Source organism: Oceanobacillus halophilus, assembly GCF_003628505.1.
Taxonomy (GTDB): Bacteria; Bacillota; Bacilli; order Bacillales; family Amphibacillaceae; genus Oceanobacillus; species Oceanobacillus halophilus.
This window is the reverse complement of record NZ_RBZP01000001.1, coordinates 576,713-692,055: the sequence shown is the minus strand read 5'-3', so window position 1 is coordinate 692,055 and position 115,343 is coordinate 576,713. Positions and strand designations below refer to the sequence as shown.

The 115,343-nt window shown below is 34.8% G+C and carries 117 protein-coding genes, 6 tRNA genes, 1 other RNA gene, 1 riboswitch and 3 other annotated features (2 of these 128 running past the window's edge); of the genes, 95 read left to right on the top strand and 29 right to left on the bottom strand.

Annotated features, from left to right (window positions below; genetic code table 11):
• On the bottom strand, window positions 1-864 hold the 5' portion of the coding sequence (locus D8M06_RS03545; RefSeq protein ID WP_158591723.1) for an N-acetylmuramoyl-L-alanine amidase family protein. 192 nt of this gene lie to the left of the window's left edge; 864 of the gene's 1,056 nt are visible here — the first part of the coding sequence; the start codon lies at window positions 862-864; its stop codon lies beyond the left edge, outside the window.
• A 173-nt stretch (window positions 865-1,037) separates the two neighbouring features.
• Here D8M06_RS03545 and D8M06_RS19945 point away from each other — a divergent pair, with 173 nt between their 5' ends.
• The 4 genes from D8M06_RS19945 (at window position 1,038) to ssrS (ending at window position 5,101) form a co-directional block, all read left to right on the top strand.
• Window positions 1,038-1,211: a hypothetical protein gene (locus D8M06_RS19945; RefSeq protein ID WP_170150256.1), complete on the top strand. Its 174-nt coding sequence runs from the start codon at window positions 1,038-1,040 to the stop codon at window positions 1,209-1,211.
• A 66-nt stretch (window positions 1,212-1,277) separates the two neighbouring features.
• Window positions 1,278-1,494: a binding site (T-box leader), on the top strand.
• Window positions 1,495-1,768: 274 nt separating this feature from the next.
• Window positions 1,769-3,058: a histidine--tRNA ligase gene (gene hisS / locus D8M06_RS03540; protein WP_121202955.1), complete on the top strand. Its 1,290-nt coding sequence runs from the start codon at window positions 1,769-1,771 to the stop codon at window positions 3,056-3,058.
• Window positions 3,051-4,820, top strand: a complete 1,770-nt coding sequence (gene aspS, locus D8M06_RS03535) for an aspartate--tRNA ligase (RefSeq protein ID WP_121202954.1) — start codon at window positions 3,051-3,053, stop codon at window positions 4,818-4,820. Before hisS ends, aspS begins: the two co-directional genes overlap by 8 nt.
• A gap of 97 nt (window positions 4,821-4,917) precedes the next feature.
• Window positions 4,918-5,101: non-coding RNA, 6S RNA (gene ssrS / locus D8M06_RS03530), on the top strand.
• A 58-nt stretch (window positions 5,102-5,159) separates the two neighbouring features.
• Here the strand turns inward: ssrS and D8M06_RS03525 are convergent.
• Together D8M06_RS03525 and D8M06_RS03520 are read right to left on the bottom strand one after the other, a co-directional pair.
• On the bottom strand, window positions 5,160-5,849 hold the full coding sequence (locus tag D8M06_RS03525) for an RsfA family transcriptional regulator (protein WP_121202953.1): 690 nt from the start codon (window positions 5,847-5,849) through the stop codon (window positions 5,160-5,162).
• Window positions 5,850-6,033: 184 nt separating this feature from the next.
• Window positions 6,034-7,317: a replication-associated recombination protein A gene (locus tag D8M06_RS03520; protein ID WP_121202952.1), complete on the bottom strand. Its 1,284-nt coding sequence runs from the start codon at window positions 7,315-7,317 to the stop codon at window positions 6,034-6,036.
• A 953-nt stretch (window positions 7,318-8,270) separates the two neighbouring features.
• Here D8M06_RS03520 and cymR point away from each other — a divergent pair.
• The 17 genes from cymR to mtnN all read left to right on the top strand — a co-directional run bounded on the left by cymR (window position 8,271) and on the right by mtnN (window position 24,935).
• On the top strand, window positions 8,271-8,690 hold the full coding sequence (cymR, locus tag D8M06_RS03515; RefSeq protein ID WP_121202951.1) for a cysteine metabolism transcriptional regulator CymR: 420 nt from the start codon (window positions 8,271-8,273) through the stop codon (window positions 8,688-8,690).
• A gap of 97 nt (window positions 8,691-8,787) precedes the next feature.
• The gene (locus tag D8M06_RS03510) at window positions 8,788-9,930 is read left to right on the top strand and encodes a cysteine desulfurase family protein (protein ID WP_121202950.1); all 1,143 of its coding nucleotides are present in this window, start codon (window positions 8,788-8,790) and stop codon (window positions 9,928-9,930) included.
• A 16-nt stretch (window positions 9,931-9,946) separates the two neighbouring features.
• Complete coding sequence (gene mnmA, locus D8M06_RS03505; protein ID WP_121202949.1) at window positions 9,947-11,059, top strand: tRNA 2-thiouridine(34) synthase MnmA; 1,113 nt, start codon at window positions 9,947-9,949, stop codon at window positions 11,057-11,059.
• Between the two features lie 38 nt (window positions 11,060-11,097).
• Window positions 11,098-11,772, top strand: a complete 675-nt coding sequence (locus D8M06_RS03500; protein WP_121202948.1) for a tetratricopeptide repeat protein — start codon at window positions 11,098-11,100, stop codon at window positions 11,770-11,772.
• Window positions 11,773-11,783: 11 nt separating this feature from the next.
• Window positions 11,784-14,105: an SF1B family DNA helicase RecD2 gene (gene recD2, locus D8M06_RS03495; protein WP_121202947.1), complete on the top strand. Its 2,322-nt coding sequence runs from the start codon at window positions 11,784-11,786 to the stop codon at window positions 14,103-14,105.
• 171 nt (window positions 14,106-14,276) lie between these two features.
• Window positions 14,277-14,462 (top strand): hypothetical protein, encoded by a 186-nt coding sequence (locus D8M06_RS03490; RefSeq protein WP_121203092.1) that lies wholly within the window; start codon window positions 14,277-14,279, stop codon window positions 14,460-14,462.
• Between the two features lie 40 nt (window positions 14,463-14,502).
• Window positions 14,503-15,576: an AI-2E family transporter gene (locus D8M06_RS03485; RefSeq protein WP_121202946.1), complete on the top strand. Its 1,074-nt coding sequence runs from the start codon at window positions 14,503-14,505 to the stop codon at window positions 15,574-15,576.
• 48 nt (window positions 15,577-15,624) lie between these two features.
• Window positions 15,625-15,837, top strand: a binding site (T-box leader).
• Window positions 15,838-16,020: 183 nt separating this feature from the next.
• A complete protein-coding gene (gene alaS / locus D8M06_RS03480) occupies window positions 16,021-18,660 on the top strand; it encodes an alanine--tRNA ligase (protein WP_121202945.1) in 2,640 nt (879 codons plus the stop codon).
• Between the two features lie 274 nt (window positions 18,661-18,934).
• Window positions 18,935-19,201 carry an IreB family regulatory phosphoprotein gene (locus D8M06_RS03475; protein ID WP_121202944.1) on the top strand — a complete coding sequence of 89 codons (267 nt, stop codon included), beginning with the start codon at window positions 18,935-18,937 and terminating at the stop codon, window positions 19,199-19,201.
• Window positions 19,202-19,615: a Holliday junction resolvase RuvX gene (gene ruvX, locus D8M06_RS03470; RefSeq protein ID WP_121202943.1), complete on the top strand. Its 414-nt coding sequence runs from the start codon at window positions 19,202-19,204 to the stop codon at window positions 19,613-19,615.
• Window positions 19,616-19,628: 13 nt separating this feature from the next.
• Entirely contained in the window at window positions 19,629-19,913 is a 285-nt protein-coding gene (locus D8M06_RS03465) for a DUF1292 domain-containing protein (RefSeq protein ID WP_121202942.1), read from the top strand.
• A gap of 232 nt (window positions 19,914-20,145) precedes the next feature.
• Complete coding sequence (gene mltG, locus D8M06_RS03460; RefSeq protein ID WP_121202941.1) at window positions 20,146-21,261, top strand: endolytic transglycosylase MltG; 1,116 nt, start codon at window positions 20,146-20,148, stop codon at window positions 21,259-21,261.
• A 102-nt stretch (window positions 21,262-21,363) separates the two neighbouring features.
• A complete protein-coding gene (locus D8M06_RS03455; protein ID WP_121202940.1) occupies window positions 21,364-22,005 on the top strand; it encodes an O-methyltransferase in 642 nt (213 codons plus the stop codon).
• 16 nt (window positions 22,006-22,021) lie between these two features.
• The gene (gene udk, locus D8M06_RS03450; protein WP_121202939.1) at window positions 22,022-22,663 is read left to right on the top strand and encodes a uridine kinase; all 642 of its coding nucleotides are present in this window, start codon (window positions 22,022-22,024) and stop codon (window positions 22,661-22,663) included.
• Between the two features lie 246 nt (window positions 22,664-22,909).
• Complete coding sequence (gene greA / locus D8M06_RS03445; RefSeq protein WP_121202938.1) at window positions 22,910-23,386, top strand: transcription elongation factor GreA; 477 nt, start codon at window positions 22,910-22,912, stop codon at window positions 23,384-23,386.
• A gap of 147 nt (window positions 23,387-23,533) precedes the next feature.
• Entirely contained in the window at window positions 23,534-24,205 is a 672-nt protein-coding gene (locus D8M06_RS03440) for a YrrS family protein (RefSeq protein WP_121202937.1), read from the top strand.
• A gap of 40 nt (window positions 24,206-24,245) precedes the next feature.
• Complete coding sequence (gene mtnN, locus D8M06_RS03435; RefSeq protein WP_121202936.1) at window positions 24,246-24,935, top strand: 5'-methylthioadenosine/S-adenosylhomocysteine nucleosidase; 690 nt, start codon at window positions 24,246-24,248, stop codon at window positions 24,933-24,935.
• Between the two features lie 345 nt (window positions 24,936-25,280).
• Here mtnN and sigK read toward each other — a convergent pair whose 3' ends face one another.
• From sigK to sda, 8 genes are all read right to left on the bottom strand, one after another.
• Window positions 25,281-25,988 (bottom strand): RNA polymerase sporulation sigma factor SigK, encoded by a 708-nt coding sequence (gene sigK / locus D8M06_RS03430; protein WP_121202935.1) that lies wholly within the window; start codon window positions 25,986-25,988, stop codon window positions 25,281-25,283.
• Between the two features lie 284 nt (window positions 25,989-26,272).
• Window positions 26,273-26,635, bottom strand: a complete 363-nt coding sequence (gene mnhG, locus D8M06_RS03425) for a monovalent cation/H(+) antiporter subunit G (protein WP_121203091.1) — start codon at window positions 26,633-26,635, stop codon at window positions 26,273-26,275.
• Window position 26,636: 1 nt separating this feature from the next.
• Window positions 26,637-26,942 (bottom strand): monovalent cation/H+ antiporter complex subunit F, encoded by a 306-nt coding sequence (locus D8M06_RS03420; RefSeq protein WP_121202934.1) that lies wholly within the window; start codon window positions 26,940-26,942, stop codon window positions 26,637-26,639.
• Window positions 26,939-27,415, bottom strand: coding sequence for a Na+/H+ antiporter subunit E (locus D8M06_RS03415; RefSeq protein WP_121202933.1), 477 nt, complete (start codon window positions 27,413-27,415; stop codon window positions 26,939-26,941). The genes D8M06_RS03420 and D8M06_RS03415 overlap by 4 nt, the downstream gene beginning before the upstream one ends.
• Window positions 27,416-27,421: 6 nt before the next feature.
• Window positions 27,422-28,903, bottom strand: a complete 1,482-nt coding sequence (locus tag D8M06_RS03410) for a Na+/H+ antiporter subunit D (protein ID WP_121202932.1) — start codon at window positions 28,901-28,903, stop codon at window positions 27,422-27,424.
• On the bottom strand, window positions 28,896-29,234 hold the full coding sequence (locus D8M06_RS03405) for a Na(+)/H(+) antiporter subunit C (RefSeq protein WP_121202931.1): 339 nt from the start codon (window positions 29,232-29,234) through the stop codon (window positions 28,896-28,898). Before D8M06_RS03405 ends, D8M06_RS03410 begins: the two co-directional genes overlap by 8 nt.
• On the bottom strand, window positions 29,235-31,553 hold the full coding sequence (locus D8M06_RS03400; RefSeq protein ID WP_121202930.1) for a Na+/H+ antiporter subunit A: 2,319 nt from the start codon (window positions 31,551-31,553) through the stop codon (window positions 29,235-29,237). It lies immediately after the preceding gene.
• A gap of 297 nt (window positions 31,554-31,850) precedes the next feature.
• The gene (gene sda / locus D8M06_RS03395) at window positions 31,851-31,997 is read right to left on the bottom strand and encodes a sporulation histidine kinase inhibitor Sda (protein ID WP_121202929.1); all 147 of its coding nucleotides are present in this window, start codon (window positions 31,995-31,997) and stop codon (window positions 31,851-31,853) included.
• Between the two features lie 424 nt (window positions 31,998-32,421).
• Between sda and D8M06_RS03390 the strand changes: the two genes are divergently transcribed.
• The 11 genes from D8M06_RS03390 to D8M06_RS03340 all read left to right on the top strand — a co-directional run bounded on the left by D8M06_RS03390 (window position 32,422) and on the right by D8M06_RS03340 (window position 41,594).
• Window positions 32,422-32,937: a YqeG family HAD IIIA-type phosphatase gene (locus D8M06_RS03390; protein WP_121202928.1), complete on the top strand. Its 516-nt coding sequence runs from the start codon at window positions 32,422-32,424 to the stop codon at window positions 32,935-32,937.
• 2 nt (window positions 32,938-32,939) lie between these two features.
• Window positions 32,940-34,040 carry a ribosome biogenesis GTPase YqeH gene (yqeH, locus tag D8M06_RS03385; RefSeq protein ID WP_121202927.1) on the top strand — a complete coding sequence of 367 codons (1,101 nt, stop codon included), beginning with the start codon at window positions 32,940-32,942 and terminating at the stop codon, window positions 34,038-34,040.
• A 197-nt stretch (window positions 34,041-34,237) separates the two neighbouring features.
• Window positions 34,238-35,080, top strand: a complete 843-nt coding sequence (gene aroE, locus D8M06_RS03380) for a shikimate dehydrogenase (protein WP_121202926.1) — start codon at window positions 34,238-34,240, stop codon at window positions 35,078-35,080.
• Between the two features lie 4 nt (window positions 35,081-35,084).
• The gene (gene yhbY, locus D8M06_RS03375; protein ID WP_121202925.1) at window positions 35,085-35,375 is read left to right on the top strand and encodes a ribosome assembly RNA-binding protein YhbY; all 291 of its coding nucleotides are present in this window, start codon (window positions 35,085-35,087) and stop codon (window positions 35,373-35,375) included.
• 11 nt (window positions 35,376-35,386) lie between these two features.
• Entirely contained in the window at window positions 35,387-35,953 is a 567-nt protein-coding gene (locus tag D8M06_RS03370) for a nicotinate-nucleotide adenylyltransferase (RefSeq protein WP_121202924.1), read from the top strand.
• Window positions 35,943-36,518, top strand: coding sequence for a bis(5'-nucleosyl)-tetraphosphatase (symmetrical) YqeK (yqeK, locus tag D8M06_RS03365; protein ID WP_121202923.1), 576 nt, complete (start codon window positions 35,943-35,945; stop codon window positions 36,516-36,518). The genes D8M06_RS03370 and yqeK overlap by 11 nt, the downstream gene beginning before the upstream one ends.
• Complete coding sequence (gene rsfS, locus D8M06_RS03360) at window positions 36,519-36,875, top strand: ribosome silencing factor (RefSeq protein WP_121202922.1); 357 nt, start codon at window positions 36,519-36,521, stop codon at window positions 36,873-36,875. It begins immediately after the preceding gene.
• Between the two features lie 4 nt (window positions 36,876-36,879).
• The gene (locus tag D8M06_RS03355; RefSeq protein ID WP_121202921.1) at window positions 36,880-37,629 is read left to right on the top strand and encodes a class I SAM-dependent DNA methyltransferase; all 750 of its coding nucleotides are present in this window, start codon (window positions 36,880-36,882) and stop codon (window positions 37,627-37,629) included.
• A 160-nt stretch (window positions 37,630-37,789) separates the two neighbouring features.
• Entirely contained in the window at window positions 37,790-38,389 is a 600-nt protein-coding gene (locus D8M06_RS03350) for a helix-hairpin-helix domain-containing protein (protein ID WP_121202920.1), read from the top strand.
• Between the two features lie 337 nt (window positions 38,390-38,726).
• Window positions 38,727-39,296, top strand: a complete 570-nt coding sequence (locus D8M06_RS03345; protein ID WP_121202919.1) for a ComE operon protein 2 — start codon at window positions 38,727-38,729, stop codon at window positions 39,294-39,296.
• Between the two features lie 18 nt (window positions 39,297-39,314).
• Window positions 39,315-41,594: a DNA internalization-related competence protein ComEC/Rec2 gene (locus D8M06_RS03340; protein ID WP_121202918.1), complete on the top strand. Its 2,280-nt coding sequence runs from the start codon at window positions 39,315-39,317 to the stop codon at window positions 41,592-41,594.
• A 136-nt stretch (window positions 41,595-41,730) separates the two neighbouring features.
• Here D8M06_RS03340 and D8M06_RS03335 read toward each other — a convergent pair whose 3' ends face one another.
• Complete coding sequence (locus D8M06_RS03335) at window positions 41,731-41,868, bottom strand: YqzM family protein (protein ID WP_121202917.1); 138 nt, start codon at window positions 41,866-41,868, stop codon at window positions 41,731-41,733.
• Between the two features lie 363 nt (window positions 41,869-42,231).
• Here D8M06_RS03335 and holA point away from each other — a divergent pair, with 363 nt between their 5' ends.
• Entirely contained in the window at window positions 42,232-43,251 is a 1,020-nt protein-coding gene (gene holA / locus D8M06_RS03330) for a DNA polymerase III subunit delta (RefSeq protein WP_121202916.1), read from the top strand.
• A gap of 110 nt (window positions 43,252-43,361) precedes the next feature.
• Here holA and rpsT read toward each other — a convergent pair whose 3' ends face one another.
• Window positions 43,362-43,628 carry a 30S ribosomal protein S20 gene (gene rpsT, locus D8M06_RS03325; protein WP_121202915.1) on the bottom strand — a complete coding sequence of 89 codons (267 nt, stop codon included), beginning with the start codon at window positions 43,626-43,628 and terminating at the stop codon, window positions 43,362-43,364.
• Window positions 43,629-43,884: 256 nt separating this feature from the next.
• Here rpsT and gpr point away from each other — a divergent pair, with 256 nt between their 5' ends.
• The 37 genes from gpr to D8M06_RS03140 all read left to right on the top strand — a co-directional run bounded on the left by gpr (window position 43,885) and on the right by D8M06_RS03140 (window position 83,327).
• Window positions 43,885-45,003 (top strand): GPR endopeptidase, encoded by a 1,119-nt coding sequence (gene gpr, locus D8M06_RS03320; protein ID WP_121202914.1) that lies wholly within the window; start codon window positions 43,885-43,887, stop codon window positions 45,001-45,003.
• Window positions 45,004-45,113: 110 nt separating this feature from the next.
• Window positions 45,114-46,283 (top strand): stage II sporulation protein P, encoded by a 1,170-nt coding sequence (spoIIP, locus tag D8M06_RS03315; RefSeq protein ID WP_121202913.1) that lies wholly within the window; start codon window positions 45,114-45,116, stop codon window positions 46,281-46,283.
• A gap of 2 nt (window positions 46,284-46,285) precedes the next feature.
• A complete protein-coding gene (locus D8M06_RS03310; protein ID WP_121202912.1) occupies window positions 46,286-46,600 on the top strand; it encodes a hypothetical protein in 315 nt (104 codons plus the stop codon).
• Between the two features lie 154 nt (window positions 46,601-46,754).
• The gene (gene lepA / locus D8M06_RS03305) at window positions 46,755-48,563 is read left to right on the top strand and encodes a translation elongation factor 4 (protein WP_121202911.1); all 1,809 of its coding nucleotides are present in this window, start codon (window positions 46,755-46,757) and stop codon (window positions 48,561-48,563) included.
• 99 nt (window positions 48,564-48,662) lie between these two features.
• Window positions 48,663-49,826, top strand: a complete 1,164-nt coding sequence (gene hemW / locus D8M06_RS03300; RefSeq protein ID WP_121202910.1) for a radical SAM family heme chaperone HemW — start codon at window positions 48,663-48,665, stop codon at window positions 49,824-49,826.
• 85 nt (window positions 49,827-49,911) lie between these two features.
• A complete protein-coding gene (gene hrcA / locus D8M06_RS03295) occupies window positions 49,912-50,943 on the top strand; it encodes a heat-inducible transcriptional repressor HrcA (protein WP_121202909.1) in 1,032 nt (343 codons plus the stop codon).
• Between the two features lie 165 nt (window positions 50,944-51,108).
• Window positions 51,109-51,699: a nucleotide exchange factor GrpE gene (gene grpE, locus D8M06_RS03290; RefSeq protein ID WP_241558816.1), complete on the top strand. Its 591-nt coding sequence runs from the start codon at window positions 51,109-51,111 to the stop codon at window positions 51,697-51,699.
• Window positions 51,700-51,732: 33 nt separating this feature from the next.
• Window positions 51,733-53,565 carry a molecular chaperone DnaK gene (gene dnaK, locus D8M06_RS03285; RefSeq protein ID WP_121202907.1) on the top strand — a complete coding sequence of 611 codons (1,833 nt, stop codon included), beginning with the start codon at window positions 51,733-51,735 and terminating at the stop codon, window positions 53,563-53,565.
• Window positions 53,566-53,763: 198 nt separating this feature from the next.
• The gene (gene dnaJ / locus D8M06_RS03280; RefSeq protein ID WP_121202906.1) at window positions 53,764-54,891 is read left to right on the top strand and encodes a molecular chaperone DnaJ; all 1,128 of its coding nucleotides are present in this window, start codon (window positions 53,764-53,766) and stop codon (window positions 54,889-54,891) included.
• A gap of 60 nt (window positions 54,892-54,951) precedes the next feature.
• Window positions 54,952-55,890: a 50S ribosomal protein L11 methyltransferase gene (gene prmA, locus D8M06_RS03275; RefSeq protein ID WP_121202905.1), complete on the top strand. Its 939-nt coding sequence runs from the start codon at window positions 54,952-54,954 to the stop codon at window positions 55,888-55,890.
• 24 nt (window positions 55,891-55,914) lie between these two features.
• Window positions 55,915-56,670: a 16S rRNA (uracil(1498)-N(3))-methyltransferase gene (locus tag D8M06_RS03270; RefSeq protein WP_121202904.1), complete on the top strand. Its 756-nt coding sequence runs from the start codon at window positions 55,915-55,917 to the stop codon at window positions 56,668-56,670.
• 495 nt (window positions 56,671-57,165) lie between these two features.
• Window positions 57,166-57,342 (top strand): 30S ribosomal protein S21, encoded by a 177-nt coding sequence (gene rpsU / locus D8M06_RS03265; protein ID WP_019377991.1) that lies wholly within the window; start codon window positions 57,166-57,168, stop codon window positions 57,340-57,342.
• A 15-nt stretch (window positions 57,343-57,357) separates the two neighbouring features.
• Window positions 57,358-57,804: a GatB/YqeY domain-containing protein gene (locus tag D8M06_RS03260; RefSeq protein ID WP_121202903.1), complete on the top strand. Its 447-nt coding sequence runs from the start codon at window positions 57,358-57,360 to the stop codon at window positions 57,802-57,804.
• A gap of 231 nt (window positions 57,805-58,035) precedes the next feature.
• On the top strand, window positions 58,036-59,328 hold the full coding sequence (locus tag D8M06_RS03255; RefSeq protein ID WP_121203090.1) for an NfeD family protein: 1,293 nt from the start codon (window positions 58,036-58,038) through the stop codon (window positions 59,326-59,328).
• A gap of 20 nt (window positions 59,329-59,348) precedes the next feature.
• On the top strand, window positions 59,349-60,341 hold the full coding sequence (floA, locus tag D8M06_RS03250) for a flotillin-like protein FloA (protein ID WP_121202902.1): 993 nt from the start codon (window positions 59,349-59,351) through the stop codon (window positions 60,339-60,341).
• A 30-nt stretch (window positions 60,342-60,371) separates the two neighbouring features.
• Window positions 60,372-60,878: a hypothetical protein gene (locus D8M06_RS03245; RefSeq protein ID WP_121202901.1), complete on the top strand. Its 507-nt coding sequence runs from the start codon at window positions 60,372-60,374 to the stop codon at window positions 60,876-60,878.
• 925 nt (window positions 60,879-61,803) lie between these two features.
• Window positions 61,804-62,085, top strand: a complete 282-nt coding sequence (gene yqfC, locus D8M06_RS03240) for a sporulation protein YqfC (protein ID WP_121202900.1) — start codon at window positions 61,804-61,806, stop codon at window positions 62,083-62,085.
• A 26-nt stretch (window positions 62,086-62,111) separates the two neighbouring features.
• Window positions 62,112-63,338, top strand: a complete 1,227-nt coding sequence (gene yqfD / locus D8M06_RS03235; protein ID WP_121202899.1) for a sporulation protein YqfD — start codon at window positions 62,112-62,114, stop codon at window positions 63,336-63,338.
• A 2-nt stretch (window positions 63,339-63,340) separates the two neighbouring features.
• Entirely contained in the window at window positions 63,341-64,303 is a 963-nt protein-coding gene (locus D8M06_RS03230; RefSeq protein ID WP_121202898.1) for a PhoH family protein, read from the top strand.
• A gap of 73 nt (window positions 64,304-64,376) precedes the next feature.
• Window positions 64,377-66,521 carry an HD family phosphohydrolase gene (locus D8M06_RS03225; RefSeq protein ID WP_338322945.1) on the top strand — a complete coding sequence of 715 codons (2,145 nt, stop codon included), beginning with the start codon at window positions 64,377-64,379 and terminating at the stop codon, window positions 66,519-66,521.
• Between the two features lies 1 nt (window position 66,522).
• Window positions 66,523-66,993 (top strand): rRNA maturation RNase YbeY, encoded by a 471-nt coding sequence (gene ybeY / locus D8M06_RS03220; RefSeq protein WP_121202897.1) that lies wholly within the window; start codon window positions 66,523-66,525, stop codon window positions 66,991-66,993.
• Window positions 66,983-67,357 (top strand): diacylglycerol kinase family protein, encoded by a 375-nt coding sequence (locus D8M06_RS03215; protein ID WP_241558793.1) that lies wholly within the window; start codon window positions 66,983-66,985, stop codon window positions 67,355-67,357. Before ybeY ends, D8M06_RS03215 begins: the two co-directional genes overlap by 11 nt.
• Window positions 67,358-67,527: 170 nt before the next feature.
• Window positions 67,528-68,430, top strand: a complete 903-nt coding sequence (gene era / locus D8M06_RS03210; protein ID WP_121202895.1) for a GTPase Era — start codon at window positions 67,528-67,530, stop codon at window positions 68,428-68,430.
• Between the two features lie 98 nt (window positions 68,431-68,528).
• Window positions 68,529-68,669, top strand: a complete 141-nt coding sequence (locus tag D8M06_RS03205; protein WP_121202894.1) for a YqzL family protein — start codon at window positions 68,529-68,531, stop codon at window positions 68,667-68,669.
• A 139-nt stretch (window positions 68,670-68,808) separates the two neighbouring features.
• A complete protein-coding gene (gene recO / locus D8M06_RS03200) occupies window positions 68,809-69,552 on the top strand; it encodes a DNA repair protein RecO (RefSeq protein ID WP_121202893.1) in 744 nt (247 codons plus the stop codon).
• 59 nt (window positions 69,553-69,611) lie between these two features.
• Window positions 69,612-69,785, top strand: a binding site (T-box leader).
• Window positions 69,786-70,024: 239 nt separating this feature from the next.
• Window positions 70,025-70,903: a glycine--tRNA ligase subunit alpha gene (gene glyQ / locus D8M06_RS03195; RefSeq protein ID WP_121202892.1), complete on the top strand. Its 879-nt coding sequence runs from the start codon at window positions 70,025-70,027 to the stop codon at window positions 70,901-70,903.
• Window positions 70,904-72,988, top strand: a complete 2,085-nt coding sequence (gene glyS, locus D8M06_RS03190) for a glycine--tRNA ligase subunit beta (RefSeq protein WP_121202891.1) — start codon at window positions 70,904-70,906, stop codon at window positions 72,986-72,988.
• A gap of 124 nt (window positions 72,989-73,112) precedes the next feature.
• Entirely contained in the window at window positions 73,113-73,742 is a 630-nt protein-coding gene (ccpN, locus tag D8M06_RS03185) for a transcriptional regulator CcpN (RefSeq protein WP_121202890.1), read from the top strand.
• Window positions 73,743-73,780: 38 nt separating this feature from the next.
• The gene (locus tag D8M06_RS03180) at window positions 73,781-74,581 is read left to right on the top strand and encodes a pyruvate, water dikinase regulatory protein (protein WP_121202889.1); all 801 of its coding nucleotides are present in this window, start codon (window positions 73,781-73,783) and stop codon (window positions 74,579-74,581) included.
• A gap of 436 nt (window positions 74,582-75,017) precedes the next feature.
• On the top strand, window positions 75,018-76,841 hold the full coding sequence (dnaG, locus tag D8M06_RS03175; protein ID WP_121202888.1) for a DNA primase: 1,824 nt from the start codon (window positions 75,018-75,020) through the stop codon (window positions 76,839-76,841).
• 30 nt (window positions 76,842-76,871) lie between these two features.
• Entirely contained in the window at window positions 76,872-77,987 is a 1,116-nt protein-coding gene (rpoD, locus tag D8M06_RS03170) for an RNA polymerase sigma factor RpoD (RefSeq protein ID WP_121202887.1), read from the top strand.
• A gap of 91 nt (window positions 77,988-78,078) precedes the next feature.
• Window positions 78,079-78,609, top strand: coding sequence for a hypothetical protein (locus D8M06_RS03165; protein WP_121202886.1), 531 nt, complete (start codon window positions 78,079-78,081; stop codon window positions 78,607-78,609).
• Between the two features lie 110 nt (window positions 78,610-78,719).
• The gene (gene cccA, locus D8M06_RS03160) at window positions 78,720-79,091 is read left to right on the top strand and encodes a cytochrome c550 (RefSeq protein WP_121202885.1); all 372 of its coding nucleotides are present in this window, start codon (window positions 78,720-78,722) and stop codon (window positions 79,089-79,091) included.
• Window positions 79,092-79,213: 122 nt separating this feature from the next.
• On the top strand, window positions 79,214-79,942 hold the full coding sequence (locus D8M06_RS03155; RefSeq protein WP_121202884.1) for a tRNA (adenine(22)-N(1))-methyltransferase: 729 nt from the start codon (window positions 79,214-79,216) through the stop codon (window positions 79,940-79,942).
• Window positions 79,923-81,038, top strand: coding sequence for a Nif3-like dinuclear metal center hexameric protein (locus tag D8M06_RS03150; RefSeq protein ID WP_121202883.1), 1,116 nt, complete (start codon window positions 79,923-79,925; stop codon window positions 81,036-81,038). Before D8M06_RS03155 ends, D8M06_RS03150 begins: the two co-directional genes overlap by 20 nt.
• A gap of 30 nt (window positions 81,039-81,068) precedes the next feature.
• Window positions 81,069-82,382, top strand: coding sequence for a DEAD/DEAH box helicase (locus D8M06_RS03145; RefSeq protein WP_121202882.1), 1,314 nt, complete (start codon window positions 81,069-81,071; stop codon window positions 82,380-82,382).
• A 51-nt stretch (window positions 82,383-82,433) separates the two neighbouring features.
• The gene (locus D8M06_RS03140) at window positions 82,434-83,327 is read left to right on the top strand and encodes a deoxyribonuclease IV (protein ID WP_121202881.1); all 894 of its coding nucleotides are present in this window, start codon (window positions 82,434-82,436) and stop codon (window positions 83,325-83,327) included.
• Window positions 83,328-83,525: 198 nt separating this feature from the next.
• Here D8M06_RS03140 and D8M06_RS03135 read toward each other — a convergent pair whose 3' ends face one another.
• Window positions 83,526-83,813: a DUF2624 domain-containing protein gene (locus D8M06_RS03135; protein ID WP_121202880.1), complete on the bottom strand. Its 288-nt coding sequence runs from the start codon at window positions 83,811-83,813 to the stop codon at window positions 83,526-83,528.
• A 208-nt stretch (window positions 83,814-84,021) separates the two neighbouring features.
• Between D8M06_RS03135 and D8M06_RS03130 the strand changes: the two genes are divergently transcribed.
• Window positions 84,022-84,408, top strand: a complete 387-nt coding sequence (locus D8M06_RS03130) for a hypothetical protein (protein ID WP_121202879.1) — start codon at window positions 84,022-84,024, stop codon at window positions 84,406-84,408.
• A 39-nt stretch (window positions 84,409-84,447) separates the two neighbouring features.
• Here D8M06_RS03130 and D8M06_RS03125 read toward each other — a convergent pair whose 3' ends face one another.
• The gene (locus D8M06_RS03125; RefSeq protein WP_121202878.1) at window positions 84,448-84,789 is read right to left on the bottom strand and encodes a hypothetical protein; all 342 of its coding nucleotides are present in this window, start codon (window positions 84,787-84,789) and stop codon (window positions 84,448-84,450) included.
• A 72-nt stretch (window positions 84,790-84,861) separates the two neighbouring features.
• Here D8M06_RS03125 and D8M06_RS03120 point away from each other — a divergent pair, with 72 nt between their 5' ends.
• The 12 genes from D8M06_RS03120 to phoU all read left to right on the top strand — a co-directional run bounded on the left by D8M06_RS03120 (window position 84,862) and on the right by phoU (window position 94,050).
• A complete protein-coding gene (locus tag D8M06_RS03120) occupies window positions 84,862-85,488 on the top strand; it encodes an NfeD family protein (protein ID WP_421904172.1) in 627 nt (208 codons plus the stop codon).
• A gap of 226 nt (window positions 85,489-85,714) precedes the next feature.
• The gene (locus D8M06_RS03115) at window positions 85,715-87,340 is read left to right on the top strand and encodes a Na/Pi cotransporter family protein (protein WP_121202876.1); all 1,626 of its coding nucleotides are present in this window, start codon (window positions 85,715-85,717) and stop codon (window positions 87,338-87,340) included.
• A 184-nt stretch (window positions 87,341-87,524) separates the two neighbouring features.
• A tRNA-Asn gene (locus tag D8M06_RS03110) sits at window positions 87,525-87,599 on the top strand.
• Window positions 87,600-87,601: 2 nt separating this feature from the next.
• A tRNA-Met gene (locus D8M06_RS03105) sits at window positions 87,602-87,678 on the top strand.
• A gap of 26 nt (window positions 87,679-87,704) precedes the next feature.
• Window positions 87,705-87,780: transfer RNA gene (locus D8M06_RS03100), tRNA-His, on the top strand.
• A 14-nt stretch (window positions 87,781-87,794) separates the two neighbouring features.
• A tRNA-Ile gene (locus D8M06_RS03095) sits at window positions 87,795-87,871 on the top strand.
• 13 nt (window positions 87,872-87,884) lie between these two features.
• Window positions 87,885-87,977 (top strand) — tRNA-Ser (locus tag D8M06_RS03090).
• 31 nt (window positions 87,978-88,008) lie between these two features.
• A tRNA-Phe gene (locus D8M06_RS03085) sits at window positions 88,009-88,081 on the top strand.
• Window positions 88,082-88,867: 786 nt separating this feature from the next.
• Entirely contained in the window at window positions 88,868-89,479 is a 612-nt protein-coding gene (sodA, locus tag D8M06_RS03080) for a superoxide dismutase SodA (RefSeq protein ID WP_121202875.1), read from the top strand.
• A gap of 104 nt (window positions 89,480-89,583) precedes the next feature.
• Window positions 89,584-90,855: an MFS transporter gene (locus D8M06_RS03075; RefSeq protein WP_121202874.1), complete on the top strand. Its 1,272-nt coding sequence runs from the start codon at window positions 89,584-89,586 to the stop codon at window positions 90,853-90,855.
• A 52-nt stretch (window positions 90,856-90,907) separates the two neighbouring features.
• The gene (locus D8M06_RS03070; protein WP_121202873.1) at window positions 90,908-93,004 is read left to right on the top strand and encodes a peptidoglycan D,D-transpeptidase FtsI family protein; all 2,097 of its coding nucleotides are present in this window, start codon (window positions 90,908-90,910) and stop codon (window positions 93,002-93,004) included.
• Window positions 93,005-93,393: 389 nt separating this feature from the next.
• Window positions 93,394-94,050 carry a phosphate signaling complex protein PhoU gene (gene phoU / locus D8M06_RS03065; protein WP_121202872.1) on the top strand — a complete coding sequence of 219 codons (657 nt, stop codon included), beginning with the start codon at window positions 93,394-93,396 and terminating at the stop codon, window positions 94,048-94,050.
• A 67-nt stretch (window positions 94,051-94,117) separates the two neighbouring features.
• Here the strand turns inward: phoU and D8M06_RS20090 are convergent, their stop codons facing one another.
• Both D8M06_RS20090 and D8M06_RS03055 read right to left on the bottom strand, forming a co-directional pair.
• A complete protein-coding gene (locus tag D8M06_RS20090; RefSeq protein WP_241558791.1) occupies window positions 94,118-94,669 on the bottom strand; it encodes an endolytic transglycosylase MltG in 552 nt (183 codons plus the stop codon).
• A gap of 21 nt (window positions 94,670-94,690) precedes the next feature.
• Window positions 94,691-94,906, bottom strand: a complete 216-nt coding sequence (locus D8M06_RS03055; protein WP_121202871.1) for a hypothetical protein — start codon at window positions 94,904-94,906, stop codon at window positions 94,691-94,693.
• Between the two features lie 302 nt (window positions 94,907-95,208).
• On the opposite strand from D8M06_RS03055, the gene rpmG reads away from it, so the two are divergent.
• The 7 genes from rpmG (at window position 95,209) to D8M06_RS03020 (ending at window position 103,007) form a co-directional block, all read left to right on the top strand.
• Window positions 95,209-95,358 (top strand): 50S ribosomal protein L33, encoded by a 150-nt coding sequence (rpmG, locus tag D8M06_RS03050; RefSeq protein WP_026681152.1) that lies wholly within the window; start codon window positions 95,209-95,211, stop codon window positions 95,356-95,358.
• 156 nt (window positions 95,359-95,514) lie between these two features.
• Window positions 95,515-95,706 carry a hypothetical protein gene (locus D8M06_RS03045; RefSeq protein WP_121202870.1) on the top strand — a complete coding sequence of 64 codons (192 nt, stop codon included), beginning with the start codon at window positions 95,515-95,517 and terminating at the stop codon, window positions 95,704-95,706.
• Between the two features lie 140 nt (window positions 95,707-95,846).
• A complete protein-coding gene (locus D8M06_RS03040) occupies window positions 95,847-97,388 on the top strand; it encodes a rhomboid family intramembrane serine protease (RefSeq protein WP_121202869.1) in 1,542 nt (513 codons plus the stop codon).
• Between the two features lie 716 nt (window positions 97,389-98,104).
• Window positions 98,105-99,562: a spore germination protein gene (locus tag D8M06_RS03035; protein WP_121202868.1), complete on the top strand. Its 1,458-nt coding sequence runs from the start codon at window positions 98,105-98,107 to the stop codon at window positions 99,560-99,562.
• Window positions 99,563-99,736: 174 nt separating this feature from the next.
• Window positions 99,737-99,952 (top strand): YqgQ family protein, encoded by a 216-nt coding sequence (locus tag D8M06_RS03030; RefSeq protein ID WP_121202867.1) that lies wholly within the window; start codon window positions 99,737-99,739, stop codon window positions 99,950-99,952.
• Window positions 99,945-100,904, top strand: coding sequence for an ROK family glucokinase (locus D8M06_RS03025; RefSeq protein WP_121202866.1), 960 nt, complete (start codon window positions 99,945-99,947; stop codon window positions 100,902-100,904). The genes D8M06_RS03030 and D8M06_RS03025 overlap by 8 nt, the downstream gene beginning before the upstream one ends.
• 201 nt (window positions 100,905-101,105) lie before the next feature.
• Complete coding sequence (locus D8M06_RS03020; RefSeq protein ID WP_121202865.1) at window positions 101,106-103,007, top strand: LTA synthase family protein; 1,902 nt, start codon at window positions 101,106-101,108, stop codon at window positions 103,005-103,007.
• Window positions 103,008-103,078: 71 nt separating this feature from the next.
• On the opposite strand, the gene D8M06_RS03015 is transcribed toward D8M06_RS03020, so the two are convergent.
• Entirely contained in the window at window positions 103,079-103,249 is a 171-nt protein-coding gene (locus D8M06_RS03015) for a DUF2759 family protein (protein ID WP_121202864.1), read from the bottom strand.
• 179 nt (window positions 103,250-103,428) lie between these two features.
• Between D8M06_RS03015 and D8M06_RS03010 the strand changes: the two genes are divergently transcribed.
• Window positions 103,429-104,049: an MBL fold metallo-hydrolase gene (locus tag D8M06_RS03010; protein ID WP_121202863.1), complete on the top strand. Its 621-nt coding sequence runs from the start codon at window positions 103,429-103,431 to the stop codon at window positions 104,047-104,049.
• A gap of 530 nt (window positions 104,050-104,579) precedes the next feature.
• Here the strand turns inward: D8M06_RS03010 and D8M06_RS03005 are convergent.
• The 9 genes from D8M06_RS03005 to comGA form a co-directional block, all read right to left on the bottom strand.
• Window positions 104,580-104,822, bottom strand: a complete 243-nt coding sequence (locus D8M06_RS03005; protein WP_121202862.1) for a DUF2626 domain-containing protein — start codon at window positions 104,820-104,822, stop codon at window positions 104,580-104,582.
• Window positions 104,823-104,892: 70 nt separating this feature from the next.
• Window positions 104,893-105,588, bottom strand: a complete 696-nt coding sequence (locus tag D8M06_RS03000; RefSeq protein WP_121202861.1) for a helix-turn-helix transcriptional regulator — start codon at window positions 105,586-105,588, stop codon at window positions 104,893-104,895.
• A 106-nt stretch (window positions 105,589-105,694) separates the two neighbouring features.
• Window positions 105,695-106,087: a hypothetical protein gene (locus D8M06_RS02995; RefSeq protein ID WP_121202860.1), complete on the bottom strand. Its 393-nt coding sequence runs from the start codon at window positions 106,085-106,087 to the stop codon at window positions 105,695-105,697.
• Complete coding sequence (locus tag D8M06_RS02990; protein ID WP_121202859.1) at window positions 106,059-106,505, bottom strand: competence type IV pilus minor pilin ComGF; 447 nt, start codon at window positions 106,503-106,505, stop codon at window positions 106,059-106,061. The genes D8M06_RS02995 and D8M06_RS02990 overlap by 29 nt, the downstream gene beginning before the upstream one ends.
• Entirely contained in the window at window positions 106,456-106,794 is a 339-nt protein-coding gene (locus tag D8M06_RS02985; RefSeq protein WP_158591722.1) for a type II secretion system protein, read from the bottom strand. The genes D8M06_RS02990 and D8M06_RS02985 overlap by 50 nt, the downstream gene beginning before the upstream one ends.
• Window positions 106,781-107,218: a competence type IV pilus minor pilin ComGD gene (gene comGD / locus D8M06_RS02980; protein WP_121202857.1), complete on the bottom strand. Its 438-nt coding sequence runs from the start codon at window positions 107,216-107,218 to the stop codon at window positions 106,781-106,783. Before comGD ends, D8M06_RS02985 begins: the two co-directional genes overlap by 14 nt.
• A gap of 3 nt (window positions 107,219-107,221) precedes the next feature.
• Window positions 107,222-107,548, bottom strand: coding sequence for a competence type IV pilus major pilin ComGC (gene comGC / locus D8M06_RS02975; RefSeq protein ID WP_121202856.1), 327 nt, complete (start codon window positions 107,546-107,548; stop codon window positions 107,222-107,224).
• 16 nt (window positions 107,549-107,564) lie between these two features.
• Window positions 107,565-108,617, bottom strand: a complete 1,053-nt coding sequence (gene comGB / locus D8M06_RS02970) for a competence type IV pilus assembly protein ComGB (protein ID WP_121202855.1) — start codon at window positions 108,615-108,617, stop codon at window positions 107,565-107,567.
• A complete protein-coding gene (gene comGA, locus D8M06_RS02965; protein WP_121202854.1) occupies window positions 108,562-109,590 on the bottom strand; it encodes a competence type IV pilus ATPase ComGA in 1,029 nt (342 codons plus the stop codon). The genes comGB and comGA overlap by 56 nt, the downstream gene beginning before the upstream one ends.
• Window positions 109,591-109,733: 143 nt before the next feature.
• Between comGA and D8M06_RS02960 the strand changes: the two genes are divergently transcribed.
• A complete protein-coding gene (locus tag D8M06_RS02960) occupies window positions 109,734-109,907 on the top strand; it encodes a YqzE family protein (protein ID WP_121202853.1) in 174 nt (57 codons plus the stop codon).
• A gap of 27 nt (window positions 109,908-109,934) precedes the next feature.
• On the opposite strand, the gene D8M06_RS02955 is transcribed toward D8M06_RS02960, so the two are convergent.
• A complete protein-coding gene (locus tag D8M06_RS02955) occupies window positions 109,935-110,714 on the bottom strand; it encodes a YqhG family protein (protein WP_121202852.1) in 780 nt (259 codons plus the stop codon).
• Entirely contained in the window at window positions 110,701-112,356 is a 1,656-nt protein-coding gene (locus tag D8M06_RS02950; RefSeq protein WP_121202851.1) for a DEAD/DEAH box helicase, read from the bottom strand. The genes D8M06_RS02955 and D8M06_RS02950 overlap by 14 nt, the downstream gene beginning before the upstream one ends.
• A 136-nt stretch (window positions 112,357-112,492) precedes the next feature.
• A riboswitch (glycine riboswitch) is annotated at window positions 112,493-112,630 on the top strand.
• A 191-nt stretch (window positions 112,631-112,821) separates the two neighbouring features.
• On the opposite strand from D8M06_RS02950, the gene gcvT reads away from it, so the two are divergent.
• The 3 genes in view from gcvT to gcvPB are tightly spaced (at most 13 nt apart) and all read left to right on the top strand, a layout consistent with a single transcriptional unit that may run on beyond the window.
• A complete protein-coding gene (gene gcvT, locus D8M06_RS02945) occupies window positions 112,822-113,931 on the top strand; it encodes a glycine cleavage system aminomethyltransferase GcvT (protein WP_121202850.1) in 1,110 nt (369 codons plus the stop codon).
• A 13-nt stretch (window positions 113,932-113,944) separates the two neighbouring features.
• The gene (gene gcvPA, locus D8M06_RS02940) at window positions 113,945-115,297 is read left to right on the top strand and encodes an aminomethyl-transferring glycine dehydrogenase subunit GcvPA (protein ID WP_121202849.1); all 1,353 of its coding nucleotides are present in this window, start codon (window positions 113,945-113,947) and stop codon (window positions 115,295-115,297) included.
• A protein-coding gene (gene gcvPB, locus D8M06_RS02935) for an aminomethyl-transferring glycine dehydrogenase subunit GcvPB (RefSeq protein ID WP_121202848.1) crosses the window boundary here: on the top strand, window positions 115,290-115,343 show its start. The gene runs 1,410 nt beyond the window's last position; only the first 54 of its 1,464 coding nucleotides appear in the window; its start codon is at window positions 115,290-115,292; its stop codon lies beyond the right edge, outside the window. Before gcvPA ends, gcvPB begins: the two co-directional genes overlap by 8 nt.

The following is a 115,343-nucleotide window of genomic DNA, read 5'->3' as shown; positions in this document are numbered from 1 at the left end:
CGTTTCTTTGACAATTTCCTGTTGAATAAAGTTAGCCAATTCCTTATCCTGTTCGTGATAATAATAACTTTCTATCCCAGTTACATCTGGTTGTTCGGGAAAACTATTATAATGGATGCTTATATACGCATCAGTATCTAACAAATTGGAATAACTAGCTCTAGATTTAAGAGAAATGAATACATCATCTGGTCTTGTTAATATTACATTGGCTCCTAATGAAGTTAATTCTTTTTCCAGCTCCAAAGCTGTTAAATAAGTGAAGTCTTTTTCATAGGTGCCAGTTGCGCCGATTGCACCAACATCATGGCCGCCGTGTCCGGCATCAATTACAATTGTTTTATTTTCAAAATTACCAATTAGCTGATCCAGCGGTTTCGTTATTAGTTCCTTGTAAACGTAACCAGACGTAATTTTATCATTTGACAATTCATACCACTGAGCTGTTTCGGAAATAACTTCGTATTCTTCACCAGCATTAGCGAAGGTTATCATTTCATAATCGGTAGATGGTCCATTTCGTAATTGTGTACGGTCATGTTGAATAGTGATTGTTTTACCAACTGCCTTATTGTTTTTACCTTCTTTATTATTTTCCTGTATTTTTTGGACTAAGATATAATCGTCTATAATCCAACCCGTTCCATTTTCGAATTCTATTTCCAGCCAGTTGTTTTGTTTTCTTATTAGCTTATATTCATCATTTAAATTCGCCTGACCGATTGGATCGTATTCGGTTCCAGGACCACTACGAATATTTACTTTATCTTCAGTTACTATTGCACGGTCAGCATGAACATGTATAGTGAAAATGCACACCAAGAAAATTGCTAATAGAAAAATTAATAGCTTATTTATCTGCAAGAAGTAAATCCTCCCCATCATCTCTTTATTACATATCTCTTAGTATAATAAAATTCTCTTCTTTAGGCAAAACTATAACAGAATACTTATAACGCTATCTGTACTTAAGGTTAAGCTATAGACCTAAATGCACAGTGATTATAACAATACCACAATGAAGGGGAACTAACGCTATGAGAATGCAAGATAAACAATGGAATGCAGGAAATGACAAGGATATTTTTGGGGTCGATATACATCAATTTATGAATATGGATGGGCATGCCAATTATATGGAGATTGCAGAAGAACTTGGCATTTCTATTGGAGAAGTAAAAAAGTTGAAGAAAAGGATAAATCGCTCTTGACATAATCTGTCGTAGAGATTAATATTATATTCATTCAAGTTAGAAAAATGATGGACTAATATAAACGATTTACCTATGATGGAAGAAGTAATCAGTAACCGCTTGGAAAGAGAGAAAATGTCGTGGCTGAAAGCATTTTTACAGGACGAACTGATGAAAGACATTCCTGAGGTTTTGTATTGAAAATCAAGTAGATACAAACGTCTTGCAGGCGTTAACTGTGAAGAGCGAATGCATGTTTGCATTAACTAGGGTGGCAACGCGGGTAACTCTCGTCCCTTTATTTATAAGGGGACGAGAGTTTTTTGTATGCAATGGAAGTTTAGGCTTTTATATAAAAAATGTTGCTTTAAGTTTTAATTCGTACTTGATAGAAACTTTGAATATATTTAATTAAACTTATCAGCAGTCTATACATTAAACGCAACAGTCCATGCAAAAAGTGTCAGATTTTAAAGTTTTGCGTAAAAAGGAAAACTACATTTGTTAAAATGACTGAGCGAATGTGAGTTTTATTAATATACATAATTATTTACAATTAATGGAGGTAGAAAGTAATGAGTATGAAGGCCCCAAGAGGAACAGTCGATATTTTGCCGAAGGATGCAAAGAAATGGCAATATGTTGAAAGTAAAATAAAAGACATATGTAATAGATATAACTTTGAAGAGATTAGAACACCTTTATTTGAACACACAGAAGTTTTTTCTAGAGGAGTAGGGGATTCGACCGATATTGTACAAAAGGAAATGTACACTTTTGAAGACAGAGGTGGAAGAAGTTTAACTCTAAGACCCGAGGGAACTGCATCTGTATCCCGTGCATTTGTAGAGAATAAATTGTATGGCGAAGCAAACCAGCCAGTGAAATTATACTATTTTGCACAAATGTTTCGATATGAAAGACCACAAAAAGGAAGAATGCGTCAATTAAATCAATTTGGTGTGGAAGTGCTGGGGAGTGATGATCCAGCTGTAGATGCCGAGGTTATTGACTTAGCAATAACGGTATATAAGGAACTTGGATTAAAATCTTTAAAACTTGTTATTAATTCACTCGGTGATAAAGAAAGCAGAACCAATCATCGAAATGCTTTAATTGAACATTTTGCACCACATAAGGAAGAACTTTGTGCTGACTGTCAAGTACGACTAAATCAAAATCCGCTTCGAGTATTGGATTGTAAAAAAGATAGAGAGCACCCAGCAATGAAGACTGCACCATCCATCTTAGAATATCTTAATGAAGAATCTCGAAATTACTTTGAACAAGTGAAAAACTACTTAACCAAAATGGGGATTGACTTTGTTGTAGATCCTAATTTGGTTCGCGGACTAGACTATTATAATCATACTGCATTTGAAATAATGAGTGACGCAGATGGTTTTGGCGCCATCACTACACTTGCTGGTGGTGGTAGATATAACGGTTTAATTGAGGAGCTAGGTGGACCAAATACTCCTGGGATCGGTTTTGGTATGGGTCTGGAACGTTTATTAATGGCTCTTGATGCTGAGAAAATATCAGTTCCAACTGATGAGAAATTAGATTGTTATTTTGTTGCTGTAGGTGATGATGCAATTACTGAAGCTGTTTCATTAATTCACGATTTACGAGTTAATGGAATTCAAGTAGATAAAGATTATCAAAATAGGAAAATGAAGGGACAGTTTAAATCTGCTGATCGTTATCAAGCTAAATATGTTTTGATATTAGGGGAAAATGAACTTGAAAATAGAGTAGTAAATCTTAAATCAATGGAAACAGGTGAACAAATAGAGGTTCCAATAGATAATTTAACGGAAATGGTAAAGGAAAAACTTCAGGAGGGTAAGAATAATGAGTAATCGTTTGCTAGATGGTACGTTAACAGAAGAAAATATTGATCAGAATGTCCTTCTAAAAGGATGGGTCCAAAAACGCCGTGACTTAGGTGGCTTAATTTTTATTGATTTACGTGATAAATCTGGACTTGTGCAAGTTGTATTTAATCCAGATTTCTCCCAAGAAGCATTGGAGACTGCTGAGAAGATTAGGTCAGAATATGTTGTTGAAATTAATGGACAAGTAGTTGGTAGAGAGGAATCCACATATAATCCCGCAATGAAGACTGGAAAAATAGAAGTTATTGCAAATGAAATTACTATATTAAATAAATCTAAAACACCACCATTTGCAATACAGGATGAAACAGATGTTGCTGAGGATTTACGTTTGAAATATCGCTATATAGACTTAAGGAGAAGTGCGCTGCAAGAAACATTTAAGTTGCGCCATCAAACCACTCAAGCAATTCGTAATTTCTTAAATGATGATGGATTTTTGGAAATGGAAACTCCAATTCTAACGAAAAGTACACCAGAGGGTGCCCGGGATTATCTTGTTCCAAGTAGAGTGCACCCAGGAGAGTTTTATGCATTGCCTCAATCACCTCAATTGTTTAAACAACTGATCATGATGAGTGGATTTGAAAAATACTATCAAATTGCTCGTTGCTTCCGTGATGAGGATTTAAGAGCTGATAGACAACCTGAGTTTACACAGGTAGATATAGAAACTTCTTTCATGACAAGTGATGAAATTATGGAAATGACGGAGCGTATGATGCAGAAAGTGGTAAAAGAAGTGAAAGATATCGATATTGAGTTACCACTTGTAAGAATGCCATATCAGGAAGCAATGGACCGTTTTGGATCTGATAAGCCAGATACAAGATTCGGATTAGAATTGGTTCATGTTTCTGACGTTGTTGCAGCGTCTACTTTCAAAGTATTCCAGAGTGCAATTGATAATGGAGGGAAAGTAGCATTACTAAATGTAAAAGGAGAAGCTGGTAATTTCTCTAGAAAAGATATTGATAAATTAACAGACTTTGTAAAGGTGTATGGAGCTAAAGGTTTGGCTTGGTTAAAATTAGAAGATAATGAACTAAAAGGGCCGATTGCTAAGTTCTTAACAGAAGAAGAAAAGGAAGGAATTGTTAAGAAAGCTGAAGCAAAAGATGGTGATTTATTATTATTTGTAGCTGATAAAAATTCAATTGTATATGATAGCTTAGGCGCACTTCGTTTGAAACTAGGAAAAGATTTAGATCTTATCGATGAATCTAAATTTAATTTCCTATGGGTAACAGATTGGCCGTTGTTAGAGTATGATGAAGAACAGGGAAGGTTCTTTGCTGCTCATCATCCGTTTACATCACCAGTAGAAGAAGATTATGACAAATTAGATAGTGACCCAGCAAGTGTTCGAGCAAATGCTTATGACTTAGTATTAAATGGCTATGAACTTGGTGGTGGTTCAATTCGTATATATCAAAAGGAAATGCAAAATAAGATGTTTAAGGTATTAGGATTTACCCAAGAAGAAGCAGAAGAACAATTTGGTTTCTTACTTGAAGCATTAGAATATGGTGCACCACCACATGGCGGAGTTGCACTCGGGTTAGACCGTATCATTATGTTACTAGCAGGAAGAAGCAATCTTCGTGATACTATTCTATTTCCAAAGACCGCTTCTGCGTCTGATTTATTAACTGCAGCTCCAAGTGCTGTAAGTAATGCACAGTTAAATGAATTAGGTATTCGCCTAGATTCAAAGGACCAGTGAGTTGTTACTAAATTGTAATATGTGTAACTGATTTTTCATAATAGTGAATATTGCAAAAATAATAGTGCTATGTTAAAATAAATTTACAAGAAGAAACTTAATCCTGATATGTTCGTTTATTTACGGTATTTTGACCGAACACCTATATAAATGGGAACTGCGGGTTTTTATGGTGCATGCATGCCGCACACAGATGCGGAAGCATAATAAACATAAAACAGGGTACCCACCTGCCAATAGCGGGATCAAAACATAAAATAAACGGCATTATCGGGATTAAGTAACACCTTACATAATCAGAAAAAACACTAACTCCTAATTAGGAGTTAGTGTTTTTTATTAATTAGAACCTTGCGCAACTTGCTCCAGGTTTCCGTTTTTGTCCATTCTGAATGTTGGAGATTTAATTGCTCCTTGATCATCTAGAACAGTCATTTTTCTAGCTCTTTCCATGATTTGAATAAATGCTTGGTAATCTTCTTTAATAGTGTTCATTTCATTTTCGGTTTGTTCTAATTGTTTTTCAAGTTTTGTTACTTGTTCTGTTAACATGCTATTCTCTTTTTGCAATTGTTCCATGGATGCTTTTGATTGATTAGAAGCATAGTAGTCTTTCTTTAATTCTTTCATAAATTGAATAACCATATCCAAAGTAATTGTTGGTGCTTCTTGTTCCATCATTTGCTTACTTATAGAAGATGGTTCCTCACTCTGTGATAGTTCCTCAGAGAACTCCTCAAAAGTAGCTGGCATTGCAATAACAGGCTTACGTAGTTGCCCGGATTTCTTAGCCATAGCACGTTTCTTTTCTTTTCGTTGTCTTTTCGCAAGATCAATAGCACTGTCATATTTTTGTCTTACTTCTGCATTCCAGCGAAATCCGCAGGCAGCAGATGTACGATTTAATTTGTCTCCAACTTCCTCAAATGCATTCAGCTGTGTGCTGCCTTCTCTAATGTGGCGTAATACTGTTTCTGCTAACAATAAATCATCTTCATGTGACCAAGCATCTTGTCTTACTTTTGCCATTTACGTTCAACTCCTTTTCCTAGCAAGTAAACAATAGATTTATACAGATAGTTAGCTTTTGCTATTAGAATTAGATAAGTTTAGTAGTATATCTATCTGTGTTGTTGTATTTCATCTTGGGAAATAGATTCCCTTGGATGATTTTGTGTTACTTTTTAATTATTGTTACCGCTAGAAACAGGAATTATACCTTTTTTCTTTTATCTTGATTTATTTTATCATAGACTTGCTTCAACGCTTTCTCGAATTTACCAGATTCTTTAGGTTTGTAATAGTGTTTATTTTTTATAGAGTCAGGTAAATATTGTTGACTTACCCATCCGTTTTCATAGTCATGTGGATATGCATAATCTATTCCACGGCCTAATTTATTAGCACCATAATAGTGTGCGTCTTTTAGATGTGCGGGAATGTCTCCGCTCTTACCACTACGTATGTCAGCTAATGCTTGATCCAATGCTTGATAAGCAGTGTTCGATTTAGGGGATAAGCAAAGCTCAATAATAGCTACACTAAGTGGTATACGTGCTTCGGGAAACCCTAAACGTTCAGCTGCTTGGACGGCTGATATAGCTCTTGGGCCTGCTTGGGGATTTGCTAATCCAATATCTTCATAGGCTGTAACAATCATTCTTCGAGCAATGCTATCTAAATCTCCAGCTTCAATTAATCTACCTAAATAATGTAACGCAGCATCTACGTCGCTACCGCGAATAGATTTCTGGAAAGCGGAGATGACATCGTAGTGTGCATCACCACCTTTATCGTGTGAGAAACTTTTTTTCTGCATACACTCTTCAGCAATTTCCAGAGTAATGGCAATTTGATTCATTTGATCTGGTGGAGTGGAAGATACAGCCAACTCCAATCCATTTAACGCTGATCGCATATCACCACCTGAGGAAAGGGCAAAGTGTTCTAATGCCTCATCCGTAACTTGAATATTTTTCGTGCCAAAACCTTTGGTCTCATCTTGGATAGAACGTAATAGAGCGGTTCTTATATTTTCTGATGTTAAGGAATGCAATTCAAATAAATGGCATCTGCTTCTTATTGCAGGGTTAATCGCATGAAAAGGATTACTGGTTGTACAACCAATTAATGTTACTAGATTACTTTCAAGATGAGGTAGAAGAAAATCTTGCTTTGCTTTATCTAGTCGATGTACTTCATCCAGAATTAATACGATGTTTCCACGCATTTTTGCTTCTTCTACTACTATTTCCATGTCTTTTTTCTTATCAGTAACTGCATTTAGTAATTTGACCGGTAATCCTAAGCTTTTTGCTAAAGCTGATGCCATGGAAGTCTTTCCAGTACCTGGAGGTCCATACAATATCATTGAAGACAATTGTTCAGCTTTTACCATTCGACTTAATATTTTTCCCTCTCCTACAAGATGTTCTTGTCCAATAATTTCTTCAATATGGGATGGTCTCATCCGATATGCTAATGGTTTGTGTTTCATTTTAATCGTCCTTTACTTAAGAGGTACTTCAAATTATCCTCTTTTGAATTCACTTTTTTATATGCTATTTTAGTATAAAGCTTAATTCCAATTCGGCTGAAATGCAAGGGGATTGCAATTCATGCTATAATATCATGTAATATTAAATTGTTTTTTATTTAGGCGTTTTCGTAAGGTTTTTGTGTCTTTTTAATGTCACAGTCGATAGTAACTCCTAATTTATTTAATTCAGAACAGTGCTTCACAACCGCTACGGAAATACACTCCGCTTTCCTCGGGGAGTTGGTGAGCCTCTTTCGTGCTAACGCACTTGTAGTCTCACCGATGCTCTTCTTCCCACAGGAGTCTCCGTGTATTTCCTCCGTTGTGTGTCTGCTCTACTTGTATAAACAAGAAATATGCTGTTTTTAAGAATAATAATGGTCTTAAACGTGATTTCATTAGTTATTATCTTTATAACATTTTGTGCATCTATCTTAGCGGGGGCAGAATACGGAGACACCTCGAAAATAAAAACTAATTTTCTTCGTGCGATTTAATGCTGACGTAGTCTTCCTTGTCCTGCGAGAAAAGCACGTGTCGAGACCTGAGCAGCGAGGGGTACTACTTGATTAAGCTTCTTCGGCCCTTGCGCCGAGGAAGCCTACTTCGGAGCGTTACTAGTAGATGCAGACGCAGTTCTGGTTTTTCCGCGAGGAGACTGAGGCCGTGCCCGCGAACCGCAAGTATTCTGCCGAAGCGAATGATCGCACAAATCAAACATATGTGTGAGCGAGAGCTATATTATTCTGAATTAAAGATATTAACAATCTATATAATTATGTAACAATTTATGTGCAAAGGTAATAATCTTCTAGAAAATAACCTTTTTGTGTACAGGAAAATGGTAAATAGATTAAGGAACATGTATAATAAACAATCTTGTTTTATAATAAAAATTTGAGGTGTGACGTATGAAAATTTCAACCAAAGGTAGATATGGGTTAACAATAATGATTGATTTAGCAAAGAAACAAGGGGACGGTCCAACATCGTTAAAGTCAATAGCAAAAGATAATAATCTATCCGAGCATTATTTAGAACAACTTGCATCTCCACTTCGAAATGCAGGGTTGATTAAGAGTATTCGCGGAGCGTATGGTGGATATATCTTGGCAAGAGACGCAAAGGAAATTACAGCAGGGGATATTATACGTGTACTTGAAGGACCCATTACACTTGTTGAAGGTATAGAAGAAGAACCACCTGCACAGCAGGAACTGTGGGGACGTATTCGAGATGCGATTAAAGAAGTATTGGACCGAACCACATTAGAAGATTTAAGAAACCATGACGGCGATAAAAAACAGCAAGCTTATATGTTCTATATTTAAGGCTAATAATAAAAAAATCGTGGATTAACAAGCAATATACTTATCAAAAAAGTTATATTTAAATAAACGTACGTAAAAGTAGGAAAGGAAAGTAATCATGGAAGCTATTTATTTGGACCATGCGGCAACTACACCAATGGATCAAGAAGTTATAGATGCAATGTACCCCATTTATCAGCAAACATTTGGAAATCCTTCCAGTGTACATTCTTTTGGCAGAAAGGCAAGACAACTATTGGATGAAGCAAGACGAGTGATGGCAAAAAGCATTCAAGCAAATGAGAAAGAAATTATCTTTACAAGTGGAGGAACAGAAGCAGATAATTTAGCATTAATCGGTACTGCATTTGCAAATCGAAAAAAAGGAAACCACATCATTACAACTGCCCAAGAACATCATGCCACCTTGCATACTGCTGAGTATCTGGAAAAACAGGGTTTTGAGGTAACCTATTTGCCGGTATATAAGAATGGGCTAATTCGTGTGGAAGATTTGCAGCAATCATTACGTAAGGAAACCGTTCTTGTATCTGTTATGTTTGTGAATAATGAAACGGGGATTATTCAACCTATCCAAGAAATTGGGGAACTGTTAAAAAATCATCAAGCATATTTCCATACAGATGCAGTGCAAGCATATGGCCTTTTGGATATTAACGTAAATGAATTAGGGGTAGATCTCTTATCGGTTTCATCCCATAAGATATATGGGCCAAAAGGTATCGGTTTTTTGTACGCAAAAGATGGAGTTCCTATAAATACATTACAGTTTGGTGGCGAACAAGAAAGGAAACGTCGACCAGGAACGGAGAATGTTGTTAGTATTGCTGGGTTTCAAAAAGCAGTAGAACTAGCGATGGAGAACAAAAGCAAGCGTCGAGAACAGTATCAAAAGTTTAAAGAATTATTTTTAGAAGTGTTGAGGGAGAACGGGGTAACATTTGAAGTGAACGGGGATTTCCATTCACAAATTGCTTCCATTGTTAATGTGAGTTTTCCAGGTGCCAATGTTGAACAACTATTGACCAACTTTGACTTGGATGGGCTTGCAGCTTCAAGCGGTAGTGCGTGTACAGCTGGTAGTGTGGAACCATCTCATGTATTAACTGCAATGTTTGGCAAAAATAATCCGTGTACAACAAATTCCATTCGATTTAGCTTTGGAATATTCAATACGGAAGAAAATATAAGAGAAGCAGCCGAACGGGTTGCTAAAATCGTTCATCGATTAACATCATAAAAGGTCGTGAAAAGATATGAAAGATAAAAAAGATATACGTGTAGTAGTAGGTATGAGTGGAGGAGTTGACTCCTCTGTAGCCGCTCTATTATTAAAAGAAGAAGGCTATGATGTGGTAGGCATATTTATGAAAAATTGGGATGATACGGATGAATTTGGCGTTTGTACAGCAACAGAGGATTTTGATGATGTCGTTCGAGTGTGCAATCAATTAGATATACCATATTACTCGGTGAATTTCGAGAAGCAATATTGGGATAAAGTGTTCACTTACTTCCTAGATGAGTATAAGGCTGGCCGAACTCCAAATCCTGATGTTATGTGTAATAAAGAAATTAAGTTTAAAGCATTTCTCGATCATGCCTTATCTCTTGGAGCAGATTATTTAGCAACAGGCCATTATGCTCGAGTTCAGGAAGTCAATGGTAGGGTCCAAATGCTTAGAGGTGTCGATGATAATAAAGACCAAACCTATTTTTTAAATCAATTATCTGAAGATATTTTAAGTAAAGTGATGTTCCCGCTAGGAAATATGCCCAAATCCCGAGTCCGCGAAATTGCCAAAGAGGCAAATTTAGTAACGGCAACTAAAAAGGATTCAACTGGTATCTGTTTTATTGGTGAACGTAATTTTAAAGAGTTTTTGAGTGAATTTTTACCGGCACAACCTGGTGAAATGCAAACACTCGATGGAGAAGTTAAAGGAAGACATGACGGATTAATGTACTATACAATAGGTCAACGTCAAGGTCTAGGTATTGGTGGTCCTGGAGATCCATGGTTTGTGGTAGGGAAGAACTTAAAAGATAATGTACTATATGTGGAGCAAGGTTATTCCAATGATAAATTGTATTCTGAAGCATTAGTGGCAACAGATGTTAATTGGATTCATCCAGATCAAGTAAAGCATGAATTTACTTGCACAGCGAAGTTCCGTTATCGCCAAAAAGATAGTGATGTGACTGTACAGGTATTAGAAGATGGAAAAGTTAAAGTAAACTTTCATGAAAACCAAAGAGCCATAACACCTGGGCAAGCTGTTGTATTTTATGATGGGGATGTATGTTTAGGTGGAGGAACAATTGACAAAGTAATAAAAAACAACCAAGCAATTCAATACGTTGGTTAGGGTATAGCATGTCTATACCTAAAAGGAGTTCTAAGTAAATGGATAAAAATACACAAGGAATAACATTAATGCAGGAACAAAAATACGAGGAAGCAGCAAAATTATTTAATGAAGTTATAGAAGAAAACCCAAACGCCCCCTTAGGGTATATAAACTTTGGGAATTTATTATTACATTTAAAAGAATTTGATAGAGCAGAGCGTTTTTTCAAAAAAGCCATTGAATTAGATCAAAATGCAGCCACTGCATATTATGGGCTTGGCAATTTATATTTTGAACAAGAGAATTTTCAAGAAGCGATTACGTATTTTCAAAAAGCTCAGCAACTTGGAATAGAAGAAGCCGACGTCTATTTCATGTTGGGAATCTCATTTGTAAATCAAGAGCAATTTAAATTGTCTATCCCATATTTGATGAGGGCTGCGGAGTTAAATCCGGAAGATGAAGAAATATTATTTCAGTATGGACTATCACTAGCACAAAGCAATCATTTGCAAGAAGCACAATCAGTCTTTTTAAAAGTGCTAGAGAAAAAGGAAGAACACGCAGATTCTCACTATAATTTAGGTGTTATCGAATTGTTTCAGGAAAATATTGAACAAGCGGTTTATCATTTTGATGAAGCGTTACGGATACAACCAGAGCATCTATTGGCAGCAAATGCAAAGAAGAATATGGATAAATTATTAAAAGAAAATGAAACAGAAGAGTGAGGTTGTTTTTCATGGAAAACGTTCAGCAATCAGAAGAACAAAAGTATATTAAGGGCGAGTTACTTTATACCATTTTTCATAATGAGTCTGAACAATTTTCCATTGCAAAAATAAAAATACGCGAAACAAATGAAGACTTTAAAGAAAAAGATGTTGTCATAAAAGGTTACTTTTCTCGATTACAGGAGCAGACAACCTATTATTTTTATGGGGAATTTGAGCGTCATGCAAAATTTGGCATGCAATACAAAGTCTTGTCTTATAAAACGTTTATACCAGATACAAAAGACGGTCTGGTGGCTTATTTATCCAGTGACTTATTCTACGGAATTGGTAAAAAGCTTGCGAAACGTATAGTCAATCAGCTAGGAGAAAACGCCATCTCCAAGATATTAAATCATCCGGAATCTTTAAAAGATGTCCGAGGGCTAAAAAAAGAAACACGAGATAAATTGGTTCAAAGTATTCATGAGAATCAGGGCTTTGAGCATGTGGTTGTTCATTTAGCGAAGTATAATATTGGATTAAAAATGGCCCAAAAAATCTATAAAGTGTATAAAGAAGATGCCATGGAAAAATTAGAAGAAGATCCTTATCAATTTGTTTTTGATATAGAAGGGTTTGGATTCCAGACGGCAGATGAAATTGCTAGACAAAATGGACTATCTTTAACGCATCCTAACCGAATCGGTGCTGGGTGTATTTATGTCCTGCAAAAAAGTGTTCAAGATGGGCATGTTTATCTTCCACTAGATGCTTGTATATATGAAGTGATGAATTTGCTTATTGGAAGTCAGGAGCTGACAGAATCCATTATTGCAGATAGGTTAGAAGAATTAAATACGGAAAAGAAAGCAATTATCCAAGATGGTAATGTATATTTACCTTCTTTGTATTACGCAGAGGATGGTTTTGCTTCACATCTAGAACGAATTATTCAAAAACCGATTGAACATGAGACGCCTTTGGCAGAAGTTATGAAAATCATTGGAGATATAGAAGAACAGGAAGTACTTAGTTATGGAAAAGAGCAGTTTGAGGCAATTAATCAAGCTATTCACTCTAAAGTTATGATACTGACTGGTGGACCGGGAACTGGGAAAACGACCGTAATAAAGGGGATTATTAAGGCCTATGCAGCTATTCACAATCTCTCTCTTGATCCCATGGATTATGATAAAAAAAAAGATTTTCCATTTGTTTTAGCTGCCCCAACTGGTCGTGCAGCGAAGCGGCTTACAGAATCAACTGGTCTTCCGGCTCTTACTATCCATAGATTGTTAGGTTGGAATGGTAATAACGGATTTGATAAAGATGAGCAAGAGCAGTTGAACGGGAAGTTTCTGATCGTAGATGAATTTTCAATGGTCGATATTTGGTTAGCAAATAGTTTATTTAAAGCAATACCTGATAATATGCAAGTTTTACTCGTAGGAGATGAAGACCAGCTACCATCAGTTGGTCCTGGTCAAGTGTTATCTGATTTATTGCTAAGTGGATTGATTCCTTCTATCAGTTTAAGTGAAGTCTACCGTCAAAAAGAAGGTTCTAAAATTATACAATTAGCACACGAAATAAAGAATGATATATGTACACCTGAATCTCTGAAAAATGATAAAGATTTCAGCTTTATAACTTGTCATGAATATCAAATGATTGATGTGATTACTACCATTTTTAATCGAGCGAAGGAAAAGGGAATGGACTTAAAGGACATGCAAGTATTAGCTCCAATGTATCGTTCTCAAGCTGGTATAACAATGATCAATAAACATTTACAGCAGTTAATTAACCCTAAGACGAAAAGAAGACGAGAAGTTAAGGCAAATGATGTCGTATATCGAGTCGGTGACAAGGTCATTCAACTAGTCAATCAGCCAGAAGATGGTGTGTTTAATGGGGACATAGGTGAGATTGTTGCTATTTTCAGAGAAGATGAGAATAAGGAAAACGAGGAGCAAATTGTCATTTCCTTTGATGATGACAAGGAAGTTGTCTATGTCAGAAAAGATTATATCAATTTTATGCATGCATATTGTATATCCATTCACAAATCTCAAGGAAGTGAATTTCCGATTGTCGTGTTGCCTGTTATATCGGCTTACCATCGAATGCTGCGAAAGAATTTAGTGTATACTGCCATCACAAGGAGTAAAGAGTCATTGATTATTTGTGGTGAGATGAACGCCTTCTTTAAGGGGATTCGAACAATGGATACGAATAAGCGGTACACTTCTTTAAAGGAACGGTTAAGTAAACAATTAAAAACTTCTCCTATGGAAGTACAGAATAGGAATGAAGAAGAGCTCTCTCCATATGATTTTATGGAATAAAATGTATATAGTTAGATATTTTTGGTAAACCTATCATCTGTAAAGTTCTCTAAAGAGTTAATCCAAAAGGTTTGAAAAAGGACTGCTATTATGCAGGTTCTGGGAAATTTCTTATGCCTGTTCTTATTGGATATACATCTTTATTGTAAATGAGGTGATAGGTTTATGTATATGCGCTGCCCAAATTGTAATGGTAAAGATATTGGCAAAATAGGTACACAAAACTATTATTGCTGGACATGTTTCATAGAGATGACCGTCGTAAATAATGAATTAGCAGTCCATCAAATCGAAGCGGATGGTAGTTTGAGTTCTCTAAATGACTTATTTTCTGAAGATGAGCTCAGATTACAGTAGTATTCCCTTAGTCAACTATATTGTACTAAGGAGGAGTTAGATGTTTCGAGATGAAAATCGCGTATCAATTATTTACTGGCTTTTGATTGGCATTCTATTATTTTTATTTGTTTTTTTACTCGTAAAGACATTTCCATATTATAAGGAAGTCTTTACATTCTTATGGAAGCTTTTCCTTCCATTTATAATCGCATGTCTAATAGCTTATTTACTCTTTCCAATTATAGAAAAGCTGCATAGTTTTAATATTCATAGAGGATTGGCCATTTTATTAATATATCTATTATTTTTTGTTGGTGTCGGTTATCTAATTTATCGTGTATATCCGGCGATTGTTCATCAGGTACATGATTTATCTAATAACTTTCCCCAATTTGTGCAAACTTATCAGAAAATGATTTACAGTTTATATGAATATACCTCTTTTATGCCAGAAACAGTACATGACAAAATGGATCATTTTTTTATTACTATTGAAAACTCACTAGATGATTTATTGTCCAATCTGTTAAGTGGATTTACTAAAATATTTGATATGATTATTACTATAACAGTTATTCCTGTGCTAGTATTCTATTTCTTAAAAGATTATGAAAAAATAAAAGGATTCATCAAAACCATAATTCCTAGTAAGTATCGAAAACAGTCAAGCAAAATGGTGCACGCCATTGATGATAGCTTGGGAGATTACATACGTGGACAGCTAATTGTATGTCTATTTGTCAGTTTAACAGCACTCCTTGTATTTAAGTTTTTAAAGATTGAATACGCCCTATTATTGGCAATTATTATGGGAGTAACGAACATTATTCCATATTTTGGCCCTATAATTGGAGCTGTTCCAGCAATAATTATAACTTTTACAACAACAAACTCCATTCAGATTGTAATTTTTGTTATTATTGGTATCTTCGTTATACAGGTTATTGAAGGAAATTTACTGTCTCCATATATAGTTGGGAAAAGTGTGGCCATCCATCCAGTGGCAATCATATTTGCCTTATTATTAGGTGGTCAATTATTTGGAGTAATTGGTATGATTTTAGCAGTACCAGTACTTTCGGTAATTAAAGTAATGACGAACCATGCGTTAGCAATATCGTTTCGTCGTTGACAAGTTTAGCAAATTTGCATATACTCAAATAAGAAAAATTTCTATGAACATAATATGATGAAAGTGATAAGTACATGATTGACCGTTTTAAAGAGAGAGATTTCCTTAGGCTGAAAGAAATCTTATTCTGCAATTATGGAAAGCTACACTGGAGTGCGGCTAATACCCGCCGGTTACATACCGTTAACATGTTCAAAGTGATGAATGGTGTCAAATCGTTCATAATTAGGGTGGTACCGCGAACCAAATCTCGTCCCTGCAGTTATGCAGAGAGGAGATTTTTTTGTTTAAGCTTATAAGTTCTGCCGGAGCGAATGACAGCAGAAGACATTCATAAGTGAAAGCGAGCGCTAACTGTTCTGAATTAAATAAATTAGGAGTTACTATCAATTATGTATATCCAAATAGCAATTAATTCTTAAATATCTTAAAGGAGGATATCAAATGAAACAATTAACTTCAGCGCAAGTGAGACAAATGTATCTTGATTTTTTTAAAGAGAAAGGACATCGTGTTGAGCCTAGTGCATCATTAGTCCCTAAAGATGATCCAACTTTACTTTGGATTAATAGTGGAGTAGCTACATTGAAGAAATACTTTGATGGACGTGTTATTCCTGAGAATCCTCGTATTGTAAATGCGCAAAAATCTATCCGTACCAATGATATTGAAAACGTTGGATATACGGCAAGACATCATACCTTTTTCGAGATGCTTGGTAATTTTTCAATAGGTGACTATTTTAAAAAGGAAGCAATTGAATGGGCATGGGAATTTCTTACAAGTGAAAAGTGGCTGAACTTAAAACCAGAATTATTAGCTGTAACTGTTCATCCTGAAGACGATGAAGCTTATGAAATATGGATGAATGATATTGGCATTCCAAAAGAACGTATTATTCGCTTAGAAGAGAACTTTTGGGATATTGGAGAAGGACCAAGTGGACCAAATACTGAAATTTTCTATGATCGTGGAGAAGAATACGGGAATGACCCAAATGACCCCGAACTATACCCTGGCGGCGAAAATAATCGATATTTGGAAGTTTGGAATTTAGTTTTTTCTCAGTATAATCATAATCCTGATGACACGTATACTCCTCTTCCTAAGAAGAATATTGATACAGGAATGGGGCTAGAACGGATGGTTTCAGTTGTTCAAAATACACCTACGAACTTTGAAACGGACTTGTTCATGCCAATCATTCAGAAAACAGAAAATCTCTCAACCACAAACTATGGAAAATCAGCACAAGCTGACACAGCATTTAAGGTAATTTCTGATCATATAAGAACTGTAAGCTTTGCAATTGGCGATGGAGCACTGCCATCAAATGAGGGAAGAGGCTATGTGTTAAGAAGATTACTGAGGAGAGCTGTACGATTTGCTAAAGAAATCGGAATCAATAAACCTTTCATGTTTGAATTAGTAGAAACAGTGGGAGAAATTATGAAAGACTTCTATCCGCAAGTTTTAAAACAAAAGGAGTTTATTGAATCTGTTGTAAAAGTAGAAGAAGAGCGATTCCATGAAACACTTAATGATGGTCTTGATATATTAACTTCTATTATCGAGAAAGAAAAAGCAAAAGAAAGCTCCGTATTTCCAGGGGAAGAGGTATTTCGATTGTATGACACATACGGTTTTCCAAAAGAATTAACTGAAGAGTATGTGGAACAGCAAGGTTTTACTATAGACGAAGAAGGCTATAACAAAGAGATGGAAAAACAAAGAAGCCGAGCTCGAAATGCTAGACAAAAAGTCGATTCCATGCAAGTTCAAGATACCGTTTTAAGTGAAATAGATGTTGTAAGTGAATTTGTAGGGTATGAAAAATTAGAAACAGAGACGAAAATCACTGCGATGTTTGATGGGAATGACATCATTGAAACTGCCAAAAGTGGAGAAGAAGTCTATGTTTTCTTAACGGAAACTCCATTTTATGCTGAAAGCGGAGGGCAAGTTGCAGATAATGGATGGATTTATACAGAATCCGCTACAGCCTTTGTGAAAGAAGTGAAAAAATCACCTAAGGGTCAACATATCCATCAAATTGTTATTAAAGATGGCGAATTATCATCAGGTGAAAATGTAAAAGCAGCAGTTGATTATGAATTTCGTAACTCCGTTATCAAAAATCATACGGGAACACACATATTACATCAAGCTTTAAAAGATGTACTTGGATCTCATGTAAATCAATCAGGATCACTAGTGACACCTGAACGATTGCGTTTTGATTTTTCTCATTTTAATCCAGTTACAGAGGATGAATTAAAACAAATTGAGCAAATTGTAAATGAAAAAGTGTGGGAAGCATTACCTGTAGAGGTCAATCACAAGAAGTTACAGGAAGCAAAAGAAATGGGAGCAATGGCTTTATTTGGTGAAAAATATGGTGATGTGGTCCGTGTAGTTCAGATAGGGGACTATAGCTTAGAGTTGTGTGGCGGTTGTCATGTGCGGAATAGTTCAGATATCGGCTTATTTAAAATCGTATCAGAGAGTGGAATTGGTGCAGGTATACGTAGAATAGAAGCAGTTACAAGCAAGCATGCATACAACTATTTAAATTCAAAGCTTCAACTATTGCATACATCAGCACATTTAGTAAAATCGAAAGAAGAAAATCTTCCAGAACGGATTGAAAGTCTATTCCGTGATATAAAAGATCTTCAAAAAGAAAATGAATCCTTAAATGCTAAATTGGCTAATGCACAGAGTTCTTCTATTTTAGAGCAAGTGGAAAAAGTGGAAGGAATATCTGTTCTTGCACAGCAGGTAAACGTAAAAGATATGAATCAATTAAGAAATATGATTGATGATTTAAAACAGAAGTTAGAATCTGGTCTTATTCTGCTTGCGACAGAGACAAATGGTAAGGTTCAGCTTGCGGCAGGTGTGTCGAAAGATTTAGTCAATCAAGGTTTTCATGCTGGGAAACTTATCAAACAAGCTGCTGAAATTTGTGGAGGAGGCGGTGGAGGCCGTCCAGATATGGCGCAAGCAGGCGGAAAGGATCCAGCCAAAATAAACGAAGCTATACAATTTGTAAAAAAATACGTCGTAGAGACTAGTAAATAATGTTTTACTTCTAATAGTTAATCTACCAGTCGGCTGAAGGTAATTATCTTCTTGTCGACTGAAGTTTCACTTTAAATAACATACGTGTTAAAATATATGTAGATTTCGTAGTTATAATCTTAGTATTTTATTTTAGAAAACTATATGATATGCTTCAAGTAGTCATCAAAGTGTTAATCTTACTATCATCAAAGGTAAAAGCTATATTAATATAAGAAGATTATATCTAAAAAAGTATGAACAAACGTAAGTTTTCTAGAGACGGGGTGTCAAAATGAGTTCAATTGATAAAACGATGAAGTTTAATTTTTCAGAAGAACCGTATGACCAGGATATTAAAGAGATACTTTTTACGGTTCATGGAGCCTTAAAAGAAAAAGGGTACAATCCAATTAATCAAATTGTTGGTTACTTGCTTTCAGGTGATCCAGCGTATATTCCAAGATATAATGATGCCAGGAATTTAATACGGAAAGTTGAACGTGATGAAGTAATCGAAGAATTGGTTAAATATTATTTGGAACAGCAAAAGGCGGATTAAATGAAACTAATAGGATTTGATGTTGGCTCTAAGACAATTGGGGTCGCTATCAGTGATGCACTAGGTTGGACAGCCCAAGGACTAACAACGATTTATTGGGACGAAGAGGCTATCAACTCAGCAGATAAGGAAATATCTGAAATTATAAAAGAACATGATATTGGCAAAGCTATAGTAGGACTACCTAAAAACATGAATGGCACTATTGGTGAACGCGGTGAAGCTTCTCAGAAGTTTGCTGATCACATCGAAGAAACTTTCCAGATCCCTACTGTGCTCTGGGATGAAAGACTTACTACAATGGCTGCTGAAAGAGTTTTATTAGAGGCGGATATGAGTAGAAAGAAAAGAAAAAAAGTTATAGATAAAATGGCAGCAGTCATGATACTGCAGGGATTTTTAGATCAAAAATAAAAGAGGTGTAAGTGTGTCACTAGAAAAAAAAGAACGCATCATTGTTCCTAATGAAAATGGAGAAGAACATTTATTTGAAGTTTTATTTACCTTTGATGTAGATGAAACAGAAAACTCCTATATTGCTGTAGTTCCTGTAGAACAAGCAGAGGATGAAGAAGTTGAAGTTTATGCTTTTCGATATGAAGAAACGGAAAAAGATGATTTAACTCTATTCCCAATTGAATCAGATGAGGAATGGGATATGGTTGAAGAAATGTTAAATACATTATCAGATGAAGAATTAGGGGCAGAATAACATACTGAATAGAATTTCATATTAGGAAAACTTATTTATTGGGGTGCGAAAGGATTCGTACCTCTTTCTTATGTATAAAATGAAAAAGACTTAGTCAGTTTTGTTTTATTTTAATTCGATCGATGAAAAAATAAGATGTTAAACAAAAATGCCTAAGACTAACTATACACAAAAAGTATGGATATTATTATGCTTTTTTAGTATAATATATCGGATGAAAGGGGGAATCCAAATGTCTAAAGAGAAAAATAAGAGTAAGTTTAAGGACAACCTGATTGCTCGCGGGGAAGAAGCAAGTAAAGTACGGAAAATAGTAACTGTGATTATATTAGCGATTGTTCTTATTTTAGTAATTGGCGGTATATCTGGGTATATGTATATTAAATCAGCTTTACAACCACTGGATTCTTCAAGTGATGAAGAGATACAAGTAGAAATACCTTTAGGATCTTCCACCTCCACTATTGCGAATATCCTCGAGGAAAATGGTATCATCAAAAATGGATTTATTTTTCGTTTTTACATAAAGCTTAATAATGAATCTGACTTTCAAGCTGGTGAATATACCTTTTCTCCTTCTATGTCTATAGATGAAATAACAGGGAATCTTAAGACTGGTAAAGTGATGAATGATCCACTCTATAAAGTGACTATTCCCGAAGGAGTGACAATTGACCAAATTGCAGAGATTTATGCTGAAGACCTTCCAATCACGAAAGAAGAGTTTCTTGAAGTAGTTAATGACAAGGAGTACATTAAAGAGTTGATCGATAGATTTCCTATATTGTCTGATGCGATACTAGATGATAATATTATCGCACCATTAGAGGGCTATCTATTCGCAGCAACGTATGACTTCTTTGAAGAAAAGCCAAATATCAAATCTATAGTTGAGACTATGCTTAATCAAACGCAAAAAGTCGTAACTCCATACTATGACCAAATAGAGAATGAAGACATGTCTATACATGAAGTAATAACATTTGCGTCATTGGTAGAAGAAGAAGCAAGAAATGAAAAGCAAAGAAAGAATATAGCTGGGGTATTTTATAATCGCTTAGAAGAAGGAATGCTACTGCAAACAGACCCAACAGTAGCATATGCTGTTGGAGAACACCTGGAAACAACATTGGATAAGCACACTGAAGTAGATTCGCCTTATAACACTTATCAAATTGTTGGATTACCAATTGGACCAATCTCCAACTTCTCAGAGAGTTCATTGGATGCAGTGATGAGTCCTTCAGATGTTGATTTCCTTTACTTTCTTCATGACAGTGATGGGAATATTCACTATGCTGAAACCAATGAGGAACATAATAAAAATCGAGAGAAATATTTAAAGTAAGGTAGATACTTTAGAAATGTGGGTTCAAACTCACATTTCTCGTTTTTTATCTATACATTTAAAAATTCACAAGAACTTTATGTTTGAAGGAAAGAGGTTAGTATGGAAGATCAAATAGCTGATTATTTAGGACAAATATTACCCAAAAAGGAAGATTGGGTTCTTGAATTAGAAGAACAGGCAATAAAAAACAATGTTCCAATAATGGATACGGTTGGAATCCATTTTGTCATGCAATTAGTTCGTATAAAACAGCCTAAAAGAATTTTAGAAGTAGGAACAGCTATCGGCTATTCCGCGCTTCGAATGTTAGAAGCATCTCCAAACACCTCCATTGTAACAATAGAACGAGACGAAACCAGATATCAGCAAGCAATAAACAATATAAATAAATTAGAGAAAACCAATCAAATTGAAGTGATATATGGGGATGCATTGGACATATTAGAAAAGTTACAAGAAGAAAACCAGAACTTTGATTTTATATTTATCGATGCTGCAAAAGGTCAATATAGGCGCTTTTTTGATCTTTGTTCACCACTCTTAACGAATAATGGAATGATATTAACGGACAATGTATTATTTAGAGGATATGTTATGACAGATTCTCAGGAAATCCCCAAACGATATAGAAAAATGGTAGAAAAAATAAAGTTATATAATCAATTTTTAATGAACCACCCAGCTTTTACAACATCTATCATTCCCATCGGAGACGGAGTTGCATTAAGCTACAAGACATGAAAGGAGTCCATTATAAATGAAGGAAAAGCCAGTAGTAATAGGTGTTGCTGGGGGGAGTGGAAGTGGTAAAACTTCTGTTACCAGGTCGATATGCCAACGTTTTACAGATAAAACAATTTTAGTAATAGAGCAGGATTACTATTACAAAGACCAAAGCCACCTTCCCTTTGATGAAAGGTTAAATACCAATTATGACCACCCCTTGGCATTCGATAATGACTTGCTAATCGAGCATTTACATGATTTGTTGGATAATAAACCAATAGAAAAACCGGTATATGATTACACGATCCATACGCGGTCGAAACAGGTAATTCCAGTTCAGCCAAAAGATGTTATTATCTTGGAAGGAATTCTTATTTTGGAGGATCCAAGATTAGTGGATCTAATGGACATTAAAGTATTTGTTGATACAGATGCTGATATTCGAATTATCCGGAGATTACAAAGAGATATTAAAGAGCGAGAAAGAACACTTGATTCTGTGATAAATCAATACCTCAATGAAGTGAGACCTTCTCATTTGCAATTTATTGAACCAACGAAACGGTATGCTGATATTATTATCCCTGAGGGTGGTCAAAATCATGTTGCTATCGATATAATGGCAACTAAAATTGAAAATATATTATCCAAAAAGCAAGAAAACAATAGTTAAAACGCTTGATTATTTGATAAAAGTCTGCCATAGTTATGAATAGCATATTTATAACTATAGTAATATGTTTTAAAAAGAAAGAACCCGCAAAGCTATGACTTATCGTACACTTTGGTATCTCGTTGCGGATTTCATTTTATTCAGATGTATTCTTACGAAATTATTTGAATAGCATTTATAAGTGATTTTTGAGCGGTTTCTGTAAACGCTCATTTGATATTGTATAGTGTAAAAGGAGTGTTTTTAATGGCTGTAGAGAAAAGTTATTATATGACCAAAGAGGGAAAAGAGAAATTAGAGAAAGAGTTGCAATACTTAAAAACAGACCGCAGACAAGAAGTTGTTGAACGTATAAAAATTGCACGTGATTTTGGTGACCTGTCTGAGAACTCTGAATATGATGCTGCTAAAGATGAACAAGCATTCGTCGAACAAAGAATTACTCAGGTTGAAAAGATGATTCGAAACGCTGTTATTATTGAAAATGATGATGCAAATGCGAACATGGTATCATTAGGCAAATCTGTAACATTTGTTGAATTACCAGATGGCGATGAGGAAACTTATACCATTGTAGGTAGTGCAGAAGCAGATCCATTTGAAGGCAAAATATCAAATGATTCTCCAATGGCCAAAAGTTTACTTGGTCAAGAAGTTGGATCAGAAGTTAATGTAACAACTCCTGGTGGAGATATTCAGGTTAAAATCTTAAAAGTTGAGTAAGAAAAAAGTAGGGGGAGTCTCCTGCTTTTTCTTATACAAAAAATACCTTGTTTCTCACACATAAAATATTAATTGGATACGGAATTGTAATATTACATTGTATTCCAGATATGATAAGATAATATAGTAACTTAGGGAGGGGAAGCCATGGAACAGGAGAATCATACACGTAAAAACAAATTTGAGAAACGCCGTAAAAACACTAAATTTATTTCTATCCTTATGATAGTGAGTGTGATCCTTTTAATTCTGTTAATCGGCATTTGGTTATTTGGTGGGGATAGTAACGATGAAAAAACAGATGAGATATCTGATGAGAAAGTTCAGGACCAGTCAGATAACACAGATGAAACATCCATGGAAGATACGGATGAAGAGGCAGCTACAGAAATTGATATAGTTGATGACACCGAAGAAGAAGACACTACCGAAAATGATGAGGAAGATAATAATTCCAACAATGAAGACGTGATAATTGAAGAAGCAGAACCATCAGATGATAATGTATCAGAAGCGTATACAGGAAACTGGGAGCCTGTCGGTACGGAGCAAGAAGGACCTCACACGATTAATTATGATTCTAATTCACAAGATCGCCTTGAAATGACAAAGGCAATACTACTTGCAACAGGCCTTAATGAAGAAGATTATCGTGAATGGTGGATAGGCCGTGGTGGAGAACAAAAAGTGGTTGCTACCGTTTCTGATTCGGCAGAAACTGAAGTTTACCGTGTTTATCTATCGTGGAAAGACAATGAGGGCTGGCAGCCAACAAAAGTAGAAGTACTATTTGAAAATGATTGGGAAAAATATAAATAAAATCACCTAAGATTATGAAGGCTTGAATGGAGGCAATACAGTGACAATTGGAATTATTGGAGCAATGGACGAAGAAGTTTACTTACTTTTAGAAAATATGATTGAGAAAAAAGAAGAGAAGATAGCTAACTGTCTGTTTGTTGAAGGGAAATTACATGGAAAAGATGTTGTCCTTTTAAAATCCGGAATAGGAAAAGTCAATGCTGCAATGGCAACTACCATTATGCATGAACGTTATGCTCCATCCTATGTAATTAATACAGGTTCAGCAGGAGGATTTTCAGAAAAACTAGACGTAGGCGATGTAGTAATATCGAGTAAAGTCGTTCATCATGATGTAGACGTAACAGCATTTAATTATGATTACGGACAAGTACCAGCTATGCCAGCGATGTACACTGCTGATTCTAACTTAATTTCTAAAGCTGTTAATGCGGTTGAATACTTAGGATTAAATTATGAGGAAGGAATTATTGCAACAGGAGATTCATTTATGGATGACGCAGAACGCGTGACTTTTATAAGAGACAAGTTCCCATCCATGATTGCCTCAGAAATGGAAGCAGCCGCAGTTGCACAAGTTTGTTATCAATATAATAAGCCATTTGTAATTATCCGAGCACTTTCAGATATTGCCGGAAAAGAGTCTTCTATTTCATTTGATGCATTCCTTGAAAAAGCAGCAAAAAATGCGGCGGAATTAATTATGTCTATGATAAAAACATTTTAAATAAGTATTTAAATAAGGCTCTTATCTAAAAGAATATGCTTTTTATAATTGATTACTTTAAATAAGAATACTGCTATATATCCGCTACTTGAGCCTATTTCGAGCTAAAGCACTCTGTAGACTCACCTAGGCTTTTCTTCCTGGGGAAAGCGAAGTATTCTGCTGGAGCATATGACAGCAGAAAACAATCCTATATGTAAGCAAGAGCTAACTATTCTGAAATAAATTAATCAGGATTTCAGGAGTTTCTATCTAAGTCGTATTAAAAATAGGAAAAAACAATGCACTACTTTGCTGTGCATTGTTTTTTGTATTTTGTTAGATATTCTTTAGTTCATTAGACCCTTAGTAGTTATCTCTTTCCTTGCGATAATACTCATGAAATACTTTCATAAGTGCTCTTTTTTCGATGCGTGATACGTAACTTCGTGAAATATTTAATTTCTTAGCTATTTCTCTTTGTGTCATCTCTTTGTATTCGTTTAAACCATAACGGTAAATTATTACTTCCCGTTCTCGCTTATCAAGAATAGATAAATAATCTTGCATTTTCTCAATTTCCATATTTAATTGTATATATTCAATAATATTTTCATTTTCAGCTTCTAAAATATCAATTAAACTAATTTCATTTCCTTCCTTATCCTGGCCAATGGGATCATGCAAAGAAACATCCTTTTTCACTTTCTTTAAAGCGCGCAAATGCATAAGTATCTCATTTTCAATACACCTTGCCGCGTAAGTTGCGAGTTTTGTACCTTTATCAAGAGAAAAACTTTCTACTCCTTTTATCAGACCTATTGTTCCGATGGAAATAAGATCTTCCATATCTTCTCCTGTGTTTTCAAACTTTTTAACAATATGTGCGACTAAGCGCAAATTATGTTCTATCAATTTGTTTCTTGCAGTCTCACTGCCTTCTTGCATTTCTTGAATATATTTTCTCTCTTCATCAGGTGGTAAAGGTTGAGGAAAAGCATGATTTTTTACATAGGATACAAAAAATAGTACTTCCTTTACAAGAAGAGCAAGAACAGTCAGGATTCCAGACAAACACAGCACCTCCTCAAATTATTAACCTCTTTGCAGTCATTAGTCCTGATCGTTTGGAAGTGTAAGACTCTATCCCTGCAAGTTAGTTCAGGCATTCGCCTTATCTTTCTATATTGGGTATTTGCCTATATAACATCTTTATGAAGGAGGAGGTGCTTTCGTGTCTGTCCACTTAAATTAAAGAAGCTCCATTCTAAAATAATATTGCTCTTGTTGATTAAAACATTTAGATTCGATAAAAATATGAAAATATCGCATAAAAAAGTGACTCTCCTATAGGAAAGTCACTTGCTTTGTATTCTTGTTTTATAATTTTCATAGGCATCTTTGCGATTTTTTATTACAGGTTTAACACCATTTGCATGCGCAGCTCTGGAAATCATATGTGCAGATACAGGATTAGTTATTAGGATAAACAGTATCGCTAATAATAATTTACCACTTACAATGTCATGCTGAATAAACAAAAACATAAATGCGCCAATTAACAGACTTGCTAGTCCTAATGTTGGAGCTTTTGTAGCAGCATGAAGCTTGGTGTATACATCCGGAAAGCGAATAATACCAATAGAAGCAGAGAAAACAAAAAATGCCCCAATTAAAACAGATAAAATTATAATTATGTTAATGATAATATGCAGTAACATTTCACTTTCTGTCAATGATAACACCCTCTTCTAAATATTTAGCAATACCTACCGTACCTAAGAAGGCCAAAATTCCAATTAGTAGGACCACATCATTCAGCTTATCAGTGACAAGATAGATGGATAGAAGAGTAGCTACTGCCATTAAGTTAATTCCAATAGTATCAAGTGCTACAGCACGTTCAACATTATTTGGACCAACAATTATTTGGTACATGAGTAAGATGAGTGAAACAGCTATTGCAATAAAACCAATTGTTACACTTAATTCTAATATTTGTTCGGTTAAGTATAAAACTTCTCTCATCTTGTCACCTCCATAATCATTCTTTCAAAGGTTGTTTTAATTTCTGTAATGGATTTATTGACATCATCTATATTCATCGCATGGATGAATAAGGATTGATTATCATCTGAAACTGCTACAGATAAAGTTCCCGGTGTTAAAGATATTAACCCTGCTAAAATTGAAATCTCCCAATTAGATTTCACGTCCAGTGGTAACTCAAAAATCCCAGGTTCTGCTGTTTTTTTAGGTGAGTAGATATACTTTAACATGTCGATATTGGAAATAATCACTTCTTTAATAAAGATAAAGATAAGTTTAAAGATATTTACTACCTTAATAAAATAAAACTCACCTGAAATAAATCGGCGCATCAGGAACAATAATAGAATCCCAAATATAAACCCTGTAATAAAACTAGGGATCGCGTATGATTCACTCAGAAACATCCATAAGACTGCAATGATTAAGTTAATAATAATTTGAAAGGCCATATTACATTACTCCTTTAGTACAGAATCAATATAAACGTCAGGATCCAGCAAATATATTGCAATGGAATCACTGATTGGATAGAAATATTCTGCTCCCACTCCTAAAATGACAGTTATAGCTAAAAGGAAAACGATTGGAGCAATCAATCCTTTAGTTGACTTAATGGTTAATCCTTTCATTGCGTCTTTATCACCCCAGAAACCTCTAATAAAGATCTTAATGATGGAGTAAAGAATTAAAAGACTGGTAATTAGTGCAATGATAGCAATAATCACTTCTTCATTCCTAAATGCTCCTTCTAATAATAACAGCTTACCTATAAAACCACTAAATGGTGGTATGCCTGCTAGAACAAAAGCAGAGATAAATAGGAGCCATCCCAGAACTGGGTAGTGATGAATTAGTCCATTCATCTTGCGTAGATCTGAAGTTCCTGCAACATAGGCAATAACGCCTACCAACAAGAATAGTGCAGCTTTTACTATCATATCCTGAACAAGATAATAAATAGACCCGCTTAATGCAGCCTGATTGAATATTCCTATTCCCATAATCATATAGCCGATAGCAGGAATAATATTGTAAGCAATGATGAGCTTTATATTATTGGTTGAAAGAGCACCAATAACACCAAATATCATTGATAGACCTGCTATCCAAATGAAAAATTCATGTGTCAGTTCAATTCGATGTACAAAAATCAATGTAAATACTCGTACGATGGAATATACTCCAACCTTTGTTAATAATGCTCCAAATAAAGCTGAAATGACAGGACTTGGAACGATATAGGAGTTAGGTAGCCAGTAATAAAGAGGGAACAACGCAGCTTTCGTTGCAAATACAAAGAAAAGCAAGAATGCGATAGTTGTTAATATTCCTTGCTGATCAACTTCAGCCACACGCTCAGCGATTTGAGCCATATTTACTGTTCCAACTACACCATATAAAAAGGCTATGGCAGTAACAAATAACATCGATGAAAATAAATTAATTAATAAATATTTAATGGATTCTCTAAATTGTACTTTATCTCCACCTAGAACAATTAATGCATAGGATGCCATTAATAATACTTCAAAGAAAACAAATAGGTTAAATAAGTCTCCAGTTATAAATGCACCAGACACACCACTTATAAGAAAGAAGAAAAAGGGGTAGAAGTAGTAATTCTCTTTTTCTCCTAAACCTGAATAAGGTGCGTAAAATGCACAAGCAACTGATACGATATTGGTGGTTAATAGTAGTGCTGCAGCCAGGGTATCTACTACTAATATAATTCCGAATGGTGCTACCCATCCGCCTGTTTCTAAAGTTATTGTTCCATTTTCAATGACATACCATGCAATATATCCAGAAACTCCGAATCCTATAAGAGAGAATATCTTCGTTAATAATCTTGAAATTCTCACCTTAGAATTGAAGAATACTAAGATAATTGCTGATAACAACGGTAAGACAATCGGTAAGACTGCTAAATTAATCATGTGACCCGCCCCTTAACTGTTCCATATTATCTGTATTGTTTTCTTGAGTAGTACGATACGCCAGTACAAGAAGGAGACCGGTAATACCGAAACTAATAACAATAGATGTTAGAATTAATGCTTGTGGCAGCGGATCGGTATATTCAGTAACGCCATCCATCAATACAGGAGGCTGACCAGTTTTTAATTTACCCATTGTCAAAATGATTAGATGGGCACCATGGGATAATAGTATCGTTCCAATGATAATTCGTAGCAATTGTTTTTGTAACAAATTGTAGATTGCTGTAGCAAATAACACACCACTAAGTATGAGGATTAATATCTCCATTTATTTCGCCCCCTTTTTCTTCTGCATTTTTATCAGTGCAAGGACGGCAAGCGCTGCAATACCAAGTACAGTTATTTCAAACAATGTATCTAGTCCACGGAAGTCTACGAGAATAACGTTAACTACGTTATCTCCGCCACCTAATTTATAGGAATTTTCTAAGAAGTATTCTGATATAGAACTATACCAATTTGAACTATGTGCAGAAATGCCTACTAATGTGATAAGCAATCCAAATCCAATGGCGATGAAACTGTTAGACAATTTCGTACTGACTGGTTCCTCTCTTTTTCTTAACTTAGGTAAATGGTAGAAACACAACAGGAATATAGCAATAGATACGGTTTCTACAACTAATTGTGTAAGGGCAATATCAGGTGCCCGGTAAATCACAAAGAGCATAGAAACACCATAGCCAACAATCCCTGTCACTAAAATAGCTGCTATATTATTATTCATATAAAGTGTTGCGACAGCGCCTATCATAATCGTTATAACAACAGCGACTTCTAGAGTAGTGATTTCTGCTAAATTACTGTAATCTATTGCAAAACCATCCGTGATATACATATAAATAGCAGTCACAATCAGTGTAGTTCCTAGGATTAGGGACATATAGGTTCTGAGTGAACCAGTCATATACGTCTTAGTAATGGAGGTAGAATATTGATCCAACTTCTCGACAATCCAGTCATACACTCTATTGAAGCTTAGCTTACCTGGAAGGGTATTGTATATTCCATTCCACTTGGTTCGCGTTAAATACAAAATGATTCCAACAGCAACGACGATAAGTGACATGATTAAAGGTAAGTTAAATCCATGCCAGAATTTCACTTCATGATATTCAACACCACTATTAACTGCTTGTGCTGCATGAAGTAAGAATGGCTGATTAACTTTATCAGCAAATAGACCTATCAAAATAACTCCCAATACAAGAATAATTGGTGAGATTAACATACCAAAGGGTGCTTCATGTGGTTTCTTTGGCAACTGTTCCAAATGCTTGGGACCAGTGAACACGCCAAATAAGAAATACATGGAATAGACGAATGTAAAGATGCTACCAAATACAGCTAAATATGGAATTGCTTCCGCTAACCAAGCTACACCTTCTAAGCCTAAAGTAGCATCAAAGAATAGCTCTTTACTATAGAAGCCATTTAGGAATGGGAATGGAACCCCAGCCATGGAAAAAGTACCAAATAGAGCTAATGTGAATGAAATGGGCATTAATGTTAGGAGACCACCGAGTTTTCTTATATCTCTGGTTCCTGTTTCATGGTCAATAATACCTGCAATCATAAATAAACTTCCTTTAAATGTTGCATGGTTAAGTATGTGGAATACAGCAGCAAAGACAGCAGCTTGTGTTCCAAAACCTAACATTGCCATAATCATCCCTAATTGACTAATAGTAGAGAAAGCAAGAATTCCCTTTAAATCGGTTTGTCTTACAGCCATATATGAACCCCAGCAAAGTGTAATAATACCGACAAGACTTACTGCAATAAAGAACCCTTCGTAACCAGCAAAAATAGGGGAGAATCTAGCTATTAGAAATATCCCTGCTTTAACCATTGTTGCTGAGTGCAAATAAGCACTTACAGGAGTTGGTGCTTCCATTGCATCTGGTAACCAGATATGGAAAGGAAATTGAGCTGATTTTGTAAATGCACCAAGAAGGATAAATATTAAAATAAGCGGTAAAAATTCACTTGCTAAAATGATGTCCACCTGATCAATCATTGCTTGTACACTGGTAGTACCAGTAATAATCGTAAGGAAAATAAATCCTCCGAGCATACTCAGTCCACCAAAAACAGTAATCAGCATTGATTTTAGTGCCCCGTATCTTGAACGTTCTTTAAAGTTCCAGTAACCAATTAGTAAGAATGAAGAAATTGATGTTAATTCCCAAAAGGCATATAATACGAAAACATTATCGGAAAGGACAACACCTAACATAGCGGTCATAAACATTAAAAGAAATACATAAAAATGTCCTAATTTTTCCGATTTATGTAGATAAAAGATAGAGTAGAGTACAACCAGTGCCCCAATACCACTGATTAGTAAAACGAATAGTAAGCTTAATCCATCTAAATAGAAATCTAAATTCATATCTAGAGAGGGAATCCAATTAACAGTTTGTCTTATTGGATTAAAGTCCGACCCAATAAACTGTACAAAATATAGGAAAATAATGAAAGGAATTATGAATACAAAAGTACCAGTATGTATTCTATCTTTAAATTTGCTAATCCATGGGACAAATATAGCAAATAATAATGGAGCAAAAACTGCGTAAATCATCTAATGCTATTCCTCCTTAATATATGTGTATGAAACAATCATTCTTACGTTCCAATTTGGAATTTGGTTACTTAGAAGACTGGCTGACTTGTCCTAAAATAATGGTCCAATAATTGGGGAATGGATATGACAATTGCAATGAGAATTGTAATCAATTGTGGGAACAAAACTAGTCTTAATTATAATATATTGCAAAAAAAGACACAAACATATACTACCATATAAATGTGCAAATAAATAACTCCTACCTTAATAAAGGTAGGAGTAGGAAAATTATCTAACTTATTTTATCCATTATTAACTAGACTTTATGCACTTAATTTTGTGGGATAAACTTCTTCTATGGATTTCTTCTTCTATTAAGGAAATAAAATCAGGGCTTAAGTTTAAATCGTTTGCTGTATAATAGGATTCTATTAGTAGCTCATCTGATAAATGTTCCATCCATACAGCCCTCCTAAGTAAATTGTCTTACTTGATTTATGTTAATAATAATTTACCATGTTTCTTAAACTAGGACAAGGCGAAAGTTATCTACATCAGACTGTAGATAACTTGTGAGCAATCGAATAATATACCTTGTAAAATGTACATTAAAGCCTGTTGAAATTGTGAATAAAGTTATCCACAACACGAAACTTGGAGATATTTGTCGAACGATTTTTTAAAAACTTATCGAAAAAACGCATAATTGAATTGGTTTTTATCATATATTTACAATTTGTCCCTAAACATGAAAAAAGATATCCCGACACATTTGTATGGAACAAAACTTTTTTTCTATGGTAAATTAATGTAGGATTAGTTTATAATGGGTAATTGTGACAAAACGTGAACATTTTAGGGATGACAACGAGGTGTAGTGAAAATGTTTAGTAAATTTTTGCCAAATGAGTATGTTAAAAGTATATTTGAAATACATCCAGATGATTTGAAACAAAGAGGAATTAAAGGAATTATCACAGACCTAGATAACACACTAGTAGCCTGGGATGTAAAGGATGCTACTCCAGAGGTAATTCAATGGTTTAAACGAATGAAAGAACATGATATACAAATTACAATTATATCTAATAATAATCTTAATCGTGTAAAAGTTTTTTCAGAACCATTAGATATACCTTTCGTTTATAGTGCCAGAAAACCTTTAAGGCGAGCTTTTAAAAAGGTACAAAAGCAAATGCACTTAAAAAAAGAGGAAGTTGTAGTTATAGGAGATCAGGTCTTAACTGATGTTCTGGGCGGCAATAGCGCTGGATTATATACAATCTTAGTTGTTCCTATTGTTCAAACCGATGGAAAAATTACACGAATAAACCGAAGAATCGAACGGGTTATCTTAAGGAAGTTAAGTAAAAAAGGAAAAATTAGGTGGGAGGAATAAGCTTGGATACAATATACTGTCAAGGATGTGGAATTCAGATTCAAAGTTCTGATCCAGAAAAACCCGGTTACACTCCAAAATCCTCATTAGAGAAAGAAAATATCCTATGTAAAAGATGTTTTCGGTTAAAACATTATAATGAGATACAAGAAGTGTCTATAACAGATGATGACTTTTTAAAAATGGTAAGTACTATTCGAAATGCCAATGGGTTAGTTGTTCATCTAATTGACATATTTGATGTAAATGGAAGCTTGATCAAGAGTCTCCCTCGGATAACTGGTGATAATCCAATTGTACTAGTAGGAAATAAAATGGACTTGTTACCTAAATCAACTAATCAACGGAAATTAGTACAATGGTTAAGAAAACAAGCAAAAGATGCAGGAATCAAAGTACTAGATGTATTTTTAATTTCTTCTATTAAAGGTCATGGAATAGAAGAATTATCAAGCCAAATAGACTATTATCGTAAACAGAAAGATGTATACATTGTTGGAACTACGAACGTTGGTAAATCAACCTTTATCAATCGTTTAATTAAACAATCTACTGGCATCAGTGAAGTGATTACAACGTCATATTTCCCTGGTACAACCCTCGGATTTATTGAAATTCCTTTAGGAGGTAACGCATCATTAATAGATACACCAGGGATTGTTAACAGACAACAGATGTCCCACTATATTTCAGAAGAGGATATGAAGTTAATTACACCTAAGAAAGAAATAAAGCCGCGTGTTTATCAATTGAATAGTGAGCAGACACTCTTTTTTGGTGGTTTGGCTCGTTTGGATTTTGTAAAAGGGCAAAAGCAATCATTTGTATGTTATTTTTCTAATTTGTTGCCGATACATCGAACAAAACTAGAAAAAGCTGATCATTTGTATGAAAATCACTTAGGTGAATTATTAACACCGCCAAATGAAAAAACGATGGAGACATTACCTGAATTTACCGAAAGTACATTCAAAATAAGCCAAGAAAAAACAGACATCGTTTTTCCTGGATTAGGATGGGTGAGCTTATCAGGGGAAGAAGCAACCATCCGAGCACACAGTCCAAAAGGAGTAGCCATCTCTATTAGAAAATCACTAATTTAAAGTCACTTTACTCTAAGTTGTTTTTTATTGACACAGAAAGTATCACATAGTTGTTCTGATGAATTTAATTTATGTGCTTGCATTTCCGGAGCGATAACACAAGCCTTATCTCAATTAGTGCGGAATTTTAATACAATACTTGTAGAAAAGAGATTTAGTTGAAGTAATTGGTAATGGTACAGGGGGAGGAAAAAGTAATGGGGTTAAATTTTCAATTAATTGGCTATCCAATAAAACATTCACTTTCACCGTGGATACACCAACAATTTTTGAGAAAAGCTAACTTAGAGGGAACATATGTTATTAATGAGATTACACCATCAGAGTCTGTAAAAGAGCGTATTGAACAAATGAAACGAGATAACGTTGATGGGTTTAATGTAACCATTCCATATAAGCAAGAAGTCATTCCGTATTTGGACAAAATCGATGATAGTGCTAAGAATGTCGGAGCCGTTAATACAGTATTAAATAAGAATGGGAAGCTAATCGGCTATAATACGGACAGTATAGGATATGTCCGTTCCTTAGAAAATAAATATCCTAGTTTGGAAGGTAACCAATCCGTGAATATTTTATTATTAGGGGCAGGCGGCGCAGCTAGAGGTATTTACTATGGCTTATATCAAGCGGGATATAAAAATATTGATATTGCGAATAGAACACAAGAAAAAGCGGTTGAAATTGCTAAGCTCGGAAGTAGAGCAACAACTCGCATCATCACGTTAAAAGATGCTGAACACGATTTATTAGATTACGATGTGATTATACAAACCACTTCAGTAGGTATGAAACCAAATATACATGAGTCGATTATTTCAATTCGAGAAGTCAAACCAGGGACTATCGTCAGTGATATTGTTTACCAACCTATAAAAACGGATTTTCTTACTCAAGCAGAAGTTGCTGGTGCAAAACTACATTTTGGTCACACGATGCTCTTGTATCAAGCGCAATATGCTTTCGAAATATGGACAGGGGAAACCATACAAATGGAAAAAATGGATAAGGAATTACAACAGATACTGGAAGGAAGATAATAATATGCTAACAGGAAAACAGAAACGATTTTTACGATCAGAAGCTCATCATCTAAAGCCAATTTTTCAAGTAGGAAAAGATGGTGTCAACGAAAATATGATAAAACAAATTAGTGAAGCTTTAGAAAAAAGAGAATTACTCAAGGTAAGTATCCTACAAAATTGTATGGAGGATAAAGACGTCGTTGCCAATCAGTTATCGGAAGGAACAGAAGCTGAAATAGTACAAATTATAGGGAATAACATTGTTCTTTATAAGGAATCTAAAGAAAATAAACAACTGCAGTTACCGTAAGGGAGTTATAAATGAAACGAGTCGGAATCTTAGGTGGTACATTTGATCCACCGCATTTAGGTCATTTACTTATTGCTGAAGAAGTACGCATAGAGTTAAATTTACAAGAAATATGGTTTATACCGACCTATACACCACCACATAAGAGTGAATCGGAAACAAGTGCGGAACATCGAATGAAAATGCTCCAAATAGCGATAAGCAGTAATAAATATTTTAAAATAAACGCCATTGAGATTGAGCGGTTAGGAAAATCATACACTTATGATACGATCACATATTTAAAACAGGAATATGAAGATATTGACTTTTATTTCATTATTGGTGCAGACATGGTGGAATACTTGCCGAATTGGCACAGAATTAATGAACTAATTCAAATGATACAATTTGTTGGTGTGAAACGGTCGGGATATAAATTAGAAACGGAATACCCTATCATCCAAGTAGATATTCCAATGTTAGATATTTCCTCATCCATGTTGAGAAAAAGGCTACGTAACAAGCAGTCAGTGAAGTATATTGTTCCAGATGAAGTCAATCGTTATATTAGGGAGAAGAGGTTATATGAAGATTGATGATGCAATTGAAGTGGTTAAACCACATCTAACGCAAAAAAGATTTGAACACACGTTGAGGGTACGAGACACAGCTGTGAAATTAGCTGAGAAATATGGAGAATCAAAATTGAAAGCAGAACTTGCTGCTGTATTTCATGATTATTGTAAGTATCGTTCCCTCGATGAAATGGAAAGAATAATAAAAATGGATCCATTGCCAAAGGATTTATTAAAGTTTCATCATGAATTATGGCATGGTCCTGTTGCTTCGATCTTGATAGAAAAGGAGTATGGAATTAAGGATAACGATGTTCAAAGAGCTATTTATTACCATACAACAGGAAGAGCAAACATGAGTAAATTAGAAATGATTATTTTCTTAGCAGATTATATAGAACCTGGAAGAGAATTTCCTGGGCTACAAGAAGTAAGGGAAGTGGCGGAAACAAACTTAGTTCATGCTTGCTGGATGACTTCTAAAAATATGATTTCATTTCTAATGAGTAAGAATGCCATTATATACCCGGATACATTTTATGCATATAATGATCTTACAATACGTACTAATGGAGGGAATAATTAGATGGAAATTAAAGAAATTGTACAACAAATTGCACTAGTATGTGATGATAAGAGAGCAGAAGACATTATCGCATTAGATATGCACGATGTTTCCCTTGTAGCTGATTATTTCATCATCTGTCACGGAAATAATGAGCGACAAGTACAATCCATTGCTAGAGAAATAAAGGATAAGATGGATGAAATTGGGATTGATGTCAAACGTCTCGAAGGTTTTGAACAAGCACGTTGGATATTGGTTGATGTAGGTGACGTAGTTTGCCATGTGTTCCACAAAGATGAACGGAGCTATTATAACCTGGAAAGACTTTGGGGGGATGCTTCACGTATTCCATTAGAGATAGGCTTAGAAGGGTAACAGAATGGCTTATAAACAAATGGCATACGTATACGACAAATTGATGGAAGACGCACCGTACGATAAATGGATAGAGTTTACGGAAAGCATGTTAGAAGGAAACCATGTAGAAAGAATAGTGGACCTTGGATGCGGTACTGGAGAAATTACCGTAAGGCTTGCAGGAAAAGGTTTTCAAATGATTGGTGTTGACAATTCTTCTGATATGCTTACGTATGCGAACAACAAAGCTACTGAAAATAAACAAAATATCACTTGGTTACATCAGGATATAAGAGAATTAGAAGGATTAAGTAATTTAGACGCTGCTATCAGTTATTGTGATGTAATCAACTATGTTACAGAAGAAGCTGATTTAAAGGAAGTTTTTAAACGGACTTTTTCTTCATTAAAATCAGGAGGTCTATTTCTATTCGACATCCATTCTTTGCATCAGGTAGAAAATAACTATCACAATCAAACATTTGCTGATGTATTGGACGATGTATCCTATATTTGGTTCTGCACAGAAGGCGACGAAAAAGGTGAAATGTATCATGACTTAACATTTTTTGTTTCAGATGGTCAAAAGTATAATAGATTTGATGAAATTCACCATCAACGAACTTATTCCATTACATTTTATTCCAACTTATTGTTAAAAGCAGGATTCAGTAACATAAAAGTGTATGCAGACTTTTCTGTAATAGATAATAATATTGAGGAAAACTCAGAAAGAATATTCTTTGTTGCAGAGAAAGCACGAGATCATTAAGGATTTCGTGCTTTTTGATGTATATGTAGACTTGTGATATAAGAGTGTGAAAAGTTTTTCTGTCAAAGCAGGAATTTGTTAATTTGTGTCGAATGATTATAAATAAGTGGCCCCATTTTCCTCTCAAAACCTCTAACAAAACGATAGGATGTGATTCCTCTTGCTAGATCTACTGAAAAAAGCCTCTTTTTTTATTGTACTTGGGTTATTTGTTCTTCTGTTTTTTATTTTTTCCAGGGATGACAAAGTTGATGAATCTGATTCAGAGTTTATGTCAGTCAGCACACCTGATAGTTTTTCTGGTGGAAATGATGCGCATGATAATGCGGAAGAGGAAGAACAACTGGTAGTTGTGGATGTAAAAGGATCTGTAGAAGAACCTGGTGTATATGAAATGAAAAATGGTACACGAGTTATCGATGTTATAAAAGAAGCGGGTGGATTTACCAGTGATGCTGATCAGAGTCAAGTTAATCTAGCCCAGAAAGTGCATGATGAAATGATTATCATGATACCAGACAAAAATAGTTCTATGGATGTAAATGCAAACGTGTCAAGCTCAACTAGTAAAATTAGAATTAATTATGCATCCCAAGACGATATTGAATCACTAAATGGGATAGGCCCATCTAAGGCGCAAGCTATTATTCAATTTAGAGAGGAAAATGGGTATTTTCAATCCGTTGAAGACTTGCTTGAGATTCCAGGGATTGGAGAAAAGACATTGAATAATTTCAAAGATGATATACAAGTCCCTTAGTCAATCACTTTTTGTGAAAAGGCTCTTTTCTTATATTTGTGGCATTTTGCACTTTTACAAGTTGATAGAAACTCCTGATATATTTAATTCAGAATAAATAACTAATGGAGCGATTCGTTAACCCCGCTACGGAAAGCGACTGCCCGGAGCGGAAATCAACAAAGCACTAAATTAGATATTTATTCTTAATTAAAGAAATTAGCAGTCTTACAAAATGTAAAGTATTAAAAAGCAAGAATCTGTTAAGGAATGGCCTATGAGAATGAAAGAACTTGTCATGTTTTGTTGTGCCATGTAAACTAAGAATTAAGACAAAGTAGATGAAGGGGACTCAAATATGGAAAGAATCTCATGGGATCAATACTTTATGGCTCAAAGTCATCTGTTGGCTTTACGTAGCACTTGTACAAGGCTGATGGTTGGTGCAACCATTGTTCGTGATAAAAGAATTATTGCTGGTGGATATAATGGCAGTGTATCAGGCAGTGTTCATTGTATTGATGACGGGTGTTATGTTATTGATGGCCATTGTGTACGAACGGTACACGCAGAAGCTAACGCTTTATTGCAGTGTGCAAAGTTCGGAGTTCCTACGGATAACGCTGATATTTATGTGACACATTATCCGTGCTTACAATGTTGCAAGCAAATTATTCAAAGCGGGATAAAAACCGTTTACTATGCTGAAGATTATCGGAATCATGAATACGCCATTCAATTATTTAATGAAGCTGGAGTAACAACTAAAAAAGTTGAATTAGACTATTTAGCCGTAGATACGAAATACCAAGAAAAGAATAAATTTGTAAAAACATTGATTGATGAGTTAGAACATACGAGTAATGATTACCACACAGTAGAAAAATTAAAAAATGAAGCGGAGAAGTTATTTACTTCTAGTAAATAGAATTTAGGTGAATAAAGTGTGAAGGGACATTGGCATATTGTTGCATTATCCGTTATTTGTGTGGTAATAACTATTCAATTCAATACTTATATTATTGCTATCATTTATTTTCTTTGGTTGTTTTATTTGTACTACACCATGCGATTAAGGAAACTGCCGATAGTAGTTTCCTTAATCTTTCTCCTTATTTTTCTGTTCCATATCCCTAAGATAGGGGATCTTTCTCTTGAAAAACTCCAATCAGCAGAAACAGAATATATATATGGTACCATTACTAGTGCAATATCCTCCTCAAACAAAAAACTAGAATTCACGCTTCAAGAAAAATCTTCGAATACAAAAATACTAATCGTATATTTCCCTCAGATAGCAAATGAAGATACAAAAGATATTAAATATGGAGCAACATGTATGATTGAAGGGAAGAAAGAAATCCCAGAAAGAAGTAGAAATCCTGGACAGTTTGATTATCAATCCTACCTTCTGAAAAAAGGAATTAGTAGTCAAGTGGTAATAGATTCCCTAGATAATATATCTTGCAAAGGTTCCTCGGTTTTTAATAATTTTTTTGCTGTTCGTTCTAATCTTATATCAGAAGTGGAAAATAATATTAGTACTTACACAGCATCTTGGCTTACTTCTCTTGTTCTTGGTGATGATAGCGGGTTGTCTGAAGAAACTGTACAGCTTTTTCGAAGGTGGGGATTAACGCATATAATTGCCATTTCTGGTACACACATAGCACTTTTACTAGCGTTTCTGTATTTTATACTTATAAAACTCTCCATACTAACAAGAGAAAAAGCTCAATGGCTAGTGATTTTGATATTACCCATTTATGCCGTGCTGGCAGGAGGGGAGCCGTCTGTCTGGAGAGCAAGTATAATGGTTATGATTATTATTTTTCTTTCTAAAGGTAAATTTCGTTTTAGTATCACCGATGTTTTATCCATTGTTTTTATCTTATTCATTTATTTAAATCCATACTTGATTTACCATGTAGGTTTTCAATTTTCATTTCTTGTAACGTTTGGTATTTTTCTATCCAAGACTTGGATAGCTTCAACACGTCATGTTCTTTTTCAATCTTTACAGATAAGTTTTATTGCTCAAATGATTATTCTTCCATTCCAGTTCACCTACTTTTCAATGATGCAGCCTTTATCCATCTTATTGAATGTTTTAATCATTCCTTATTTTTCACTCCTAGTTATTCCGTTTATGTATGTAATGCTCCCATTAACGTTACTCTCGATTCCCATGCTTTCCGTATTTGATCGTTTGTTTATTAATTTAAATGAACTCGTTTTAACTTTAGTAAGGTGGCTCGATAATACAGTAAATTATCCATGGATTTTTGGAACTTTTACATTAGAAATGGCTATTTTTTATTATGTTTTATTGTTTCTCTTAATGGTAGAAGCACAACAAAATAAACTTAAACATGCTTTTTTATATGGTGTCTCTATTTGCGTTTTTCTAGTTTTAATTGCAGTAAGACCGTATGTATCTCCCGTAGGAACCGTAACTATGTTGGATATAGGGCAAGGGGATGCTTATGTTATTGAATTACCTTATAGAAAAGGAGTATTTATGATTGATGCTGGTGCGAGGGTATCCTTTGAAGATGGACAAGCAAATGAAAATGTGTATCAACAGATAATAAAGCCATATTTATATTCAAGGGGAATACATCGAATAGATGCGTTATTTTTGACACATGAGGATAGTGATCATGTAGGAAGTGCTCCTTTCATCGTAGAGGATATGGAAGTAAAGGAGATTTTCCTACCCGCTTTTTATACTATTACTGAAGAGGAAGCGCAATTGTGGAATAGGAAAAATGTAAATGTTAATAAAGTAGCTGCGAAACAAACTATACATGTAAATGATTATTCATTCTTTGTGATGGGACCAATAAAAGATGCAAATGACACCAATGAAAATTCACTTGTATTGCTGACAGAAATTGGAAGTTTAAAATGGTTATTTACAGGGGATATAGGAAAAGACATTGAAAAAGAATTAATAAAAACATATCCAAATTTGGATATTGATGTTTTAAAAGTGGCACACCATGGAAGTAACACGTCTTCTGAAAAAGTCTTCCTACAAAAAGTAAAACCACAATTCGCACTCATTTCCGTTGGACAGAACAATAGATATGGTCACCCCGCCGAGGAAGTTATTAGCCGATTAAATGAACAAAAAAGTATGATACTGCGTACCGATATTCATGGTGCCGTTCAATTTCGGTTTGATAAAAATTCAGGAACATTTTTTACCTATTTCCCATAGTATAATCACGGAAATACAATTAATTTACTTCTCCCATTAACAATGAGTTTCTACAGACGAAAAAAGAGACTGTAATTATTCCTTCAGTCTCTTTTACACCGAAATTATGTGTTTTTGAAAATCGTTAAGTACTTTTTTACCCACCAACTACACTAATTACAACGCCAATTGCGAATATTAATACAAAGAAAAGAAATGATCCAACAAACCCCTTAATTGAATCCACAACATCATTACTGTGTTTTGATTGCGGATTATTTTCAAATTCGTTCACTTTGACCCCTCCTGTTTCATCAATAGTATAAAGGAAATTATTCAAAAAATCTACTTATGAATGAAAATTGTCATAAATATCTTTTCCTATCCATAATTAGAAAGACTTAACATCTATACTTTTGTTAAGAAGACATATCCTATTAACAAATATCGTTTGACATATAGTTTCTAGAGCTATATGCCAAACGTTTATATAGATCCTGGAGGGAAATTGAAGGGTATAGTTGGTTAAAATTTCCCTCCATTTACTTCTTGCTATTCTTCTATCTACAATTTACCATATATGTATGTATAAAATGAACTAATAAGGTTCTGAATTAGTTTGATTTGTTTGTTAGGTAATTGGAGTGGAGTGAATAGAATGTCCTACATAGAAGTATTGAAAAATATAAAGAAAAATAAGATTGCTCCTGTTTATTTTCTCTATGGATCCGAAAATTATTTTATTGAGAATATTAAAAAGGAAATAATCGGAAGTGTGTTGGGTCAGGATAAAGAAAATCTTTCCGTATATGACCTAGAAGAAATTCCTATTCAGGAAGTAATTAGTGATGTGGAAACCTATCCATTTTTTGGTGAAAAAAAATTAGTTATTGCAACTAATCCGGTCTTTTTAAAATCAAAACCAGATAAACTACCATTTGATCATGATTTGGAATCAGTTGGACGGTATGTAGAGAATCCAGTTGATTATTCTGTTTTAGTAATCATTGCTCCATATGAAAAATTAGATGAGAGGAAAAAGGTCAGTAAATTACTAAAAAAACATGCTACTGTTGCAAATTGTGAACCGATAAAAGAAAAGGATATAGCCTCATGGATAGAGTCATTGATCAATCAATGGAATATAACTATTGATAGTGAAGCTTATGAAGTCATCGAAAATGAATTATCTACAAACCTTCAATTATTGGAACAGGAATTAACAAAGTTTGCTTTGTTTGTTGGAGAGAACGGCCATGTCACTAAAGACATCGTTGAAAGTTTAATTTCTCATACATCTAATAGTTCCTCATTACGTTTAGTTGATGCAGTTATAGCAAGAGATTTACATAGAGCACTTTCCATTTACAAAGACTTGGAAAAAATGAATGAAGAACCAATAGCTTTAATTGGGTTACTTGCTTTCCAGTTTAGAACTATATTACGAGTGAAACTTTTAAGACAGAAAGGCTATAGTCAGTTTCAAATGCAGAAACAGTTAGGTGTTCATCCTTATGTGGTAAAAATAGCTATGAGCAGGGAACGAAAATTCACTGTTGAAAAGCTACAAAGTATTATGGATAAGTTAACGGAAACAGATGCAATCATGAAACAAGGAAAAATGGAAAAGCAACTTGCGTTTGAGTTATTATTATATGAACTAATTAGAGTTTCTTAAATTTAGGTTTTTCTTGCATCGTACGATATCAAGCAACCAAACGTATAAAAGGGTTCAAAGAAAAAACGATCCAATCTTGGATCGTTTTTTTGGGTAAATATATAGGAGCATTATGCCCCAATGTTATTTACTTTTTTAGCTAGACGAGATTTTTGGCGGTCTCCATTATTTTTATGGATGATACCTTTTTGAACAGCTTTGTCAATTTGCTTAACTGTATCTTTAAGAGCAGTTTTTGCTGATTCTACATCATTAGCTTCAACTAATCTTTCTACGTTTTTAATTGCAGAACGCATTTCAGATTTTTGTGATTGATTAGCAGCACGTTTTTTATTGTTAACATCAACACGTTTGATTGCAGATTTAATATTTGCCATGTATTTCACCTCCTAAATAGGATCAGGTCAGACTTCATTTGAACTAACAGTCAAATATCATAACATAGTCTTCCATTAATAACTTTTTAAGTTAACAAATGATATTTTACCAAAGGAACTCTGTCTTTTCAATATCTTTATTTGCAGACATGAAAATATTTCTAGTTAATCCTAACGTATGATTCATTGCGTTTTGTATTTTTTTAGCTAAGTTGTCCATTCTATTACTAAGTTAATGTGAAAGGATGTCGCAATTATGGATGATAATAAAATAGAGAAGTATCAGGTGAGAACTGACTTAGCAGTTGAAGCAAGAGATATGTATGTAAAATCTGAAGAGAAGTCTAAGCAACAAAAAGATAAAGAGCAAGAGATTAAGGGGGTCACGTTTAAAGAGAAGCACCAAGATGACATAAAAATTTCCTACGTGGATATCGACGAAGAGGGCGCAAAACAAATTGGAAAAAAACCTGGATCCTATGTCACGATATATGCTGACGGGGTAAAAAGACAAGATACCAAACGACAGGAAGCAGCTGCAAAAATACTAGCAAAAGAATTAGAACAACTAGTAGAGAAAAATAACATACCTACTGATGGAACCGGTCTAATTGTTGGGCTTGGTAATTGGAATGTTACACCAGATGCACTTGGACCAATGACAGTAGAAAAAACGTTGGTTACCAGTCATTTATTTAAATTACAATTCGAATCTGTATCGGAAGGGTATCGTCCAGTAGCTGCTGTAACTCCAGGTGTAATGGGTGTTACAGGAATTGAAACGAGTGATATTATATTTGGTATTGTTGAGAAATTAAAACCTGATTTTGTAATCGCTATCGATGCATTGGCATCTAGATCCATCGAAAGAGTGAATGAAACCATACAGCTTTCTGATTCTGGAATACATCCAGGGTCCGGTGTTGGTAATAAAAGAAAAGAAATCAGTAAGGATACATTAGGAGTTCCTGTCATAGCTATAGGCGTTCCAACAGTAGTAGATGCAGTTACCATAACTAGTGATACGATTGACTTCATACTAAAACATTTTGGTCGAGAATGGACTGAAAAAGATCGTCCATCTAAGGCCCTGTCACCTGCTGGTATGTCTTTTGGCGGAAAAAAATATACAGAGGAAGATCTTCCAGATGAGCAGAAAAGACAAACATTTATGGGAATGGTCGGAACCCTTTCTGAGGAGGAAAAGAGAAAACTCATTCAAGAAGTATTAACTCCAATTGGCCATAATCTAATGGTTACTCCAAAAGAAGTAGACGGTTTTATGGTTGATATGGCCAATTTAATCGCAGAAGGTGTAAATGCTGCTTTACATGAAAATATTAATGTGGACAACTTTGCATCCTATTCTCGTTAGGTTCTCTTAATTCTCTATTATAATTGGTAGAAAGTATAAGATTTAAAGTTCTACTTTCTGATAGTCACTCATAGAGTTTAGTATGAGTGACATCAGAAAGAGGTGGAATAATGTCTCATAAATACAGACACATAAAAAGAAGCTCTTATACTTTTTATAAAAGAAGTGGAGTTTACTTAGTAAGTATTGTAGGTTTATTTCTATTAATTGGTGCTCTAACTACCATTCAACCAGCATACAGAATCTCTTCTGAAACCATTACAAAATGGACGAGTGATATAGATGGTTCTGTTTTTCTCCATTTAATTGGAATGGAGAACAGAGCAGTTACTCAGGGCTTACCTGAAGAAAATCAACTGCCGAGTGTATCATCGACCTTTCTTCAGGTAGCTACGTCCATTAAGCCCAATGATCCAAGAAGTTTATTAGGTAATGAAATTCCTGGATTTACCATATATGATAATCAAGTATTAATAGCAGGAGAAGGGACAGACTATACAAATTTACCTATTGAATCCTCCCCACCTTTAGAAGAAGTACTAAGGGATAGGGAAGCTGTTGTAGAAACGGAAGAGGATGAAGAGGTGGAGAAAGATGAAAATATGCCTACCACTGGTGAAAGGGATGTAGTTTATATATATAATTCTCACAATCGTGAATCATTTTTACCTCATTTACCTGATGTAACCAATCCGGATTTAGCTCATCATGATGAAGTGAATATTACAAAGGTGAGTAAACGTTTAGAAAAATCACTTGAGGCTAAAGGAATCGGAACACAGGTCGAAGATACAGACATCGGAAATCTCTTAAAGGAAAAGGGATGGGAATACCATCAATCTTATGATGCTGCAAGAGAAGTTGTAAAGGAAGCATTCTCTTCGAACCTGGATATTCAGTTTGCGTTCGATATCCATCGTGATGCTATTCCAAGAGAACATACGACAAAAGAAATAGATGGAACCTCCTTCGCCAAAATTATGTTTGTTGTTGGAGAAGATAATCCAAACTATGAGAAAAATTTAAAACTAGCAACGGAATTACAATATTTATTTGATGAAAAATATCCTGGCTTAAGTCGGGGCGTCCTTCCTCAAGGTGGGGCTGGATACAATGGGGTTTATAACCAAGATTTATCAGAAAATGGATTATTAATAGAATTTGGTGGAGTTGGAAATAATCTTGATGAATTGTATCGCACAGCAGACATAGTTGCAGAAGTGTTTAGTGAATATTACTGGGATGCAGAATCCGTCGAGGCATACACGGAGGAGGAATAAAAATGGGACGTACTTTTATTATACTTTTGTTATTGGCGGTCTTTTTTCTATCAGGAACCCTTTATGGAATGAATCAAAGCAGTGAAGTTGAGGAAATCGACTTCGCAAAAGAAAATAAAGTAGTAAATGTAGACGAAAGTAGCGTTCCAGAAGATTCAGAAGTTATCATTTCACAAACGGCTACAGACGATGTAATGAATATGGAAGAAAATATACATCTTACTAATAATGCTGCTTCTTTTCTGGAAACAAGTGTACAAGGATTTTTCGAGATTGTAGTTGGCGTTCTTTATCAAATTGCTGAGATTTTCTTTTAAATGGTAATATTTTTATTAAGTATTTTGGATTATTATACGTCTTGATTGAATATCCCACTTTCAATTGCTATAATCTATCTTATTGAATACCCTTGAAATTTTTGAATCTTTTATCGAAACTTTGAGGATAAAAGAATGTAGGAGTGAGCAACTAATGGGGAACAAACAAAGAAAGGTACGTAATTTTTCGATTATAGCACATATTGATCATGGTAAATCTACCTTGGCTGATCGAATCTTAGAGAACACAGAAACCGTATCAAAACGTGAAATGAAACAACAGTTATTAGACGGTATGGATTTGGAACGTGAACGAGGTATAACAATTAAATTAAATGCCGTTCAATTAAAGTATAATAGTAAAAATGGCGAGGAATATATATTCCATTTAATAGATACACCAGGTCATGTCGATTTTACATATGAAGTATCTAGAAGTCTTGCTGCATGTGAGGGAGCAATTCTTGTTGTCGACGCAGCACAGGGGATTGAAGCTCAAACATTGGCGAATGTGTATTTAGCGATGGAAAATGAGTTAGAGATTATCCCTGTTATTAATAAAATTGATTTACCTAGTGCAGATCCAGAACGGGTGAAACAGGAATTGGAAGATGTCCTTGGAATTGATGGGGATGATGCTATTTTAGCATCAGCAAAGTCAAATATTGGGATAGAGGATATTCTGGAAAGAATAGTGGAGGTCGTTCCTGAACCAGCTGGAGATCCAGAGGAACCGTTAAAAGCACTTGTTTTTGATTCAATATATGATTCTTATCGAGGCGTTATCACATACGTTTGTATCAAAGAAGGTTCTGTAAAAGTTGGTGACAGAATTCAAATGATGGCGACAGGGAAAGAATTTGAAGTAAATGAAGTAGGGGTATTTACACCAAAAGCGGTTTCCAGGAAAGAATTGACAGTTGGCGATGTTGGGTTTATTACTGCATCTATCAAGGATGTGGGTGATACTCGAGTGGGTGACACGATAACCAATGCAAAAAGGCCAGCACAAGAAGCTCTTCCAGGATACAGACGCTTAAATCCAATGGTTTATTGTGGGCTTTATCCAATTGATTCGAATGATTACAATGATTTAAGAGAAGCGCTAGAACGTCTGGAACTAAATGACTCTGCCTTACAGTATGAACCTGAGACCTCTCAGGCTTTAGGATTTGGCTTTCGCTGTGGGTTCCTGGGGCTTTTGCATATGGAAATCGTTCAAGAGCGAATTGAAAGAGAATTTAATATTAGCCTAATTACTACTGCTCCAAGTGTTATTTTTGAAGTCGAAAAAACCGATGGTGAAACACTTAATGTTGATAACCCGTCAAGTATGCCTGATCCACAACAAATTCAAGAAATACGAGAACCATTTGTAAAAGCGACAATCATGGTCCCAAATGATTATGTTGGGGCAGTCATGGAAATTGCTCAAAAAAAACGAGGGAATTTTATGGATATGCAATATGTTGATGATATCCGAGTGAATGTTATCTATCATATTCCATTATCTGAAATCGTTTATGACTTTTTTGATCAGCTTAAATCACAAACAAAAGGTTATGCATCATTTGATTATGAACTTATAGGGTATCAACCATCGAAATTAGTGAAAATGGATATCTTATTGAATGGCGATACAATTGATGCGTTATCATTTATCGTCCATCGTGACTTTGCCTATGCACGTGGAAAACAAATAGTAGAAAAATTAAAGAAATTAATTCCAAGACAGCAGTTTGAAGTACCGGTTCAAGCAGCCATTGGCAATAAAATTGTTGCTAGATCCACAATTAAAGCTGTAAGAAAAGACGTTACTGCAAAATTGTACGGCGGGGATATTTCACGTAAGCGGAAGTTATTAGAAAAACAAAAAGAAGGTAAAAAACGTATGAAGATGGTAGGGTCTGTTGAAGTACCGCAGGAAGCATTTATGGCTGTGCTGGAAATGGACGAAGATTAACCCGTTTATTTGCCAATAGAAGGAAGTATTAATAAGGGAAAAACTTAGTTGTATTTATCTTCTAGGTTTTTCCTTTTTACGTTAGAAGGGGCGAAAGATATGAATCGAGTACAGTCCGTATATATTCACATTCCATTTTGTACGCAGATTTGTCATTATTGTGATTTCGTTAAGTTTTTTTACAATGAAAAATTGGCAACAGAATATTTGCATGCATTGGTAAATGAAATAAATACTACTATTACAGGAAAGCAACATAAAGTAAGAACTATCTACATTGGTGGTGGTACACCCACAGCGCTTAATTACGAACAATTAAGGTTTTTATTGGAGTTTTTAAATGAAAAATTCGATGTTCAAAATTGTGAAGAATTTACTATCGAGGTAAATCCTGGTGATATTGATAGAGAAAAAGCTTTATTACTGAAAGATAGTGGTATATCAAGAATTTCGTTTGGAGTTCAAGCGATGGATGATAAATTATTAGAAGAAATTGGAAGGGTCCATCGAGTGAAAGATGTATATAAGACAGTTGATCTTTTGAATCAATATCACTTTACTAATATTAGTTTAGACTTAATGTACGCACTGCCAAATCAAACGGTTGAGCAATTTCAAGAATCTTTGGAAAAAGCATTAGAATTCAATCTGCCACATTATGCTACGTACGGCTTGCAGATTGAGCCTAAAACAGTATTCTATTTACGACACAAGAAAGGGCTATTACCACGTCCAACAGAAAATGACGAAATACAGATGTATGAACTATTAAGAGAACAGATGAGCAAAAACGGAGTTAAACAATATGAAATTAGTAATTTTGCAAAACCTGGCTTCGAGAGTAAGCATAATCTGACCTATTGGAGCAATCAATTTTATTATGGTTTTGGTGCAGGAGCTCATGGTTACCTTCCAGGTAGGAGGATAACTAATTTAAGGCCACTTCCAGCATATGTAAAAAAAGCGATGGGTGATGGACAGCCAATATTGCAGACGGAAGAAATTTCACTTAGAGAAAATATCGAAGAAGAGTTATTTCTGGGCTTACGGAGAATACAGGGAATTAATAAGCAGTCTTTTAAAGATAAATTTGGATTTTCTATGGAAACACTGTATAAAAATGAATTAGAAGAGCTAGAGGAACAGCAATTATTGTATGAAAAGAAAGGCTCGATACGTTTGACAGACAATGGTTTGTTATTAGCAAACAAAGTATTTGAAAAATTTATGCTTGATGATTCGGATTTAGTTTCAATAAGTTAACTTTATTGACAAAAAAAAGAGGATTTGGTAACTTATTATTAGAATTAGCACTCAGAAGTAATGAGTGCTAACAGGGGTGAAAATCATGCTAACAGAAAGGCAATTATTGGTTTTACAAATGATTATTGATGATTTCATCGAGACCGCACATCCGGTTGGCTCACGAGCCCTTTCTAAAAAAGAGAGCATTCCATATAGCGCTGCTACAATAAGGAATGAAATGGCAGACCTTGAAGAAATGGGATTTTTAGAAAAGACTCATTCCTCTTCGGGACGTACGCCTTCTGAGAAGGGGTATCGTTATTATGTTGATCATCTAATTGCTCCGTTATCAAATCAGCACAGTATCAAATTAATAAGGAACATTATTGAAGATGGCTTTTATGAATTTGAGCAAATTGTTCAAATGTCAGCTGAAGTGCTTTCCGAACTAACTAATTATACGTCAATTATATTAGGTCCGGAATTAAGTGAAACGAGGCTTAAGCAAATACAAATTCTCCCATTGTCACCACATACAGCTGTAGCTATTTTAGTTACAGATACTGGGCATGTGGAACATCGGACGTTTACTATTCCAGAAGAGATCCATTCATCGGATTTAGAGAAAATGGTAAATATACTAAATGAGAAATTGCAAGGAGTCCCCATTATTCAATTACAAGAAGTTTTTCACAGAGAGATTGCCGGATTAATGAGGAAGTACATTCGAGATTTTGATAAGCCGTATGATTATTTGCAAGCTATATTTTCACAAGAACATCCTGTGAAGCTATATATAGGTGGTAAATCAAATATTTTAATGCAGCCAGAATTTAATGATGTAGATAAAATTAGATCTTTTTATACCATGATGGAAAATGAAGATGAAATTGCCAATCTGTTGAAAAATTCCAAACATGGTATTGGTGTATCTATTGGTAATGAAAATGAAGTAGATGCCATAAAAGATTTAAGTTTAATAACAGCATCCTATCAAATTGGCGAAGGCCAAATGGGAACTATCGCATTACTGGGACCTACTAGAATGGAGTATAGAAAAGTGATTTCCCTGTTATCCAGCCTATCTAATGAAATGTCGGAGGCTTTATATAAATGGTATAAGTCATCTGATTAAGGATAGTTGGAAGCAGATTTATTCCACTCAAGTTTTTATACTTTCTTACCTGTTAAAAATGTGGTAGGGTATTACCTGCCACATTTTGAGGTGCATTTTAGGTAGATATGAGAAACTGTTAAAGTTTTACATATTGTAAAGCGGATTTTGTAAATGGAGGTGGCAATATTGGAAAATAACAACGAAACAGTAAATGAAGAAGTCCTTGAAGATAAGGAAAACGAACAAGAAGTTGTTGATAAAAACGAAGCAATAAATGAAGAAAATGTAGATTCTACGGATGCTGATGCTGACGCTTTGAAAGAATCTGAAGAAAAGATTCAATCATTGCAGAAAGAAAAAGATGAAACGTATCAGCGTTTGGTAAGACTACAAGCAGAATTTGATAATTATAAAAAACGCACACTCAAAGAAAGGGAAGCTGACAGAAAATATAAGTCACAGGATTTAGTAAATGAATTATTGCCAGCAATCGATAATTTTGAACGTGCATTACAGGTAGAAGTAACAGATGAAACCAAAAACTTGTTTGATGGAATTACAATGGTCTATAGACAATTGTTAGATGCTCTGCAATCACAAGGTGTAGAGATTATTGAGTCAGAAGGAAAAGAATTTGATCCAAATATCCATCATGCAGTAATGCAAGTAGAAGACGAATCTATTGATTCAAACACAGTAGTAGAAGAACTACAAAAAGGGTACATGCTGAAAGATCGTGTTATTCGCCCTTCAATGGTAAAAGTAAATAAATAGACAGACTCAAGTTCTCAAGGAGGAAAAAAGATTATGGGTAAAATTATTGGTATTGACTTAGGAACAACTAATTCATGTGTTTCAGTAATGGAAGGTGGAGAAGCGGTAGTAATTCCTAACCCAGAAGGGAATCGAACAACTCCATCTGTTGTAGCTTTTAAAAATGGAGAAAGACAAGTTGGGGAAGTAGCAAAGCGTCAAGCAATTACTAACCCAAATACAATACAATCTATTAAACGACATATGGGTACAGACTATAAAGTGAAAATTGAGGATAAAGAGTATACTCCACAAGAGGTATCTGCAATTATTCTACAGCATATTAAATCTTATGCAGAAGACTATATTGGAGAATCTGTTGATAAAGCTGTTATTACTGTACCGGCTTACTTTAATGATTCAGAACGTCAAGCAACAAAAGATGCTGGAAGAATTGCTGGTTTAGAAGTAGAGCGTATTATTAACGAGCCTACTGCAGCTGCACTAGCATATGGTATTGATAAAGAAGATCAAGATCAAACTATTCTAGTGTTTGACCTTGGTGGTGGTACATTTGATGTATCTATTTTAGATATTGGTGATGGTACTTTCGAAGTAGTCGCAACAGCTGGAGATAACCGATTAGGTGGAGACGACTTTGACCAAGTAGTTATTGATCACCTAGTTGCTGAATTTAAGAAAGAGAATGGTATAGATTTATCTAAAGATAAAATGGCTATGCAACGTTTGAAAGATGCTGCTGAAAAGGCGAAAAAAGATCTTTCAGGAGTAACTCAAACTCAAATTTCTCTACCATTTATTACTGCGGGTGAAGCAGGACCATTACACTTGGAAATGAATCTAACACGTGCAAAATTTGAAGAATTATCTTCTGATTTAGTAGAACGTACAATGGTTCCAACTCGTAAGGCAATGTCAGATGCAGGATTTTCTAATAATGAAATTGACAAAGTAATTCTTGTTGGTGGATCTACGCGTATTCCAGCAGTACAAGAAGCAATAAAAAAAGAAATTGGAAAAGAACCTTCCAAAGGCGTTAATCCTGATGAGGTTGTAGCATTAGGTGCTGCAATTCAAGGTGGGGTACTTCAAGGTGATGTGAAAGATGTTCTATTATTAGACGTAACTCCACTTTCACTAGGTATTGAAACAATGGGTGGCGTTTCTACCAAATTAATTGAACGTAACACAACCATTCCGACAAGCCATTCACAAGTATTCTCTACTGCTGCTGATAACCAAACAGCTGTAGATATCCATGTTTTACAAGGTGAACGTGAAATGGCAGCAGATAATAAGACCCTTGGGCGTTTCCAATTAACCGATATTCCACCAGCACCACGAGGAGTACCACAAATCGAAGTATCATTTGATATTGATGCTAATGGTATCGTTAATGTGCGTGCAAAAGATTTAGGTACAAATAAAGAACAGTCTATTACCATTAAATCTTCTTCCGGTCTATCTGATGAAGAAGTAGATCGTATGGTGAAAGAAGCAGAAGAAAATGCCGAGGAAGATAAAAAACGTCGTGAAGAAATTGATCTTCGCAATGAAGCAGACCAATTAGTATTTACAACTGATAAAACTCTAAAAGATTTAGGGGACCAAGTTTCAGATGATGAAAAACAAAAAGCTGAATCTGCTAAAGAGGAATTGAAGAAAGCATTAGAAGGAAATGACATAGAGGAAATTAGAACGAAAAAAGATGCGCTTCAAGAACAAGTACAACAGCTTTCTGTAAAACTCTATGAGCAAGCACAGCAACAAGCACAAGCAGCACAAGGTGAACAAGGAGCTAATGCTGACGACGATGTTGTAGATGCTGATTATCAAGAAGTAGATGATGACAAAGATAATAAATAATTCATTATCTCTAAAATGGATATAACCTAAAATCCTAACCAAAAAGTCAAAGTCAGGACTATCTTGACTTTGACTTTTTTACTCAAAAGGATTAAAAAGAAAGTTCTTTCCAGTATAATACGTGAATAGTTGCTATTGTAAGTTGATAGATGATAATATAAAAGTTATGCAAAAGTGTGTCGGGAGAGTGATTTTTCAGTGAGTAAGCGAGATTATTATGAAGTATTGGGAATAGAAAAAGGCGCATCCAAAGATGAGATAAAAAAGGCCTACCGTAAATTGGCTAGAAAATATCATCCAGATGTCAATAAAGAGGCGGATGCTGCAGATAAGTTTAAAGAAGTGAAAGAAGCTTATGAAGTTTTAAGTGATGAGAACAAACGAGCACAATACGACCAATTTGGTCATGCTGGAGCAAGCGGTCAAGGTTTCGGTGGTTTTGGTGGTGGCGCAGAAGACTTCGGTGGTTTTGGAGACATATTTGATATGTTCTTCGGAGGCGGCAGAAGACGTGATCCAAATGCACCTCAGCAAGGGGCGGATCTTCAATACACAATGGTCCTTGATTTTGAAGAAGCTATATTTGGAAAAGAAACAGATATCCACATTCCTAAAGAGGAGACATGTGATTCTTGTAGTGGATCTGGTGCCAAACCTGGAACGAAAGTAGATACGTGCTCCCATTGTCATGGAACCGGACAGTTAAATCAAGAGCAAAATACACCATTCGGCAGAGTAGTCAACCGTAGAGTTTGTCATTACTGCAGTGGTTCTGGAAAGATTATTAAAGAAAAATGTAATACTTGCGGTGGTGCAGGTAAAGTTAAAAAGAATAAAAAAATTCATATTAAAATTCCTGCAGGTATCGATGAAGGACAACAGATTCGTGTTTCCGGTAAAGGGGAACCAGGAATCAATGGCGGCCCAGCTGGAGACCTGTTTGTGGTTATCCAAATAAGAGCCCATGATTTCTTTGAACGTGAAGGGGATAATATTTATTGTGAATTACCGATTAATTTTGCTCAAGCAGCCTTAGGTGATGAAATAGAGGTTCCGACTGTTCATGGAAAAGTTAAATTAAAAGTGCCTGCTGGAACACAAACAGGTAAGATGTTTCGGTTAAAAGGAAAAGGTGCCCCAAATGTACGAGGACGTGGCCATGGTGACCAATTGCTTAAAGTTCGAATTGTTACACCAACTAACTTAACCGATAAACAAAAAGAATTACTTCGTGAATTCAATGAGTTACGTGGTAATGAAGAAACAGAAGAACAAGACGGTTCTTTTTTTAAACGTTTTAGAAATGCTTTCAAAGGCAATGACTAAACTTAAACATGAAAGCTAAATCTTCCCATTTAAAGTTTTCTAAGAAATGAGTGGATCCATATGAAATGGTCAGAAATTTGTATACAAACTACCAATGAAGCAATCGAGCCAATCTCTAATATACTCCATGAAACAGGAGCAAGCGGGTTGGTAATTGAAGATCCTCAAGACTTAGTTAGTACAATGGAATCTCCGTATGGTGAAATTTACGAGTTAGATCCCAATGACTACCCAGAGGAAGGTGTACGTATTAAAGCCTATCTACCAGTTAATAGTTTTCTGGGTGAAACGATAGATCAAATTAAGATGGCAATTAATAATTTGCTCATTTACGACATCGATATAGGAAAAAATGAAGTAACTTTAAGTGAAGTGAATGAAGAAGAGTGGTCTACAGCATGGAAAAAATACTATAAACCTGTAAAAATATCTAAAAAAATAACAATAAAGCCTACTTGGGAAGAATATACACCTGTATCTACAGATGAGATTATCATTGAACTGGATCCAGGAATGGCATTTGGGACAGGTACTCATCCTACTACTGTATTAAGCATTCAAGCGTTGGAACAATATCTCAAAAAAGATGACATTGTTATTGATGTTGGTTGCGGATCGGGTATTTTAAGTATTGCTTCTTCACTGTTAAAAGCGAAGAAAGTATATGCATTTGACCTAGATGATATAGCAATTACAAGTACGGAGCAAAATGCGAAACAAAATAATTTAGAAGGAAAAATTGAGGCAAAACAAAATAACTTACTAGACCATGTAAACATAAAAGCTGATATTATTGTCTCTAATATACTGGCAGAAATTATCGTTCGATTTGTCACTGATGCTTGGGATAATTTAAAAGATGGTGGTTTTTTTATCACTTCAGGGATTATACAAAACAAAAAACAATTGGTAAAAGATAAAATAGTAGAGCAAGGTTTTGAAATTGTTGCTGTAAATGAAATGGAAGATTGGATTTCTATTGTTGCTAAGAAGGGCTAATCTTTTAAAAAGTAGGTGCGCATAATGCAACGGTACTTTATTCCTGCAAGCTCTTGGAATGAAAACAAAGTTGTTATTCAGGGAAATGATATACATCACATAACACGAGTCATGCGCTTCGTGTCAGGTGACAAGATTATATGTAACAGTGATACAGGCGAGGCTGCTTTATGTGAGATTATAGAGATAGACCACGAGCAAGTCGTAGCTGAGGTTTTAAAATGGTTAGATGAGGACGTTGAACTTCCTATAAAAGTAGCTATTGCCCAAGGAATTCCCAAGGGTGATAAGTTAGACCTTGTACTTCAAAAGGGGACAGAGTTAGGTGCACAAGGATTTATTCCGTTTCAATCGAAGAGATCTGTTGTGGTTTGGGATAATAAAAAGGCCGAAAAGAAGTTGAAACGTTTTAGTAAAATTGTGAAGGAAGCTAGTGAACAGAGTCATCGCAATAAAATACCAGAAGTTAAACAACCTATGACGATTAATCAATTAATACAGGAAAGTCTTCATTATGATATGAAAATTTTTGCCTATGAAGAAGAAGCTAAAGTAAAGGATTATCGTACATTTGGTTCTATATTAAATCAAATTGATTTTGGACAAAAGTTACTTATTTGTGTTGGACCGGAGGGTGGTTTTTCATCTGAAGAGGTGAATGAACTGAAGTCGAATGGATTCCATGCCATTCGACTTGGTCCAAGAATCTTACGGACTGAGACCGCAGCATTATATGCTTTAGCAGCAATCTCTTATCATTTTGAGGAAATGGAGACTTAGTTTGGCTGCCGATTTAGCTGAATCCATAAATTATATTCTGCTAAACTTGAATCAAAGACACGGATTATTCATTTTTATAGGCTCTTTTCTATAAGATTGGTGCTATTTATTACTTATAGACTGTTGATTACTTTAATGAAGAATACTGCTATATATCCGTTACGGAAATACACTACGCTTTCCGCGGGCGCTGCTGAGCCTACTCCGAGCTATCGCTCTACGTAGTCTCACCTAGGCTTTTCATCCCGCAGGACAAGGAACGCTTCGGCAGGGTTACATCTCACGCAGAAAAAAGTGGTTTTCTTACAATTTCTATCAATTGTAAGACTTCAAAATGCAACAAAATATACGAAAAGAGCCTTTTTGCATAAGGTTTATAAAAATAATCAGTTGACCTATTAGTAGTATTATATTATACTTTAAAGTGGCATGTGGGATTATTATACATATGCCCTTATAATTTTGGTTTTGTGCTTCGGAGGGAGGGAAATTAGCATGTCAAATACAACTCGCGTTCGTAAAAACGAGTCTCTTGAAGATGCTCTTCGTCGCTTTAAACGCAGTGTGTCAAAAAGTGGTACACTACAGGAATATCGCAAGCGTGAACACTATGAAAAACCTAGTGTACGTCGTAAGAAGAAGTCTGAAGCTGCTAGAAAGCGTAAATTCTAAAGAGGGTGCAGATTTATGTCATTACTCGATAAATTGAACCAAGATATGAAGCAAGCGATGAAGAATAGAGACAAAGAAACCCTAGGCGTTATTCGTATGATAAAAGCTTCTATACAGAATGAATCGATTAAACTAGGAAAAGATACTTTATCTGAAGATGAAGACTTAGCAATTTTGTCTAGAGAGGTTAAACAAAGAAAAGATTCCCTCCAAGAATTCAAATCTGCTGGACGCGACGATCTTGTTGAAAAAATTGAAACTGAGTTATCTATCGTTAAAAGATATATGCCTGAACAACTAACTGAGGAAGAACTTGTAAGAATTGTTCAGGAAACGATTCAGGAAGTAAATGCTACATCCAAGAAAGATATGGGTAAAGTCATGAGTGCTATTATGTCTAAAGTAAAAGGAAGGGCAGACGGCTCTCAAATAAAAGATGTTGTGTTACAACAATTAAAATAAGTAGAAAGGTTCTTATCATTGGATAAGAACCTTTTTCTTTTGTCTAGGAGGATAAAGCGCAGCAATACGTTTAAAATTCCTATGTAACGCTGAATATGGTAGTATCAACTTAGGAGGATTGTAATTCAACAAGATGAAACCTTTTAAACCGTTAGTCCGTATTAAGGTGCAAGGAGGTGATAAAATTTGTTAAGAATTAAGTCAATAATATACATAGCCCTTATAGGAATTATGTTCGTGGCTTCTTTATATAATATTGATAATATAATACATGCTGATAAAGAAGAAGGTGGAGGTCATTTAGTTTACGTTATTCCAATAGAGAGAGAAGTGGAACGAGGGTTGGAGGCGTTTCTGGATAGAACGACACAGGAGGCTATAGAAGCTGGTGCCGATCATATCATTTTTGAAATTGATACTCCTGGTGGCAGAGTGGATTCTGCTGGTCAGATTGGATCACTTTTGCAAAACTTACAAGTACCAACAACTTCTTTTATCGTTAACGAAGCATTATCAGCTGGTTCATATATTGCATTAAATACGGACAATATTTATTTTGTACCACATGCAACAATGGGGTCTAGTGGAGTTATTAATAGCGATGGGACTGCTGCAAATGATAAAGCACAATCTGCTTGGAAAGAAAGAATGATTGCCGCAGCGGAGTCTAAAGGAAGGGATCCGTTATATGCAGAGGCTATGGCAGATTCTAGTATTGATTTACCTGAATACGGGGCGCCGGATGGCTCATTCTTAACATTGGGGCCAAATGATGCCATTAAAGTAGGTTATGCAGAAGGCATTGTGGATGACCGCATTGAATTGCTTTATGAATTGAACTTATCTTCGGCGACAGTTGAGGAAACAGAGCCTTCACTAGCGGAAGAAGTTGCTAGATTTTTAACCAATCCCGTTGTCTATTCAATACTTTTATCAATCGCTAGTCTAGGTCTTATTGTAGAACTTTACTCCCCAGGATTTGGAGTTCCAGGTATCATGGGAATTACAGCACTAATATTATTTTTCTATGGTCATATTGTAGCTGGTTTAGCTGGAATGGAAGCTATTGTTCTATTGTTGTTAGGAATTATCCTAATAATTGCTGAATTCTTTGTTCCAGGTGGTATCCTTGGTTTAATAGGCGTAGGTGCTATTCTGGCCTCGTTGTTAATGTCGGGTTATGACGTTGGACAGATGGCGATGAGTTTAGGGATTGCTTTTCTAGTCGCTATTATTGCAAGTATCATTCTCTTCAGAAGAATTGGTTTGGATAAGGGGGTATTTAGACATATTATATTAAGGGATAGTACGACAACAGATTTAGGCTATGTATCTTCTGAGAATCGTCTGGACCTCATAGGTTTAGAAGGGGTTGCTTTAACTGCTTTAAGACCTTCAGGAATAGGAGAGTTTGATAGGGAGCGACTCGATGTTGTCTCGGAAGGTAGCTTTATTGACAAAGGTACTAGTGTTAAGATAGTTAATGTAGAAGGAGCACGTATTGTTGTAAGAGAAATATCATAATATCTAAGGAGGATTTTTAAATGACAGTTACAGATTTAATGCCGTTAATAATTATAGCGGTAATTCTAATTGCAGTTGCAATCCTATTTACGTTTATTCCAGTAGCACTATGGATTAGTGCACTTGCTGCTGGTGTTCGAGTTAGCATATTTACTTTAATTGGTATGAGGTTACGTCGAGTAGTTCCAAGCAGAGTAATCAATCCGTTAATTAAAGCACATAAAGCGGGTCTAAATGTAAAGATTAACCAATTGGAAAGCCATTACTTAGCTGGTGGTAACGTTGATAGAGTAGTAAATGCTTTAATTGCAGCTCATCGTGCAAATATTGAGCTTAGCTTCGAACGTGCGGCTGCCATTGATTTAGCAGGGCGTGATGTATTGGAAGCTGTACAAATGAGTGTAAATCCAGAAGTTATTGAAACCCCATTTATTGCAGGTATTGCTATGGATGGTATTGAAGTAAAAGCGAAAGCTAGAATTACAGTACGAGCTAACATTGATCGATTAGTCGGTGGTGCTGGAGAAGAAACGATTATTGCCCGTGTTGGTGAAGGGGTTGTAAGTACTATTGGTAGTTCAGACACCCACGCTAAAGTATTGGAAAATCCAGATTCCATTTCACATACTGTATTAGCAAAAGGTCTTGATGCTGGAACAGCGTTCGAAATCTTATCTATAGATATTGCTGACGTAGATATAGGTAAAAATATTGGTGCTATCTTGCAAACGGACCAAGCAGAGGCAGATAAAAATATCGCTCAGGCCAAAGCAGAAGAACGTCGTGCAATGGCTGTTGCTCAAGAGCAAGAGATGGTTGCTCGTGTACAAGAAATGCGTGCGAAAGTTGTGGAAGCGGAAGCTGATGTTCCACAAGCATTGGCAGAAGCATTACGTTCAGGCAAAATGGGTGTTATGGATTATTTAAATTACCAAAATATCAATGCAGATACTGATATGCGTGATACAATTGGTAAATTATCAAAAGAAAATGATGATCATGAAAACAAATAATTTGATTATTAGAATGGAAGGAGGGGTTTGATGGAAGGGTTTTTGGAAGCTATCTTTAGTAACTTCTTTATCATTCTTATTATCATTTCAGGTATTATTGGCTTTTTTAGAAATAATTCTGGAGAAGAGCAGAAAAAGAAGCAAACCATGCATCCTAAACCAACTCAGACTCCTTCTGGCCCTTCTTCGAGGCAGCCAAGACGTCCTGAACCAATGAAAAAGGAAGAACCGAAACCGTCCATATCCATTGAAAATCAGCAACAGGACCAAATGGAACGTTTAGCTGGTCGATTTAATATGACGACTAAACAATCGATGGATGCAATCTCTCAAAACAGGATAGGTAATGAAGATACATTGCTTGAATCAAAATCAAAAAACAATCTATCAAAAGAGAAGGCAGAATTAAAGAAAGAAATAGGTTCGAATTTAACAGGAAAAGGACTAGTACAAGGAATAATCATGTCAGAGGTTTTAGGTGCACCGCGTGGTAGAAAACCATATCGCAGTGTCATTAGAGAACGACAGATTAAATAATTTAATGAAGCCATCAGCAGAGTAAGTGAATTTATTTACTTTGCTGGTGGCTTTTTTTAAAGATAAGAAAGTATATAATTTTCTACTCATCAAGTTAGAATTATGGATAATGAAATCGGCTATTTCGCCGATTTCCTCCAATCCAACTTCTGACCTCTGACCTCTGGAAAGACGAGGCGATAGCCGAGTTTTTCTTAAAAGATAAGAAAGTATATAAATTTGCCTCTACTACAGCGTTTCTAGTTGAATCTCTCATTCGTTCTAATTATGGTGAATTGCTTGGACTCGCTTCGCCAGAATACTACGCTTTCCGCGGGCACGGCCTCAGCCTCCTCGCGGGAAACCAGAACTGCGCCTGCGTCTACTAGTAACGCTCCGAAGTAGGCTTCCTCGGTGCAAGGGCCAAAGAAGCTTAATCAAGTAGTTCCCTCGCTGTGGGGTCTTCGGACACGTGCTATTCCCGCAGGAGTCTCCGTATTCTGCCTCCGCTAATTATGGTTTTCTGCTTGATGTATCGCATTGAACGATAAAGAAACTTTTGAAATATTTTTCACGACTAAAGAGATAAAAACATGTTGTTAAAGGCACTAATATAGATTAAATTAGTACAGACTAGCGGAGGAAATACATGGAGACTCCTGTGGGAGGATGGGCCTAGGTGAGACCCCGCAGTGCGATAGCACAAGGAGGCTCAGCAGCCGCCCACGGAAAGCGTAATGTATTTCCGTAGCGGGTAAACGCACAAATCATCATTCTAGAAATTAACACATTCAGTAAAAGACGAGCGAATGCGAGTTTTTCTTAACCAAGTGATACCAAAATCTGTAGTGGTACATTTCTTCTAATTTTCTCCATTTATATTGGCCAGTTAAGTTCTTATCTTTTTATTCCATTCATAATATGAATGTGAGAGGGGGATGCACCGTTGAAAAAATTGCAACAGCGTGTTCAATCATTATTAATTAACTCTTTTGCACTTCCTTCTGATGTAATCCTTGAATTGCCTCGGATTACAGTCATCGGACAAATTCACGTGTACATTGAAAATCACCAAGGGCTGGCTACATATTCAGACACGGAACTTAAATTAAAAATTAATAAAGGATATATTCAAATAAAGGGTAAATCCTTTGTTTTGAAAATGATGCTTCCAGAAGAAATTTTACTTGAAGGAACGATAACTGATATTAAATTTTTGCCAGAATAATTTTGCAAAAGCTATAGGAGGAGGAAATGAGACAAGTACAAGGTGCATTCATAACTGGATATGTCACTATATTAATTAAAGGAAAGCATCCTGAGTTATTTTTTCAGCAATGTACAAGGAATGGGATAACAGTTTGGGATATAAGAAAAATAGCAGAAGATAGCTGTGAAGGGAATATAAAATTATCAGATGTTAAAAAGACACGAAAGCTAATAAGACGGACACACTTCAAGTTATCTTTTGTGAAAAAGAAAGGATATCCTTTCTTTTATAAGAGATTTATGAATAAAAAACCTCTGTTGATTGCACTTTTATTAAGTTTTATCCTTGCTATATTTTTATCGAATATATTGTGGAAAATTGAAATAACGGGAGTACCTAAAGAAATCGAAGAGAAAATTGAAAAACAATTAGATACGTATGGAATTCACCGTGGTACATGGATTTTTTCATTAGATTCTCCCAATACGATTCAGCAAAAATTGGTAGAAGATGTTCCAGAATTATTATGGGTAGGCGTGGATCAAAAAGGGACAACCTATTATCTAGAGGGAGTAGAAAAAGTAATCGTAAAAGAGGCAGAAAAAAATCAGCCAAGAAATTTAATAGCCACCAAAAAAGGGGTTATCAAGAGAATGTATGTAGCGAAAGGACTTCCAATGGTTCAAGTAAATGATTATGTTGAACCTGGAGATCTGTTAGTATCTGGGGAAATCGGAGCAAGTGAAGATAGCGAAGAAGAGGATGAAGATGATAAAGAAGAAAGCAGAGTAGACTATGTTGCTGCAGAAGGAGAAATTACTGGCCAAACCTGGTACGAGGTAAAGGTAACTATCCCTCTTGAGTACGATTATGAAGAATTAACTGGTAACAAGGAAAAGAAGTATTTTATAAAAGTAGGTGATTTTCAATTACCTATATGGGGATTTGGAAATCCATCATTTGAAAATGTTCATTATGAATCAACTGAGAATCCGATTAACTTGTTAAAATGGGAATTACCATTAAGTATTGTGGACACAGTAATAAGTGAGAAAATTTATCAAAAAGGAAAAAGAACAAAAGAAGAAGCTATACAAGCAGGAATTGAACAAGCAAGATCAGATTTGTTATTAGAATTAGGACCAGAAGCAAAAATATTGTCAGAAAAAGTTTTGCATGAATCTAATGAGCGTGGTAAAGTTAAATTGAACCTTTATCTCACAGTAGAGGAAAATATTGCAAGTGTACAACCTATAAGTCAAGGAGATTAACTATGTCTGAAAATTTAACAGAGATTGATTTGCATGTTTCAAATCCAAGTGAAGCATTAGCATTATTTGGAACAAATGATAAACATCTTAAGTTAATTGAAAAGAAACTGCGTGTCTCAATTGTTTCGAGGGGAGAATTGGTAAGAGTATCTGGAGATGCTGATGCTATAGCACTTGTACAGGATATATTGACAACACTTTTAACAGTTGTCAAGAAAGGTATTAATATTTCTGAACGAGATATCGTCTATGCCGTTGATTTAGCAAAACAAGGAAAAATTAACCAACTCGAGACATTGTTTGAGGATGAAATAACGAAGAATGCAAAAGGAAAAGAGATTCGTGTAAAAACACTTGGACAAAAAAGTTATGTGTCAGCCATCAAATCAAAAGACCTAGTTTTTGGAATTGGTCCAGCCGGTACTGGGAAGACATTTTTAGCGGTCGTTATGGCAGTAAGTGCCTTAAAAAAAGGGGAAGTTAAAAGAATCATTCTTACAAGGCCTGCAGTAGAAGCGGGTGAAAGTTTGGGATTTTTACCTGGAGACTTAAAAGAAAAAGTAGATCCATACTTGAGGCCATTGTATGATGCTCTACATGATGTGTTAGGTGCTGAGCACACACTTCGTTTAATTGAAAGGGAAACTATTGAAATTGCCCCTTTAGCCTATATGCGCGGCAGAACCTTAGATGATGCATTTATTATTCTTGATGAAGCGCAAAATACAACAACTGCACAAATGAAAATGTTTTTAACACGTTTAGGTTTTGGCTCAAAAATGGTCATAACTGGAGACATTACACAAATTGATTTACCTAAAGGAGTGCAGTCAGGCCTTCGAGTATCTGAAAGGATATTATCAAACGTTAACGACATCTCTTTTATATATTTAACCCAAACAGATGTTGTAAGACACCCACTTGTTCAAAAAATAATTGAAGCTTATGAAAAAAGTGACTCGTAATAAAGAAAAAGATAAGACCCGCAATAAACAGGGTCTTATTTCTGTATGATGAGCTAGGTTAGGGGGGGAATCAGTGAAAGAAAAGCGGAAAAGTATGTTATCAGTCTTTAAGGAGAAAAAATCAGAATGGTTAATATTACCAGGAGTTTTTATGTTAGGAATTGTTTTCTTTTTTCTGACTATGAGTAACGTACATACTGAAACGTATGATTTGGACCGTTTTAGTATTGCATCAGAGACGATTCGATCACCTATTACGATTGAAGATGAGCAAGAAACGGTAAGGAAGACACGGGAAACGGTGCAATCCATTCCTGACCGATTTGATATCTCGGATGAAATAACAAATGAACAAATTAATTTTGCAGAAGAAATTTTCGATGCTATTCTAACAATAGAAGAAGATAATAAGCTTGATGTTGATAAGGAAAATCAGGATCAAGATAAATTAATACCACTGACAGAACAAGAGAAAGTACAACGTTTAAAGATGTTATTGTCAGATGAAATATCATCAGTCATTAATGATCAAACACTAATGCAATTAATGCAAATTCCAATAGAGGATCGTGAAGCGGGACAAAAGCTTCTTGTTGATTCCTTGGAACAAACATTAAATAATGGAGTACGTACAGAAAACTTGCAGTCAGCTATTTCTACTGTAAAAGAAAATATCAAATATTCTACGATCAATGAAGATTTAAAAGTTCCTTTAAATAAGCTTACCGAATTTTTAGTTGTTGAAAATTCCTTTTTTGATGTTGAACAGACAATGGAAGCAAGGAAGGAAGCTGCAAGTAATGTGGAACCAGTTGTTATTAGAGCTGGGGAAGTAATCGTTAGAGAAGGTCAAACCATTACGAATGAAGTTTATGAGAATCTCGAGTTAGTTGGTGTTTTGGATAAACAGCGGAATGTCTTTCCGATTATTGGATTGATACTTTTTATTATTTTGGTATGTTCTATCATAGCTTATGAATTACACCTAATGAATAGGAATAATAATTTAGATAGGGCGAAAATTATAACTGTCCTTATAGTGACTTTTTTAGCAGTATCCATAATGAAAATAGTAAGTCTTTTTACAATAGAGTATAATGAACTTTATTATATTGTACCAATTGCCACAAGTTCATTGCTTTTGAAACTACTTATTAATGAGCGTTTAGCTCTAATTATGGCTGCTCTTTACGCAATTTTAGGTAGTATTATATTTAACGGTGAAATAGCGGGTTACTTAAATGCGGAGGCAGGAGTCTATCTGTTTTTCTCGCAAGTCTCAAGTATTTACTTTTTAATGAATGTAAAAGACAAGACATCCATCTTGAAATCGGGATTTGGAATAACCGTTGTTAATATAGCATCTGTATTACTATTTATATTTCTTTCCTTTGAAAAATATGCACTTCAGGATTTATTAGTACATTCAGGTTTCGCGGTAGTATCTGCTGTTCTTTCGTCCGTGCTAGCCATCGGACTTCTTCCCTTCTTTGAAACCGGATTGAATATCTTATCAGACGTAAAACTTTTACAATTGTCGAGTCCGAATCAACCACTGCTGAAAAAGATTTTAACAGAAGCTCCTGGTACATATCATCACTCTATTATGGTAGCAAATTTAAGTGAATCAGCTTGTGAAGCGATAGGTGCAAATGGATTGTTGGCAAGAGTAGGTGCATATTATCATGATATTGGAAAGACAGTAAAACCGCATTACTTTATTGAAAACCAATTGTCAATAAGAAATCCGCATGATTTCATTGATCCTAGTGAAAGTGCAAGAATTATTATCAATCACCCATATGATGGTGCAGAACTTTTAAAAAAATATAATATGCCAAAAGAAATTATTGATATTGCAATACAACATCATGGAACAAGTTTAGTCAAGTTCTTTTATTATAAAGAAAAGGAAAACAATAAATATGTAAAAGAATCTGATTTTAGGTATCCTGGGCCTAAGCCACAGACAAAGGAGGCGGCTATTATTTCCATTAGTGATTCAATTGAAGCGGCTGTCCGATCGTTAAAAGAGCCTACGGAGGAAAAAATTGAGGAAATTGTTTCATCCATCATTCAGGATCGTATGACAGATGGCCAGTTAGACGAGAGTCCACTTACTTTAAAAGAATTAAAACTGATTCAAAAAACCACCTGTGAAGCATTAAAAGGTATCTTCCATTCCAGAATACAGTATCCAATAAAGGAGGCAAAATAAAATGCATATAGACTTTCATGATGATACAAAGACAGTAAATGAGGATATTGTTGACTTATTGTATCGCTTGCTTCAGTTTGCAGCTGAAAAAGAAAATGTAGTTAAAGAAGCGGAGATTTCCGTTAATTTTGTCGGCAATAAAGAAATACAAGAAATTAATCGAAATTATCGTCAAAAAAATGTCCCAACAGATGTTATTTCATTTGCGATGCAAGAATCTGTAGAAGGCGAGTTGGCTATAATTGGGGAAGAAGACGAGATCCCTTTAACCTTAGGAGATATTGTTATTTCGGTCGAAAAAGCGAAAGAACAAGCAAAAGAATATCATCATTCCTATGAGAGAGAACTTGGCTTTCTTGCAGTTCATGGCTTCCTTCATTTACTAGGATATGATCATATGAATGTGAATGACGAGAAAAAGATGTTTGGTCGTCAAGAAGAAATTCTCGGAGAGTTTGGTCTTGAAAGGTAAGAGAAAGAAAATAGGTTTTTCCTATGCGTGGAAAGGTTTAAGGGACATATATAAGAATGAGTTGAATTTTAGGATTCACCTGGTTGCAGCACTTCTTGTAGTAATAGTTAGTATATTCCTGCCATTATCTGCTTTGGAATGGGTGTTGATTATCTTTGCTATTGGATTTGTTTTAGTTGTAGAAATAATAAATAGTATTATTGAACGTATGATGGACTATTTAAAACCAGAATATCATCCGACGGTAAGATTTATAAAGGATGCAGCTGCTGGGGCGGTTTTAGTTACAGCAATTGTTGCTGTGCTTATTGGAATTATCATTTTTCTGCCAAAATTATATGTACTATTATCAGCCTTACTGTAAGGCTGATTTTTATTTCTAATGATAAAATGTTATTTTTATATAAAGAGAAACTTTTAGAAGCTTTTGTCGAATGTATGAAAGTATTCGCAAATTGTAGTATTATATTGATAACAGAAAAATTTGTTTTCAATACATACTCCTAAACATAAAAACATCTTGGAGGAAAAAACATGGAAGATAATTATAAATCAGGTTTTATTGCTATTATAGGACGACCAAATGTAGGAAAATCTACTTTCTTAAATAGAGTAATCGGGCAAAAAATTGCCATCATGAGTGATAAGCCCCAAACTACACGTAACAAAATTCAAGGTGTTCTAACCACCCATGATTCTCAAATTATTTTTATTGATACGCCTGGGATACATAAGCCAAAGCATCGTCTTGGAGACTTTATGGTGCAAGTAGCAGAAAATACACTAAATGAAGTGGATGCTGTTTTATTCATGATTAATGCTAAAGAAGGGTATGGGAAAGGGGATCAATTTATCATAGACCTTCTAGCAAAAACCAAAAGACCAGTATTTCTAATCATCAATAAGATTGATTTAATTCATCCAGATGATGTATTCCCTTTAATTGAACAATACAAAGACAAAGCTAATTTTCAAGAAGTTATTCCAATATCTGCCCTTCAGGGGAATAATGTGAATCATTTACTAGAAGTACTGAAAAGTCACTTGCCTGAAGGACCACAATATTATCCAGAAGACCAGGTTACGGATCATCCTGAACGTTTTATTATAACTGAATTGATTAGGGAAAAAGTACTGGAATTAACAAGAGAAGAGATTCCACATTCTATTACAGTTGTTATGGAGAACTTAGAAAAAAGGGACTCTAATGCTATCTTTATTCAAGCGACAATTGTTACAGAAAGAAAAACACAAAAAGGAATTCTAATTGGTAAACAAGGAAGTATGCTTAAAAAAATTGGAAAAAATGCTCGCAAGGATATTGAAGCCCTATTAGGTTCAAAAGTATATCTGGAGCTTTGGGTGAAAGTTAAAAAAGATTGGAGAAATAAGCAAAGTCAATTGCACGAGTATGGTTTTCGCAGTGACGAGTATTAATTAGTAAACATGGTAAATTTTAATACTTATGATTGTTCCATTCTGGGTCAAGCTAAGAGTACAGTTACATTATTAATAAATTGAAAGGTGGGTTTTTTATGATCGACCTTACGTGGAAAGTGTTTAGTCAAACAGGGAGTATCGAAACCTATTTATTGTATAAGGAAATAGAAAACGATTATCACAATGCAAACCTAAGGGAAAACGAGGAAGAATCACCACTAGAATCAAATCTATAATGTAACTTACTCGAGCACATGCTAAATGAGGAATATTTAAACGTATTTTATTTTATGTCCTTATATAAGAAAGCGCACGATAAGGGAGAATAGTCAGCTAAGTTTTCCCTTATTTGAGGCATTAGAAAGGTGAAGCTACGTGCTTGAAAAAATTGACGGTATAGTAATGAAAACAAAGGACTATGGAGAAACTCATAAATTAGTAACTATTTTCAGTAAGAGAATTGGAAAGTTTACAGCACTCGCTAGAGGGGCAAAGAAACCAAAGAGTCGAATGGCTGCAGTTACGCAGCCATTCATCTATGCTCAATTTTTTGTTTATGTAAATAAAGGTTTAAGTACGATACAACAAGGAGAAATCATTGATTCCAATAGAACCATTCGTGAAGATATTATAAAAACTGCCTATGCTGCGTACCTTATGGAAATCACAGATAAATTAATTGAAGATAAACAACCAGTTTTATATACATTTGACCAACTACAGCAAACCATGCGTTATGTTTCAGAAAAGGATGAAGCAGATATACCGGTCATGATGTACGAACTTAAATTATATAAAATAGGCGGTTTTGCTCCTACTGTAGAACACTGTGTAAGGTGCGGAAGGAAAGAAAGTCCTTTTGCTTTTTCTTTTGCAGAAGGAGGGTTACTCTGTAGAAGATGCATGCACTTGGATACAGAATCTGTTTCTTTGTCGAATACTTTAGTCAAACTGCTGTATATTTTTTCAGAAGTTGGATTAGAAAGAGTAGGTTCTATATCCGTAAAATCTGAAAATAAAAATCTTCTTAGACAGTTGTTAGATACTTATTATGATCGATACGGTGGTTATTATCTTAAATCGAGGAAATTTCTAAATCAATTAGATATGTTTAAATAGACTTTAATTGACAGAATGAATGTGATACAGTATTATTTGTACATAATTTGATTGAATATTAAGTTGCAACGAAGGAGAAGAGTACTTGCTGTTGATTCTATTTTAAGCGAGTCCAGGATAGTGTGAGCTGGATAATAGGATAGCAAGGAACGGCACTCCAGAGCAATTTAGATAAAGTGGCTCTAAAAAATTAGAGCAAATAGGGTGGAACCGCGGTAAAAGCCGTCCCTATGCCTGTTCACAGGCATAGGGACGGCTTTTATTGTTAGTCCTGATTTATTAAAAGTGTTGTTTATGATTTTGATAGAAACTTCGGCTAAATTTAATTAAGAACAGTGTGGCTCTCGCATACATTTACGAATGTTTCGTGCTCCTATCCACCTGTATAATGTCGATGGCTCGTTTTATCTATATAGCCATACAACATGCTAGGAAGTTAAAAAGCACTAAATAATAATGGAGGTTAGAACGAATGAATATCCAGAATATGATATTAACGCTTCAACAGTATTGGTCAGAACAGAATTGTATTTTACTGCAAGCATATGACGTAGAAAAAGGAGCAGGGACTATGTCACCAATGACTTTGCTCCGCAGTTTAGGACCTGAGCCTTGGAATGTAGCATATGTTGAACCATCCAGAAGACCTGATGATGGAAGATATGGAGAAAATCCTAATCGTCTCTATCAGCATCACCAATTTCAAGTAATTATGAAACCATCACCTGACAATATTCAAGACTTGTATTTAGATTCTTTAAAGAAACTAGGAATTGATCCTTTAAAACACGATATTCGTTTTGTGGAAGATAATTGGGAAAACCCAACTTTAGGTGCAGCTGGACTTGGATGGGAAGTATGGTTAGACGGGATGGAAATTACTCAATTTACTTATTTCCAGCAAATTGGCGGTTTGGAAGCAAACCCAGTGGCTGTTGAGTTAACGTATGGAATTGAACGTCTCGCATCATACATTCAGGATAAAGAGAATGTATTCGAATTAGAATGGAATAATGGGGTAACAGTTCACGATATTTTTTATCAGCCAGAATTAGAGCATTCAAAATATACCTTTGAGGAATCGAATACAGAAATGTTATTTGAACTCTTTACTATGTATGAAGAAGAAGCGAAAACAACAATGGAAAAAGGACTTGTTTTTCCAGCGTATGATTATGTGTTGAAATGTTCTCATACATTTAACCTGCTTGATGCAAAAGGGGTTATTTCCGTAACAGAACGTACCGGTTATATTTCTCGTATCAGAAACCTAGCTAGGCGAATAGCGAAAGCTTATGTTGCAGAACGTGAACGCTTAGGATACCCAATGTTAAAGAAGGAGGAGAAATAAATGGCTAAGAATGTTCTATTTGAAGTAGGATTAGAAGAGTTGCCTGCGCGGTTTGTAGATGATGCAGAGAAACAACTGCTAGAAAAAACAATTACTTGGTTGAATGAAACCAGAATCTCCTTTGAAGATGTAACGACTTTTTCAACACCAAGAAGACTTTCGGTTTTAATTAGAGGTATGGCGGACGTGCAAGAAACCATAGAGGAAGAAGCAAAAGGTCCAGCTGAAAAAATTGCTATAGATGAGAATGGAAACTGGACAAAAGCTGCCATAGGTTTTACCAAAGGACAAGGGATGTCAGTTGAAGACATTTATACAAAAGAAATCAAAGGAACGAGGTATATTTTTGTTAAAAAACGTATAGAGGGTAAGAAGTCAAGTGAGTTACTTCCTGGTTTTAAAGAAATTATTGAATCGATTCAATTTGGTAAGAATATGCGCTGGTCTACAGAAACAATGAGATATGCTCGTCCTATTCGTTGGTTACTAGCCTTATATGATAAGGAAGTTGTTCCCTTTGAAATTGCTTCTGTATCGACAAGTAATAAAACATATGGACATCGTTTCTTGGGTAATGAAGTGATTATAAATGATCCGTTAGAATACCGGGCTGCTCTACGCAATGAATATGTGATAGTGGATTCTAAAGAACGGGAACAAATGATACTAGAGCAAATAAAGGATTTGGAGGAAAAAGAAAATCTCCTTATCCCGGTAGATGAAGATCTTTTAGATGAGGTTCGAAACTTAGTTGAATTTCCAACGGTTTTCATCGGGTCCTTTGAAAAGAAATTTTTAAAACTACCTTCCGAAGTTTTAATAACATCGATGAAAGAACATCAAAGATATTTTCCTGCGATGTCAACAAACGAAGAATTACTACCAAAATTTGTTGGTGTGCGAAATGGAGATAATAAATCTATTGAGAATGTTGCAAAAGGAAATGAGAAAGTTCTTCGAGCACGTTTATCTGATGCTGAGTTTTTCTACGAAGAAGATCAGAAAAACTCAATTGATTTCTACTTAGAAAAATTACAGCGTGTTGTTTTCCAAGAAAAATTAGGAACATATGCGGATAAAGTTTCACGTGTTGTAACGATAACTAACCATTTGTGTAAAATGTTAGATGTGGAGGAAAAGGTAGCGAAAAATGCAATCCGAGCAGCTGAAATTAGTAAATTTGATTTAATGACAAATATGGTGAATGAATTTACTGAACTTCAGGGAATAATTGGAGAAAAATACGCTATTTTATTCGGTGAAAACCAAGATGTGGCAAAAACTATACGGGAACATTATTTACCGAAACAAGCAAATGGTGACTTGCCTGATTCTATTCCAGGTTCAATTGTAAGTATTGCTGATAAGGTAGATACAATTGTTGGATGTATCTCTATTGGATTAGTTCCGACAGGCTCTCAAGATCCATATGGGTTGCGTCGTCAAGCAACTGGTATATTACGAATTCTTAGTGATAAAAAATGGAGTATTTCACTAGAATCAATTTTAAACATAGTAAAATCAGTATATGCAAACACAGATATTCAGCTACAAGATAATGCTACAATTACCAAGGCACTTAACGAATTTTTCCAATTACGTACTACTTTCTTATTAAAGGAAGATGATATAGAAACAGACATAATTCATTCCGTCACAGCTAAGGAAATAGGTGTATTTGATTATACAGAAAAGAAAGCTGCATTGTTGTCACAGAAACGTAATGAACCGGCTTTTAAACCAATACAGGAAGCTTTAGTACGTGTCTTAAACTTAGCAGGTAAAACAGATGAGATGAAAATAAATAGTACTCTTTTTGAAACCGAATCTGAAAAAATCCTATATTCCACATTCCAGGAGATCGTACCTGATTATGAGAAAGCGAATAAGGAACTAGATGCGGATCTATCACTTAGTATTTTAAGTAAATTAGCTGAACCGATACATAACTTTTTTGACAACACTATGGTTATGGCAAATGATGAAAAGATTAAGAATAATCGCTTGGCTTTACTAAATACTATTGCAGCGTCTATTAAAGAATTTGCTGACTTATCATTAATTGAATGGAAACAACATCAGTAATGTTACGGTATTATCCTTTCAGATGTGTTGATGAATATAAAAGTATGACATAATTTCCTTTTTTGAATTAAATGGTTTATAATTAAATTTAAATAGTATGTCATATTTAGTGGGCGGTGAAAGGATGGAATTATCAAAAAGGCAAGATCAGATTATAGAAATTGTAAAGGCAAATGGTCCTATTACCGGAGAAAATATAGCTGAGAAATTAAATTTAACGAGAGCAACACTCAGACCCGATTTAGCCATTTTAACAATGGCTGGTTTCCTGGAAGCAAGACCTCGTGTAGGTTATTTTTTTACTGGAAAAACTGGATCTGAACTGCTCTCAGAAAAAATAAAAAAATATAAAGTGCATGATTTTCAACAAATTCCAATTGTTGTAAAAGAAGATGTATCCGTGTATGATGCTATTTCTACCATGTTTTTAGAGGATGTTGGAACATTATTCGTTGTTAATGATCATGCTTGTTTAACTGGAGTATTATCTCGAAAGGATTTGTTAAGAGCTAGTATGGGACAGCAGGACTTGAATAATATTGCTGTACATATCATTATGACTAGAATGCCAAATATAACTGTATGTAGAAAAGATGATTTATTGCTAGATGCTGCGCAACAACTAATTAATAAACAAATTGATGGTTTGCCGGTTGTCAAAGATAAGGATGAAGGATTAGCAGTAGTTGGAAGAATAACAAAAACAACCATTACAAGAGTTTTTGTTGAACTAGCAATAGAAAGTCATGTATAAGATATCATTAACTGAGATGGAATGGAGGGGGAAGAAGAATGAGTGAACGTATTGTTTATGTTCTTTCAGATTCTGTAGGGGAGACGGCAGAACTTGTTGTGAAAGCCGGGCTTAGTCAGTTTAATAGTGAGAATTATAAAATTTTCCGTATCCCTTACGTAGAAGATAAAGAAACAATTGATGAATCCTTGCAGCTAGCTGTAGAGAATCAAGGGATTATTGGATTTACACTTGTTAATCCTGAGTTGCGAGAATATATAAATAAACAAGCAAGTAAGTTACGAGTGGAAGCTATTGATATTATGGGCCCAATGATTGCTGCAATGGAAAGAGTATTCCAGACTTCCCCTCGGATGGAAGCAGGGTTAGTACATAAGCTTGATGAGGATTACTTTAAGCGAGTGGAAGCAATAGAGTTCGCTGTGAAATATGATGATGGAAGGGATCCAAGAGGCATAGCTAGAGCAGATATTATTTTAATTGGGGTTTCTCGTACTTCAAAAACCCCACTCTCCCAATATCTTGCACATAAGCGAATAAAGGTTGCAAATGTACCCATTGTGCCTGAAGTTGACCCACCTGAAGAGTTATTTGAAGTTGACCCTAGTAAATGCATAGGATTGCGAATTAGACCAGAGAAACTAAATGAAATAAGAAAAGAGCGTTTGAAAGCTTTAGGACTTGGGAATCAAGCAACCTATGCCAATTTAGACAGAATTCATCAAGAACTTGATTATTTCAACAAAGTAGTGGATAGAATAGATTGTAAAGTAATTGATGTTTCTAATAAAGCAGTAGAAGAAACGGCAAATGTAATTTTACAGATGATTCATAAGTAAAAAGAGAATCACTTTAAAGTGGAGCATTCTACATTCTTTCTGTAGAATGTTTTTCTTCTTTATGGAAAAATTTCAATCTTTTATATAGAATTTTTACTCAGATTGTATTATAATAATAATTTGTGTAAAGATATATATAATAAGTACAAATGCTTGATAAATGGATATTCTGAAAAATTAAACATTCATAATAAAGAAGGAATCCAATAGTTTCTTGTAGAAATAGTAATTAAAGCTAATTGTAGTAGCTTTAATTTAATATTTTGTCCTTCATGTATTTAAATAATAGGAAAAAATTTCTTCGTGAGGAAAAGAATTAAAATTATAAAAGGAGAAAAGCGACGAAATAAAAAAACTAATGATTTTTTTAGAAAAAAATGTCGAAAAATGAAGGATTATTTAAAATGATGAAGAATAATATAGTATGGTGGTTTATATGGCCAATCAAATACCTGAAGAAGTTATAGAAGAGATACGCAAATCCAATGATATTGTGGATGTTATAGGTGAATTTGTTCAATTAAAAAAACAGGGTAGAAATTATTTCGGGCTTTGTCCATTCCATGGTGAAAAGACACCTTCTTTTTCCGTAACACAGGAGAAACAGATTTTCCACTGTTTTGGCTGCGGAAAAGGTGGCAATGTTGTTACATTTATGATGGAATTGGAAAATTTATCTTTTGTAGAAGCAATCAAGTATTTGGCAGGAAGAAGCGGATTGTCTATACCAGATGTTGATGAGGACAAAGATTCCACATTTTCTAAAGAGAATCAGAGTACGTTATCCGCTTATGAATGGTTAACTAAACTATATCACCACTTATTAAGATTTACAAAGGATGGGAAAGAAGGGTACCAATATCTAAAAAATAGGGGTATTAGTGACAACGCCATTGATGAATTTCAATTAGGTTTTGCTCCAAATGTGAAGGATTTTACTGCCGAATTTTTAAAAAAGAAAGGGTTCAATCAAGCGTTATTAGTGAAAGCAGGTTTACTTTCTTTACAAAATGACAATAGTGTAACTGACCGATTTAGGGGAAGAATTATATTCCCAATCAGAAATCATATCGGTAAAACAATTGCTTTTGGTGGAAGAACCATAACAGGTGGGGAACCCAAATACTTAAATAGTTCTGAAAGTGAATTATTCCAAAAAGGAAAGATACTTTACAATTTTGATTTAGCAAAGAAACATATTCGCAAAGAAAATGAAGTAATATTATTTGAAGGCTATATGGATGTTATATCTGCCTATCAGGCGGGAATAAATAATGTTATAGCTACTTTGGGAACTGCTTTAACAGAGTATCAGGCGAAATTGTTAAATCGTTATGTTGACACCGTTGTAATTTGCTATGATGGCGATAATGCTGGTCTGGAAGCAACATATAAGGCTGCTAACCTGTTAAGGAAGGTAGGCTGTCAAGTGAAAATTGCAAACTTGCAGGATGATCTAGACCCAGACAGTTTTATCAAAGCTCATGGTGGAGACGCCTTTAGGAATGAAGTTCTTTCTACAGGGGATACTTATATACATTTTTATATGCGGTATCTGAAAAAAGATTACAACCTTACTCTTGAAGGGGATCGTATTCAATATATAGAAAATATCCTAAAAGAACTTGCACAAATTGATAGTTCTGTCGAAAGGGAATATTATTTAAGCGAAATTCATAAAGAATATAATATTTCAATGCAGTCGCTTACTGAAGAAATTGAAAAATTAAGAAGCAACCAAGGATATTCACCGCAGAAAAAGGATAATACCATTCAGAACAGAAATACTAAGAGAACAAATAGAAATCATTCAGCTTCAAAGTTATTGCCTGCATTTCAAAATGCAGAAAGAAAGCTGCTTTCCTATATGTTACAGGATGCACTGATTGCAGAAAAAGTGCAAGATGAACTAGGTGCAGGGTTTAATATGGATGCTCATAAAATTATCGCAACTTATTTATATGCCTTTTACGAAGAGGGACATCCTCCTGACGTAAGTTTATTCATTGAAAAGCTTACAGACCCTGAGTTTAAGAAAATTGTAACAGAAATTGCTATGCTTCCTGTTCTGGAAGAAATAAGTGACAAAGAAATAAATGATTATATTCGTATTATTCAAGAACACCGAAATGACTATAGCAGTATTCAAGCATTAAAAGAACAGCAGAAATTAGCAGAACAGCAAAATGACCCATTAAAAGCTGCACAAATTGCTATGCAAATTATTGAAATTAAAAAGCAATTAAAGCAGACAAATTAAATTTCGACAAATTCGGAAGGAGGGGGACTCATGGCTGATGAAAAACAAACTAATACAAAAGAAACCGTACAAACATTAGAACAGGTAAAAGAAGCATTAGTGGAAGCTGGCAAAAAGCGTGGAACACTAGCATATGAAGAGATTGCTGATCGCTTAGCCAACTTTGAAATTGAATCAGATCAAATGGATGAGTTCTATGAACACTTAGAAGAACAAGGTGTAGAAGTTATAGGTGAATCAGATGATGACCCTAATATTAAAGAAATTGCTAAAGAGGAAGAATTTAACTTAGAAGATTTGAGCGTTCCTCTTGGGATAAAAATAAATGACCCCGTTAGAATGTATTTAAAAGAAATTGGACGTGTGAACTTACTATCTGCTGCAGAAGAAATTGAACTTGCTACTCGCATAGAAGAAGGCGATGAAGAAGCAAAAAGACGTTTAGCAGAAGCTAACCTGAGACTAGTTGTAAGTATTGCAAAACGATACGTTGGTCGTGGCATGCTCTTTCTTGACTTAATTCAAGAAGGGAATATGGGTCTAATAAAAGCCGTTGAAAAATTTGATTATCGAAAAGGTTTCAAATTCAGTACCTATGCAACTTGGTGGATTCGCCAAGCTATCACGAGAGCAATTGCCGATCAAGCAAGAACGATTCGAATACCTGTTCATATGGTAGAGACCATTAATAAACTAATCCGAGTTCAACGCTCGTTACTACAAGACTTAGGGCGCGAACCTACACCTGAAGAAATCGGTGAAGAAATGGAACTTGCTCCAGATAAGGTCCGAGAAATTCTAAAAATTGCTCAGGAACCTGTTTCACTTGAAACACCTATTGGAGAGGAAGACGACTCTCACTTAGGAGATTTTATAGAAGACCAAGAAGCTGTTTCACCATCTGATCATGCTGCATATGAATTGTTGAAAGAACAACTAGAGGATGTTCTTGATACGCTTACTGATAGAGAAGAGAATGTTCTTCGTTTACGTTTTGGCCTGGATGACGGTCGTACAAGAACCCTAGAAGAAGTTGGTAAAGTCTTCGGTGTAACAAGAGAAAGAATTCGTCAAATTGAAGCAAAAGCACTTCGTAAATTAAGACATCCTAGTCGCAGTAAACGATTAAAAGACTTTATGGATTAATTAGTTGCAGTCATTGAGAGCAGTATATGTTATCAATGACTCTTCTATTTGTTTTTTTGCAGCAAGCAGGCTGTACTGGGGTGAATATAAAATGTCCGATAATCGCATTGCTACTATTGTAAAAGAGATTGAATATTGGAAAGACCATAAATTACTTCCAGAACAATATTGTGATTTCCTTCTTGCCTTATATACGAACGGTGAAGGAGAACCAACAAACAAGAAAAGAAGTGTAAGGAAAGTAAATATTATTATTCAAATATTATTATTGGTAGTGTTGTTACCGTTTTCTTTCCTTGTGGTATATTTTACGAAATTTCCAGAGCTTTTGCAACTAGGTATATTAAGTCTTTTTATTTGTTACTCCATTTGGAGCTATATTTATTGGAAGAGGTATTCAAGCACCATATATCATATTAGCCTTATTATCACGCTATCTTTAGTACTTTTGTTCTCGCTTTTTATCGTAAATTTATTTAGCAATAACAACTATTTAATCTTTGGAGTTATTTTATTGAACTTTGTACTGTGGTTACTTCTTAGCGAGCGGATGCATATTAAATATTTAAAATACACCAGTATATTTGGTGTACTATTTGCCATTTTTTACATAGTTTTATAAAATTTCACATCTTTATGCTTTAAACTAATTTGATTTTCGAGTAAACTATATTATAGTTAGTTTGAAATATATTTAATATTGTAAAGGGGATTACATAAGGAGGAAACGTAATGAGAAAAAACCCAATTATACCTTATGCAATTATTGCTGTAATAGGGGTACTAGCTGTAATCATTATATCTTTTGTAGGGGTAGGACAACGAGATGCAATCCAGCAAGCTGAAGAAGGTGGCGGTGAACAAGCTGTTGAAGAAGGCGAAGTTTCCACAGATCCGGAAGCTATCTTTTCGGCAAATTGCTCTTCATGTCATGGTGCTGACTTATCTGGTGGAATGGGTCCGGATTTAACAACTATTGGTTCTAAATTAAGTGCAGAAGATATTACTCAAATTATTCAAAATGGGCAAGGTCAAATGCCAGCAGTTCAAATGGCCTCTGAAGAAGCAGAGCTCCTTTCTGAATGGTTAAGTGAAAAGCAATAGTATATAATAGTTAGAAAAGCTTTCTGCGGAACAGCAGCAAGCTTTTCTTTTTGCTCTAAAAAAAATATAATATAGAATACAAACGCAATTTTACGTTAATAAACATAGTAAAGGAGTTAGAAATGGTTAAATCAATTACTCTCTCTACCAGATTAGCTACCGTAGCATCCTACATAAAAAAAGGGGCTTTTTTTGCCGATATAGGTTCAGATCATGCTTATTTGCCATGTTATGTGTGCATGCATGATGATACTGCTAGAGCCATTGCTGGAGAAGTGAATAAAGGTCCCTTTAAAAGTGCCATAGAAACCGTTGATACATATAAACTATCAGGTGTTATTGATGTACGTCTTGGGAATGGTTTGGAGGTAATTTCTCCTAATGAAGGGCTTGATCATCTTATTATAGCTGGAATGGGAGGAACACTGATTAAAAGTATTTTGGCAGGTGGAAAATCAAAATTAGAAAATATGGAACGAATTATTGCTCAACCTAATGTTGACGCAAAAAGCGTGCGAAAATGGTTGAGAGATAATCATTATTTTATATCAGATGAGTCTATTGTTAAAGAGAATGGTCACATATATGAAATAATTGTTGCAGACAAAATTATGAATCATTTACCAGTGGATAATGCTCCTACAGATAAAGAGTTACTATTTGGGCCTGTTCTACTGCGGAATAAATCTAAAAACTTTTTTGAAAAATGGAAACATGAGCACGACAAACTGCAACGGGTAATTAACCAAATGAAAAATGCAAAAGTGGAAAATAAGGAAAAGATAATACAGTTTGAAGAAGAGTTGTCTTGGATGGAGGAGGTATTGCAAGATGAAAAATTCATGTACTAATTCTGATATTTTTAAAATGATGGAGAGGTGGGCACCAAAATCTTTAGCATATGACTGGGACAATGTAGGTTTACAGGTTGGCTCTTATAATAACAAGGTAAAAAAGATTATGGTTACATTAGATGTACTTGAATCGGTTGTAGATGAAGCAATTCAGAAAAAGGTGGATCTGATAATTGCGCATCACCCATTATTATTCAAGCCAATGAAAGAAGTAAATTTTGATACTCCTAAGGGAAAAGTAATTCGAAAATTAATAGAAAACCAAATAACAGTTTATGCTGCGCATACGAATCTGGATATAGCAGCTGGTGGGGTGAATGATATGATATGTCGTTCGCTTGGGATAAATGAATCAAATATTTTAATTGAATCTTCTTCATTAAAACTATATAAATTAGCCGTATATGTTCCAAAGACTCATGTAGAAACAGTTAGAAATGGGCTCTCAGAAAGTGGAGCAGGACATATCGGTAATTATAGTCATTGTACCTTTCAAACGGAAGGACAGGGTACGTTTAAGCCTTTAGAAGGAACAGAACCATTTATCGGGGAAAAGGGTAAATTGGAATATGTTGCGGAACAACGAATCGAGACAATTGTACCTGAAAATAGGTTAGAATTAGTAATAAAAGCTATGTTAGCAGCTCATCCATATGAGGAGCCTGCATATGATATATATCCATTAATAAATAGCGGAGAAAAATTTGGTTTAGGTCGTGTTGGAATACTTCAAGAGAAAATGAAACTCGAGGATTTTTGTGAACACGTGAAAAATGCATTTGATATGGAATCTGTCAGAGTGACGGGTGACCTAAACAAAAAAGTTAGTAGAGTAGCTATTCTTGGTGGAAGTGGAGAAAAGTATATTCATCAAGCAAAACATAAAGGTGCGGATGTATATATCACAGGCGATATGTCCTTCCATATGGCACAAGATGCATGGCAAATGGGATTAGCTGTTATCGATGCTGGACACTATATAGAAAAGGTAATGAAAGAAGCTACAGCTACTTATTTAAAAGACACACTCGAAGAAGAATCGTTGGACATAATAGTCTCGGATACAAATACAGATCCTTTCCAATTTATTTAATCACAACTACCTAAAAGGAGTTTTACATGTATGAATGAGAATCAATTTAAGCAATTTCAGTTACAACCTGTTATGCTTAATGCCGTAGAAAAATTAAAGTTTAAAAAACCAACAGAAATACAGGAAAAAGTAATACCAATGATTTTAAAAGGAAAGAGTGTTATTGGTCAATCTAGAACTGGTTCTGGGAAAACACATGCTTATCTACTTCCTTTGTTAAATAAAATGGATACAACTAAAAGAGAAGTTCAATTTGTTATTACGGCACCTACTAGAGAGCTTGCCATGCAAATTTATGATGAAGTTCGCAAAATCATAACTTTTGCGAACAAGGAAGAAGAATGGATTACAAAACTTTTAGTTGGTGGTACAGATAAACAAAAGATGATGGAAAAACTTAAACGACCTCCCCATATAGTGGTTGGAACACCTGGAAGAATTTTAGATTTAGTAAGCGAAGAAGCGTTATCCATTTATTCAGCCAAGTCATTTGTTATTGATGAAGCTGATTTAATGTTAGACCTTGGATTTATTAATGAAGTGGATCAATTGCTATTACGTTCTCAAAGAGATATTCAGTTATTAGTGTTTTCAGCTACAATTCCACAAAGGCTACAACAATTCTTTAAGAAATATTTAGAGAATCCGGAGTATGTAAAAATAGATGATCATTTTTCACCTGAGACGATGGAACATCTCCTAATTGCTGTGAAGCATCGTCAGGAAGCAGATATAATCGTAGACATATCTAAGGCAATAAATCCCTATTTAGCAATAATATTCACCAATGGTAAGAAACAAGCAGATGAATTGGCATCTTCTTTACAGGAAAAAGGCTTGGAGGTCGGTATAATCCATGGTGGTTTAACACCTAGGGAGCGTAAACGTGTTTTAAAAGACATTCAAAACTTACGCTATCAATACGTGGTTGCTACTGATTTAGCTGCTAGAGGTATTGATATAAAAGGAGTCAGCCATGTTATTAATGCTCAAATACCGAAAGAAGAAGAGTTTTATATTCACCGTGTGGGGAGAACAGCTAGAGCTGGTTTGGAAGGAACAGCAATTAGCCTTTACCGAGAAGAAGATTTAAAACTTGTTCAAAAATTAGAAGAGAAAGGTCTGCAGTTTACGTATGTAGATGTAAAAAATGGTGAGTGGAAAGAGGCTAAACCATGGAATGAGCGTCATTTAAGAACTAAAATCACAACGGAATTGGAAAAAGAGGCATGGAAACAGGTTAGGAAGAAACAGAAAGTTAAACCAGGATATAAGAAAAAAATGAAAAAACAACAAGAATCGATAAAAAAACAACTCGCAAAAAAATCAAAATATAAGAAATAACAGGATAGTTGTATTAGATCACTAAGAATTACAGAAAGGGAGAGGTTTAATATGATAAAAATAGGATCACACGTATCCATGAGTGGAAAAAAAATGCTATTAGGTTCGAGTGAAGAAGCGGTGGGCTACGGTGCAAACACATTTATGATTTATACTGGAGCACCACAAAACACAAGAAGAAAGCCTGTGGAGGAGCTAAATATAGAAGCTGGAATTGAACATATGAGACAAAATGGTTTATCTGATATTGTCGTACATGCTCCATATATCATCAACATTGGCAACACAACCAAACCAGCTACCTTTGAACTTGGCGTCAATTTTTTAAGAAGTGAAATTGAACGGACAGAGGCAATAGGGGCAAAGCAGATTGTTCTTCATCCGGGGGCACACGTTGGTGCGGGTCCTGAAGAGGGAATTAAGAAAATTATTGAAGGTTTAAATGAGGTTTTAGATAAAGAAAAGGACGTACAAATTGCTCTTGAAACTATGGCGGGTAAAGGATCTGAAATTGGGAGAACCTTTGAAGAAATAGCAAAAATTATTGATGGTGTTTCATTAAATGAAAAATTATCAGTGTGTTTAGATACATGTCATATACATGATGCAGGATATGATGTTGTTAATGACTTTGATGGTGTTTTAAATGAATTTGACAAGATCATAGGTATTGAGCGTATAAAGGTTGTCCATGTAAATGACAGCAAAAATGAGCGCGGATCACATAAAGACAGACATGAGAATATTGGCTTTGGTCATATCGGATTTAGTGCTCTCCATCATGTTATTCACCATCCACAGTTAGAGACGCTTCCAAAAATACTTGAAACTCCTTATGTTGGAGAAGATAAAAAGAATAAAAAGGCGCCATACAAATTTGAAATTGAAATGATACAAAATGGTCATTTTGATGAAGATTTGAAAGAGAAAATTTTAAATCAGTGATCCACAATTATGAACAAAGGCTGTTTTCTGAAACGCATTTTGTACAAGTTTGCACTAGTGGAAATTATTATAATATAAGAGGGAGAACGTATATTTTATGTTCTCCTTCTTTTCATATTCGAGGCGGTTATCTAAAAGATTGAGGCGTTTTTAATTAACTATGAGATTTAAAAAGCAGCAAAGTATACGAAATGAGCCTTATTCAAAAAGATGTTCTAACCCATATGATTTAATTACTTCATCTAAAAGTTTTCTCGCCTGCTGAGCAGTTTCTATATCTGTGATTCGTGCTAATTCGCGTAGCATTTTTTCACGGTCATTAAACTTGAAGGGGTCGACAGATGAATTTTGATTTAAATAATTCGAAATCTGCATAGCTTGATGTTTAGATAAAGAGAACCCATACTGTTTACTATAAAACATAAGTTCTTCTGACGAAATCTGTTTTAGTTTTTTTCTTACTAACTCCTTGATGAAAATCGACATTGAAAAAACTCCTTATAAGGATTTTTTGCATAAATAAGAAAAAGCACCTTTTTACATTTCTAATACTATATGCAACCCCTTCTTAGAAGTAAACTTGTTCCATCTCCTTTTTTGTTTCCAGGTGTTCTTCCACAAAATAACATTATATAACCAGCGATATTCCATACACTATAACTGCACCTCACAAAAAAAGGAGGTCAAAAACGGTATGGATGAATATAAAAACACTAATGATGATGTTCAAAATGCGCCAAGACATGGAGAGAATTACGGGGAAGAAGTAAAGAATCAGGATTTTGTTGGCATTGAGCCTGATAGTTCAAGAAATGAAGAGTATGCTGCTGAATTTACTGCAGATGATTATCAAGTTCGAGATGGAGCAGATACAGACGGCGAAGTGAATAGTATGTTTGGCTGGATAGGTCTTGCTCTCTCGATTATTTCATTCTTTATGTGGCCAATAGTATTAGGTGCAGCAGGTATTATCTTAGGATTTGTCTCTCGGAGTCGTGGAGCAGAAACTTTAGGTAATATTGCAATAGCAGCTGGGGCAATCTCCATTTTAATTACAGTGTTTATACTCCCTTTCGTTTAGCAAATTAATATTCATTTCTTAGCGGAGACTGAATTTAGTTCAGTCTCCGTTTTTATTATAATCAGGGAAATAGTAAAAACTGTTTGGTTGTAATTGGTATGGATTAACACTTGGGTTTAGCTCATTAAAGTCAGATAAAATTTGTTGTATTTCTATTTCATGAATTTTTTGTGAATTTATTTCTTCTACAATGGATAGAACTGTATCCCCCGAAGAAATCTTAACCTTTTGTACGGAATAGTTGCTGTTACTAACAACAGTGGGTATATCAGGAGGACTATCTTCTTCTTTTATTATTGTACCTAAAGATAAGTCTTTAAAAATACTTGCAACTAACAGTATAATGAAGGTATAGAGAAAGAATCTTTTTATGTATTCCATAATATTCTCCTTTTATGAAACCTATTTTAAGCAAATCCGTATAAATAATGGAGGGGAGGAATTGCTTTGGAAATGTTTGATATAGAATGGATTGGATTAATAATAACCGGACTAGGTACGTTATTTTTAATTGGTGAAGTTTTAGTAAATGCTAAAGGTGTTTTTGGAATCTTAGGAATAGGGTTTATTAGTGTCTATTTTGGTGCTTATGCGACGGAAACAAGCTCCTTAATTCTTATGCTTATTTTATATTTTATTGGATTATTACTTATTATTATTGATGGAAAAGTTATTAATGATGGAACTCTTGCAACTATTGGCTTAGCCATTATGCTATTTTCCGTAGCGCTTGTTGCGCCTTCATTTAGTGCTGGATTGTACTCTGTACTAGGTGTGATTTTTGGAGCAGCGGGTTCACTTATCTTCCTGAAGGTCTTTAAGAAAAGAAATATGTGGAATAAACTTACGTTAAAAGACCAATTAACGAGTGAAGCGGGGTATAATTCTATAAATGCTGATTACGAGAAACTGAAAGGTGAATCGGGAATTACCATGACTGACCTACGACCGGTCGGTACCATTAAAATAAATAATAAAGACTATAGTGCTGTTTCTAACGGGCAGTGGATAGAGAAAAATACAGAAATACGAGTTGTCCAAGTGGATGGAACGAAAATTCTGGTAGAAGTGAAAAAATAATCAAAAACGACCTGGGTTTATAATCCAAGTCGTTTTTTAATATCATCATATAATATTAAGAATGGGAAATAACTAAAAGTACTACGTTCATTAGGCCAACGACTTAAATGAATTGTAAATTTAATGTAAATTATTGTCGGATTACCTTTACAATAACTTTACCTATCTTTAATATGGATAAGGGCACACAGTATTACATACAACTGGATGAAGGGATGTTTAAGAATTGGAAATAGATATACAAGCGTTGTTATTCGACTTTTTCGGCGGTTTAGGTATTTTCTTATTAGGGATTAAATTTATGGGAGATGGTCTTCAAAGATCTGCTGGAGACCGTTTAAGAGACATTTTGGATAGATTTACGAGTAATCCTTTTCTAGGAGTACTAGCAGGTATAATAGTTACCATTCTTATACAGAGTAGTTCTGGTACAACAGTACTAACAGTAGGTTTGGTAAATGCAGGTTTCATGACATTAAGGCAAGCTATCGGGGTTATTATGGGTGCAAATATAGGTACCACTGTTACAGCATTTATTATTGGTATTGATTTAGGTGCATATGCGCTTCCCATCATAGCAGCTGGTGCGTTTTTAATTTTCTTTTTTAAGAACCCTAAAGTTACTGCTGCTGGATATACAGTATTTGGTTTTGGTTCTCTATTTTTCGGTTTAGAATTAATGAGTGCAGGAATGAAACCATTACGTTCCTTGCAAGTCTTTCAAGATTTAACGATTAGTATGAGTGATAATCCTATACTAGGTGTAGTTATCGGGACTCTATTTACGCTGATTGTTCAAAGTTCAAGTGCTACTATAGGTATACTTCAAGGACTGTATTCTGAAGGTGCAATAGCCTTAGATGCGGCCCTTCCGGTATTATTTGGAGATAATTTAGGGACAACAATCACTGCAATCTTAGCATCAATAGGAGCAACGATTGCAGCAAAACGTGCAGCTCTAACACACGTTATTTTTAATATGTTGGGTAGTACCGTATTTTTAATCCTGTTAGGTATATTCACACAGTATGTCCTGTGGTTACAAGGCCAATTTAATTTAAATCCTGAGATGACGATTGCGTTCGCTCATGGTAGCTTTAATATCTTAAATACCGTAATACAATTTCCGTTTATTGCAGGTTTAGCATGGATTGTAACAAAGGCTATTCCAGGTGAAGATTCAATAATCGAGTATAAACCTCAACATCTAGATCCTATTTTTATACAAAGGTCATCATCATTAGCATTGGAACAATCAAGGTCAGAAGTAGTAAGAATGGGCGAATATGCTTATAAAGGGTTGGAAGAGACCAATTTATATTTAACAACAAATGCTCAAAAGCACTCAGAAATTGCAATGCAGATTGAGGGTGCCCTAAACAATTTGGATCGTAAAATCACTGATTACCTAGTAAATATTTCTGGAGAATCACTAAGTGAAGTAGAAAGTGCCAAACACACGGCCTTAATGGATACGGTACGTGATATAGAAAGAATTGGCGATCATTTTGAGAATATTATCGAATTAGTTGATTATAAAATTTCAAATAAGGTTCATTTAACTGAAAGTGCATTGGAAGATTTGAATAATATGTTTGACCTTACACTAATGACTGTGAAGCAAGCTGTTAATGCATTAGAAGAGTCAAGTAGAGAAAAAGCACTTGAAGTCGTGCAAAAAGAAGAACAAATCGATAAAATGGAAAGAGACTATCGTAAAAAGCATATCATTCGTATGAATGAGGGACATTGCAGTGGACCTGCAGGAATTGTATTTGTCGATATTATTAGTAATTTAGAGCGTATTGGTGATCATGCTGTGAATATAGCAGAAGATGTTTTAGGAGAATAAACTAAGAATAGAGGAAGTAATTTTTCTTCCTCTTTTTCTTGCTTTTCTATTGAAAGTTTATTCTAAAAGTGCTATTATAAATATTGTCGTTTCAGAGAGAAATTTTAAGATTGTTGTTGACAGCGAAGAAGAAACATGGTAAATTATATTTCGTTACTGTAATTGTTTGTTATGAATAAATTATTCCACAGTAGCTCAGTGGTAGAGCAATCGGCTGTTAACCGATCGGTCGTAGGTTCGAATCCTACCTGTGGAGCCAATGGCGGCGTAGCTCAGCTGGCGAGAGCGTACGGTTCATACCCGTGAGGTCGTGGGTTCGATCCCCTCCGCCGCTACCATATAATCAATTTTAAGCCATAAGACGGCGGTCGTGGCGAAGTGGTTAACGCACCGGATTGTGGCTCCGGCATTCGTGGGTTCGATTCCCACCGGTCGCCCCATATAATATACATACGGACCCTTAGCTCAGTTGGTTAGAGCTATCGGCTCATAACCGATCGGTCGCAGGTTCGAGTCCTGCAGGGTCCACCATTTTTTTAGCCTTGGAGGTATACCCAAGTCTGGCTGAAGGGATCGGTCTTGAAAACCGACAGGCGGGTCAAACCGCGCGGGGGTTCGAATCCCTCTACCTCCTCCATACATATATTAGGAAAATAAAACAATAACACGGCTTGGTAGCTCAGTCGGTAGAGCAGAGGACTGAAAATCCTTGTGTCGGCGGTTCGATTCCGTCCCGAGCCACTCTCTAAAGAACAAGTTATACACTTGTTCTTTTTATAATGTCTGTAAAAGGTTATTTTCTTAAGTTTGGCTCCTTTTATGTAGGAGTTGATTCGAACTACGACGTAATGAAAACTCTTTTTGTTATGCTCTCGCTCGGATTAATGATTATTAAGAGATTACATTCGCTTCGGCAGAATACTACGCTTTCCGTGGGAACGGCCTCAGCCCCCTCGGAAGAAAACCACTTCCTGCGGGGTCTACGGAATCGTGCTAATCCCACAGGACAAGGAAGGCTTCGGCAACATTACATCGCACGAAGAAAATTTCCATTTATTCTGTCTCCGTATTTTGCCTACGCTATGTTACATCCTCTATATTTAAAAAGTTATAGTCCTTAATGATACGTTTGGGCAAGTTGTTCATTGTAAATATAATTATTCTATTTAAAATCAAGAAGAGCTGGGACTTAGTGGAGGAAACACACGAAGACTTCTGCGGGAGGAAAGGCATCGGTGAGACCCCACAGTGCGATAGCACGAGGAGGCTCACCAGCCGCCCGCGAAAAGCGAAGTGTGTTTCCGGAACGATTTGTTTCGCACAATACTGAATTTCATACAAAATGCGTCATAACCAGTAAAAAGACAACATTATATTAGTAGCCACCCATCAAAAACTAGTTAAAAAATGAGTTATAAAAGAAAATACGTGCAAAATGTTTGCAAGTATTGGAAAGCAATGATAATCTTCTAATTATAGGGTGAAAATCCTTATTTAACCATTTTTATTTTAAGGAGGAAGATATTCATGGCAAAATTTGAATTACCAGAATTACCATATGCATACGATGCATTAGAACCAACAATCGATAAAGAAACAATGACAATTCATCATACGAAACACCATAACACATATGTTACAAATCTAAATGGTGCTGTGGAAGGACTTTCAGAATTAGAAGGTAAATCTGTAGAAGAATTAGTTAGTAATTTAGATGCAGTTCCTGAAGCAAAACGTACTGCTGTACGTAATAATGGTGGTGGACATGCTAACCATAGTCTTTTCTGGAAAGTACTATCTCCTAACGGTGGTGGGGAGCCAACTGGAGAATTAGCTGATAAAATCAATGCAAAATTCGGCAGCTTTGATAAATTTAAAGAAGAATTTGAAACAGCAGCAAAAACTCGCTTTGGATCAGGTTGGGCTTGGTTAGTCGTTAATAATGGTGAACTTGAAGTAACAAGCACTCCAAACCAAGATTCTCCCTTAATGGAAGGTAAAACACCAGTGTTGGGTGTGGATGTTTGGGAACATGCATATTACTTAAAATATCAAAACAGACGCCCTGAATACCTTTCAGCTTTCTGGAATGTGGTTAACTGGGACGAAGTTGCAAAAAACTATAACGAAGCTAAATAAGTTATTTTTAATTATAAAAACACGTGGGTTTAACCCACGTGTTTTTTTGCATATCTAACTCTCTTTCGTTCACACTAAGAAAAGACTTAAAGGAGTAGTTAGATATGTTAAAAATACTGCAGGCATTTGAAAATAAAATAGACATCAATCGCGACCTATTATTATTGTTACTTATTGGTGGACTGTATTCACTTGGGATTTTTCTTTCTAACACTTTTGTTAATATTTATTTATGGAGACAGTCTGGAGATTATGTAACGATAGCTGTTTATAATCTGGGAATTAATCTTTTTCAAGCGATGACGTTTGTATTAGCAGGAAGACTGGCTAAAAAGATTGACCGTATTATTGTATTGAGATTAGGAGTTATCTTTTTGTCTTTGTTTTTCTTATCAGTATTAATTATTGGTGAAAAGGCATCTACCTTTAATTTTATGTTAGGATGCTTACTTGGTATTGGATATGGCTTCTATTGGCTTGCATTTAATGTGTTAACGTTTGAAATAACTGAACCAGATACAAGAGATTTCTTTAATGGTTTTTTGGGAGTACTTCAATCTTTAGGTGGAATGATAGGTCCGCTTCTTGCAGGTATTATCATTTCTCGTATGTCTACCGGTGTAGGTTACACAACTATTTTTACCATTTCATTTGTTCTATTCATATGTGCCGTCGCTGCTAGTTTCTTTTTACGACGTCGCAGTGCAAAAGGGAATTTCCATTTTAAACGTATTTTGCATGAAAAACGTCAAAATAAAAATTGGAGCAGGGTACTTAATGCTCATTTTTTTCAAGGGATCCGAGAAGGTGTGTTTGTTTTTGTTATTTCCATTTGGGTATTTATTGTCACTCAAAGTGAATTTGCATTAGGTACTTTTAATTTATTTCTTTCAGGACTATCTGCTGTATTGTATTTTATTGTAACAAGGTTTATTAAACCTTCTTTTAGGAAAAAAGCTATCTTGTTAGGGGCCAGTTTATTATATGTTTCCATTTTCATTATATTATTTGACGTAAGTTATTTTCTATTGATCGTATATGCTGTCGTAATAGGGATTGCTTATCCAATTATAAATGTACCTTATGTTTCGTTAACCTATGATGTTATAGGTAAAGCATGGAAAGCAGGAGAATTGCGTATTGAATACATTGTTGTCCGAGAACTGTTTCTAAATAGTGGAAGGATTGTATCTGTGGTTGTTTTTCTAATTTCTATTTTGTTATTTGAGGCAGAAAAAGTAATTCCAATTATTTTAGTTATCTTTGGGGCAGGTCACTTGTTTATCTATTTCTTTGTAAGAAATATTTATTTAGGCAGTACCCAGCATAAAGAAGTATTGATGAAAGATCAGATTACAGATGAAAAAAATCGATAGTGGGATTATGACTTTATAAAAATAATTTGACAAATTTTTGGGAGCGTTGGCTATGACCGAAAAATCAAGAAAGAAAAAAAAGTCACAACTGCCATTCCGAATAAATGTATTGTTTTTTGTTGTTTTCCTGCTATTCTCTATACTTATACTTCAGTTAGGGGTTGTACAAATACTAAATGGGAGTAATTTCCAAAAAGAAATCGAAAGAACTAGATTGGATACTAGCAGTATCCCAGTGCCCCGAGGGAAAATTTATGACAGTAATAACATTGTAATTGTAGATAATGAACCGGTATATTCAATTACCTACACGCCAGAGAAGGGGGTACAAGCAAAAGAACGTTTAGATATAGCAAAGAAATTGTCTAGATTCATATCTATGGTTCCGGTAGAAGAAAGCAATCCAGAGACATACTATGACAGTGAATTGTCAGAAAGAAATCTAAAAGAGTATTGGTATTTAGAAAATAAAGATGAAGCTGATAGCAGATTACCGGATGATGAGCGGGAAAAATTAAGTAATGTAGAAGCATATAACAAAACATTGGATTTAATAACAACTGAAGAAATAAACAGTCTTACTTTACAGGAAAAAGAAATTATTGCTATTAAAAAAGAATTGGATAAGGCTTACTCCTTAACACCCCAAATTGTAAAAAATAAAGGTGTTACAGCTGAAGAATATGCTAAAGTATCAGAGCATTTAAATGAACTACCAGGTATTAATGCAACAACTGACTGGAATCGCGGTTACCCATATAGAGATACTTTACGAAGTTTATTAGGTTCGATTACAACACAGGAAGAGGGAATCCCTGCTGAGAATGAAGAGTATTATCTTACTAGAGGTTATAGTAGAAATGACCGAGTTGGAACAAGCGGATTAGAGGACTATTATGAAGAGGTATTAAGAGGTAGAAAAGAGCAAAAACAGTACACTACAACAAAAGATGGTGTAGTAATAGGCTCAGATACTGTGGTAGAAGGATATCATGGAAAGGATTTAGTTCTAACTATTGATATTAAATTTCAAGAAGCAGTTGATAACATCGTACAAGAGGAATTGTTGACTGCTATTAATAAACACCCTTACGCAAATCGATTCTTAACGGATGCTCTAGTTGTGGTGGTTAATCCAAAGACAGGTGAAATACTAGCGGTGTCAGGTCAACGGTATCTTCGGGATAAGAATGAGTTTAGTAATGAGGCATTTCGTACGTTATATGATGCGCATAGGCCGGGTTCTGCAATCAAAGGAGCAACTGTGCTGGCTGGTTATGATTCTGGTGTTATCAAACCTGGACAGAGTTTCTATGATAGACCAATCAAAATAGCAGGTACCCCAGAAAAATCTTCTTATAGCAATTTAGGATTAGTCAATGATTATGATGCTTTAAAATTATCATCTAACGTATATATGTTCTACATTGCACTCAGAATGGGTGGAGAGTATCGGTACCCATTTCCAAATGGAAGTACCGTTTCCATCAATCACCTTGCTTTTCAAACATTTCGCAAATACTTCTCGCAATTTGGGCTTGGTATAGAAACAGGTATTGATTACCCATATGAAGCTACTGGATTTGTTGGCACAGAACCAAAGGCGGGTAATTTAATGGATTTTGCAATCGGGCAATATGATACCTATACAACGATGCAATTGGTGCAATATATATCTACTATCGCTAATGGTGGATATCGAGTGAAACCTTATTTCGTTAAGGAAATCCGTAATCATAATGTTACAGAAGATAAACCAGGATCGATTTCACGCACGGTTAACACTTCTGTATTAAACAAGATTGATATGAATCATATAGAAAGAGTCCAGGAAGGTTTTCGAAGGGTATTTCAAGAATCCCGAGGAACTGCTTCTAAATACTTTGCTGATAAGAAATATAAACCTGCCGGAAAAACGGGTACTGCTCAAAGTGACTATTTTAATCCAAATGATGGATCATTGCATAAGACGGAGAATCGCACATTAGTTGGATATGCACCATTCAATGACCCTGAAGTAGCTTTTGCAATTGTGGTTCCCAACATGGGAGCAAATATAAAAAAACAACACCCTATCAATAATTTAATAGGGGAAAGAATATTGGATACGTATTTTGAAATGAAAAAAAGAGATGTAGATGAAAATTAGAATAATTAGCATAAGCAAAAGCTCTGAATTTATCAAATGAATCGATTTGGTTCTAATAAACATCTTTATTACTTAACAATAATATAACTATGGAATTTTGACAGAAGGAAACGCAAAGGATTTTTTTACCTTTGCGTTATTGTCTTTTTAATGGCAGGAAGGACACTACAATAGGAGTGTTTCACTATGTTGTACTTTCTATGAACTCTAAATCTCCCAGTTAGCTTTAATTAACCCAGTCCGAGGAATATGCCTCTCTATGGAATATGAGTATATATACATATTTTACTCAGTCTTAACACTACATTAATAATTATTCGATATAATTACCTTAGTAAACTATATTAGTTTTTTTGTATTAACAGTAAGTAAGGAGATGTGATCAGGAGATGGTAACGACACGTAATCAATTCAATAATGAATTAGAAGAATTAAATAAGCGGATTATTAAACTGGCGGAGTTATCTGGTCAAGCTTTAAATGAAGCAATAGATGCTTTATTTACCCAGGATTTAGAGAAAGCAAGGAAAGTCATTGATGAGGATATACAAATTGATCGTGGGGAATTAGAAATAAATGATCAAACCGTTTTATTAATAGCAAAACAACAGCCGGTTGCTACAGATTTACGAAGAACAATAATGGCGTTAAGAATTGTGACAGATATTGAAAGAATGGCTGATAATGCTAAAAACATAGCTCAGTCAACCATTCAATTAGGAGAGACTTACATTGCTATTCCAGACGGAATTCATAAAATGCAAGAGCTAATTATGGAGATGTTACAGCAAGCCATTATTGCGTTTGAACAGGAAGATATCATCATAGCTAAGAAATTAGGTGGAATGGACGATAAAGTAGACAAATTGTATAAAGATATGGTTAGTGAATTATTGGGAGAAACAGCTACAAATCCTGATAAAATCCAATATGTAATGCAAGTGGCATTTATTGCAAGATATCTTGAAAGGTTTGCTGACCATATCACAAATATTGGGGAGAGCATTCTTTATTTAGTTAGGGGAGAAAACTATAACTTAAATTAAATTGGATGTCTCAAAAGTTTAAATAAAAAAAGAATGAGCAGTTTACATTATAACTGCTCATTCCTATTTAATTAGTCAATGCTTCTGCAAGTTCATAGAAGCTCATATCACTCGAAACTTCAACTTCCCCAAGCTGTACTTTCAGATGATAGTCATTATCAATTAGATATTCATTAAATTCTGAGGATTCTTTAATGATTTTATTTTCTTCCAGCAAGTCACTAATAGAAGAAGTGTGCATACCCGACTCTACGTTAATCACAACAGTCTTTGCACTTTCTTCTTGTTCTTCTTTCTTATCCTCTTCTTTGGATTCTTCTTTACTATCTTCTTTTTCGTCCTGATCACCCTTATCTAATTCTGGAGCTTCGGAATCTTCTTTCTTATCCTCTTCTTCTTGAGTTTCTTTTTCTAATTCTTTGTCTTCGCCCGTATTTATCGTCATGGAAATATATTCTTTATTATCAAGTACATGGTAACCTTCGTCCTCGAGCCTAGGAATCATTTGATCTACTGATAATTCTTCTGCATTGTTCTTTTCAGTAAAATAGACTCCTACTAACATGACTATTCCAGCTGTGATTAATCCTAATGAGAAATATCGTACGAGTTGTTTCATGTGTTTCTCCTCTTTTAACTATTATTTATTAACTAGCATGTCATTCGCAAGATCATCAGGAACTAATTCTTCTTCTAACACTTTAATTTTTTTCTTCATCTGATATGTATCTTGCATAGTTGTAATGGATAATTGTTCCACTTGGCTTTCCAAGTCTTCCAATCTATCATTCATGAAAAATGACAAAGCAAATAGAACAACTCCAACAAGTACAATTGCAATAGCAGCATAAAGCATGCGTATTCCTCCTTATCCCTAAAAAAATCTAATATATAATACGGGAACTTTCGGCATTTTTTGTCCATATATATTTATAACATAGAATTCCTTTCATGAAAACTTTAAGTTTTTTCCATTTGTTCTTGATAGAATGAGGAAATTCTGATATTATTATTTAAGTCTGAAGCGAATATGTTCGCAGGTTGGAAGTATTCTACTTCTTTTCTGTCAAGAGTACGAAGACTATCGCCATAAATGATGACGTAGCCTAAGTATTCTAATTAATTTTGGCTAGCTTTTTATAGTTTGGAGGGAAAATCATGCGCGTAAACATTACTTTAGCTTGTACTGAAACAGGTGACCGTAATTATATTACAACAAAAAACAAACGTACAAATCCTGAGCGTATCGAGCTTATGAAATATTGCCCACGTCTTAAAAAACACACATTACACCGTGAAACAAAATAATTTTTCGGATGTAATTAACCCTCTTATCCATAACGGGATGAGAGGGTTTGTTGTTTTGAACGGAGAACATATTTTGGGATGATAAACATATGAATAAATAAAAGATTGCTTCAAAAACTAATAACACCATAAAGCGAATAAAGAAGGTGTTATAAAATGAAAAGTTTTTATCAATTATTGATAATTTTTGCTTCAATACTATCTATTTACAAGTGGAGATATCGAATACTAAATGCCATTCTAGCAGTTCCTGTATTACGTAGGTATGCAGTACGAATATCAATGAATATGCCCCAAATGCGTTCGAAAGTATTACCGAGTTTATTCAGCGAAGATATAAATAAATAATAATTAATCTGGAAAGAAGTTGTCATGGTTACAACTTCTTTTTTTATCTGATTATGGAGGAGAATGTATTATACTCAAGTCTGTTTAAGCTTCTTTTTATAACTTTATTTTGATATCATAAAAGGAAGGAAGGTGAATAAATGTATCTGGAAAATTTATATACAATGTACAAATTAACTTACCATCTTGTTACAAATAATGATTATGAACTAATCCATATGGATACTAATGAAATCTGGTTAGAAAAATATAGTAAGAAAAAGTCTAAAGTTGTTCGATTAACACATAATGGATTTGATTGGCAAAATCATCTAAGAAAAGACATAGCAATTGTTTTTCAAAAGGTAAAAAGTATGAAGAAGTTACTAAGGGGAAGAGACATAGAAGTACATAATATTTATATTTCTACATATACGCCAGTCGATGATTGGGAAATATTAAAAAAACCCATGCAATTAAAAGAAAAAAAACCTGTGAAAATGAAAATTTACTATTTACATGATGAAGAATACTTTGATGAATTAGTAAGGATACAGACTTCGCTTCAAATTAGCGAATTTCACTTAGAGGATCAGCCTACAGAAGATGAAATGGAAACAGAAATCGATGCTTTTAAAAAATATTTTTTTCAGCTACTCGAAGATAAACGAAAAGAAACTCAGGAAATATTTACATATGGGAAACCCCGCTTTACCTATCTCCTTATAACAGTAAATCTCATCGTATTTTTTTTACTCGAAAAATATGGGAGTAGCACTTCTATTGATACATTGATAGACTTCGGTGCAAAGTATAATCCAGCGATAATAGAGGATAGGCAATGGTGGAGGATTTTTAGTTCCATGTTTCTTCATATTGGTTTATTGCATTTATTCATGAATATGTTAGCTGTTTATTATTTAGGAACATTAATTGAAAGAATTTATGGATCCTTAAGATTTCTACTTATTTACTTTTTAGCTGGAGTGGGTGGTGGAATTGCTAGCTTTGCCTTTACTACAAGTGTGTCTGCTGGAGCATCTGGAGTTATTTTTGGATTATTTGGAGCCTTATTATTTTTTGGATTGAACTATAAACAAATCTTCTTCCGAACTATGGGAGTAAATGTTTTGATGATTCTTGCTATAAATATTGTCGTAGGATTAACCGTTCAGCAAATTGACATGGCTGCCCATTTAGGTGGATTATTGGCTGGTTTTATAGCCTCGGCTATTTTTCATCTACCAAAAAAGAAAAACATGAACATTCAGTTATTAGCTATATTTATTTATATAGCTTCCCTCTTAGGCTTTGTTTACATAGGAGTTGTGAATAATTTAAACAATCAATCGTATCATTTGCAGTTAATTGAAAAGTCTCTTACTGAAAAGAACTATGAGGATGTAGTTAAACTAGCAACAACTGCTTTAGATAAAGAAGGAGATCATGAAGGGGTATTACTATTTCAACGTTCCTATGCTTATATTGAATTAAATGAAATTGATTTAGCGATCAAAGACTTAGAAGAAAGTATCTCCTATGAATCATTACCTGAAGCACATTATAATCTCGCTCTTCTATATTATAATAATGAGCAAATGGAAAAGGCTGAGGAACACATAAGAATTGCTTACAACAGGAAAGATGATTTGAACGGGGTTAAAGATTTGTATGAAAAGATCACGGGAGAAGTGGTAGACTAAGATTATAGAATGCTCTTTTTCGTATAGTTTGTTGCTTTTTGAAGTTTACAGTTGTTAGAAACTGTTGATATATTTAATCAAGTATAAATAACTAATGAAGCGATTCGTTTACACCGCTACGGAAATACACTACGCGCACCTTAGGGGAGCTGGTGAGCCTCCTTCGTGCTGAAAAGCTTGTGCGCCTGCGTCTTCCAGTAATGCTTCGAAGCGGGCTTTCTCGGCGCAAGGGAACAAGGAAGAATATTCAAGTAGTTCCCTCACTACGTAGTCTCACCGATGCTCTTCTTCCCTCAGGACAAGGAACGCTTCGGCAGCGAAACATCGCACGCAGAAAAAAGTGGTCTTCTTTTTTCAAGGAGTCTCCGTGTATTTCCTTCGCTTAGTTCCTGCTTTGCTTGATTTTAACTAGGAAATTTCTCTTTTTACGGGAAAACTCCCCCGAACGTGACATTATGGACTATAGTTTATAAATTTTAGAGCATGTAACGTAGCGAAGTATTCTGCCGGAGCGAATGATCGCACAAATCGCTACACTATTCTGAATTATAGATTTCAACAGTCTATATAAAATGCAAGGTAAAGTCATGTTAAAAAGTAACAAACTTTTAGAAAAGAGCCTTGTAGAATTACGACGTTGCAGACGTTTATTAAGTATAGAATAATAAAATTAGCTTACACTAAACCTATCAATTCTTATTGATGGGTGTGAGAAAATGGAAACAGAAAAACAACTGCTTTTTCCTTCTTACGAGGAAAATGTAGATTATATTAATGAACGGTTAGGGATTGATGACAGTTTTGATTTAATACGTTTGGATATGGAATATGCTGGACATAGAATGTCACTATTCCTTGTCGATGGGTTTGCGAAAGATGATATTTTGCATTTGCTTATGAAATTATTAGCTAAGTTAGAACCTGGAGACTTGGAGCCTGACCCATTAGAAAAATTGATAAAAACTTATATCCCTTACATTGAATTAGATCAAACAGAGGATTTAAACCAGGCTGCTGATATGGTGCTTGCTGGTCCTACAGCATTGGTGGTTGAAGGAATAGACAAAATTCTAATCATCGACGCTCGAACTTATCCAGTTCGTTCACCTGCTGAGCCGGATTTAGAGCGTGTGGTTCGTGGATCAAGAGATGGTTATGTTGAGACTATTGTATTTAATACGGCTTTAACTAGAAGAAGAGTAAGGGACCGTTCCTTGAGAATGAAATATTTGCAAATTGGTAGAAGGTCAAAGACAGATATTGCACTTTGTTACCTGTCAGATATCGCTGATGAAAGTCGTGTTGAATACTTGGAATCAGTTTTGAAAAAAATCGATACGGACGGCTTACCAATGGCAGAAAAGACAGTTGAAGAATATCTCAGCGGCAGACATTGGAATCCCTATCCTTCCATAAGGTATACGGAAAGACCTGATACAGCTGCAGCTCATCTTTATGAAGGGCATATCCTTATCATGATTGATGGCTCACCTAGTGTCATGATAACTCCATCTACGTATTGGCATCACTTACAACATGCGGAGGAGTATAGGCAAAAACCATTGGTTGGAGCTTATTTAAGGATGATAAGATTCATAGCAGTATTTCTTTCGATATTTATTTTACCATTATATTACCTAGTATCGGTGCAGCCAGAATATCTGCCTAGTGGATTAGATTTTATCGGTCCAAACGAAGAAGGGAATATACCCTTATTGGTTCAATTTATTCTGGCAGAACTTGGAATGGACATGCTGCGTATGGCTGCCATACATAGCCCGGCTTCTCTTGCAACAGCTCTTGGTTTAGTAGCGGCAATCCTAATCGGTCAAGTTTCAGTAGAAGTTGGATGGTTCTCAAATGAGGTAATACTATATATAGCAATAGCTGCAATAGGTACCTATGCAACACCAAGTTATGAGTTAAGTTTATCTAATCATATTTCAAGAATTGTACTATTGATTTTTACAGCGGTGTTTGGGGGACCCGGCTTTATCATTGGAGTCACTTTGTGGATTATTTATTTGGCAAGAATGAAGACATTCCATATTCCATATTTTTGGCCATTCATTCCCTTCAATTTACGAGCATTCAAGGAGATTCTTCTTCGCTCACCTATTCCTTTACAGCGCACGAGACCAGAATTTCTTCACCCAAAGGACCCAGATCGTTAATGATCTGGGTTTTCCTGTTTTTAAGTCATTAGGCACTTCCCGTCATGGATGGTACATATTGTGCATAAGATGCCACTTGAAAATTTCATTTTTAAAGCGATAGCTTATTTGTTATTACGATAATTTAATTCATTTCTAGAGCAAGGTTTGCTATAATAATAATGGTGATTTGAAGTGAAGACAGTTTATGATGTACAGCAATTATTAAAAAAGTTTCACACCTTTATATATACTGGGGACAGAATCGGTGATCTAGAGTTAATGGACATGGAAATAGATGATTTATTTAAATACCAGTTTATTAGTAATGAAGAATATAAACTTTCAAAAATAATTTTACGCAAAGAAAAATCAAGACTATCAAGAAATGAGGCAAAAGGTAATGAATGAAATGATGATTGGTGTAGATATTGGTGGAACAACAGTTAAGATTGGTTTTATTAATCAAGATGGGGAAATATTAAAAAAATGGGAAGTGCCTACAAACACCTCTAATGGTGGAAAGGCAATTATGGATGATATTTGGAAATCAATTCAAGGGCACACACATTCATTAAATATATCTAAAGGGTCTTTGTTGGGAATAGGTATTGGTGCACCGGGTTTTATTGAACCAGACAGTGGTTTTGTATATGAAGCAGTAAACATTGGTTGGAAAAACATGGACTTAGCTAAAGAAATGAAGGAGAGAGCAAATCTTCCAGTCTACGTGCAAAATGATGCAAATATTGCAGCATTGGGAGAAAACTGGATAGGTGCAGGTAATGGAGCCAAAAATATGATTGCTGTTACACTTGGTACAGGTGTTGGTGGCGGGGTCATTGCTAATGGTTCCATACTGAATGGAGAAAATGGTATGGCAGGAGAAATTGGTCATATAAAAATCGATCCAAATGGAATTCCGTGTAACTGTGGCGGTATTGGTTGTCTAGAGACAATCTGTTCGGCTACAGGCATTAAGCGTCAGGGAATAGATGCAGTTTCTATAAACCCAGATTCAAAACTGGCTAAGTTCTATGAAGAACATGGAAAATTATCTGCTAAAGATATTATTGATTTTGCAAAAAGCGGTGACGAAATTAGTGTTCAGATTATAAATAACACAGTTGATATCTTAGGTAGAACATTGGCAAATATGGCTACTATCATTAATCCTTCTAAAATTATTATTGGTGGCGGCGTTTCAAAAGCGGGGGTTTATTTGCTTGATCTTATTGCATCTTCCTTTGAAACGTATGCGATTCCTAAGCTGAATGATGTTTGTGAGTTGAAACTAGCAGAGTTAGGAAATGACGCTGGAATCATTGGTGGTGCCTATCTGGTTAAACAAAATGTAAAATAAGTATGAGATAAAGGTTTATTTATTACGAAAGTCGATTATCATAGTATATAAATATTAAGAAATTGTAAACTCAGTGAAACCTTTTTTGATTTGTTTCGTCATATACTATAGTGAGTTAGTAATAAATAAACTTTGATCCATCTTATTGTAATAGAAATAGATATATAGGAAAGTGGATGGTTTATTATAGGAGGAGTTATCATGAAATTCAGGAGACCGAATATACCACTTTATATACTTGCCAGTTTTTTATTCGGTTTAAAAACATATATTGTCTACCGTTTTTTATTTAATATTGAATTAGAAAATAATATGCAGGAATTTATCTTGCTAATTAATCCATTTGTTTCTGGCTTCTTGCTGTTCTCTTTAGGAGTTTGGTTTAATAAACCATCAAGACAAATGAAATTTTTGCGATATTCTTCGTTCATCGCTACGTTTATTGTATTTGCAAATCTTGTATTCTATCGACAATTTACAGACTTTATTACCATCCCACAATTGTTTATGGGAAGTAATATGTCTGATTTAGGTTCGAGTATTTTAACATTAATAAAACCTTTTGACTTGTTACTTTTCGTTGATACAGTTCTTATTTGGATTCTAAGTAAGCGAAATGAAAAAGAACTAACAGTTTCGTATCAGAAACGAGGAAAAGTCTTTGCGCTTTCTATGTCCTTATTACTTTTAGCAGGGAATTTCTTCCTGGCTGAGATGGAACGACCACAATTGTTTACCCGTGGTTTTGATCGTGAATATCTTGTTAAAAATATTGGTTTATTTAACTATCATTTATATGATATTGTTCAGCATTCTAAAGCTGAAACGCAACGAGTATTTGCTGATGGAAATGAACTGTCGGATATTGAAGATTTTATTGAAGAGAATGTAAAAGTGGATGAGAAATCGAATATGTTTGGGGCTGCAGAAGGAAAAAATGTGATATGGATAAATGCTGAGTCCTTACAAACCTTTGTTATTAATAACGATGTATATGGGGAAGAAGTTACTCCATTCTTAAATAGTTTGATAGAAGATGAAGATACCTATTACTTTGATAATTTTTATGAACAAACAGGTCAAGGAAACACATCGGATTCAGAGTTCCTAATCGAAAACTCGATGTACCCGTTATCTAGAGGAGCTGTTTTCTTTACGCATGGTGGTAATGAATATCATGCGACACCAGAAATCATAAAAGAAGAAGGGTATACTTCCTCTGTATTACACGCAAATAATGGCAGTTTCTGGAATAGATTTCAAATGTACGATAGCCTAGGTTTTGATCATTTTTATGATGAGAAAGCCTATGAAATAAATGAAGAGAATTCTGTGGGCTGGGGACTAAAAGATAAGCCATTCTTTGAACAGTCCATAAAATATTTACAGTCGATGGAAGAACCATATTATGCGAAATTCATCACACTTACGAACCATTTTCCGTTTGAATTAGAAGAAGAAGATCAATATATTGAACCATACGATTCTAATTCAAATACGTTAAATAATTTCTTTCCTGCCGTTCGGTATATGGATGATGCTATCAAGGAATTTTTTGATCAATTGAAAGAAGCAGATCTCTATGAAGATTCAGTCATTGTCATAATGGGTGATCATATTGGAATTAGTGCAAACCATAATAAAGCTATGAGTATGTATTTAGATAAAGATGAGATTACACCTTATGATCAAGTGCAATTACAGCGAGTACCACTATTTATTCATATACCGGGAGATGGGAATGGAGAAACAATATCTGAAGTAACTGGTCAAATAGATATGAAGCCAACGATGTTAAACTTATTAGGTGTGGAACAAGAAGAAGATATTTACTTTGGTAATGATTTATTTTCTGAGAATAGGAAAGGTTATATCGCACTTAGAAATGGTGACTTCGTGAGTGATGAATATATCTCTACAGTAGGCATATGTTATGACCGAGAAACTGGAGAGCCATTAGAAGAAAGTATGGATGACGCCACGGAGAAAGAAAATACAAATGCATGTAGTTCTATCGATGAAAAAGTACAAACTGAATTACAGCACTCAGATAATTTAATTTATGGAGATTTATTACGATTTTACAATTTTGAAGAAGAATAGATATTTCTACCTTAAAGGTAAATAAAAGAGCTGCTTAGTCTAATACTAAGCAGCTCTTTTATTAAATGGATTTAACCACTAATTTCTGAAATAATTGTTGCGATAGAAAAGAAACCAAAAACGACAGCAGTTAGCGCTGAAAAGAGTAATGCAAACATATTTTTAAACTTCATTTGACGCACTACTGATACTACAGCTAACAATGCTATAAAAAGACACAAAACTCCTAATACAATATGCATGTTAAGAATACCTCCTTATGCCCTTTCTCCCGAGTATAAAATTTTGATTTGGGAATTACGTTGTATTATTATGTAATTAAGTCAATACATATTTATATTTTATAGTAATATATGGGTTTTGTCGAGATAAATACAAATGATTTCAAAATTATGTAAGATACCTTAAAGGAGGTTTAATAATGAATGTTGAATGTTTGCCTGTTGGTCCATTAGGAACGAATTGTTATATTGTTTCCAAAGAGAAGAACGCATTAATTATTGATCCAGGTGGGGAACCGGACAAAATAATTGGTTATTTGAATCGTATCAAAGCTACTCCAAGTGCAATTTTATTAACGCACGCTCATTTTGATCATATAGGAGCAGTAGAAGATCTTCGGAATGAATTCGGTATTGAAGTATATTTACATACACTGGAACATTCATGGCTAGAGAATCCACAGTTAAATGGTTCTGTCGCCTTTATCGGTAATGAAATCTCCGCGAAGCCACCTGAACACGAGTTAAAGGCAGGCAAACTCAATCTACGAACATTTTCCTTTGAAGTTGTTCACACACCAGGACATTCACCAGGAAGTGTAAGTTTTATCTTTCATGAAGGGAATTTTATTATTGGGGGAGATGTCCTTTTTAAACAAGGAATAGGAAGAACTGATTTGCCAGGTGGAGATTTGTCTCAACTAGAAAAAAGTATACAGAATCATTTTTATACACTGCCCGATAATTTCACGGTCTATCCTGGACACGGGCCAAGAACAACTATTCAAGATGAAAAAATTAACAATCCCTTTGTAAGATAAAACTAAAGGCTCTTTTTGTGAGTTTCGTTGCTTGTTAACTACGTCGGAATAGATAGAGAATCCAAATTTATTTAATGAAGAATTATTTCATTAAGAATAGTACTTTATATTCGTTAAGGAAATACACTACGCTTTCCGCGGGGAGCTAGTGAGCCTCCTGCGGGAAAAGCACGTGTCCGTGGACCCCGCAGCAAGGCTACTACATGAATATACTCCTTTGGACCTTGCACCGAGGAAGCTTACTTCGGAGCGTTATTAGTAGACACAGGCGCAGTTACGTTTTTCTACGAGAAGGCTGAGGCCGTGCCTGCGAAAAGCGAAGGGTTCTGCCGAAGCGAGTGACTACATATTTCAACCATAAGTGTGAGCGAATGCTATAACATTCTGAATTAAAGAACAGTCTATACAATATGCGACATAAATGGCAACAAGTAACGTGGGGAGTGACAGCAGTCTCCATATTAAGAAAAAACAGCTAAACAAAAACACCCTTGCACCGAAGTGTAAGGGTGTTTTTTTCTTTAGCCATTTTAATGGCCGAAACCGGGTACAAGTATAAATTCTGAATACCATGTAAAGCCAACCATAAACAATGTACAGTAAGCCCCGAATAAATACATATACATTCTTTCAGACAATTTCAAATAGCTTAATGTAAGGAAAAACACCGTTTGAACAAGAAATAATAGCGCTGTTCCAACCATATCACCTACGTAGAACATGACTGTAAATATACCTGTCCAAAAGGCAAGAACACGAAACATACGATCCACGTGAGTCCCCCCCTTTAGATAACGTTATCATTGCTATTATAAACATTAATTTCCAACTTGTAAACGAATGTTAATTATTAACTAACAAATTTGCTGTATAAGAGCAATTATCACAGCCATTTATAAACATATTTTCTTCGATAACTAAATCTATATCTGAAAATAAAACCTCAAACATTCCCTTAATAAATGAATGATGCATATCACATATTAAATCATGATTTTTAGAAGCTAATTCTTTAAATGGACAATTATTAACTTCAAATTTAATGGAGTTTTTTTCTTCATTATAGACAAAGTTTGTATACATTCCCAGCATGGTAGAAGCATCTTCCAAGATATTTAATTTTTCCATTGTACTTAATTTTTTATTATGATGAAAATCCTCGATTATTTGTCTTCCATATTTTTCACCAGTAGTATATAATGCTTGTTTGCCAGTTTCTCCCATTTCTGCTAGTGATTCAATAACGATAGAGGAGAGTAATTTGTAATCACGATGCGGAAAGTTTAATTCAATTACATTTTCAGATAAGCGGTAAAGTCTACTTGGTCTGCCACCTTTTCCAGTTTTCTGAGAATATGATACGACCATTCTTATGTCCTCTAATTTAGAAAGATGCAATCTTGCTACATTTGGGTGAATATTAAATTCTTTCGCTATTTCGGTAACACTAACTTCCTTGTGATTTTCAATTAAATATTGATAAATATGAAACCTTGTTGGATCGCTTAATACGTTAGTAACTTTTAGTGTTTGTTCCATGTTCAACACCTCACAATTTCATTTTATATCATTATTATAATAGAAAGGTTAATTAAAATGGGACAAAATGATTAATTGTAATAGAATATTCATATTTGAATACATATCATGAATTTGATAAGTTACTTATATGGTAAGTATGAGTATAAGTATATTTCATGTTCAGTTCTTTCGTATAGATGGTAAAAAATAAATGATAATTATCACCATCGATTTTCTTAGTGAGAATAGTTACGTTTCCATCTGGAAATTCATAAGTTACTTCAGAAGAGGGGGATATTGATTCTGAATTAGTTATATTCTGTTTATATTTTTCTCTTCCCATCTGAAACAATGTTTCTACCCTTATATGCTCTAAGTACTGTTGTGTTAGCTGTATATCATTTCTATAGAAATTAATACTTGAAGTGACAAAGATAAGAAGAATTGTAATGATAAATAAGACATAAGGAAACATAAAACCTCTCTGATTAGTCATAGTATACAATTGATTTTTCATAGATGTCTCCTAAAGAATTAGTAATTTCCAGTCTTATACCATATGGCAATTTGTCAAATGAGAAATCCTGAATATCCCCTAATAGTATTTCATGTCCTGTATTGTCCGATTGCCTTCGAATGATACCATCGAATTGCTCGATAGATATCTTAGAATCATCTTGGGATAAAATTATTTTGTCATCCATAACGGTGATTTCATTGGAGATGATTATTTCGTCACGCATGAACTGAAAAAATTGCTGGATCGACCATTCTTCATAGTAGTTTGGAATCTGATTTATGGAATGAAGAGCATACACAAAAAGCGGTAAAGTTGTACTAATAATGGTTAAAGCTAAAAACATAGATAAAAAGCTAAAACCATCTTCATTCTTTAATTCCATATATGCATAATGTTTCGTTCGTTTTTCTGACATTTTGCCAAATTGCACATCCTTCTACATATTCACCTTCATGGGCATATTCATAAGTAACTAGGGTTCCGTTTATTTTGCTTGAATATTCTCCAGGTGCACTTTTTTCTTTCCATAGGTAAGGTTGTAAATTATCATGTAATTCATGCATTATTTGCCGTCTCTCACTTAGAATGAGCTGCTCATTGTTAAGCAGTGATATCATAGGTAGTAAAAGTGAAATAGCTGTTGTTAATAATCCTGTTGCAACAAGTACTTCAATTAATGTAAAACCACGATTAATCGTTCCCAATATATATACCTCCTTTACCTACTGGGAAAGTTATTAAATGTTTAGTATGTTCAGTTGTTAACTTTATCTTTTTCCGTGGAACGATGGTACCGGTTTTTTTAAAAGAGATTATCGCATTATTGCGATCATCAATGGCCATTCCCTTTGGATAATTGCGGCTAGCTATTTCTGTTGATCCACGTTGAATCTTATAATTATCTGGATATAAGGTTATTCGAACATATTCTTCCGTAGTGGTGGAGAGGTTTTGTGTATAAAGAATGTCAGATTTAAATACCGATAAAAACTGATTTACTTGTATTTTTTCTAGAGTTAAACTGGGAATAATCGGTTGGATTAGTAATATAGTAGTGACTATTGCTAATACAAAAAGAACTTCTAATATAGTGAAACCATTTTTATGAACTTCTATTTCCGATATCACTTTTTAATCATCACCACCATAAGGATTTATTACATTATGTTCTGCGTCTAGTGTAAGTTTGGAGTCTGGAGAACCTGAGCAGGCTAATTGATCAGCTGTAATAAATCCTTCATCTCTCAATTCTTCCAGATCTTTTGGATACTCATGTTTTTCAATATAGTAAGCATCAACCTGAGCTTGTACCATAGACACTAAGGCATCACAGCCCTTCGCATTAACTTCTGCACTTCTTCCGCTCAAATTTGGAACGATGAGTATGATCAAAACGGAAATAATCATCATGACAATTAACATCTCAATGAGTGTAAAACCTTTATTATCTTTAAACATTGTATAATCTCTCCTTTTAGATTGTTTTAATCAGTTGAAACATGGGCCACATTAGTGTGACGTAAATGAATATGATGAATGCTCCTAAAAATAAAAAGAATACAGGCTGTAAGATAGTTATTGTTTTCATCGTTTTAAATTGGATTTCTTCCACTAATAGTTCAGCATATAGTTCTAGATCTTTTTCAAGTGTTTCTGCATTCGTGTTTTTTTGAAATATAGAAGTAAGTTGAGTTTCTAATAGTGGCAACCCTGATAGAATATAGGTAAGATGAACACCTTGACTTAGTTCTTCAGTAAGGATACTGGAGTAGAATGAAATGATAGTTGACTTGGGTTGTTGAGACATATGCTGTAGAATTTCTTTTATGGACATGCCTGTTTTAAGTAAGGAACTAAAATGTGTTGCAAAGAAGTAAGAGGTTTGTGTTTTTATATAAGTCCGATAAAGAGGTATTTTAGTATATAATTGGATTCTCCTTTCTATAGGAATTTTCGGACGTAAAAATAACCAAAAGAGACTAAAGACAAACAATAAGCTAATGACCAAAAAAAGAAAGGAAAGCAGCAGATCAATTAACTTCATGGAAATTAGAATCGCTGAATTAGAATTGGTTTCACTTTGGAAAATCTCAGCAAATGAAGGGAGAACTGACTGATGGATAAAAGTAAGCAGAATGGAGAAGATGGTTAACAATACCAGAGGATATCTAATTAATTCTTTAAATTTTTTCGTGTTATTCAATCGCTGGCTAAACATTTCAATACATTTCTCAAAACTTCCCTCTAAATCATTATTGAACTTTACAAAGTATAGGTAAGAAGTTATTGTCTGATGAAAATGTGCCTCCTCAAAAGCCTTGTCAATAGATACTCCCGCTCTTAATGAATTTATAACTTTAGTAGCTGCTCCAGATAATTTCTTGTCCCATTTTATAGTTTCAAGTGCTTCTAGTATGGGGTAGCCATTTTTTAATAATCTTGTTAAACGCTGTAAAAATTTCAATTGAATATCATGACTTAATTTTTTCGTGTGATTCAAATAAATCTTCTTCAGATATAAAACCATAGGAATACGCCTTCTTTCTTAAATGATGAAATGAATGGAAATTAGGTGAAGTATTTATGTCTGCGCCTGTTATGACTTGATTTAACATTTTTCCATCTAATAATTCCAGTATAGCAGCACGCCTTGTTGTTAGCTTATTCATTTGTATAGGTAATAATTGTATAGCGGCTACAGCTATTAGTGATTGTTGTAAGTCAGTCGAAGTAATTCCCATATCGTGAAGTCTGTGGATGGTTCCAAGTGCATCTTTTGCATGTAGTGTACTCATGACAAGATGACCGGTTAGAGCTGCTTCAAAAGCAAATTGAGCGGTATATTTATCTCGAATCTCTCCAATCATAATAATGTCAGGGTCATGGCGTAGAGCTGCTTTTAATCCGGTATGATAAGACATTCCAGCTTTTTCATTAACCTGTACTTGTAAAATGTCCTGTATTTCTTTCTCTATAGGATCTTCTAATGATATGGTCTGATAGGAGTCTTCTTGCAATAATGTTTTTAATAAGGTATATAAGGTGGTTGTTTTACCACTTCCTGTAGGACCAGTAATTAATATGAGACCAGCACGGTTGCTAATCCAACTTTTAACTCGTTTATATTGATTGGGAAAAAGGAAAAGATTGTGAAGAGCGTGATTCTCATTTTGCGGTAAGATGCGGACGGCTAGGCTTTCCTGATGATGAATAGGAAGTGTCGATAAACGCAGGGAAAATAACGATTGATTTTCATAATGTGTCATAGATCCATTTTGGGGTTTTCTAGACTCACCAATATCCATTCCAGATGAAAATTTAAAGTAGGTGAGCAAAAACTGATATTGATTGGTAGATATTTTTTTAAAAAATATCCGTTTACCAAGTATACGAAAGTATATATCCGTTTGTGTAGCGAATGGATAGAAATGAATATCGGATGCCCTTTGTTCAATCGCTGCCTTGAATATAGTGGAAGATAATGATGAAGCAGAACTCAAATCATTTTCAACTCCTTTATAATTTTCTTAAAAACAATATTCGACATAATTTGTCTAGTTCCTTCTTTTTTTGAATATTTTTTTATTTTTTTTGAATAGACATCTTGTTGTTCGTTTAACCTATAGAAGAAGAGGTGATTGGTGTGTCTGGTAATGATTATATAAAATTTGTAACAGAGCAAGTTGTTTCCTATTTAGATCAGCCAGCAGAGGAAAGGAAAAAACGCAAAAACAATCCCAAAACAACTGGTTTATCTAATCGCTGGTTTGGTGTGTTACCTTTTGTATTAAAGTCCATACGAAAAAAGGCAGAATAGCCACTGTGTGCTATTCTGCCTTTTATTCTACTCCACTAGATAGAAAATTCCACCATTTATCACTTCGAAAGTAATTGATGGCTGATATCTGACCTTAATTTCTTCCATTTCTTTTTGCATTTTTTTCTGTTGCTCTTCATCAGAAGCTCCTTCGTAGAAATTTTTTAGCGTATTAATTTCCTCGTTCATTATGTGAATAGAGTCTTCTGCCCATTTATGGTTTTGCTCTTCAATGTATTGGTTAAGCACTGCTTCAATCCGTTTATAACCACTCTGCAATTTAATTAAGGGAGATATTGTATAACAATAATCTGAAATGGATATTTGCAGTGATAATGTTTGCAGGTATTCCATCATTTTTAATCTCATCGTTCCATTTACCATTTGTAGACCGATGGAGAATACTTCATCTTTTTTATATTTTCCTTTGTAACTGATTTTCATATTAATTACGAGCCAGGGATATAGAGGAGTATTTCGGTTTGCCGAAACCTTTTGAAATAGTTTTGTGAATTTCTCATTAGCTTTTAAGTGATTTAGAATTTGTTGGAGCCTAGGACTTCCAAAATGAATCCATTCTCCTTGTTCCTTCTTTTTCTTAGGATTGGTGATTAAAGTAAGCTGTAAAGGCTCCCCTTGTTGTCCGATTTTTTTAATGTAATGCCAATAAAATGGCCTATTCATTAATGTGCGATCCATCTCTTCTGTTAATTGTATTCGTAATACCCCATTCTCGTTTTCTAATATCGAACACCTGTGATACAAGAAATAATCTTGTAAAAATTGATCTAGATTAGTTATAGCCATATTTTTGCCCCTCTTGTGAATGGTCTAATTCATGTTTAATAATACTAGATAAATTATCTAATTTAATCTTCACTTCGCCAACAGAAGTTGATTCCGTATATATCTGCTCTAATTCAGACTCCATGCTTGAAATATTTAGTTCAGCTAAAATGTCATCTAGATTTCCAATTACTTGTTCAAATAAATTTATCTTTTCATATAATAGCGTCATTATATGCTCTTCAATCGTATCTCGTATAGCAAAATTATAGATATTAACATCCTTATCCTGACCATAACGATGAATACGTCCAATACGCTGTTCTAATCTCATAGGATTCCATGGTAAGTCGTAATTTATCATGTGATTACAAAATTGCAAGTTGATTCCTTCACCACCAGCTTCTGTTGCAATCAAAACTTGAACTTGGTTTTGAAATAATTGTTTCATCCAATCTTTTTTGCCGCGTTTAAATCCCCCTCGGAAAGGCACAGAAGAAATACCATGTTGTTGAAGGTACCACTGTAAATAAAGCTGACTTGCTCGATATTCAGTAAAAACAATAACTTTTTCATTACCAAACTGTTGAATCAATTCTACTAATTTTTCCGCTTTTGAATGATGTGGTAATTGTTCTATTTTAGAAATTACTGGTTGAAATAGAGATTTTTCCTTTGCATTATCATTAAATTTTTTTAAAGAGAGAAAGCATGCTTCTCGTGATGAACAAATTTCTCTTAAGAAGGTAATCTTTGAAAAAGTTGACATGCGAGCAGTTGTTGAGTGTAGTTCCTGATAAACTTCTTTTTCTTCTGGTTGGAAATCAATCCATACTGTCTCGATATTTCGCTTTGCGTTGTTTAAAGTTGTGTTATTTCTTGTATTTCTAATCATTACCTTCTGAATTAATTGTTTTAAGTAGGCGTCTTGCTTAATTTTAGTTCGTCCTTTTCCGTACGTCTTTAAGAAGGATTCATAGTTTCCTAAGTGGCCTGGCTTTAAGATGGAAATCAAATTGAAAATCTCAATCAATTTGTTTTGGACCGGTGTAGCCGTCAGTAAAAGGCAATATTTTTTCTTCAGTGAACGGACGAATTCATAGTTTTTTGTTTTATGGTTTTTGAGTTTGTGTGCTTCATCGATTAATATGAAATCATATTCAATGTCAAGAATTTGCTCGCGATGTGGTGGTCGCTTTGCTGTGTCTAATGAGGTGATAATAATATTCTGATCCCAATTATAGTTTTTTCGATGAGCAACTGCTGGAATATAGAATTTCTCATGTAACTCCCTAACCCACTGGTTCACTAGAGAAGCGGGAACTAGAATTAGTGCATTTTTTACCAGTCCACGTATCATATACTCTTTTAATATTAAGCCTGCTTCAATTGTTTTTCCTAGACCAACTTCATCCGCTAAAATTGCTCTTCCGTTCATTGATTCAATTACTTGCTCTGCAGCATTTATCTGATGGTCTAAAAATTCAACATGCGGCAAGTATTCCAAGGCACGTAATCCTTTAAATTCAGGTGTCATTGTGGTTAATTCGGCTTGATATGCCATGGAAAATAGTTCCCAGCTGGAATACGGTCCATCTTTATCGAACGTTGATTCTAGCTCTGAGATAAAGGTTAAATCTTTGTGTACTTGTATAGAATCCATATGATACTTCCTTTTTTAGTAATAAAATTTGGATTTATCTATATCTTTCTAAATTTGTATGGTATAATTCAAACTAACTTGAGGATTTTTGATACTGATTCTTAGTATATCCAACTATCCTAAATATATGATGCGGATGATTACAAGGGGAGAGTTTATTAATTTCTGTGTTCATCAAAGAGGATAAACAGACTTTTGGTATAGCAGATATTAGTAACGCCGAAGGAGCAAGCTTTGAAGCGAATCTCTCAGGCAAAAAGACTCTTGTGGGACGCAACTCTGGAGAGAGTTTACAATAAGTAAACCGCCTACGAAGCAAGTGTATACATGATGTTAGGTGTTCTAAGGTATTTGCCTTAGTGTATACATGCAACTTTCTGGTTGAAGGACAGAGATTTCCTATCATTTAGTAGGAAATCTCTGTCCTTTTTTGATTTAATGAAAATTTACAAGGGAGTGGATGAAATGAGTGAGTTAAAGAGGACCCCGTTATTTCCTGAATATGCAAATCATGGAGGCAAAACAATTGATTTCGGTGGATGGGATCTGCCAGTCCAATTTTCTGGGATTAAAGAAGAACATCAAGCCACAAGGACAATAGCTGGCCTTTTTGATGTATCGCATATGGGGGAAATTAAAGTGAAAGGTCCAAAAAGTTTGGAATTCTTGCAATTTATGACTACTAATGATGTTTCGAAGTTGTCTCCTAAACGTGCCCAATATACCATTATGTGCAATGAACATGGTGGTACAGTAGATGATCTAATTATCTATATGTTAAATAAAGATGATTATTTATTAGTAGTAAATGCAGCAAATACAGAAAAAGATTATAAATGGCTAAAGAAACACAATACATATCAAGAGGAAGAAGTACAACTGGAAAATGTGTCTGAAAATTATGTTCAATTAGCTCTTCAAGGTCCCAAAGCAGAAGATATATTACAAACACTCACAAATAAGAACCTAAGTGAGATTAAGTTTTTCCGATTTGAAGACGATGTTTATTTTTCGGGTATCGACAAGCCGGCAATTGTTTCGAGAACTGGTTATACAGGGGAAGATGGCTTTGAAATTTATATCGACAAATCAGTAGGTCGAAAGCTTTGGAGATTAATTCTAGCAGCGGAAAATGAAATCAAGCCAGTTGGGTTGGGAGCTAGGGATACCTTGCGTTTTGAAGCAAACCTTGCCCTATATGGCCAAGAATTGTCTGAAGAAATATCTCCGATAGAAGCTGGTTTAGCATTTGCTGTAAAAGTAAATAAAGGTTCACAATTTATAGGTAAAAGTGCATTAAAAGAGCAAGTAGATAAAGGGACAAAAAGAAAGTTGATTGGTATCGAGATGGTTGACAAAGGGATTCCTCGCACGGGATATGATGTCCTTTTTAGCAATGAAAAAGTAGGATATGTGACATCTGGTACGCAATCTCCTACTCTAAAGAAAAATATTGGCTTGGCATTAGTGAAGTCAGAACTTGCAGTAGAGGGCACAGAATTATTTGTTCAAGTACGTAAGCGAACATTAAAAGCAAAAGTAGTACCAACGCCATTTTATAAGCGAACAAAATAAGGGGGAACTAATCATGGAATTTCGGTATTTACCTATGACTGATACAGATAAAAAAGAGATGTTAGATACAATCGGTGTTAAGACAACAGAAGAATTATTCTCTGATATTCCTGAAAAAGTTCGTTTACAGGAAGATATGAGTCTTAAGAAACCTGCCAATGAATATCAGTTAAAAAAAGAACTAACAGAGATGGCAAATAAAAATGTGAATCTAAAAGAATATACATCGTACTTAGGTGCTGGGGTTTATGATCATTATATTCCATCGGTAGTAGATCATGTTATTTCAAGGTCAGAATTTTATACTGCATATACGCCTTATCAACCAGAAATATCACAAGGGGAATTGCAAGCGATTTTTGAATTTCAAACGATGATTTCGGAATTAACAGGAATGCCGATTGCAAATTCATCCATGTATGATGGTGGTACCTCTTTAGCAGAAGCAGTTAATTTAAGTGCTGCCCAAACAAAAAGAAAAAAAATACTCATTTCCAAAACAGTTCATCCCGAATCACGAGAAGTAGTGGAAACCTATGCAAAAGGGCAAAATCTGGAAATCGTGGAGATAGACCAAATGGATGGTTCTACTAATTTAATGGAGTTAGAAGAAAAATTAGATGAATATACAGCAAGTGTTGTTATCCAGTATCCCAACTTTTTTGGACAGATTGAGCCGCTTGAAGAAATAAATAAATTGATTAAGCAGCAAAAGAAAACCATGTTCATTGTTTCCAGCAATCCATTAGCATTAGGTTATTTAACCCCTCCTGGTCACTTTGAAGCAGATATTGTGGTTGGAGATACACAAGTATTTGGTATTCCTGCTCAATTTGGTGGTCCACACTGTGGTTATTTCGCTACAACAAAGAAACTTATGCGAAAAGTGCCAGGTAGATTAGTTGGCCAGACAGTTGATGAAAATGGAGTCCGTGGTTTTGTACTGACGCTTCAAGCGAGAGAGCAGCATATTAGAAGAGAAAAAGCTACCTCGAATATTTGTTCAAATCAGGCGTTGAATGCCCTTGCAAGCTCGGTGGCAATGAGTTCCATTGGAAAGCAAGGTCTAAAAAAAATGGCATTGTTAAATATGCAAAAAGCCAGATATGCAAAACAAAAATTAGAGGAAAAAAATATACAGGTAGTGTATAATGGTCCATTTTTTAATGAAATGGTGGTAAACCTAACACAATCCGTTAAAGAAGTAAATGATAAATTGCTAGAAAAGAGGATTGTTGGTGGCTATAATTTAGAGAAAGATTATCCAGAATTAGCTCATCACATGTTGATTGCTGTAACAGAAATTCGCACAAAAGAAGAAATTGATACTTTTGTTAAAGAATTGGGGGATATCATCCATGTCTAATCAAGACTTTCCATTAATTTTTGAACGTAGTAAACCTGGAAGAACA

What these genes read in the sequence shown, in the direction of transcription:
- D8M06_RS03155 (WP_121202884.1), top strand. Translation starts at nt 79,214, where the DNA reads ATGGTTAAATCAATTACTCTCTCTACCAGATTAGCTACCGTAGCATCC.
- D8M06_RS03410 (WP_121202932.1), bottom strand. Translation starts at nt 28,903, where the DNA reads ATGATTAATTTAGCAGTCTTACCGATTGTCTTACCGTTGTTATCAGCA.
- spoIIP (WP_121202913.1), top strand. Translation starts at nt 45,114, where the DNA reads ATGTCTCATAAATACAGACACATAAAAAGAAGCTCTTATACTTTTTAT.
- era (WP_121202895.1), top strand. Translation starts at nt 67,528, where the DNA reads ATGGAAGATAATTATAAATCAGGTTTTATTGCTATTATAGGACGACCA.
- comGC (WP_121202856.1), bottom strand. Translation starts at nt 107,548, where the DNA reads ATGTTTAAAGATAATAAAGGTTTTACACTCATTGAGATGTTAATTGTC.
- D8M06_RS02955 (WP_121202852.1), bottom strand. Translation starts at nt 110,714, where the DNA reads ATGGCTATAACTAATCTAGATCAATTTTTACAAGATTATTTCTTGTAT.
- aroE (WP_121202926.1), top strand. Translation starts at nt 34,238, where the DNA reads ATGGGGTTAAATTTTCAATTAATTGGCTATCCAATAAAACATTCACTT.
- holA (WP_121202916.1), top strand. Translation starts at nt 42,232, where the DNA reads ATGTCCTACATAGAAGTATTGAAAAATATAAAGAAAAATAAGATTGCT.
- lepA (WP_121202911.1), top strand. Translation starts at nt 46,755, where the DNA reads ATGGGGAACAAACAAAGAAAGGTACGTAATTTTTCGATTATAGCACAT.
- yqfD (WP_121202899.1), top strand. Translation starts at nt 62,112, where the DNA reads ATGAGACAAGTACAAGGTGCATTCATAACTGGATATGTCACTATATTA.
- gcvPA (WP_121202849.1), top strand. Translation starts at nt 113,945, where the DNA reads ATGGAATTTCGGTATTTACCTATGACTGATACAGATAAAAAAGAGATG.
- ccpN (WP_121202890.1), top strand. Translation starts at nt 73,113, where the DNA reads ATGGAATTATCAAAAAGGCAAGATCAGATTATAGAAATTGTAAAGGCA.
- D8M06_RS03475 (WP_121202944.1), top strand. Translation starts at nt 18,935, where the DNA reads ATGAGTTCAATTGATAAAACGATGAAGTTTAATTTTTCAGAAGAACCG.
- D8M06_RS03270 (WP_121202904.1), top strand. Translation starts at nt 55,915, where the DNA reads ATGCAACGGTACTTTATTCCTGCAAGCTCTTGGAATGAAAACAAAGTT.
- D8M06_RS03500 (WP_121202948.1), top strand. Translation starts at nt 11,098, where the DNA reads ATGGATAAAAATACACAAGGAATAACATTAATGCAGGAACAAAAATAC.
- D8M06_RS03125 (WP_121202878.1), bottom strand. Translation starts at nt 84,789, where the DNA reads ATGGAATACATAAAAAGATTCTTTCTCTATACCTTCATTATACTGTTA.
- D8M06_RS03420 (WP_121202934.1), bottom strand. Translation starts at nt 26,942, where the DNA reads ATGAGAGAAGTTTTATACTTAACCGAACAAATATTAGAATTAAGTGTA.
- D8M06_RS03230 (WP_121202898.1), top strand. Translation starts at nt 63,341, where the DNA reads ATGTCTGAAAATTTAACAGAGATTGATTTGCATGTTTCAAATCCAAGT.
- D8M06_RS03010 (WP_121202863.1), top strand. Translation starts at nt 103,429, where the DNA reads ATGAATGTTGAATGTTTGCCTGTTGGTCCATTAGGAACGAATTGTTAT.
- mnmA (WP_121202949.1), top strand. Translation starts at nt 9,947, where the DNA reads ATGAAAGATAAAAAAGATATACGTGTAGTAGTAGGTATGAGTGGAGGA.
- D8M06_RS03140 (WP_121202881.1), top strand. Translation starts at nt 82,434, where the DNA reads ATGATAAAAATAGGATCACACGTATCCATGAGTGGAAAAAAAATGCTA.
- D8M06_RS03045 (WP_121202870.1), top strand. Translation starts at nt 95,515, where the DNA reads ATGAAAAGTTTTTATCAATTATTGATAATTTTTGCTTCAATACTATCT.
- D8M06_RS03455 (WP_121202940.1), top strand. Translation starts at nt 21,364, where the DNA reads ATGGAAGATCAAATAGCTGATTATTTAGGACAAATATTACCCAAAAAG.
- gcvT (WP_121202850.1), top strand. Translation starts at nt 112,822, where the DNA reads ATGAGTGAGTTAAAGAGGACCCCGTTATTTCCTGAATATGCAAATCAT.
- D8M06_RS03015 (WP_121202864.1), bottom strand. Translation starts at nt 103,249, where the DNA reads ATGCATATTGTATTAGGAGTTTTGTGTCTTTTTATAGCATTGTTAGCT.
- D8M06_RS03390 (WP_121202928.1), top strand. Translation starts at nt 32,422, where the DNA reads ATGTTTAGTAAATTTTTGCCAAATGAGTATGTTAAAAGTATATTTGAA.
- D8M06_RS03255 (WP_121203090.1), top strand. Translation starts at nt 58,036, where the DNA reads ATGTTCGTGGCTTCTTTATATAATATTGATAATATAATACATGCTGAT.
- yqeK (WP_121202923.1), top strand. Translation starts at nt 35,943, where the DNA reads ATGAAGATTGATGATGCAATTGAAGTGGTTAAACCACATCTAACGCAA.
- hemW (WP_121202910.1), top strand. Translation starts at nt 48,663, where the DNA reads ATGAATCGAGTACAGTCCGTATATATTCACATTCCATTTTGTACGCAG.
- mnhG (WP_121203091.1), bottom strand. Translation starts at nt 26,635, where the DNA reads ATGTTACTGCATATTATCATTAACATAATTATAATTTTATCTGTTTTA.
- D8M06_RS03260 (WP_121202903.1), top strand. Translation starts at nt 57,358, where the DNA reads ATGTCATTACTCGATAAATTGAACCAAGATATGAAGCAAGCGATGAAG.
- cccA (WP_121202885.1), top strand. Translation starts at nt 78,720, where the DNA reads ATGAGAAAAAACCCAATTATACCTTATGCAATTATTGCTGTAATAGGG.
- D8M06_RS03025 (WP_121202866.1), top strand. Translation starts at nt 99,945, where the DNA reads ATGAATGAAATGATGATTGGTGTAGATATTGGTGGAACAACAGTTAAG.
- prmA (WP_121202905.1), top strand. Translation starts at nt 54,952, where the DNA reads ATGAAATGGTCAGAAATTTGTATACAAACTACCAATGAAGCAATCGAG.
- floA (WP_121202902.1), top strand. Translation starts at nt 59,349, where the DNA reads ATGACAGTTACAGATTTAATGCCGTTAATAATTATAGCGGTAATTCTA.
- D8M06_RS19945 (WP_170150256.1), top strand. Translation starts at nt 1,038, where the DNA reads ATGAGAATGCAAGATAAACAATGGAATGCAGGAAATGACAAGGATATT.
- D8M06_RS03355 (WP_121202921.1), top strand. Translation starts at nt 36,880, where the DNA reads ATGGCTTATAAACAAATGGCATACGTATACGACAAATTGATGGAAGAC.
- rpsT (WP_121202915.1), bottom strand. Translation starts at nt 43,628, where the DNA reads ATGGCAAATATTAAATCTGCAATCAAACGTGTTGATGTTAACAATAAA.
- D8M06_RS03440 (WP_121202937.1), top strand. Translation starts at nt 23,534, where the DNA reads ATGGAACAGGAGAATCATACACGTAAAAACAAATTTGAGAAACGCCGT.
- D8M06_RS03205 (WP_121202894.1), top strand. Translation starts at nt 68,529, where the DNA reads ATGATCGACCTTACGTGGAAAGTGTTTAGTCAAACAGGGAGTATCGAA.
- rpoD (WP_121202887.1), top strand. Translation starts at nt 76,872, where the DNA reads ATGGCTGATGAAAAACAAACTAATACAAAAGAAACCGTACAAACATTA.
- D8M06_RS03180 (WP_121202889.1), top strand. Translation starts at nt 73,781, where the DNA reads ATGAGTGAACGTATTGTTTATGTTCTTTCAGATTCTGTAGGGGAGACG.
- D8M06_RS03000 (WP_121202861.1), bottom strand. Translation starts at nt 105,588, where the DNA reads ATGGAACAAACACTAAAAGTTACTAACGTATTAAGCGATCCAACAAGG.
- comGB (WP_121202855.1), bottom strand. Translation starts at nt 108,617, where the DNA reads ATGGTTTTATATCTGAAGAAGATTTATTTGAATCACACGAAAAAATTA.
- D8M06_RS03150 (WP_121202883.1), top strand. Translation starts at nt 79,923, where the DNA reads ATGAAAAATTCATGTACTAATTCTGATATTTTTAAAATGATGGAGAGG.
- rsfS (WP_121202922.1), top strand. Translation starts at nt 36,519, where the DNA reads ATGGAAATTAAAGAAATTGTACAACAAATTGCACTAGTATGTGATGAT.
- udk (WP_121202939.1), top strand. Translation starts at nt 22,022, where the DNA reads ATGAAGGAAAAGCCAGTAGTAATAGGTGTTGCTGGGGGGAGTGGAAGT.
- glyS (WP_121202891.1), top strand. Translation starts at nt 70,904, where the DNA reads ATGGCTAAGAATGTTCTATTTGAAGTAGGATTAGAAGAGTTGCCTGCG.
- D8M06_RS03135 (WP_121202880.1), bottom strand. Translation starts at nt 83,813, where the DNA reads ATGTCGATTTTCATCAAGGAGTTAGTAAGAAAAAAACTAAAACAGATT.
- greA (WP_121202938.1), top strand. Translation starts at nt 22,910, where the DNA reads ATGGCTGTAGAGAAAAGTTATTATATGACCAAAGAGGGAAAAGAGAAA.
- sodA (WP_121202875.1), top strand. Translation starts at nt 88,868, where the DNA reads ATGGCAAAATTTGAATTACCAGAATTACCATATGCATACGATGCATTA.
- D8M06_RS03485 (WP_121202946.1), top strand. Translation starts at nt 14,503, where the DNA reads ATGTTTCGAGATGAAAATCGCGTATCAATTATTTACTGGCTTTTGATT.
- D8M06_RS03310 (WP_121202912.1), top strand. Translation starts at nt 46,286, where the DNA reads ATGGGACGTACTTTTATTATACTTTTGTTATTGGCGGTCTTTTTTCTA.
- gpr (WP_121202914.1), top strand. Translation starts at nt 43,885, where the DNA reads ATGGATGATAATAAAATAGAGAAGTATCAGGTGAGAACTGACTTAGCA.
- D8M06_RS03520 (WP_121202952.1), bottom strand. Translation starts at nt 7,317, where the DNA reads ATGAAACACAAACCATTAGCATATCGGATGAGACCATCCCATATTGAA.
- D8M06_RS03120 (WP_421904172.1), top strand. Translation starts at nt 84,862, where the DNA reads ATGTTTGATATAGAATGGATTGGATTAATAATAACCGGACTAGGTACG.
- alaS (WP_121202945.1), top strand. Translation starts at nt 16,021, where the DNA reads ATGAAACAATTAACTTCAGCGCAAGTGAGACAAATGTATCTTGATTTT.
- aspS (WP_121202954.1), top strand. Translation starts at nt 3,051, where the DNA reads ATGAGTAATCGTTTGCTAGATGGTACGTTAACAGAAGAAAATATTGAT.
- D8M06_RS03055 (WP_121202871.1), bottom strand. Translation starts at nt 94,906, where the DNA reads ATGCTTTATGCTGCTATTGCAATTGTACTTGTTGGAGTTGTTCTATTT.
- yhbY (WP_121202925.1), top strand. Translation starts at nt 35,085, where the DNA reads ATGCTAACAGGAAAACAGAAACGATTTTTACGATCAGAAGCTCATCAT.
- glyQ (WP_121202892.1), top strand. Translation starts at nt 70,025, where the DNA reads ATGAATATCCAGAATATGATATTAACGCTTCAACAGTATTGGTCAGAA.
- cymR (WP_121202951.1), top strand. Translation starts at nt 8,271, where the DNA reads ATGAAAATTTCAACCAAAGGTAGATATGGGTTAACAATAATGATTGAT.
- D8M06_RS03400 (WP_121202930.1), bottom strand. Translation starts at nt 31,553, where the DNA reads ATGATTTACGCAGTTTTTGCTCCATTATTATTTGCTATATTTGTCCCA.
- D8M06_RS03075 (WP_121202874.1), top strand. Translation starts at nt 89,584, where the DNA reads ATGTTAAAAATACTGCAGGCATTTGAAAATAAAATAGACATCAATCGC.
- ruvX (WP_121202943.1), top strand. Translation starts at nt 19,202, where the DNA reads ATGAAACTAATAGGATTTGATGTTGGCTCTAAGACAATTGGGGTCGCT.
- hisS (WP_121202955.1), top strand. Translation starts at nt 1,769, where the DNA reads ATGAGTATGAAGGCCCCAAGAGGAACAGTCGATATTTTGCCGAAGGAT.
- D8M06_RS02990 (WP_121202859.1), bottom strand. Translation starts at nt 106,505, where the DNA reads ATGTCAGAAAAACGAACGAAACATTATGCATATATGGAATTAAAGAAT.
- D8M06_RS03040 (WP_121202869.1), top strand. Translation starts at nt 95,847, where the DNA reads ATGTATCTGGAAAATTTATATACAATGTACAAATTAACTTACCATCTT.
- D8M06_RS03165 (WP_121202886.1), top strand. Translation starts at nt 78,079, where the DNA reads ATGTCCGATAATCGCATTGCTACTATTGTAAAAGAGATTGAATATTGG.
- D8M06_RS03525 (WP_121202953.1), bottom strand. Translation starts at nt 5,849, where the DNA reads ATGGCAAAAGTAAGACAAGATGCTTGGTCACATGAAGATGATTTATTG.
- sda (WP_121202929.1), bottom strand. Translation starts at nt 31,997, where the DNA reads ATGGAACATTTATCAGATGAGCTACTAATAGAATCCTATTATACAGCA.
- D8M06_RS03345 (WP_121202919.1), top strand. Translation starts at nt 38,727, where the DNA reads ATGGAAAGAATCTCATGGGATCAATACTTTATGGCTCAAAGTCATCTG.
- rpmG (WP_026681152.1), top strand. Translation starts at nt 95,209, where the DNA reads ATGCGCGTAAACATTACTTTAGCTTGTACTGAAACAGGTGACCGTAAT.
- recD2 (WP_121202947.1), top strand. Translation starts at nt 11,784, where the DNA reads ATGGAAAACGTTCAGCAATCAGAAGAACAAAAGTATATTAAGGGCGAG.
- D8M06_RS20090 (WP_241558791.1), bottom strand. Translation starts at nt 94,669, where the DNA reads ATGAAACAACTCGTACGATATTTCTCATTAGGATTAATCACAGCTGGA.
- ybeY (WP_121202897.1), top strand. Translation starts at nt 66,523, where the DNA reads ATGCATATAGACTTTCATGATGATACAAAGACAGTAAATGAGGATATT.
- D8M06_RS03415 (WP_121202933.1), bottom strand. Translation starts at nt 27,415, where the DNA reads ATGGCCTTTCAAATTATTATTAACTTAATCATTGCAGTCTTATGGATG.
- D8M06_RS02950 (WP_121202851.1), bottom strand. Translation starts at nt 112,356, where the DNA reads ATGGATTCTATACAAGTACACAAAGATTTAACCTTTATCTCAGAGCTA.
- D8M06_RS03145 (WP_121202882.1), top strand. Translation starts at nt 81,069, where the DNA reads ATGAATGAGAATCAATTTAAGCAATTTCAGTTACAACCTGTTATGCTT.
- D8M06_RS03130 (WP_121202879.1), top strand. Translation starts at nt 84,022, where the DNA reads ATGGATGAATATAAAAACACTAATGATGATGTTCAAAATGCGCCAAGA.
- D8M06_RS03035 (WP_121202868.1), top strand. Translation starts at nt 98,105, where the DNA reads ATGGAAACAGAAAAACAACTGCTTTTTCCTTCTTACGAGGAAAATGTA.
- D8M06_RS03020 (WP_121202865.1), top strand. Translation starts at nt 101,106, where the DNA reads ATGAAATTCAGGAGACCGAATATACCACTTTATATACTTGCCAGTTTT.
- hrcA (WP_121202909.1), top strand. Translation starts at nt 49,912, where the DNA reads ATGCTAACAGAAAGGCAATTATTGGTTTTACAAATGATTATTGATGAT.
- D8M06_RS03510 (WP_121202950.1), top strand. Translation starts at nt 8,788, where the DNA reads ATGGAAGCTATTTATTTGGACCATGCGGCAACTACACCAATGGATCAA.
- phoU (WP_121202872.1), top strand. Translation starts at nt 93,394, where the DNA reads ATGGTAACGACACGTAATCAATTCAATAATGAATTAGAAGAATTAAAT.
- D8M06_RS02995 (WP_121202860.1), bottom strand. Translation starts at nt 106,087, where the DNA reads ATGAAAAATCAATTGTATACTATGACTAATCAGAGAGGTTTTATGTTT.
- D8M06_RS03245 (WP_121202901.1), top strand. Translation starts at nt 60,372, where the DNA reads ATGGAAGGGTTTTTGGAAGCTATCTTTAGTAACTTCTTTATCATTCTT.
- mltG (WP_121202941.1), top strand. Translation starts at nt 20,146, where the DNA reads ATGTCTAAAGAGAAAAATAAGAGTAAGTTTAAGGACAACCTGATTGCT.
- D8M06_RS03405 (WP_121202931.1), bottom strand. Translation starts at nt 29,234, where the DNA reads ATGGAGATATTAATCCTCATACTTAGTGGTGTGTTATTTGCTACAGCA.
- D8M06_RS03490 (WP_121203092.1), top strand. Translation starts at nt 14,277, where the DNA reads ATGCGCTGCCCAAATTGTAATGGTAAAGATATTGGCAAAATAGGTACA.
- D8M06_RS03370 (WP_121202924.1), top strand. Translation starts at nt 35,387, where the DNA reads ATGAAACGAGTCGGAATCTTAGGTGGTACATTTGATCCACCGCATTTA.
- dnaK (WP_121202907.1), top strand. Translation starts at nt 51,733, where the DNA reads ATGGGTAAAATTATTGGTATTGACTTAGGAACAACTAATTCATGTGTT.
- rpsU (WP_019377991.1), top strand. Translation starts at nt 57,166, where the DNA reads ATGTCAAATACAACTCGCGTTCGTAAAAACGAGTCTCTTGAAGATGCT.
- D8M06_RS03070 (WP_121202873.1), top strand. Translation starts at nt 90,908, where the DNA reads ATGACCGAAAAATCAAGAAAGAAAAAAAAGTCACAACTGCCATTCCGA.
- dnaG (WP_121202888.1), top strand. Translation starts at nt 75,018, where the DNA reads ATGGCCAATCAAATACCTGAAGAAGTTATAGAAGAGATACGCAAATCC.